Raw genomic sequence first — 111,196 nt, 5'->3', positions numbered from 1 at the left:
AGTTCGAGCGGACGAAGCCCCACGTCAACATCGGCACCATCGGTCACATCGACCACGGCAAGACCACGCTGACCGCGGCCATCACCAAGGTGCTGCACGACGCGTACCCGGACCTGAACCCCTTCACGCCGTTCGACCAGATCGACAAGGCCCCGGAGGAGCGTCAGCGCGGTATCACCATCTCGATCGCGCACGTCGAGTACCAGACCGAGGACCGTCACTACGCGCACGTTGACTGCCCGGGTCACGCCGACTACATCAAGAACATGATCACCGGTGCCGCCCAGATGGACGGCGCCATCCTGGTGGTCGCCGCCACCGACGGCCCGATGCCGCAGACCAAGGAGCACGTCCTCCTGGCCCGCCAGGTCGGCGTTCCGTACATCGTTGTCGCCCTGAACAAGGCCGACATGGTGGACGACGAGGAGATCCTGGAGCTCGTCGAGCTCGAGGTCCGTGAGCTGCTCTCCGAGTACGAGTTCCCGGGCGACGACCTGCCGGTCGTCCGCGTCTCCGCGCTGAAGGCCCTCGAGGGCGACGCCGAGTGGGGCCAGAAGCTCCTCGGCCTGATGAAGGCTGTCGACGAGAGCATCCCGACCCCGGCCCGCGCCGTGGACCAGCCGTTCCTGATGCCGATCGAGGACGTCTTCACGATCACCGGTCGTGGCACCGTCGTCACCGGTCGCATCGAGCGCGGCATCCTCAAGGTCAACGAGACTGTCGACATCATCGGCATCAAGGAGACCAAGACCACCACCACGGTCACCGGCATCGAGATGTTCCGCAAGCTGCTCGACGAGGGCCAGGCCGGTGAGAACGTCGGTCTGCTGCTCCGTGGCATCAAGCGCGAGGACGTCGAGCGCGGCCAGGTCATCATCAAGCCGGGTTCGGTCACGCCGCACACCGACTTCGAGGCCCAGTCGTACATCCTGTCGAAGGACGAGGGTGGCCGTCACACCCCCTTCTTCAACAACTACCGCCCGCAGTTCTACTTCCGTACCACGGACGTGACCGGCGTCGTGACCCTCCCCGAGGGCACCGAGATGGTCATGCCGGGCGACAACACCGCCATGACGGTCGCGCTGATCCAGCCGATCGCCATGGAGGAGGGCCTGAAGTTCGCCATCCGTGAGGGTGGCCGCACCGTCGGCGCCGGCCAGGTCACCAAGATCATCAAGTAATTGACGATCTGACCTGCCTGCCTCGTACAGGCTCGTCCGAAGGGCCCCGCGCACCCCGGGTGCGCGGGGCCCTTCGGCGTGTCGGGATATCGAATCGACGGCGATCAGGTAACAGGTCCGTTGAGAGTGCCCTTGGAATGGACTGCTATCCTGCCGCTCATTGGCTCTCCCCCGCCGGCGTCCGCGATGCTCCGGGTGCGGAGGGGGAAGGATTCCGGCCGGTGGGTCGACCCGGCGGTCCATGCCGCCCAACCGCTTTCGGATCACATGGGGACAGGCGAAGAAGGATGCTCAACGCAGTGGAGCAGGGAGTCGGGCGGACCGGGGAACCGGCGCCGCTGTTGTCGGTCGTCATGCCGATCTACAACGAGCAGGAGGCGCTGCCGCTGACCGTGCGGCGCCTGCGCCCGATCCTCGACGGCCTGGGAATCACGTATGAAGTGGTCGGCATCGACGACGGGAGCACGGACGCCACTCCGGCGCTGATGCAGAAGATCCACCAGGACTGGCCGGAGTTCCGGATCGTCCGCTTCGCCCGCAACTCCGGGCACCAGGCCGCGCTCACCGCCGGCATCCACCGTGCCTTCGGCGACTACGTCGTCTCCATCGACGCCGATCTCCAGGACCCGCCGGAGAAGATCCCCGAGATGCTCTCGCTCGCGCGGGAGCGGGACCTCGACATCGTCTACGGCGTGCGCGGCGACCGCGGCACCGACACGATCTTCAAGCGCCGCACCGCCGGCGCCTACTACTGGCTGATGCGCAAGCTCGTCGGCAAGAAGATGCCCAACCAGGCCGGTGACTTCCGGCTGCTCAGCCGCGCGGCGGTGGACGCTCTCAAGGCGATGCCCGAGCACCAGCCGGTCTACCGGCTGCTGGTGCCGTGGCTCGGCTTCCCGAGTGGCGAGGTCGTCTACGTGCGCGAGGAGCGGGTCGCCGGCTCGACCCACTACCCGCTGTCCAAGATGGTCCGCCTCGCCGTCGACAGCGTCACCAACTTCTCCGCGAGCCCGCTGCGGCTCGCCACCTGGCTCGGCCTGCTGAGCTTCGTGCTCTGCTTCGCCCTCGGCGTCTACACCGTGGTCGCGTACGCGCTCGACAAGACCGTCCCCGGCTGGTCCTCGCTGTTCATCGGCATGCTGTTCCTCGGCGCCGTGCAGCTCTTCTGCATGGGCCTCCTGGGCGAGTACGTCGGCCGCATCTACTCGGCGGCACAGGCCAGGCCGGCCTACTTCGTCGGCTATGACTCGGCGGAGGGGACCGACCCCGCGACAGCTCGTCGCAGCGCCTCCTACACGGGCTGACCGGAGTCGTTCCGACGCCGGTCGACGGACCGCCGCCGGCCTCCACCGGGCTGCCGTGCTGCGAGCTGTGAGCTCGGACGAGAGAACGGACACCATGCATACGAACAGCACCGCGACCGGAGCAGTGCCGGCCACCGGAGGACGCCCGGGTATTCCGGCGCCGTCCGGCGGGCGGCCCGGCGGCACGGCGGACGGGAGAACCGGGGCCCACGCCCTCTGGCGGTTCCTCCCTGCGGTCTGCGCGTACCTGCTCCTGGTGGGGCTGCTGTTGGCCGCGGACACCAGGGTCGGTGACATCGCCCGGTACACCTTCTACGCGGGCTGGGGCGTGGTGCTTCCGGGCACCCTGGTCTTCCGGGCCCTGCGCAGGCGTCCGCACACCCTGCTGGAGGACCTCGTCTTCGGCGCGGTGACCGGGCTGGTGCTGGAGCTGGCGGCGTGGGCGGTCCTCGTCCGCGCGGGCCTCCAGTCGGTGGCCGTCGGGTGGCCGCTCGCCGTGGTCGTCCCGTTCCTGCTCGTCCCGCGCCTGCGCCGGCACTGGCGCCCCAGCGGGTACCGGCGGCTGTCCCTCGGCTGTTCCTGGTCGATGGCCGGGCTGGTGGGCCTGACCAGCCTGTACTACTACCTGGTCTTCCTGTCGAAGTTCCCGGTCCTGGCGACGGACGAGAAGTCACGGCTGTTCGGCGACATGCCGTACATGCTGTCGCTGGCGGCCAACGCCAAGCAGCACGTGCCGCTGACCTTGCCGCAGGTGGCGGGGGAGCCGCTCCACTACCACTGGTTCACGTTCGCGCACATGGCGATGACCGACATGGTCGGCCACATCGACCTGCCGGTGGTCGAGACCAGGCTGCTCGTCCCCGCGTTCGCCGCGCTCGGTGCGCTGATCACGGCGGTGGTGGCCCAGCGGATCACCGGTCGGGCGTGGGCCGGCCCGCTCGCCGCGCTGCTGCTCTTCGCGGTCGGCGAGTTCACCGCGGTCTACCCGAACACCGTGATGAGCTGGACCTTCGGTGCGCCGGCCGTCCGGTTGATGTCCTGGTCGAGCATGTCGCTGACGTACAGTCAGCCGCTGCTGATCGCGCTGATCGGCGTGGTCGCCGACGGGCTCCGCAGGGTCGGCGGCCCGGGCGACGCCGACGGGCCGCCCCGGGCACCGGAGTTCGGGTGGGGAGTCTTCGTCCTGGCGGCGATGTTCGCGACCGCCTCCAGTGCGGCCAAGGCGAGCACCCTCCCGGTGGCACTCGCGGGTCTGGCTGTCGCCGGCCTGGCGGTCCTGATCAGGACCCGGCGCATCCCCTGGAGGGTTGTCGGGCTGGGCGCGGCCATCGCGGGCGCCCAGCTCTTCGCGACGGCGGTGATCTTCGACTTCGAGAGCTACGGCCTGGAGGTCATCCCCTTCGGCAACATCCAGAAGTACTGGGCCGAACCCGTGGAGGGCCGGCCGGTGCTGCTGCAGAGCGGTCTGGTCGCGGCCGTCCTGATCGCCTTCTTCCTGAACCACCAGATCAAGCTCCTCGGCGCGGTGCCGCTGCTGTGGCGGCGCCGCCTCCGGCTCGACGCGGTGCAGTGGTTCCTGCTCGGCGCGGTGGTCGCCGGACCGGCGGCCTACCTGGTGGTCAACGGTTACAACGCCAGCTACTTCACCATCTCCGCGATGCCCTTCGGGGCGGTGCTGTCCGCCTGGGGGTACTGCGAGGCCTTCGAACGGGCCACGCTGCCCAAGGCAGCGAAGGCCGCCCTGGCCGTCGGCGCGGTGGCCCTGACCGGACTGTTCACCTGGCTCTCGTACCGGTTCTCGGCGGACTGGGAGACCTTCCTGCGCGAGCACACCGGGGACGGCACCGGCACCGAGCCGTACACGCCGCTGCTGCCGGCGCTGAGCGTGGCGGCCGCGTTCGCGGTGCTGGCGGTCCTCCTGGGGCTGCTCTGGCGCCTGCTCTCCAGGGCGGCGGGCGGTCTGCGGCGCCGGGGCGGGGTCGTCCTGCTCACCGCCGGACTGACGCTCGGCACCCCGGGCCTCGCCCTCGATGCCATTCAGGCCCACGAGACCCTGTGGGACGGCAGCTGGGTGATGCCGGCGAGCCAGGTGAACGCCGCGCGCTGGATCCGCTCGCACAGCGCGCCCTCGGACATCCTGGCGACGAACAGCCACTGCTGGCAGTACGAGGACTACGCGGACGGCCTGCCGTGCGCCAACTACCGTTCGCACTGGCTCAGCGGCTACTCGGAGCGCTCGGTCCTCATCGAGGGCTGGGCGTACGCGCCGAGGCTGATGGCCAGCGCGAACGGGGCGTCGGCCTCCGGCTCGCCGTTCTGGGACACCGAGCTGTTCCAGCTCAACGAGGCCGCGTTCTACGCGCCGACGCCGGACGTCCTGAACCGGCTGCACCGCGATCACAAGGTCCGCTACCTCGTGGTCCAGCGGAAGGCCGGCGCCGAGTCACCGCAGCTCAAGGACCTCGCCAAGCCGGTGTTCGACAACGGCCGGGTGGCCGTCTACGAGCTCTCCTGACCCGACGAACGAAGCAGTGGGCAATCCATGGTCTCCACCGACAACGCGCCGGCACCGGCCCCCGACGGCCGGGCGGCCGCGACGGCCGGCACCGCCAAGCGGCAGCTGCCGTCGTTCCTGGTCATCGGCGTGCTCAGCACGCTCTTCTACCTGGGCCTGTACGTGGTGGCCCGCCAGGTCGTCGACCAGCAGGCGGCGAACCTGATCGCCCTGGCGGTGAGCGCGGTCGCCAACACCGCGGCCAACCGGCGCTTCACCTTCGGCATCACCGGCTCGGAGGGCGCGGTGCGCCACCAGCTCCAGGGCGCCGTCGCCTTCCTGATCGGCCTGGGCCTGAGCAGCGGCGCACTCGCGCTGCTGGCCCTGCTCGCGCCGCACGCCTCGCGGGTGGTCGAGGTCGCGGGCCTGGTCGTGGCCAACGGCCTCGCGACGGTGGCCCGGTTCGTCCTCCTCAAGGTGTGGGTCTTCAGGACCCGCTGAGGGCGAACCGGGCCACCGGGGCCTGGCGTCGTGCGGTCAGGGCGCGGGGACCGCAGACCTGGCGGGTTCCCCGGCCTGCTCGGCCGACACCGGGACGACGACCGTGCGGGCCCGGCGTTCGGCCAGCGCGCGCACCGGCCGCGGCGTCCAGTCCTTCGCCTTCAACGCGGGCTTCTCGACCAGGTACCAGGAGAGCGCGGCGAGGACGACCGTCCCGCCGAGGGACAGCGGGAGGTAGACCTTCATGCCGTGGGTGTTGCCCCCGAGCGCGGCGACGGCCTGCTCGACGGTGAAGCCGTACACGTAGATGCCGTACGAGAAGTCCCGCTTGACGCCGATCCGTTGGAACGGCCGGGGCAGCCGGACCGCCAGCCAGAAGAGCAGGTACGCGAAGGCCGGGTAGCCGAACGCGAACAGCCCGCCGTAGCGCAGGCTGGCGACGAGCACGACGACCGACAGCAGCGCGAGCCCGGCGTTGATCGGGATCCGCTCCTTGTACAGCTGCACCGTGGCGCCGAGCAGGAAGACGAACGCCAGGTAGACGAAGTACTGGGTGTAGACCTGGCCGAAGACCGGCACGTGGATGTAGAAGCCCATGCTGTGCGGGTTGTTGACGAAGCCGGGAGTCGTCCGCCAGTCCTCGAAGATCAGGATCCAGCCGACCAGGGTCAGCAGCGGCACCGTCTTCTTCGCGCGCAGCAGCACGCCGCCGGCGGCCAGCAGGCCCATCATGACGTAGCAGAGCATCTCGTAGTCGAGCGACCAGAGGGAGCCGTTGATCCCGGGGTCGTGGTTGGTGCCGGCCTTCATGCCGTCGTCGATCACGTTCGAGATGTCGAACCCGGTGGAGAGCGAGGCGTTCCAGGCACCCGCCAGGTAGTTCAGCGGCCCGTGCGGGTGTGACCAGTAGCCGGTGAGCGAGTGGTGGGTCCGGTAGTACAGGGCGGGCGCCACCAGCAGGACGCAGACCAGGAGCGAGGCCCAGAGCCCGGGCAGGATGCGCAGGGCGCGGTGCCAGGAGTACCGGCCGATCGTGCTGCGCAGGGCGCTGCCGGTGATCATGAACCCGGAGAGCGCGAAGAAGCCGACCACCGCGAGCCGGCCGAGGTCTATCTGGCCACCGCTGAAGTGGGAGAGCGGAGCGGGCCGGCCGAATCCGAGCGGGTAGGCGTGGGAGTAGACGACGAGCACCGCCAGGGCCGTGCGGATCGCGCCGAAGCTGTTCTGGCGGCCGGACAGGCTGCCTCCTCCACCCCCTCCCATCAGCCACGCGAAGCGTCGGGTGCCGACGCCCCCGCGTATGCCGTGTGAGGGTCCCGCTTGGTGGGTCATGGTCGTCCGATCCGGCCGGCTGGGGAGCGGCCTGGGAAGGGGCCTGGGAGGGGGCAGGAGGGGCAGGAGGGATGACTGAGGGGACGTGAGCGCTCGCGCGCGCGTCCCCTCAGCCGGACCGGCAGTCGCTACTGCTGCTTCAGCGAGTCCGTGTAGGCCTTGCAGGCCTGGTAGTCCGGCAGCAGGCCGGTGGCGAGCGCCTCCGCGAGGGTGGGCGCGACCGCGTCACGGGCGGAGAGCTGCGGGGCGTCGGTCGGCCACTCGATGCCGAGGTCCGGGTCCAGCGGGTGCACGCCGTGCTCGCCGGTCGGGTTGTACGTCGCCGAGCAGAGGTAGGTCAGCGTGGCGTCGTCGCTCAGGGCGCAGAAGCCGTGGCCGAGGCCCTCCGGGATGTAGACGGCCGTGCGCTCGGTGTCGTCCAGCCGGACGAACTCCCACTTGCCGAAGGACGGCGAGCCGACCCGCAGGTCGACGATGACGTCCAGCACCGCGCCGCGGGTGCAGGCCACGTACTTGGCCTGGCCGGGCGGGACGTCGGCGAAGTGGATGCCGCGGACGACGTCCTTGGCGGACAGCGACAGGTTGGCCTGGGCCAGGTCCAGCGGGTGGCCGACGACCTCGGCGAGGAGGTCGAAGCGGTACCACTCGGTGAAGTGGCCACGGGCGTCGCCGTGCACCTGCGGGGTGATCTCGAAGGCGCCCTCGATGGAGAGCTCGCGGAACTTCACTTGGCGGCCGCCTCGTCGAGCAGGTCCACCAGGTACTGGCCGTAGCCGCTCTTCAGCAGCGGCTCGGCGAGCTCGCGCAGCTGGGCGTCGTCGATCAGCCCGGCCCGCCAGACGGCCTCCTCGATGCAGCCGATCTTGAAGCCCTGGCGCTCCTCGATGACCCGGACGAACTCCGAGGCCTGGACCATCGACACGAACGTGCCGGTGTCCAGCCAGGCGGTGCCACGGTCGAGGGTCGTCACGTGCAGGTCGCCGGTGCGCAGGTAGGCGTCGTTGACGGCGGTGATCTCCAGCTCGCCGCGGGCGCTCGGCTCCAGGGTGCGGGCGATCTCGACGACCCGGTTGTCGTAGAAGTACAGGCCGGGGACGGCGTAGCGGGACTTGGGCTCGGTCGGCTTCTCCTCGATGGAGATGACCTGGCCGCTCTCGTCGAACTCGACCACGCCGTACGCGGTCGGGTCGGCCACGGGGTAGGCGAAGACCCGGCCGCCCTTGATGTCGGAGTGCTCGGTGAGCGAGGTGCCCAGGCCGGTGCCGTGGAAGATGTTGTCGCCGAGGATCAGGGCCACCGGCTCGTCGCCGATGAAGTCCGCGCCGAGCACGAAGGCCTGGGCGATGCCCTCGGGCTTCTCCTGGACGGCGTACTGGAGCTTCAGGCCGAACTGGGAACCGTCGCCCAGCAGCCGTTCGAACTGGTCCCGGTCGTTCGGGGTGGTGATGATCAGGATCTCGCTTATCCCGGCCATCACGAGGGTCGAGAGGGGGTAGTAGATCATCGGCTTGTCGAAGACCGGGAGGAGCTGCTTCGACACCGCACGGGTCAGGGGCCACAGCCGCGAGCCGGTGCCGCCGGCCAGGAGGATTCCACGCATGGGAGCACCCTATTCGAGATCGCCCGACGCGGGAGGGGCCGGGTCGGGAGGGTGTTCGGGCGGCGGTAGACTACGCGCATTATGCGCATCCTCGTGACCGGCGGCGCCGGGTTCATCGGTTCGGAGTTCGTCCGTCAGCTCCTCGGGGCTGACGAGAACGCCCGGATCACGGTCTTTGACAAGCTCACCTACTCGGGCGTCCTGGAGAACCTCGCCCCGGTGGCCGACCACAAGGGCTACACCTTCGTCCAGGGCGACATCTGCGACACGGACGCCGTCGACCAGGTCATGCCGGGCCACGACGTGGTGGTGCACTTCGCCGCCGAGTCCCACGTGGACCGCTCGATCGCCGGTGCGGGCCCGTTCGTGCTGACCAACGTCGTCGGCACCCAGGTCCTGCTCGACGCCGCGCGCAAGCACGGCGTCGGCCGCTTCGTGCACATCTCCACCGACGAGGTGTACGGCTCGATCAGCGAGGGCTCCTGGACCGAGACCTGGCCGCTGGAGCCGAACTCCCCGTACTCGGCCTCCAAGGCCTCCTCCGACCTGCTGGCGCTGGCGTACCACCGCACCCACGGCATGGACGTCGTGGTGACCCGCTGCTCCAACAACTACGGGCACTACCAGTTCCCGGAGAAGGTCATCCCGCTGTTCACCACCAACCTGATCGACGGCAAGAAGGTGCCGCTGTACGGCGACGGTGGCAACGTCCGCGACTGGCTGCACGTCTCCGACCACTGCCGGGGCATCGAGCTGGTCATGCGCGGCGGCCGCGCGGGTGAGGTCTACAACATCGGCGGCGGCACCGAGGCCACCAACAAGGAGCTGACCGGCCTGCTGCTGGAGGCCGCCGGCGCGGGTTGGGACATGGTCGAGCACGTCGAGGACCGCAAGGGCCACGACCTCCGCTACTCGATCGACATCAGCAAGATCCGTGAGGAGCTCGGCTACGAGCCGCAGGTCCGCTTCGAGGACGGCCTCGCCGCGACCATCGCGTGGTACCGCGAGAACCGCGCCTGGTGGGAGCCGCTGAAGCAGAAGGCGGCCCTGGCCAAGTGACCGCGAACGCCGCCGCGCCCGTGCGCTGGCTGGTCACCGGCGCGGCCGGGATGCTCGGGCAGGACCTGCTCTCGGTGCTGGGCGCCGACGGGACCGCCGAGATCACCGCGCTGCGCCGGGCGGACCTCGACATCACCGACCCGGCGGCCGTCCAGGCCGCCGTCGAGGGCCACGACATCGTGGTCAACTGCGCCGCGTGGACGAACGTCGACGCCGCGGAGGCCGAGGAGGACGCCGCCACCGCCGTCAACGGCACCGGTGTGCGCCACCTGGCCGAGGCCTGCGCCAAGAGCGGCGCGCGGCTGCTGCACGTCTCCACCGACTACGTCCTGCCGGGCGACGCCACCGAGCCCTGCCCGGAGGACGCCCCGACCGCGCCGGTGAACGCGTACGGCCGCGGCAAGCTGGTGGGGGAGCGGGCGGTCGCCGAACTGCTCCCCGAGCACGGCTACGTCGTGCGCACCGCCTGGCTGTACGGCGAGCACGGCCCGAACTTCGTGGCCACCATGCTCAAGCTCGCCGCCCAGCGCGACACCCTGGACGTGGTGGACGACCAGCACGGCCAGCCGACCTGGTCGTACGCGCTGGCCGGCCGCCTGGTCGAGCTCGGCCGGGCCGCGCTCGCCGGGCAGGCCCCGGCCGGGGTCTACCACGGCACCGCGAGCGGCCGGACCACCTGGTGCGGACTGGCCCGCGAGACCTACGCGCTGAGCGGGCTGGACCCGGAGCGGATCCGCCCGACCACGTCGGAGGCCTTCGTCCGCCCGGCCGCCCGCCCCGCCTTCAGCGTGCTGGCCCACGACCGCTGGGCCGCCGCCGGGCTGGCGCCGCTGCCCGAGTGGCGGACCATGCTGGCCGAGGCCCTGGCCACGCCCGTCTTCGCCGAACTGGCCGCCACGGCCCGGACCACGGAGAGCGACAGACCTCAGTGAAGAACGCACTGACGAAGGTGGCTGCCGCGCTACCGCCGGGAACCCTGGCGGTGGCCGGCGGCACCGTCGTACTGGGTGCCGCCTCCTACATCCACCTCGGAGTGGCGGGCCACAGCCTGTCGGTCGACGACATGGCGAACGTCTCGCTGCTGTGGACGATCGTGATGTCGGTCGGCATCGGCGTCTTCTTCCCGATCGAGCAGGAGCTCACCCGGATCGTCTCGGCGCGCGCGGCGCTCGGCCACGGCGCCGCGCCGGTGCTGCGCCGGGCGACCCTGCTCACCGGCGGGATCCTCGCGGCGACCCTGGTCGCCCTCGGCGCCGCCTCCGGCCCGATCGCCCGGTCGATGTTCCACGGCGACCGCTCGCTGGTGCTGGCGCTCGGCGGGGCCTTCACCGGCATGGCCGTCTGCTACCTCACCCGCGGCGTGCTGGCCGGCCTCGGCCGCTTCGGCGCGTACGGCACCCAGCTCGGCCTGGACGGCGGCCTGCGGATCGGCCTGGCCTTCGCCTTCGCCGTGGCCGGTGTGCACTCGGCGCTCGCGTTCAGCCTGATCCTGGCCGTCGCGCCGATCATCGCCACGATCGTCACGCTGCCGCCGCTGCTGCGCGCGGTGAAGCCCGGCGAGCAGGTCGGCTGGTCCGAACTCTGCTCCGGGCTCGGCCTGCTGATCTGCTCGACGCTGCTCTCCCAGGTCGTGGTGAACGCGGCCGTGGTGAGCACCAAGCTGCTCGCGCCCTCCGACTCCGCGCTGATCGCCGCCCTGCTCAACGCGCTGGTGCTGGCCCGGGTGCCGCTGTTCGTCTTCGGCTCGCTCCAGGCCTCGCTGCTGAACGGCCTCTCCGCCGCGATCGCGGTCGGGGACCGGGCCGCCTTCACCGGGATGCTCAAGAAGATCGGCGCCGTGGTCGGCGGACTCGGCGTGCTCGGCGGCATCCCGGCGGTCGCCCTCGGCCCCTGGCTGATCCAGGTGCTGTTCGGCGCAAAGCCGGTGCTCGGCTGCCTCGACTTCTTCTGGATGTCCGCCGGAACCGTGGCGTACATGTTCGCGATGGTGCTCGGCCAGGCGCTGATGGTATTCAAGCGGCACAACCTTCAGCTGCTCTGCTGGGCGGTCGGCACGGCGGTCCTCGCCGCGATCACCTTCATGCCGGGCGACGTGTCCACCCGCGTGGTCGTTGCGTACACGGCGGGTTCCGTGGCCACCGTCCTCGGTATGCTGGCGGTCCTGAGGCAGAGTTTCGCCCGTTCGGCGACGAACTCCGCCGGCCTCGTCCAGCAGTCGGGGGACCCGAACGCCGCGGTGTTGAGCAGCCGGACGGCCGGTGACTGACCGTGTCCGCCCCTCATCTTCAGATCGCCGCGCAGCAGCGCGGGCCAGACCCCATTCATGGAGCCTCCGTGTCCCAGTACGACGATGTTTGGCTGGTGATCCCGGCCTACAACGAGGGCCAGGTGATCGCCGACGTTGTGGAGGGGGCGCGAAAGACGTTCCCGAACATCGTGGTCGTCGATGACGGCAGCGGCGACGACTCGGCCAAGCACATCATGGAGACGGGCGCGCACCTGGTGCGCCACCCGGTCAACCTCGGCCAGGGTGCCGCCCTCCAGACCGGCCTCGCCTACGCCCTGGCCCAGCCGGGCGCCAAGTACTTCGCCACCTTCGACGCGGACGGCCAGCACCAGACCGCCGACGTCGAGAAGATGGTCGCCCTGCTGCGGGAGGGCGACACGGACGTCGTCCTCGGCTCGCGCTTCATCGAGCAGAACGGGCAGGTGCCGTGGATCAAGCGGGTCGTCCTGCGCACCGCGGCGACCGTCAGCCCGACCGCTCGCAAGCTCAAGCTGACCGACGCCCACAACGGTCTGCGCGTGCTGAACCGCGAGGCCGCCGGCCGGCTGCGGATCACCATGAACGGCATGGCGCACGCGTCGGAGATCGTCAGCTTCCTCGCCGGCTCGGACCTCCGGGTCGCCGAACTCCCGGTGGACATCCTGTACACCGACTACTCACGCGCCAAGGGTCAGTCCCTGATCAACGGCGTCAACATCATCTTCGACATCTCGCTGCGGGAGCGTAGCCGCCGATGAAATTCTTCTGGATCCAGCTGGTTCTCATTCTCGGCTCGGTCACTCTCGCCTTCATGTTCATCCGGCGTTGGGACCGTGCCAACACCCGCGCCTGGAAGCGCATCGCGTTCTCGGTCTTCGTGCTCGTGAACATCTACGCGGTGCTGCGTCCCACCGACGTGACCTGGCTGGCCCACCAGCTCGGTGTCGGCCGCGGCACCGACCTGGTGCTGTACGGGATGGTGCTGGGGATGGGCTTCCTGACCCTGAACACCTTCCTGCGCTTCCGCTCGCTGGAGAAGAAGCTCACCGACCTGGCGCGGACCGTGGCGATCAACGAGGGCGCCCGTCTGAACGAGGAGCGCTTCGACCTGGACCTGCCGGTCTCGGCGCCGGTCGACCGCAGCAAGGCCTGATCCCGTGGCGACCTTCGAGTTCATGCTGCCGTACTACGGCGACGTGGCGCTGATGCAGGCCGCGGTGCGGAGCATCCTCGCGCAGACCGACCGGGACTTCCGGCTGACCGTCATAGACGACGGCAAGGAGCCGGACGTCCCGGGCTGGTTCGCCTCGCTCGGCGACGACCGGGTGAGCTACCTGCGAAACGAGCGGAACCTCGGCATCACCAAGAACTTCCAGAAGTGCGTGGAGCTGTCCACGGCCGACCACGTGGTCATCATGGGCTGCGACGACCTGCTGCACCCGCACTACCTGGAGACCGTCCGGGCGATCGTCAAGGACAACCCGGACCTGGGCATGGTGCAGCCGGGCGTCGAGGTCATCGACGGCAACGGCGAGGTCAGCCGCTCCGGCCTGGCGGACAACGTCAAGGAGAAGATCTACGCGCCGACCGTCAAGGGCCGGCGGCTGATGGGCGGCGAGGAGCTGGCCGCGAGCGTGCTGCGCGGCAACTGGCTCTACTTCCCGTCGATCTGCTGGCGGGGCGAGGCGCTGCGCGCGGTCAACTTCCGCGACGAGTACTCGGTGATCCAGGACCTGGCCCTGGTCGTCGACCTGCTGGAGCGCGGCGAGCAGATGCTGGTGGACAACACCACCGTCGTCTTCCAGTACCGGCGGCACGCCGTCAGCGAGTCCTCGGTGCAGGCCTTCTCCGGCACCCGGTTCACCGAGGCGGAGCGGTACTTCAACGCGGTGGCGGAGCGGATGGACGCCCGCGGCTGGCCGAAGGCCGCCCGTGCGGCCCGGTTCCGCAGCGCCTCGCGCCTGCACGCGCTGACCATGCTGCCGGGCGCCCTGAAGCGCGGCGAGCGGGCCGGCGCCAAGGTGCTGGTCCGCCACGCGCTGACCGGCGGCGACCGGCACTGACCGCTCGCACCCACTGGTACGGCACTGGGCCGGTAGTCCGAGTTCGGACTACCGGCCCAGTGCCGTTCGCGGTTCGGGGAGGGTCACTCGGGCAGGTCCGCGGAGAACCCGGGGAGCAGTTCGTCCTTGCGCGGGTACGGGTTGACCTTCGGGCAGATCAGCTTCCCGAGGTCGACCTTCGGGTCCGCCGGGTTGATGAGTCCCGGGGCGTCGACGCACTTGGGCGCGTAGCGTGAGCAGTGCCCCTTGGTGTCGGCGGTGGTCTGCGAGATCCAGGCCAGCATGCCGGCGCCCTCGTGCGGGTCGGGCATGTACTTGCTGGCGGTGGCGGAGCCGGCCATGCCGAAGAGCAGGCCCAGCGCGCAGAGGGCGCCGATGGCCACGCCGCGCTGGTTGAGGCGCAGCGGGAGACGGCGGCCGGTCTCCTCGGCCGTCTCGGGGGCCGAAGCGGCGCTCCGACGGCGGCGGGCGATCAGGTAGCAGGCCAGGCCGACGAGGACCAGCAGGCAGTAGAGCAGCTGCGCGCTGGTGCGCGGGTAGAGCATGACGGCCTGGTCGCGCTCCATGTGGGAGGCGTACCAGTAGCGCATCAGCAGGGCGCTCGCCGTGCAGGCGGCGGCGGTCAGGACGACGGCCCGGCCGATCCCGAGGGCCAGCGCCACGCCCAGGCCGACCAGCAGCAGGATCGTGAAGAGGCCGACCCCGCCGAGCTCGCCGGGGATCGGCCAGGTGCTCTGGCCGTCGGTGCCGGGGAGGTCGTCGCGCCACATCGCGAAGTAGGTCGGCTCGGTGTAGGTGTCGAAGTAGCAGTAGCGGTCGACCGTGCTCCCGGCGGACCCGAGCAGCCGGACCAGGTAGAGGGAGGAGACGGCCAGGAAGACCCCGGCGGCGGCGCCGATCGCGGTCAGGGCGTTGAGCAGGCCGGGGGTCCCGCCGGTGCGGCGGGCACGCAGCAGCAGCACCACGGTGAGGACCACCGCTCCGGCGGCGGACCACACGAACCAGCCGGAGTAGAGGTTGAACAGCAGTGCGATCCCGAGGCCGAGCACGGCGCCGCGGACGGCGACGGTGCGGCGCGGGAGCTCCGGGGCGCGCTGGAGGAGCTGCATCAGCTTCGCCAGCACGGGGAGGAAGGCGACGAGCACGAAGGTGGTGTACGGCTTGTACGGCTGCGCCATCGGCAGGGCGGCGGTGACGCCGATCCCGAGTGCCCAGAGCGGGGGCAGCAGCAGCCGCCAGGACAGGTAGGCGAGCGGGCCGAGCATCGCGACGAACAGCAGGTCGACGAGCTTGAGCGCGTAGCCGATCTGTCCGTGGGTGAGGTGTTCGGCGACGAAGGCGACGATGTGCGGGAACAACGGCGGGTAGGCGCCGTCGAGGGGCTTGCCGTCCATCAGGGCGCTGACCCAGGCCTGGAGGTTGCCGGAGTCCCCCGACTGGGCGTACAGAGGCCAGTTGGTGTCGCGCAGCGCGAGCGAGACGCCGGCCGCCAGGACGCCGGAGGACAGGCCCGCGACCGCGGCCGCGGCGAACCGGACCGGGACCTCCGCCCAGCGGCGCATCGCCGGCACCAGGACCAGGACGACGACGGCGAGCAGCAGCAGGAGCCGGAGCTGCAACGCGGCGAGGCCGCTGACCTGGCCGATCCGCGACATGGGGTTCAGCTCGATGGACGTTGCCAGGCCCGTCATGAGCAGGGCCGCCGCGACCGCGGTCAGGGCCTCCGCGGTCCAGAGGACGGCGGGGCCGCGCAGGGCGGCGGCCCGTCTTGTTCGCCTGGACGGTATGCCCTGTTGCATGCCCGGGGTGGAGGCGGGCTGCACGCTCGTCGTCACTGTTCGGTCCTTCTGCTCTTCCGCAGAGATTCGGTGCGGAGGCGGTGTGTGGTTTCGGTGCCGGACACCGAGATTCTGCCAGCCCCCCGGGCAGCGGATCAGCAGGGGCCGAACCACCCTGTCCTGGCGGGCCGTTGTCGTCCGTGGGGGGAGGCGCGCGTTGGCTCCGGCCGATCACCGCGTGGCACACTGCCGATGCGCTTCGACGAGTGGTGGGAACCGTGGCGCGCCGTCCGGAGCCGGCCATGACGAGATCGTCAACTCATACAAGTAGGGAAGTGTCTCGGTGCAGCCGCTGATCGACTCTGCCCACACGTCCGACGGGCCGGGCCGGGGTGAGGAAGGCGGCGGGAGCGCGCCCGCCACCCGGGCCCTGGCCGTGCCGCCCCGGCTGCGGGCGCTGGCCGCCCACCGCTGGTTCTGGCCGGTGGTCCTGCTGCTCGGGTACGGCGGCCAGGTGGCGTTCCGCCTGGTGCTGTCGATCCACAACTACTTCCCGTCGGTGCACGCCGACGAGGACTCCTACCTGGTGATCGCGCGGGTGCTGGCCGGACGGCCGACCACCGAGATGCCGGTCGGCGTGGTGATCCCCGGCGGGTACCCGCTGCTGATCTCGCCGGCGCTGCGGATCGCCGACACCCCGGCCACCGCGTACCACCTGATCATGGGCATCAACGCGCTGCTCAACGCGCTGGTGTTCCCGCTCGCCGTGGCGGCGGCGCGCCGGGTGGGCCTGTCCCGGCCGCACGCGTACCTGGTGGGCGCCGCCGTGGCGCTGGTGCCGCCGGTGGTCTTCTACTCCCAGTTCGTGATGTCGGACACCGTGCTGCCGGTGATCCTGCTGGCCTGGCTGCTCGCGATGCACGGCTGGCTCTCGCCCGGCACGACGCGCCGCCGCGCGCTGTACGCGGCCGGGATGGGCCTGGCGGCCGGCTACTCGCTGGCCACCCACGACCGCGGCGGCGTGGTCGTGGCGCTGACCGCGCTGGTCCTGGCGGTGGTGCTGGCCGTCGGCTGGGCGCCGCGGCTCGCCTCGCTGGCCGGCGTCGGCGGGCTCGGGCTGTCGTACCTGGGCGCGAAGCTGCTGGCGCGCTTCGTCGAGAACCAGTTCAAGGACGTGCCGCCGAGCACCGTCGGCAACAAGGTCTTCGAGAACCTCGGGGACAGCAAGTACATCGGCACGATCATCGCTCGCACCTTCGGGCAGCTCTGGTACTTCATGACCTCCACGTACGGCTTCGGGGCGGTCGCCCTGGTGCTGTGCGTGGCGGTCGTCTTCCGGCGCCGGTACACGGTGGCCGAGCGGGTGGTGGCCTTCACCATGGTGGCCCTGCTGTTCGGCACCGCGCTGGCCTCGGCAGCGGGGCTGGCGGACAACGACCGGACCGACAACTGGGTGTACGCCCGGTACTGCGCGGTGCTGGTGCCGATGTTCATGGTGGTGGGCCTGGCCGCGCTGTGGCGGGCCGGGGTCCGCGCGCTGCTGTGGACGGCGCTGGCCGGCGTGGCGGCGATCGGGATCATCCAGCTGTCGGTCGGCGCGTACGCGGGCGCCGCGCTCAAGCTCTGGGTCAGTCCGTGGACGGTGCCGGACGCGATGTTCCTGGCCTCGACCTGGGACGACCTGCACATGGTCCGGACGAGCTTCGGCGCGCTGGCGGTGCTGGGCGCCTGCCTGCTGCTGCGGGTGGCCGGCGGGCGCCGGGTGGTGGCCGCGGTGGTGGGGTGCGTGACGCTGTTCGCCGCCTACGCGACGGTCGCCGTCACCGACAACGTCTCCGAGCCGCACGCCAAGGCCCGCAAGTACCAGGCGGTGGGCGTGGCCAAGGAGGCGGGCCTGCGCAAGGGCGACAACGTCGTCCTGGACATGGACCTCGACTGGGACACCCGGATGTCGATGGCCTACGAGGTCTACTGGGGCCGGGTCTGGTCGGACGACCTGAAGGACGGCTCCGCCCCGCCGGAGGCGGCCACCGCGTACCTGGCCGGCTGGAGCAAGGGCGACCTGCCGCAGACCAGCTGGCCGGACGCGCGGCCCGGCTGGCACGTCGCGAAGTTCAACAAGGACCGGGGCTGGGTGCTCTGGCGCAAGGACTGAGCGGGGACGTCACCCCATCGGGGCCGGTGAGGAGCGCCTCACCGGCCCCGATTGGCATCCGGGCTGCTCCATGTGGCAGTATGTCCAAGTTGCTCGGTTGAGTGCCGATGCTGCGCGCCTCCCGCCGGGAGGACCGGAAGCGAGTCCCATGTACTCGTCGTTCCCGTGATGGCCGTCAAGCGTGAGTTCTACGCCACGGCAGCTGCGGGGCGAAAGTACGGGAATCTTCCGGGAAGCGTGTGCGGGGCCTCGACCCGGCACCCCTCACCCCGAAAGTTTTAAACCGACGAATTACTTCGCCGGTTTTTTGCAAGCGCGAGTGCGACACGCCCGAGCGCGGGGGTCGGAGGGGGAGTCGCGAAGTGACTAAGGACAAAGGACTACTGAGTAGCCATGGCGGGACAGAAGATCCGCATCCGGCTCAAGGCCTACGACCACGAGGTCATCGACTCCTCGGCGAAGAAGATCGTCGAGACGGTGATTCGTACTGGTGCGCAGGTCGCGGGCCCGGTGCCGCTGCCCACTGAGAAGAACGTGTACTGCGTCATCCGCTCGCCGCACAAGTACAAGGACTCGCGCGAGCACTTCGAGATGCGTACTCACAAGCGTCTGATCGACATCCTCGACCCCACGCCGAAGACGGTTGACTCGCTCATGCGTCTCGACCTGCCGGCTGGCGTCGACATCGAGATCAAGCTCTGAGAGGCGCACCGAAGATGGCTAAGCAGATTAAGGGCATCCTGGGCGAGAAGCTCGGCATGACCCAGGTCTGGGACGAGAACAACCGGGTCGTCCCGGTGACCGTCGTCAAGGCTGGGCCCAATGTCGTGACCCAGGTCCACACCGCCGACAGCCCGGCCGGCTACGACGCCGTCCAGATCGGCTTCGGCGAGATCGACCCCCGCAAGGTGAACAAGCCCCTCGCGGGCCACTTCGCCAAGGCCGGTGTCACCCCGCGCCGCCACCTGGTCGAGCTCCGTACCTCGGACGCCTCCGAGTACACCCTGGGCCAGGAGATCACCGCCGAGCTGTTCGAGGCGGGTGTCAAGGTCGACGTGACCGGCACCTCCAAGGGCAAGGGCTTCGCCGGTGTCATGAAGCGCCACAACTTCCGGGGCCTCGGCGCCGGTCACGGTGTGCAGCGCAAGCACCGCTCGCCCGGCTCGATCGGTGGCTGCGCCACCCCGGGTCGCGTGTTCAAGGGCGTACGGATGGCCGGCCGGATGGGCCACGAGCGTGTGACCACCCAGAACCTGACCATCCATGCCGTTGACGCGGAGAAGGGGCTGCTCCTGATCAAGGGCGCAATCCCGGGTCCGAACGGCGGCCTCGTCCTCGTCCGCACCGCGGCGAAGGGGCTGTGAGGATATGAGCACCATTGACATCCTGTCGCCCTCGGGCGACAAGACCGGCAGCCTCGAGCTTCCGGCCGAGATCTTCGACGCGAAGGTCAGCGTTCCGCTGATGCACCAGGTCGTCGTGGCGCAGCTCGCTGCGGCCCGTCAGGGCACCCACAAGACCAAGACTCGTGGCGAGGTCCGCGGTGGCGGCAAGAAGCCGTACCGCCAGAAGGGCACCGGCCGCGCCCGTCAGGGCTCGACCCGTGCGCCGCAGTTCGCCGGCGGTGGCGTCGTGCACGGTCCCGTGCCGCGCGACTACTCGCAGCGGACCCCGAAGAAGATGATCGCCGCCGCTCTGCGCGGTGCGCTCACCGACCGGGCCCGCCACAACCGCATCCACGTCGTCACCGACGTGGTCGCGGCCGAGGTGCCGTCGACCAAGGCCGCCAAGAGCCTGTTCGGCAAGATCACCGAGCGCAAGAACGTCCTCCTGGTCGTCGAGCGCGAGGACGAGCTGGGCCTGAAGTCCGCTCGCAACCTGCCGCACGTGCACATCCTGGACGCCGGTCAGCTGAACACCTACGACGTGCTCGTCTCCGACGATGTGGTCTTCACCCAGGCCGCCTTCGAGCGTTTCGTGGCCGGTCCGGCCGCGTCCGCCAAGGCCGTTGCCGCTGAGGGCGAGCTCGAAGGGAGCGCCGCCTGATGAGCGACGTTACGAGCAAGACGTTCACGGACCCCCGTGACGTCCTGGTGAAGCCGGTCATCTCCGAGAAGAGCTACAGCCTTCTCGACGAGAACAAGTACACGTTCATCGTGTCGCCGGGCGCCAACAAGACCCAGATCAAGCAGGCCGTCGAGGCGGTCTTCTCGGTCAAGGTCGAGGCTGTCAACACGATCAACCGTCAGGGCAAGCGCAAGCGCTCCAAGACGGGCTTTGGCAAGCGCAAGGACACCAAGCGCGCCATCGTGACGCTGGCCGAGGGCAACCGCATCGACATCTTCGGTGGTCCGGTCTCCTAACGGAGATCGTGATCGTCGATAAGGACGAGGACGAGAGAGCCAAATGGGCATCCGCAAGTACAAGCCGACTACGCCGGGCCGTCGTGGCTCCAGCGTGGCCGACTTCGTAGAGATCACGCGGTCCACCCCGGAGAAGTCGCTGGTTCGCCCCCTGCACAGCAAGGGCGGCCGTAACAACGCCGGTCGGATCACCGTTCGCCACCAGGGTGGCGGTCACAAGCGCGCCTACCGCGTGATCGACTTCCGTCGTCACGACAAGGACGGCGTGCCGGCGAAGGTCGCGCACATCGAGTACGACCCGAACCGCACCGCGCGCATCGCGCTGCTGCACTACGCGGACGGCGAGAAGCGCTACATCATCGCGCCGCGCGGCATCACGCAGGGCGACCGGATCGAGAACGGCGCTGGCGCCGACATCAAGCCGGGCAACAACCTGCCGCTGCGCAACATCCCGGTCGGTACCACCATCCACGCGGTGGAGCTGCGTCCCGGCGGCGGTGCCAAGCTGGCCCGCTCGGCCGGCTCCGGCATCCAGCTGCTGGCGCGTGAGGGCAAGATGGCGCACCTGCGCATGCCCTCCGGCGAGATCCGCCTGGTCGACGCGCGCTGCCGCGCCACCGTCGGCGAGGTCGGCAACGCCGAGCAGTCGAACATCAACTGGGGCAAGGCCGGCCGTATGCGCTGGAAGGGCGTTCGCCCGACCGTGCGTGGTGTCGCCATGAACCCGATCGACCACCCGCACGGTGGTGGTGAGGGTAAGACCTCTGGTGGTCGCCACCCGGTCTCGCCGTGGGGCCAGAAGGAGGGTCGTACCCGTCGCCCGAAGAAGGCGTCGGACGCTCTCATCGTGCGCCGCCGCAAGACCAACAAGAAGCGCTAGGAGCAGGTCAGATGCCGCGCAGTCTCAAGAAGGGCCCCTTCATCGACGGCCACCTTCTCAAGAAGGTGGACGCGCAGAACGAGGCGGGTACCCAGAACGTCATCAAGACCTGGTCCCGCCGCTCCGTGATCTTCCCGGCCATGCTCGGCCACACGATCGCGGTTCACGATGGTCGCAAGCACGTCCCGGTGTTCGTCACCGAGTCGATGGTCGGCCACAAGCTGGGCGAGTTCGCTCCGACCCGCACCTTCCGCGGCCACGTCAAGGACGACCGCAAGTCGAAGCGTCGCTAGTCGCCTGAGCTTCACCGCCAGAACGACTCAATGACTTACTCCATTAAGGGGACAACCATGGAAGCCAGGGCCCAGGCGCGGTACATCCGCGTCACGCCCATGAAGGCCCGCCGCGTGGTGGACCTCATCCGTGGCCTGCCGGCCACGGAGGCCCAGGCCGTCCTGCGTTTCGCTCCGCAGGCCGCCACCGTGCCGGTCGGCAAGGTGCTCGACAGCGCCATTGCCAACGCCGCGCACAACTACAACCACTCCAACGTGGACGACCTCGTCATCAGCGAGGCGTACGTTGACGAGGGTCCGACCCTGAAGCGGTTCCGCCCGCGTGCCCAGGGCCGCGCCTACCGGATCCGCAAGCGGACCAGCCACATCACCGTGGTCGTCAGCAGCAAGGAAGGGACCCGGTAATGGGCCAGAAGGTTAACCCGCACGGGTTCCGCCTCGGCATCAGCACGGACTTCAAGTCCCGCTGGTACGCCGACAAGCTGTACAAGGACTACGTCAAGGAAGACGTTGCCATTCGTCGCATGATGACGAAGGGCATGGAGCGCGCCGGCATCTCGAAGGTTGAGATCGAGCGCACCCGCGACCGCGTCCGCGTCGACATCCACACCGCCCGCCCCGGCATCGTCATCGGTCGCCGTGGCACCGAGGCCGACCGCATCCGCGGCGACCTCGAGAAGCTGACCGGCAAGCAGGTCCAGCTGAACATCCTCGAGGTCAAGAACCCCGAGCTGGACGCCCAGCTCGTGGCTCAGGGCGTCGCGGAGCAGCTGTCCTCCCGCGTCTCCTTCCGCCGTGCCATGCGCAAGTCGATGCAGGGCACCATGAAGTCCGGCGCCAAGGGCATCAAGGTCCAGTGCTCCGGTCGTCTCGGCGGCGCCGAGATGAGCCGGTCGGAGTTCTACCGCGAGGGTCGTGTGCCGCTGCACACCCTGCGTGCGAACGTCGACTACGGCTTCTTCGAGGCCAAGACCACCTTCGGCCGCATCGGCGTGAAGGTCTGGATCTACAAGGGCGACGTCAAGAACATCGCCGAGGTCCGCGCTGAGAACGCCGCTGCCCGCTCGGGCAACCGCCCGGCCCGTCCCGAGGGTGGTCGTCCCGCCCGCGGTGGCGACCGCCGTGGTGGCGAGCGCGGTGGCCGCGGCCGTCGTCCCGCCGCTGCCGAGGCCCCCGCGGCCCCGGCCGCTGAGGCGCCGGCTGCCGAGAACACCGGAACGGAGGCCTGACTCCCATGCTGATCCCCCGTCGGGTCAAGCACCGCAAGCAGCACCACCCGAAGCGTCGTGGCGCTGCCAAGGGTGGCACCGAGCTCGCCTTCGGCGAGTACGGCATCCAGGCCGTCACCCCGGCCTACGTGACGAACCGGCAGATCGAGTCCGCTCGTATCGCCGTCACCCGTCACATCAAGCGTGGCGGCAAGGTCTGGATCAACATCTACCCGGACCGTCCGCTCACCAAGAAGCCGGCCGAGACCCGCATGGGTTCCGGTAAGGGTTCGCCCGAGTGGTGGATCGCGAACGTGCACCCGGGTCGGGTCATGTTCGAGCTGTCGTACCCCAACGAGAAGGTGGCTCGTGAGGCGCTGACCCGCGCAGCTCACAAGCTCCCGATGAAGTGCCGGATCATCCGGCGCGAGGCAGGTGAGAGCTGATGTCGGCCGGCACCAAGGCTGCTGACCTCCGCGAGCTGGACAACGAGGGTCTCGTTGCCAAGCTCCGTGAGGCCAAGGAGGAGCTGTTCAACCTCCGCTTCCAGGCGGCGACCGGGCAGCTCGACAACCACGGACGGCTCAAGCTCGTCCGTAAGGACATCGCGCGGATCTACACCCTGATGCGCGAGCGCGAGCTGGGCATCGAGACGGTGGAGAGCGCCTGATGACTGAGAACACCAACGAGACGCGCGGTTTCCGCAAGACCCGTGAGGGTCTCGTCGTCAGCGACAAGATGGACAAGACCGTCGTCGTCGCCGTCGAGGACCGCGTCAAGCACGCTCTGTACGGCAAGGTCATCCGCCGTACGAACAAGCTGAAGGCGCACGACGAGGCGAACGCCTGCGGCATCGGCGACCGGGTCCTCCTCGCGGAGACCCGCCCGCTGTCCGCGACGAAGCGCTGGCGCGTCGTCGAGATCCTCGAGAAGGCCAAGTAACGAAGTTGATGCGGTACGGCCGTATGTGCACCAGGTCCCTCGCGGGCGCTGGTGTGAGCAGCGGCCGGCCCGTCAGCTCTCGTTGACGATCAGGAGAAAGCTGTGATCCAGCAGGAGTCGCGACTGCGTGTCGCCGACAACACGGGCGCGAAGGAAATCCTTTGCATCCGCGTTCTCGGTGGTTCCGGTCGCCGCTACGCCGGTATCGGGGACGTCATCGTCGCGACCGTCAAGGACGCGATCCCCGGCGGTTCGGTGAAGAAGGGTGACGTCGTCAAGTGCGTCGTCGTCCGTACCGTGAAGTCGCGCCGTCGTCCGGATGGCTCGTACATCCGCTTCGACGAGAACGCCGCGGTCGTTCTGAAGAACACCGATGGTGACCCCCGTGGTACCCGCATCTTCGGCCCGGTGGGCCGCGAGCTGCGTGACAAGAAGTTCATGAAGATCATCTCGCTTGCGCCGGAGGTGCTCTAACTCATGGCGAACAGCATGAAGATCAAGAAGGGTGACCTGGTTCAGGTCATCACCGGCAAGGACCGCGGCAAGCAGGGCAAGGTCATCCAGGCCATGCCCGCCGAGAACAAGGTCCTGGTCGAGGGTGTGAACCGGGTCAAGAAGCACACCAAGCCGGGCCCGGGCACTCAGGGTGGCATCGTCACCGTCGAGGCGCCGGTGCACGTCTCCAACGTCCAGCTGGTCGTGGAGAAGGACGGCAAGAAGGTCGTCACCCGCGTTGGCTACCGCTTCGATGACGAGGGCAACAAGATCCGCGTTGCCAAGCGAACCGGTGAGGACATCTGATGTCTGAGACGACTGTTGAGAAGGTGACCCCCCGTCTCAAGGAGCGTTACAACTCCGAGATCAAGGGTCAGCTGCAGGAGCAGTTCTCGTACGAGAACGTCATGCTGACGCCCGGCCTGGTCAAGGTCGTCGTCAACATGGGTGTCGGCGAGGCCGCCCGTGACAGCAAGCTGATCGAGGGCGCGATCCGCGACCTGACCGCGATCACCGGTCAGAAGCCGGCCGTGACCAAGGCTCGCAAGTCCATCGCGCAGTTCAAGCTGCGCGAGGGCCAGCCGATCGGCACCCACGTCACCCTCCGTGGTGACCGCATGTGGGAGTTCCTGGACCGTCTGGTGTCGCTGGCCCTGCCGCGTATCCGTGACTTCCGTGGCCTCTCCCCGAAGCAGTTCGACGGCCGTGGCAACTACACCTTCGGTCTGACCGAGCAGGTCATGTTCCACGAGATCGACCAGGACAAGGTCGACCGTCAGCGCGGTATGGACATCACCGTCGTGACCACCGCCCAGACCGACGACGAGGGCCGGGCGCTCCTGCGCGCTCTGGGCTTCCCGTTCAAGGAGGCGTAACACATGGCGAAGAAGTCCCTCATCGCGAAGTCCGAGCGCAAGCCGAAGTTCGGCGTCCGGGCCTACACCCGGTGCCAGCGCTGCGGCCGTCCGCACTCGGTGTACCGCAAGTTCGGCCTGTGCCGTGTCTGCCTTCGTGAGATGGCGCACCGCGGCGAGCTGCCGGGCGTGACCAAGAGCTCCTGGTAGTCCTCTCCCAACAGAGGGACCAGGCACTTTAGGCACACAGCGAAGCAGAGGTGCCCGATCCCACACCGGCCCGTTTTGGGCCTACCGTACGGATTCCCGTAAGGTAGTGGGGTCGGGCCCCCTGCCACGGCTTCCCCATGGACGCCCGTGGCCCTTCTGGAGGGCTCGCACCCAGTCTTACGACGTCGCAGGTCCCCTGCGCTTGTGCCCCTGACGAACTCGGAAGAGTGCGGCAGGGGGACCTGGCGCGGAGAAACCGCGGCGAGAGAGGCCTGAGGCCATCATGACCATGACCGACCCCATCGCAGACATGCTCACGCGTCTGCGTAACGCGAACTCGGCGTACCACGACTCCGTGGCGATGCCGGCCAGCAAGATCAAGGCGCACGTCGCCGAGATCCTGCAGCAGGAGGGGTACATCTCCTCCTACAAGGTTGAGGAGCCCGTCGAGGGCGAGGTCGGCAAGAAGCTGACCATCGAGCTCAAGTTCGGCCCCAACCGTGAGCGCTCCATCGCCGGCATCAAGCGCATCAGCAAGCCGGGTCTGCGCGTTTACGCAAAGTCCACCAACCTGCCGAAGGTGCTCGGCGGCCTGGGCGTGGCGATCATCTCCACGTCTTCGGGTCTCCTCACCGACAAGCAGGCCGCCAAGAAGGGCGTAGGCGGAGAAGTTCTCGCCTACGTCTGGTAATTCGGGAAACGGAGGTACAGCAATGTCGCGCATTGGACGGCTGCCCATCCAGGTCCCCGCTGGCGTGGACGTCACCATCGATGGCCAGGCGGTCTCGGTGAAGGGCCCGAAGGGCACCCTCACCCACGTTGTCGCCGCGCCGATCGAGATCGGTAAGGGCGAGGACGGCACGCTGCTCGTCACCCGCCCCAACGACGAGCGTCTGTCGAAGGCCCTGCACGGCCTTTCCCGCACGCTGGTGGCGAACATGATCACCGGCGTGACCGCGGGCTACCGCAAGTCGCTGGAGATCAGCGGTGTCGGCTACCGAGTTCTGGCGAAGGGCTCCAACATGGAGTTCCAGCTGGGCTACAGCCACCCGATCCTCGTCGAGGCCCCCGAGGGCATCTCCTTCGTCGTCGAGTCGGCCACCAAGTTCCACGTGGACGGCATCGACAAGCAGAAGGTCGGCGAGGTCGCCGCGAAGATCCGCAAGCTGCGCAAGCCGGACCCGTACAAGGCCAAGGGTGTCAAGTACGCGGGCGAGGTCATCCGCCGCAAGGTCGGAAAGAGTGGTAAGTAAGCGATGAGTGTCTCTGTCAAGATCGGCAAGGGCAACGCCTACAAGAGCGCCGCTCGCAAGCGCCGCGCGATCCGCGTTCGCAAGCGCGTCGTCGGCACCGAGGTGCGTCCGCGCCTCGTCGTGACGCGTTCGAACCGTCACATGGTCGCCCAGGTCATCGACGACGCCAAGGGTCACACCCTGGCGTCGGCGTCCACCCTCGACGTGTCCATCAAGGGCGCCGAGGGCGACAAGACCGAGCTGGCCAAGAAGGTCGGGAGCCTGGTCGCCGAGCGCGCCAAGGCCGCCGGCATCGAGTCGGTCGTCTTCGACCGCGCGGGCAACCGGTACGCCGGCCGCATCGCCGCCCTGGCGGACGCGGCTCGTGAGGCCGGGCTCGACTTCTAAGCCGCTCGTCGGCTCAGTCGACGGACGTAATCGAGAGAGGTAATTCCAATGGCTGGACCCCAGCGCCGCGGTAGCGGCGCCGGCGGCGGCACCGGCGGTGGCGAGCGGCGCGACCGTAAGCGTGACGACCGGGGCAACGCCCCCGCCGTCGAGAAGACCGCTTACGTCGAGCGCGTTGTCGCGATCAACCGTGTCGCCAAGGTTGTCAAGGGTGGTCGTCGTTTCAGCTTCACCGCGCTGGTCGTGGTGGGCGACGGTGACGGCACCGTGGGTGTCGGTTACGGGAAGGCGAAGGAGGTTCCGGCCGCCATCGCCAAGGGTGTTGAGGAGGCCAAGAAGAACTTCTTCAAGGTCCCCCGTATCCAGGGCACCATCCCGCACCCGATCCAGGGTGAGAAGGCCGCCGGCGTCGTGCTCCTGAAGCCCGCCGCCCCCGGTACCGGTGTTATCGCCGGTGGTCCGGTGCGCGCCGTCCTGGAGTGCGCCGGCATTCACGACATCCTGTCGAAGTCGCTCGGCTCGGACAACGCGATCAACATCGTGCACGCCACCGTGGCTGCTCTGAAGGGCCTCGTGCGCCCCGAGGAGATCGCCGCCCGTCGTGGCCTGCCGCTGGAGGACGTGGCCCCCGCCGCTCTGCTGCGGGCGCGTGCTGCTGGGGTGAGCGCCTGATGGCTCGCCTGAAGATCACGCAGACCAAGTCGTACATCGGCAGCAAGCAGAACCACCGTGACACCCTGCGTACGCTTGGTCTCAAGCGCATGCACGACGTCGTGGTGAAGGAGGACCGTCCCGAGATCCGCGGGATGGCCCACACGGTCCGTCACCTGGTGACGGTTGAGGAGGTGGACTGATCATGGGCGACAACCCGATCAAGATCCACAACCTGCGTCCCGCCCCGGGTGCCAAGACCGACAAGATCCGCGTGGGTCGTGGTGAGGGCTCCAAGGGTAAGACTGCCGGTCGTGGTACCAAGGGCACGAAGGCCCGCTACCAGGTTCCGCAGCGCTTCGAGGGTGGCCAGATGCCGCTCCACATGCGCCTGCCGAAGCTGAAGGGCTTCAAGAACCCGTTCAAGATCACGTTCCAGGTTGTCAACCTCGACAAGCTGGCCGAGCTCTACCCGCAGGGTGGCGAGGTCACTGTCGAGGACCTGGTCGCCAAGGGCGCGGTTCGCAAGAACTCCCTCGTCAAGGTGCTCGGCACCGGCGAGGTCTCGGTTGCGCTGCAGGTGACGGTCGACGCCGTCTCCGGCTCCGCCGCCGAGAAGATCAAGGCCGCCGGCGGTACGGTCACCGAGCTCGTCTGAGCCCGCTGAGATCCGCCTTCGAGCCCCGCACCTCCTCCGGGAGGTGCGGGGCTCGTGCCGTTCCCGGGGACATCGGGCCGGAAGGCGCTCGTTCTTTTGTGTGGCAAACCCGGGCATCCCGTACCCCGTGAGTGGGGGAGGGGCGGTACGCGCTTCTTCCGAGTGGCTGCGCACTGTTAGAGTCCGTGGAGTTCCCTTGTAGGCTGCGCGTAGGCTCGCCTGTGCCGTCTGTACGGGGGCCCGAACCGCAAACTCCCCATTCAGGACCGACCCTCCCGCCGACGACGCGCGGGAGGCGCAGGAGGCACCGTGCTCAGTGCGTTCGCGCGGGCGTTCCAGACGCCCGACCTGCGCAAGAAGCTGCTGTTCACGCTGGGCATCATGGTGCTGTTCCGCCTGGGCTCGCACATTCCGATGCCGGGCGTGAGCTTCACGGCCGTGAACGAGTGCGTGAAGGAGACCAAGAACAGCGGTCTCTTCGGGCTCGTCAACCTGTTCAGCGGCGGCGCGCTCCTCCAGCTGACGATCTTCGCCCTCGGCATCATGCCGTACATCACGGCGAGCATCATCCTCCAGCTCCTCACCGTCGTGATCCCGCGACTGGAGATGCTGAAGAAGGAGGGCCAGGCCGGCCAGGCCAAGATCACCCAGTACACCCGTTACCTGACCATCGCGCTCGCCGTGCTCCAGGGCACCGGCATCGTGGCGACGGCCTCCAGCGGCGCGCTGTTCTCCGGCTGCCCGCTGGCCAACCAGATCGTCCCGGACACCAGCGTGTTCCGGATCGCCGTCATGGTGCTCACGATGACGGCCGGCACCACGGTCATCATGTGGCTCGGTGAGCTGATCACCGACCGCGGCATCGGCAACGGCATGTCGCTGCTGATCTTCACCTCGATCGCGGCGCAGTTCCCGTCCTCGATGTGGGCGATCAAGACCTCCGGCACCATCGGCGGCGGCTGGGTCGAGTTCCTCTCCGTGGTCGCGGTCGGCGTCATCGTCGTGATGCTGGTCATCTTCGTCGAGCAGGCCCAGCGCCGGATCCCGGTCCAGTACGCGAAGCGGATGATCGGCCGCCGCGCGTTCGGCGGGACCTCGACCTACATCCCGCTCAAGGTGAACCAGGCCGGTGTCATCCCGGTCATCTTCGCCTCGTCGCTGCTGTACATCCCCGCCCTGGTGGTCCAGCTGACCAACAGCCAGGCCGGCTGGGCCACGTGGATCCGGACGAACTTCGTCAAGGGTGACCACCCGATCTACATGGCCACGTACTTCCTGCTGATCGTCTTCTTCGCCTTCTTCTACGTCGCCATCTCCTTCAACCCCGAAGAAGTTGCCGACAACATGAAGAAGTATGGTGGGTTCATCCCGGGCATCCGGGCCGGCCGACCGACGGCCGAGTACCTGAACTACGTGCTGACCCGAATCACGTGGCCGGGTTCGCTCTACCTGGGCCTGATCGCGTTGATCCCGATGATCGCCCTGGTCGCCTTCGGACAGCAGACCAACTTCCCGTTCGGCGGCACCAGCGTGCTCATCGTCGTCGGCGTCGGACTCGAAACTGTGAAGCAGATCGAGAGCCAGCTCCAGCAGCGCAATTACGAAGGGTTCCTCCGCTGATGCGTATCGTCCTCGTTGGTCCTCCCGGGGCCGGGAAGGGTACTCAGGCGCACCTGCTCGCCAAGACCCTGTCCATCCCCCACATCTCCACCGGCGACCTGTTCCGTGCGAACATCAGCCAGGGCACCCCGCTGGGCCTCGAGGCCAAGTCCTACATGGACGCGGGGCGCCTGGTGCCGGACGAGGTCACCATCGGGATGGCCAAGGACCGCATGCTCCAGGCGGACGCCGTCAACGGCTTCCTGCTCGACGGCTTCCCCCGCAACCTGGGGCAGGCCAAGGCGCTGGACGAGTTCCTCGCCGAGCAGGGCATCAAGCTGGACGGCGTGCTGGACCTGGAGGTCCCCGAGGACGAGGTCGTCCGCCGGATCGCCGGCCGCCGCCTGTGCCGCAACGACGGTGGCCACGTCTTCCACGTGGACTACAACCCGCCGAAGGTCGACGGCGTCTGCGACGAGTGCGGCGGCGAGCTGTACCAGCGCTCGGACGACACCGAGGACAAGGTGCGCACGCGCCTGGAGGTCTACCACACGGAGACCGAGCCGATCATCGACTACTACGTCCAGCAGGGCCTGGTGGCGACCATCTCGGCCCTCGGCAAGGTGGACGAGGTCACCGCCCGCTCGATCGAGGCGCTGAAGCAGGACAGCTGAGTCTCTCGGCGAACGTACGACGGTACGGCCGGGTCGCCCGCCCCACGCGGGTGGCCCGGCCGTTTCGGCGTCGTACGGTGGTAGCAGTGGTAATCCGGACTTGGAAGGCGTGACCAGATGGTGGAGATCAAGACCCCCGAGCAGATCGCGAAGATGCGAGCGGCCGGGCTGGTCGTCGCCGAGGCCCTGAAGGCCTGCCGCGAGGCGGTCGCCCCCGGGGTGACCACCCAGGAGCTCAACGACGTCGCGGACAAGGTCATCACCGACCACGGCGCCACCTCGAACTTCCGGGCCAACCACGGCGGGCTCTGGTTCCCGGGCGTGATCTGCGCCTCGGTGAACAACGAGGTCGTGCACGGCATCCCCGGCGACCGGGCCCTCCAGGAGGGCGACATCATCTCGATCGACTGCGGCGCCATCCTGGACGGCTGGCACGGCGACTCGGCCATCACCGTGGCGGTCGGCGAGGTCCGCCCGGAGGTCGAGATGCTGAGCCGGGTGACCGAGGGCTCGATGTGGGCCGGCATCGCCCAGATGAAGAAGAACAACCGCCTGGTGGACGTCTCCAAGGCGATCGAGGGCTTCATCCGCCGCCAGCCGCTCCCGCCGAAGGGCAAGTGGGGCATCACCGAGGGCTACGGCGGCCACGGCATCGGCACCGCGATGCACATGGAGCCGCACGTGCTGAACTACGTCGAGCGCGGCCGCGGCAAGGGCCCGAAGCTCGTCCCCGGCACCGTGCTGGCGATCGAGCCGATGGTCTCGCTCGGCACCCCGCACACCACCGTGCTGGAGGACGACTGGACGGTCGTCACCAACGACGGCACCTGGGCCTCGCACTGGGAGCACTCGGTGGCCGTCACCGAGCAGGGCCCGCTGGTGCTGACCGCCTTCGACGGCGGCAGGGCGGAGCTGGCCAAGCTGGGCATCACCGCAGCTCCGGACCCCCTCGCGTAGTCCTGACGGCGCTCAACTGCCGCTGCTGACAAGGGATCAGGGCCCTGGAGGTTTGGACCTCCAGGGCTTTTGTCCTATTTTTATGCGCTGGCAGTGGTCGGCTCCGGCCGGTCCGGTTACGAGCGATGCAGGAGAGAGCACGTGCTCAAGGGATTCCGCGACTTCATGATGCGCGGCAACGTCGTCGACATGGCGGTCGGTGTGGTCATCGGTGCCGCGTTCACCGCGGTGGTGACCGGCTTCGTGTCCGCCTTCCTCACCCCGCTGGTGGGTGTGGTGGTCGGCGCCGCCGGCGACTTCAGCTCGTACAAGGCGCACATCGCGGGGGTGACCTTCCCGTACGGGCAGTTCCTCAACGTGCTGATCGCGTTCTTCATGACCGCCGCGGTGCTGTACTTCTGCGTGGTGCTGCCGATCACCAAGGCGACCGCGCGCTACATGCCGAAGAAGCCGAAGACGCCGAAGCGCCCGTGCCCCGAGTGCCTGACCGACATCCCCGAGGCCGCCCGCCGCTGCTCGGCCTGCACCGCCCACGTCGAGCCGCTGACGGTCCTCAGCAAGGCCTGACGTAGCAGATGTGACGGCGACCGCTTTCCGGGACCCCCGTTTTGGTGCACCGGACGCGCTGGCGTAGGATGGACCGTCGGCTCACTCGTAGCGTGCTTCAGCGCGCCCTCTTCCCCCCGGGGAAGGGGTGAACCCAGGTTCGCACGAGCGTTCCGCATACGGTAGCCGGTCCCGGAAGGTGGATCTCGCAGTTCATGGCTAAGAAGCAAGGCGCCATTGAGATCGAGGGCACCGTGATCGAGTCTCTGCCGAACGCGATGTTCAAGGTCGAGCTGCAGAACGGTCACAAGGTCCTCGCGCACATCAGTGGCAAGATGCGCATGCACTACATCCGCATCCTGCCGGACGACCGGGTCGTCGTGGAGCTCAGCCCCTACGACCTCACGCGCGGGCGGATCGTCTACCGCTACAAGTAAGAACGTCAGATCTAGACCCGGAGAACCTGAAACATGAAGGTCAAGCCGAGCGTCAAGAAGATCTGCGACAAGTGCAAGGTGATCCGCCGCCACGGCCGGGTCATGGTGATCTGCGACAACCTGCGCCACAAGCAGCGCCAGGGCTGATCACTCTTCAGCATTTCTCGTAGTACTTCGCGCGACGCGAAAACGTCATAAGCGGGCTACCCGATCCGTCCGTTCCCGGACGGACTGCCACCCCCGGTCAGAGGCCGGGGCTCCCTCACCGTGAGGTGTCGGAGTAGGTAGCACGCAAGACCTCTGAAGAACCACAGGAGCCTTGAATGGCACGCCTCGCCGGCGTTGATCTCCCCCGTGAGAAGCGGATCGAGATCGCCCTTACGTACGTGTACGGCATCGGCCGTACCCGCGCCCAGCAGACCCTGGCCGAGACCGGTGTCAACCCGGATGTCCGCGTTCGCGACATCTCCGAGGACGACCTCGTCAAGCTGGGCCAGTACATCGACGCCAACTACACGGTCGAGGGTGACCTCCGCCGTGAGGTGGCCGCCGACATCCGCCGCAAGGTCGAGATCGGCTGCTACGAGGGTCTGCGTCACCGCCGCGGCCTGCCGGTCCGCGGCCAGCGCACCCACACCAACGCGCGTACCCGCAAGGGCCCGCGTCGCGCGATCGCCGGTAAGAAGAAGCCGGGCAAGAAGTAGTCCGTCCCGTAACCGGACATCCCTCCGGCCCGCGGGTCAGCGGACCGACCACCTCAGTAGGAGAACAGACTTATGCCCCCCAAGGGTCGTCAGGCTGCCGGCGCGAAGAAGATCCGCCGCAAGGAAAAGAAGAACGTCGCTCACGGCCACGCGCACATCAAGAGCACGTTCAACAACACCATCGTTTCGATCACCGACCCCGCGGGCAACGTGATCTCCTGGGCCTCCGCCGGTCACGTCGGCTTCAAGGGCTCGCGCAAGTCGACCCCGTTCGCCGCGCAGATGGCCGCCGAGGCCGCTGCCCGTCGCGCGCAGGAGCACGGCATGCGCAAGGTCGACGTCTTCGTGAAGGGTCCGGGCTCCGGCCGCGAGACCGCGATCCGTTCGCTCCAGGCCACCGGCCTGGAGGTCGGCTCGATCCAGGACGTCACCCCCACCCCGCACAACGGCTGCCGTCCGCCGAAGCGCCGCCGCGTCTGACGCAGCGCCTTCGGGCACGCGGGTGATGTTTTAACCTCGTACGGGCTCCCACGCAGTGATTGGTCGCTGCCTACGGGAGCCCGTACGCTTGGTCCTGTCGGCATCAAATAGTGGGTGCCGAAGACAACTGGAGGATTCCCCCCATGCTTATCGCTCAGCGCCCCTCGCTGACCGAAGAGGTCGTCGACGAGTTCCGCTCGCGGTTCGTGATCGAGCCGCTGGAGCCGGGCTTCGGCTACACCCTCGGCAACTCCCTGCGCCGCACGCTCCTGTCGTCGATCCCGGGTGCCGCTGTCACCAGCATCCGCATCGACGGCGTCCTGCACGAGTTCACCACCGTGCCGGGCGTCAAGGAGGACGTGACCGACCTCATCCTCAACATCAAGCAGCTGGTCGTCTCCTCGGAGCACGACGAGCCGGTCGTGATGTACCTGCGCAAGCAGGGCCCGGGTGTCGTCACCGCCGCCGACATCGCCCCGCCGGCGGGTGTCGAGGTGCACAACCCGGAGCTGGTCCTCGCCACGCTGAACGGCAAGGGCAAGCTGGAGATGGAGCTGACCGTCGAGCGCGGTCGCGGCTACGTCTCCGCCGTCCAGAACAAGGCCTCCGGCCAGGAGATCGGCCGCATCCCGGTCGACTCGATCTACAGCCCCGTGCTGAAGGTCACCTACAAGGTCGAGGCCACCCGTGTCGAGCAGCGGACCGACTTCGACAAGCTGATCGTCGACGTCGAGACCAAGCCCGCCATGCGTCCGCGCGACGCCATGGCCTCGGCCGGCAAGACCCTGGTGGAGCTGTTCGGCCTCGCCCGCGAGCTGAACATCGACGCCGAGGGCATCGACATGGGCCCGTCCCCGACGGACGCCGCCCTGGCCGCCGACCTGGCGCTGCCGATCGAGGAGCTGGAGCTCACGGTCCGCTCCTACAACTGCCTCAAGCGCGAGGGCATCCACACCGTGGGTGAGCTCGTCGCCCGCTCCGAGGCCGACCTGCTCGACATCCGCAACTTTGGTGCGAAGTCGATCGACGAGGTCAAGGCGAAGCTGGCCGGCATGGGCCTGGCCCTCAAGGACAGCCCGCCCGGGTTCGACCCGACCGCTGCCGCCGACGCCTTCGGCGCCGACGACCTCGACGACTCGCACTTCGCCGAGACCGAGCAGTACTGAGAGAATTGGCCGCGGGGGCGGTTCCACGAACCGCCCCCGTCGTCGTGAAAGTCGTACGGGCAACAGTGCCCGTACGCCCGCTGCGGTACCTGATACGGCCGTAGTCGGAGATCCAAGGAGTAATCCATGCCGCGTCCCACCAAGGGTGCCCGCCTCGGCGGCGGCCCGCACCACGAGCCGCTGCTGCTCGCCGGTCTGTGCCGGGAGCTGTTCCAGTACGGCCGCATCACCACGACCGAGGCCAAGGCCCGTCGGATGCGCCCGCTGGCGGAGAAGCTGATCACCAAGGCGAAGAAGGGCGACATCCACAACCGTCGCCTGGTGCGCAAGACCATCACCGACGTGTCGGTGCTGCACACCCTCTTCACCGAGATCGCGCCGCGCTACGAGAACCGCCCGGGTGGTTACACCCGTATCACCAAGATCGGTCCCCGTCGTGGCGACAACGCCCCGATGGCCGTGATCGAGCTGGTCGAGGCGCTGACCGTCGCGCAGACCGCCGTCGGCGAGGCCGAGGCCGCCACCAAGCGTGCCGTCAAGGAGGCCGACGCCAAGGTCGAGGAGACCAAGGCCGACGCCGCCGAGGCCGAGCAGGCCTGACACCTCTAGGTGTGTTGCGGGCCCGCTTCCCCAGTGATGGGGGAGCGGGCCCGTTCCTTGTTCTTCGAGGTCCCGGGAGAAGAGAAGCAGTGGTCAACGAGTGCGTCGAGCAGCCGCCGGTGAAGGACGGCCCGGCCGACGGGTACGTCCGGGTCCGGCTCGACCTCGCCTACCAGGGTGCCGAGTTCTCCGGCTGGGCCCGCCAGAAGGGCGGCCGCCGGACGGTCCAGGAGGAGATCGAGAGCGCGCTGCAGGTCGTCACCCGCAGCCCGGAGCTGTTCCCGCTGACCGTGGCCGGCCGCACCGACGCCGGGGTGCACGCCCGCGGCCAGGTCGCCCACGTCGACCTGCCGGCCGAGCTGTGGGCGGAGCACCGGGAGAAGCTGCTGCGCCGGCTGGCGGGCCGGCTGCCCGGGGACGTCCGGATCTACCGGGTCGGCGAGGCGCCGGCCGGGTTCGACGCCCGCTTCTCGGCCGTCTGGCGCCGGTACGCGTACCGGGTCTCCGACCACCCCGGTGGGGTGGACCCGCTGCTGCGCGGCCACGTGCTCTGGCACGACCGGCCGCTGGACGTGGAGAAGATGAACGCCGCCGCGAAGCTGCTGCTCGGCGAGCACGACTTCGCCGCGTACTGCAAGAAGCGCGAGGGCGCCACCACCATCCGCACCCTGCTGGAGCTGCACTGGGACCGCGTCCCGGTGGACCCGTACGCCGCCCAGGAGGGCTCGCTCGCGGTCGCCACCGTGCGGGCCGACGCCTTCTGCCACAACATGGTCCGGGCGCTGGTCGGCGCGATGCTGCTGGTCGGCGACGGGCACCGGCCGGTGGAGTTCCCCGGCGAGGTGCTGGCCGGCGGGGTGCGCAACTCCGCCGTCAACGTGATCCGGCCGTACGGGCTCACGCTGGAGGAGGTCGGCTACCCGCCGGACGACCAGCTGGCCGAGCGCAACCGGGCGGCCCGGCGGATGCGGACCCTGCCCGGTCAGCCGGCCATCGGTTAATCCGTTTTGGCCCGGCGCGTCCGCTTGGGAGAATCGTTCCCATGGGACACGTCGAGATTTCGCACCTGGAGTACTACCTGCCGGACGGGCGCGTGTTGTTCGACGACGCGTCCTTCCGGGTCGGAGAGGGCGCCGCGGTCGCCCTGGTCGGTGCCAACGGCGCCGGCAAGACCACCCTGCTCCGGATGATCGCGGGGGACATCCAGCCGCACGGCGGCACGGTGACGATCAGCGGCGGGCTCGGCGTGATGCGCCAGTTCGTCGGCACCACCGGCCGCGAGGACCAGCAGTCCACGCCGGGCGCGCTGCCGGCCGACGCCTCGGTGCGCGACCTGCTGGTCTCCGTCGCCCCCGAGCGGATCGCCAAGGCCGCCCGCGCGGTGGACGCCGCCGAGCTGGCGATGATCGCCCAGGACGACGAGAAGACGCAGATGGCCTACGCCCAGGCGCTCTCGGACTGGGCCGACGTCGGCGGCTACGACTACGAGACCGACTGGGACGTCTGCACGATGGCGGCCCTCGGGGTGTCCTTCGACAAGGCCCAGTGGCGCGGCCTGAACACCCTCTCCGGCGGCGAGCAGAAGCGGCTGGTGCTGGAGGCGCTGCTGCGCGGCCCCGAAGAGGTGCTGCTGCTCGACGAGCCCGACAACTACCTGGACGTCCCGGCGAAGCGCTGGCTGGAGGAGGCCCTCAAGGCCACCTCGAAGACCGTCCTGTTCATCTCGCACGACCGCGAGCTGCTCTCCAAGACCGCCGACAAGATCATCTCCGTGGAGTCCGGCGCGGCGGGCAGCAGCGTCTGGGTGCACGGCGGCGGCTTCGACTCCTTCCACGAGGCCCGCAAGGACCGCTTCGCGCGGTTCGAGGAGCTCGGCCGGCGCTGGGACGAGGAGCACGCCAAGCTCAAGAAGCTGGTCGTCACCCTGCGCCAGGCCGCCGCCGTCAGCCACGCCCTGGCCACCCGCTACGCCGCCGCCCAGACCCGGCTGAAGAAGTTCGAGGAGGCCGGGCGGCCGGAGGAGCCCCCGCGCGAGCAGAGCATCACCATGCGGCTCAAGGGCGGGCGCACCGGTGTGCGCTCCTTCACCCTGGAGCAGCTGGAGCTCACCGGCCTGATGCGGCCCTTCGACCTGGAGGTCTTCTACGGCGAGCGGGTCGCGGTGCTGGGCGCCAACGGCGCCGGCAAGTCGCACCTGCTGCGGCTGCTCGCGGGGGACGAGACCGTCGAGCACACCGGCGCCTGGAAGCTCGGCGCCCGGGTCGTGCCCGGCCACTTCCGGCAGACCCACGCCCACCCGGAGCTGTTCGGCCGCACCGTGCGGTCGATCGTCGAGGAGGAGCACGCGCTCAGCCGCAGCGCCGCGATGGGGGCGCTGCGCCGGTACGAGCTGGACCGCCAGGAGGAGCAGAAGTTCGAGTCGCTGTCCGGCGGGCAGCAGGCCCGGCTGATGATCCTCAAGCTCGAACTCTCCGGTGTCACGGCCCTGTTGCTGGACGAGCCGACCGACAACCTGGACCTGGAGAGCGCCGAGGCCCTGCAGGCCGGCCTGGAGGCCTTCGAGGGCACCGTGCTGTGCGTCACCCACGACCGCTGGTTCGCCAAGACCTTCGACCGTTTCCTGGTGTTCGGCGCGGACGGCCGGGTGTTCGAGTCGCCGGAACCGGTCTGGGACGTGACCCGCGTGGAGCGCGAACGCTGAGTGACGGCCGGGCCTCCGGCCGGAAGGAGCCGACCCATTTTTGACCCCTTCGGATCCGGCCGGTAACCTGGACGCTTGATGTGCGTATTGGCTCGCTCTATCTCACGTGAGAGGTCGGTACGCCGGAGACATCAGGTCGTCGACCAGCGGTCACCCTTGAATTGCGTCCAAGGTTGGCCAGGCTGCTCTGCCGTCCGGGTGCTCCTGTCAGGACTCACTCACTGAAAAGCGAAGGCTACGACCGTGCGTACGTACAGCCCCAAGCCCGGCGACGTCCAGCGTCAGTGGCACGTCATCGACGCGACCGACGTCGTGCTCGGCCGCCTGGCCTCCCAGGCCGCCAACCTCCTCCGGGGCAAGCACAAGGCGATCTACGCGCCGCACGTTGACACTGGTGACTTCGTCATCATCATCAACGCCGACAAGGTGCACCTGTCCGGTAACAAGAAGACCCAGAAGCTGGCCTACCGCCACTCGGGCTTCCCGGGCGGTCTGCGCTCGGTGCGCTACGACGACCTGCTGGCGAACAACCCGGAGAAGGCCGTCGAGAAGGCCATCAAGGGCATGATCCCCAAGAACAGCCTGGGCCGCCAGATGCTCTCGAAGCTGAAGGTCTACTCGGGCGACCAGCACCCCCACGCTGCCCAGCAGCCGGTGCCGTTCGAGATCACCCAGGTCGCGCAGTAATTCGGCCACCAAGCCCCCCAACACTGAAAAGAGCTGAGGAACACCGTGGCCGAGACCACTGAAACCCTTGAGGTCGACTTCGACGAGGCCGTTGAGGCCGTCGAGGGCGAGTACACCTCCGAGGAGAGCTACACCTCCGAGTCGCTGGCCGGCCGCTTCGGCGAGGCCGTCCCCGGCGCCGGCCTGGGCCGTCGCAAGGAGGCGATCGCCCGCGTGCGCATCGTCCCCGGCACCGGCCAGTGGAAGATCAACGGTCGCACCCTCGAGGGTTACTTCCCCAACAAGGTGCACCAGCAGACCGTGAACGAGCCCTTCAAGCTCCTCGAGCTGGACGGCCGTTACGACGTCGTCGCCCGCATCAGCGGTGGCGGCGTCTCCGGCCAGGCCTACGCGCTGCGCCTCGGCGTCGCCCGTGCCCTGAACGAGGCCGACGTGGACAACAACCGCGGCGCGCTGAAGAAGGCCGGCTTCCTGACCCGTGACGCCCGCGCCGTCGAGCGCAAGAAGGCCGGTCTGAAGAAGGCCCGCAAGGCGCCGCAGTACAGCAAGCGCTAATCGCCTCCCCCGGGGGTGCGGTCCGCCCTGGCGGCGCACCCCCTGGTTGCGCGAAAAACCGTCGCCCCGGAGTACCTCGCGTACTCCGGGGCGACGTGTTCCCCGGCTACTGCGCGGCGGCCGGGATCATCGGTTTGGGTTCCGAGCAGTGGTGATGGAGGACGGGACAGTGGGACGACTCTTCGGTACGGACGGCGTGCGCGGGGTGGCCAACGAGGGCCTGACGGCGGAGCTGGCGCTCGGCCTGTCGGTCGCCGCGGCCCATGTGCTCGGCGAGGCCGGCGCCTTCGACGGCCACCGGCCGGTCGCGGTGGTCGGCCGTGACCCGCGCGCCTCGGGCGAGTTCCTGGAGGCCGCCGTCATCGCCGGTCTGGCGAGCGCCGGCGTCGACGTCCTGCGGGTCGGCGTCCTGCCCACCCCGGCCGTGGCGTACCTCACCGGCGCGCTCGGCGCCGACTTCGGCGTGATGCTGTCCGCCAGCCACAACGCCATGCCGGACAACGGCATCAAGTTCCTCGCCCGCGGCGGCCACAAGCTGGACGACCGCATCGAGGACGCGATCGAGACCCACTACCGCAAGCACACCCTCGGCGACGAGGACTGGAACCGTCCGACCGGCGCGGCCGTCGGCCGGGTGCGCGAGTACACCGAGGGCTTCGACAAGTACGTCGCCCACCTGATCGGCGTGCTGCCCAACCGCCTGGACGGCATCAAGGTCGTCATCGACGGCGCCCACGGCGCGGCCGCCTACGTCGCCCCCGAGGCCTTCGCCCGGGCCGGCGCCGAGGTGGTCCACACCCTGGGGGCCGAGCCCACCGGCCTCAACATCAACGACGGCGTCGGCTCCACCCACCTGGACCGGCTGCGCGTCGCCATGAAGGAGCATCGGGCCGACCTCGGCATCGCCCTGGACGGGGACGCCGACCGCTGCCTGGCCGCCGACGCCGAGGGCAACGAGGTGGACGGCGACCAGATCATCGCCATCCTCGCGATCGCCATGAAGGAGGCCGGCACCCTGCGCGGCAACACCGCCGTGGCCACCGTGATGTCCAACCTCGGCTTCAAGCTGGCGATGGAGCGCGAGGGCGTCGAGCTGGTGGAGACCGCCGTCGGCGACCGCTACGTGCTGGAGGCGATGAAGGAGCACGGCTTCGCGCTGGGCGGCGAGCAGTCCGGCCACGTGATCCTGCTGGACCACGCCACCACCGGTGACGGCACCCTGACCGGCCTGATGCTGGGCGCCCGGCTGGCCGCCACCAAGCAGCCGCTGGCCGACCTGGCCGCCGTGATGACCCGGCTGCCGCAGGTGCTGATCAACGTCAAGGGCGTCGACAAGTCCCGGGTGAGGACCAGCACCGAGCTGGCCGTCGCGGTCGCCGAGGCCGAGGCCGAGCTGGGCTCCACCGGCCGGGTGCTGCTGCGCCCGTCGGGCACCGAGCCGCTGGTCCGGGTGATGGTCGAGGCCGCCGACCCGGCGCAGGCCGAGACGGTCGGGCAGCGCCTGGCCGAGGCCGTGCGCACCCACCTGGGCTGAGCCCCGGAGACACGGTGAAGGGCCCCCGCGCGCCGCGGGGGCCCTTCGTGTCGTGCGCTCCTCCGGAGGTGCCTCCCCGGGCGCGCCCCTCGGGGGGCGCTCTTCGGGGTGGGCTCAGAGCTTGCGCAGCAGGGCCCGGCGGACCTTGTGGTCCTGGCCCTTCTGGAGGATCAGGGTGGCCCGGCCGCGGGTCGGCAGCACGTTCTCCAGCAGGTTGGGCTTGTTGATGGTGCGCCAGACCTGCCGGCCGTACTCCATCGCCTCCTCCTCCGGCACCTCGGTGAAGCGGCGGAAGTAGGAGTTCGGGTCCTGGAAGGCGGTCTGCCGCAGCTTGCGGAAGCGGTCCAGGTACCAGTGCTCGATGTCGTCGGTCCGGGCGTCGACGTAGATCGAGAAGTCGAAGTAGTCGGCCACCGCGAGGCGGGTGCGGCCGTCGCTGCCGGGCAGGGCCGGCTGGAGCACGTTCAGGCCCTCGACGATCAGGATGTCCGGGCGCTCCACGGTCAGCCGCTCGCCCTGCACGATGTCGTACACCAGGTGCGAGTAGACCGGCGCGCTGACCCGCTCCTTGCCCGCCTTCACGTCCGCGACGAAGCGCATCAGCGCCCGGCGGTCGTACGACTCCGGGAAGCCCTTGCGGGCCATCAGGCCGCGGCGGCGCAGCTCGGCGTTGGGGAGCAGGAAGCCGTCGGTGGTGACCAGTTCGACCCGGGGGTGCTCGGGCCAGCGGGCCAGCAGCGCCTGCAGCAGACGGGCGGTGGTGGACTTGCCGACCGCGACGGAGCCGGCCACGCCGATGATGAACGGGGTGCGGGTGCGCTCGGTGTCCGGGGTGTCCAGGAACGTGCCCAGCGTCCCGCGCAGCTCGTGCGTGGCGTGGATGTACAGGTTCAGCAGGCGCGACAGCGGCAGGTAGACGTCGCGGACCTCGTCCAGGTCGAGGGCGGTCCCGAGGCCGCGCAGCCGTTCCACCTCCTCGGCGGTCAGCGGCAGCGGCGTACGCTCGCGCAGCGCGCTCCACTCGGCCCGGCTGAGGTCCACGTAGGGGGACGGGGACGGGCCGGGCGTGGCGGCGCCCGGCGTACAGAGTTCGGTCAGCACATGCTCCATTGTGAGCCGTCGCGGCGTTCACGGTGGCTGTGGTGTCGGTCACGCAGTGTTCCCGCGCGGCGGGAAAACGGCCACAGAACCGCCCTTATGCTGGCACGCATGTGCGGAATTGTTGGATACGTGGGCGCTCAGACCGCCCTCGACGTAGTAATCGCAGGCTTGCAGCGACTGGAGTACCGGGGCTACGACTCGGCCGGTGTCGCGGTGCAGGTCCAGGACTCCGAAGGGCAGTGGAGCCTGGCCACCGACAAGCGGGCGGGCAAGCTCGCCAACCTGGAGAAGTCGCTCGCCGAGACCCCTCTGCCCGGCGGCACCACCGGCATCGGCCACACCCGCTGGGCCACCCACGGCGGCCCGACGGACGCCAACGCCCACCCCCACCTGGACGACCGCGAGCGGGTCGCGGTGGTGCACAACGGCATCATCGAGAACTTCGCCCAGCTGCGCGCCGAGATCGCCGAGCGCGGCCACACCCTCCGGTCCGAGACCGACACCGAGGTCGTCGCCCACCTGCTGGGCGAGGCCTACGCGGGCGACCTCGCCGAGGCCATGCGGGCGGTCTGCCGTCAGCTGGAGGGCGCCTTCACCCTGGTCGCCGTGCACGCGGACGCGCCGGACGTGGTCGTCGGTGCCCGCCGCAACTCGCCGCTGGTGGTCGGCCGCGGCGAGGGCGAGAACTTCCTCGCCTCGGACGTCGCCGCCTTCATCGCCCACACCCGTGAGGCGATCGAGCTGGGCCAGGACCAGGTGGTCGAGCTGCGCCGGGAGGGCGTGACCGTCACCAACTTCGACGGCACCCCGGCCGACGTGCGCGAGTACCACGTCGACTGGGACGCCTCCGCCGCCGAGAAGGGCGGCTACGACTACTTCATGCTCAAGGAGATCGCCGAGCAGCCGAAGGCGGTCGCCGACACCCTGCTCGGCCGGATCGGCACCGACGGCCGGCTGACCCTCGACGAGCTGCGGATCTCCGACGCCGACCTGCGCTCGGTCGACAAGGTCGTCATCGTGGCCTGCGGCACGGCCTTCCACGCCGGCATGATCGCCAAGTACGCGATCGAGCACTGGACCCGCATCCCCTGCGAGGTCGAGGTCGCCTCCGAGTTCCGCTACCGCGACCCGATCATGGGCCCGGGCACGCTGGTCATCGCCATCTCGCAGTCCGGCGAGACCATGGACACCCTGATGGCCCTGCGGCACGCCCGCGAGCAGGGCGCCAAGGTGCTGGCGATCTGCAACACCAACGGCTCCACCATCCCGCGCGAGTCGGACGCGGTGCTGTACACCCACGCCGGTCCGGAGGTCGCGGTCGCCTCGACCAAGGCGTTCCTGACCCAGCTGGTCGCCTGCTACCTGGTCGCCCTGTACCTGGGCCAGGTGCGCGGCACCAAGTGGGGCGACGAGATCTTCGCCGTCATCAAGGAGCTCGGCGACGCGCCGAAGCAGGTCGAGCAGGTCCTGGAGACCATGGAGCCGGTGCGCGAGCTGGCCCGCTCGCTGGCCGACGCCCGCTCGGTGCTGTTCCTCGGCCGCCACGTCGGCTTCCCGGTGGCCCTGGAGGGCGCGCTCAAGCTCAAGGAGCTGGCGTACATGCACGCCGAGGGCTTCGCGGCGGGCGAGCTCAAGCACGGCCCGATCGCGCTGATCGAGGAGGGGCTGCCGGTCGTGGTGGTCGTGCCCTCGCCGCGCGGGCGGTCGATCCTGCACGACAAGATCGTCTCCAACATCCAGGAGATCCGGGCCCGCGGCGCCCGCACGATCGTGATCGCCGAGGAGGGCGACGAGGCCGTCGTCCCGTACGCGGACCACCTGATCCGCATCCCGGCGACCCCGACCCTGCTCCAGCCGCTGGTCTCCACCGTCCCGCTCCAGGTCTTCGCCTGCGAGCTGGCCACGGCCAAGGGCCACGAGGTCGACCAGCCGCGCAACCTGGCGAAGTCGGTCACCGTCGAGTAGCCGCTCGGCCGTACGGCGCCCCTGCGGTGGCTGCGTCCTACCGCAGGGGCGCCGTGTCGAGTGCGAACGAGAACGGGGCGGGCAGGTCGATCGCCTTGCCGAACTCGACCTTGGTCTGGGTGATGTAGTCCTCGCCATCGGGTTCAGTAAACAGGGTGATCATGCCTTCGCCGCGGTCGATCAGCAGGTAGCAGGGGATCCCCGCAGCGGCGTAGCCCCTGCGCTTGGGCTCGCGGTCCTTGTGCGGGTTGATCGACGTGATCTCGAAGACCAGCAAGACCCCTTCCGCAGAAGCCCACGAGTCGGCGTGCTCGAAATGGCCGACCGGGCTCAGGGTGCCGTCGGGGATGAACCGTCCTTTGGGCGTGATCAGTCCCTTGTTCCCGGACAGGTCGAACTCGGCCTCGGCCTTGCGCATGAACTGCCTGTTCAGCAGGGAGAACGCGGTCTCGTGTTCGCCGTCCGGCGGTGGTGTCACGACGATCTCCCCTTCGATGAACTCGGCCTTGCTTCCCAGCGGGGTGTCCAGCCCCAGAAACGCCTGGAGGAGGCTCTCCTCGCCCAGCGGGTGCTCGACTGCCGGCATGGCGACCATGGCCCTTCTCCCTCCTGCTGGTCTGTACCGAGCGACAAAGTAGGCGTACGGACCGGAGCCGGTGGGGGATCGAAGTGGGTGTCACTCGAAAGTGTGCCGCAGGCCCGGCTCCCGTGGGGCGGTGACGCGGGCTAGCGTCGGCGGTAGCCGACCGCTGAAGGAGTTCTCCCCATGCGTCATGCACACCCTGTGGAAACCGTCCGGGCCGCCGAGGCCGAGCTGATGGCGCGGCTGCCGGAGGGCACGCTGATGCAGCGGGCGGCCGTGGGGCTGGCCGCGACCTGTGCGCGGCTGCTGACCGGGCGTCGGGGGCGGGTGTACGGCAGTCGGGTGACGGTGCTCGCGGGCAGCGGGGACAACGGGGGTGACGCCCTGTACGCGGGGGCCGCGCTGGCCCGGCGCGGGGCGCGGGTGACGGCGGTGCTGCTGGTGCCGGAGAAGGCGCACCCGGGCGGGCTGGCCGCGCTGCGGGCCGCCCGTGGGCGGGTGACGGTGGAGCAGGAAGTCGGCCTGGCCGACTTCTCGCGCGCGGACCTGGTGCTGGACGGCATCGTCGGCATCGGCGGCCGGGGCGGGCTGCGCCCCGCGGCGGAGCCGTACGCGCGGGCGGCGCGACGCGGGGCGGTGGTCGCGGTGGACCTGCCGAGCGGGGTGGACGCCGACACCGGTGAGGTGCCGGGGGTGGCGCTGCGCGCGGACGTCACGGTCTGCTTCGGCACGTACAAGCCCGGTCTGCTGATCGACCCGGGGGCCTCGTACGCGGGCGCCGTGCAGCTGGTCGGCATCGGGCTGGAGCCGCCCGCCGCGGAGGTGACGGCGCTCCAGCACGCGGACGTGGCGGCGCTGCTGCCGGTGCCGGGCGCGGAGAGCGACAAGTACCGGCGCGGCGTGGTCGGGGTGGCGGCCGGCTCGGCGACGTACCCGGGGGCGGCGCTGCTCGCGGTGGCCGGGGCGCTGCACGGGGGCGCGGGCGCCGTCCGGTACGTGGGTACGGCGGCCGAGGAGGTGGTGCGGCGCTTCCCGGAGGTGCTGGTCACCGAGGGCGGTCCGGCCGGGGCCGGGCGGGTGCAGGCCTGGGTGGTCGGGCCGGGCGGCGGCGAGGGGGCGCGGCAGGCGCTGGCCGAGGCGCTGGCGAGCGACGTCCCGGTGCTGGTGGACGCGGACGGGCTGACCGAGCTGGGCCGGCTCGGCCCGGACGCGCTGGCCGGCCGCACCGCGCCCACCCTGCTCACCCCGCACACCGGCGAGGCCGCCCGGCTGCTCGCGGGTGCCGGGGGCGGCACGCCGCCGGCCGCCGACGACCTGGCCGCGGCCCGGCTGGCCACCGCCCGCCGGCTGGCGGCCGACTACCGCGCGACGGTGCTGCTGAAGGGCTCCACCACGGTGGTCGCCGACCCGGGCGGGGCCGTCCGGGTGAACCCGACCGGCACCTCCTGGCTGGCCACGGCCGGCAGCGGCGACGTGCTGGCCGGGCTGGCCGGCTCCCTGCTGGCGGCCGGCCTCGCGCCGCTGGACGCCGCGTCGGCGGCCGCCTACCTGCACGGCCTGGCCGGCCGTGAGGCGGCGGGCGAGCCGGGCGCCCCGACGACGGCGCTCGCGGTGGCCGGCGCGCTGCCGGCGGTGTGGCGGGCGGTCCGGACGCCCTGACCGGGGAGGCTGGGAAGGCGCCCGGAGGGCCGGGAACCGGAACCGGACGGTCCGTCGAACGCGTCCGTGCAAGGGACGGACGAGCGGTTCGCCGCAGGTCGGCGCGGTGCGCGCGGCCCGGTCGTCGGCCGCCGCGCCGACGGGCCGTTCGGCGAGGACTCCGGGACGTCTGGGAGACTGACCCTGATGACAACTGCGAACACGATCGGCACAGCCACCCTCACCGACGGCGTACGGGCCGAGGCGACCATCGATCTCGCCGCCCTGCGCGGCAACCTCGCCGCGTTGCGCGAGCGCGTCGGCAGCACGGCGGTGATGCTCGCGGTCAAGGCGAACGCCTACGGCCACGGCGCGGTCGAGTGCGCCCGGGAGGCGGTCGCGAACGGGGTCGGCTGGCTCGGCTGCGCGACGCCGGACGAGGCGCTGGCCCTGCGGGCCGCGGGCATCCGCCCCGAGCAGGCCCGCATCCTGTGCTGGCTGTGGACGCCGGGCGGGCCGTGGCGCGAGGCGCTGCGCGCGGGCCTGGACATCTCGGTCAGCGGCCAGTGGGCGCTGGACGAGCTGCTGCCCGCCGTGCGCGAGACCGGCATCCCGGCCCGGGTGCACCTGAAGGCCGACACCGGCCTCGGCCGCAACGGCTGCCAGCCGCACGACTGGCCGCAGCTGGTGGCGGCCGCCCGCCGGGCCGAGGCGGAGGGGCTGCTGACGGTCGTCGGCGTCTGGTCGCACTTCGCCGCGGCGGACGAGCCCGGCCACCCGTCGATCCAGGCCCAGCTGGACTCCTACCGCGTCGCGCTGGCCACGGCCGAGGCCGCCGGGCTGCGCCCCGAGGTCCGGCACCTGGCGAACTCCCCGGCCACCCTGCTGCTGCCGGAGTCGCACTTCGACCTGGTCCGCACCGGCCTGGCCGCGTACGGGCTGTCGCCGGTGCCCGAGGTGGGCTCGCCGGCGGACTTCGGGCTGCGCCCGGTGATGGCGCTGACCGCGCGGCTGGCGCTGGTCAAGCACGTCCCCGGCGGGCACGGGGTCAGCTACGGCCACCACTACACGACGCCGGGCGAGACGACGCTGGGCCTGGTCCCGGTCGGCTACGGCGACGGCATCCCCCGGCACGCCAGCGGCACCGGCCCGGTGCAGATCGACGGCAAGTGGCGCACGGTGGCCGGACGGGTCGCGATGGACCAGTTCGTGGTGGACCTCGGCGGCGACGCCCCGGCGATCGGCGACGAGGTGCTGCTGTTCGGCAACGGCGAGCGCGGCGAGCCCACCGCCGAGGACTGGGCCCGCGCCTGCGGCACCGTCTCGTACGAGATCATCACCCGGATCGGTGCCCGGGTGCCCCGCCGTTACCTGGGCGGCAGCCACGCCGAGGTCCGGTCGGCATGACCGGGGGGCCGGCCGAGGGCAGTCCGGTCGCGGCGGTCGCCAGGGCGGCCGGTGCCGCCTCCGGGGTGAGCCGGGCGGGTGTGATCGGGATCTCGGTCGGCGTGCTGGCGGCCGGGGCGGCCGCGGGCGTCGCGATCGAGCGGCTGACCGTCGGCCGGGCGATGCGCCGCCGGGCCCGGGCCGAGCTGGACGCGAACGCCCCGTACGGTTCGCTGCGCGGGCGCCCGAGGACGGTGGCCGCGCCGGACGGCACCGAGCTGTACGTCGAGCTGGACGGCACCGGCTGGAGCGGGCCGGACGGCGGGACCGGTGCCGAGCCGCTGACCGTGGTGTTCTGCCACGGCTACTGCCTCAACCAGGACAGCTGGCACTTCCAGCGGGCCGCGCTGCGCGAGGGCCTGCGGCTGGTCTTCTGGGACCAGCGCAGCCACGGCCGCTCCGAGCGCTCCCGCTCGTACCTGGCGGGCGAGCCGGCCGGCATCGACCAGCTGGGCGGCGACCTCAAGGCGGTGGTCGACGCCGTCGCGCCGACCGGGCCGCTGGTGCTGGTGGGCCACTCGATGGGCGGCATGACGGTGATGGCGCTGGCCGACCAGCACCCGGAGCTGTTCCGCGAGCGCGTCGCCGGGGTGGCGCTGATCGGCACCCTCGCCGGGGACTGGAACGAGGTCAGCCTCGGCCTGCCGAAGGCCGGCGCGAAGCTGTTCAAGAAGGTCGCGCCCGGGGTGGTGAAGCTGCTGGGCCGCCAGGTCGACCTGGTCGAGGCGACCAGGCGGCTGGGCTCGGACGTGGCCGCCGTGTTCTACCGGAGGTTCTCCTTCGGCGGCCGGGACGTCGACCCCGGTGTGGTGCGCTTCGCCGAGCAGCTGCTGGACGCCACCCCGATCGACGTGGTCGCCGAGTTCTACCCGGTGTTCGGCGCGCACGAGAAGTACGGGGCGCTGGACGCCCTGCGCGGCCTGCCCGCGCTGGTGCTGGCCGGGACGAAGGACCTGCTGACGCCCTCGACGCACAGCGAGGCGATGGCCGAGCGGCTGCCCGGCGCGGAGCTGGTGCTGGCCGAGGGCGCCGGGCACCTGGTGATGCTGGAGTGCCCGGAGCTGGTCGACCACGAGCTGGCCCGGCTGCTGCGCCGGGCCGTCGGCTTCGCCGGGGCCGCGCCGCTGCCCGCGGCCGTCCTCGACCTGGCCGGGGAGCGGACCGCGGAGACCGTCGTCGACCCCGCCTGAGGCCCCGGGTGCCCGCCCGGAGGGCCCACCCGCCGCGCGGGTGCCCGCCGATGTGGCACGGTAGCGGTGGCGGCCGGTGGTCGGCGCGCCGTACGGACCGAAGGGCAAGACACGCGCATGGGCTCGCACGCCACTCTCACCGTCCCCACCCCGGAGCGGATGGGCCGGCTCGGCCGGGAGCTGGCCGCGCTGCTGCGGCCGGGTGACCTGGTGCTGCTCTCCGGCGAGCTGGGGGCGGGGAAGACCACGCTGACCCGGGGCCTGGGGGAGGGGCTGCAGGTCCGCGGGGCGGTGACCTCGCCGACCTTCGTGATCGCCCGGGTGCACCCCTCGCTGGTCGGCGGCCCGGCGCTGGTGCACGTGGACGCGTACCGGCTGGGCGGGGACCTGGACGAGATGGAGGACCTCGACCTGGACGTCTCGCTGCCCGAGTCGGTGGTCGTGGTCGAGTGGGGCGAGGGCAAGGTCGAGCGGCTGTCCGAGGACCGGCTGGAGGTCCGGATCGAGCGCGCCATCGGCGGCACCGAGGGCGGGGACGACCAGGACCCGCGCCGGGTGGTGCTGACCGGCATCGGCCCGCGCTGGGCGGACGCGGCGCTGGCGGAACTCGGATAGCCGGGAGGGCGCCGACGGGGCTCCGACGACTCGCCGACATCTTGCCGACAGACTGTCGGCAAGATGTTGCGGCCGGGGTGCCGGGCGTGGTGGGATGGGTGCTGCGGTTAGGTCTGCCTAACTAGGGAGGCGCCATGTCGAGCACCACCCCCGCCCCGCAGCGCGCGGTCACCGCCGCCGGGGCCGGAGAGTCCGCCCGTCGGGTTCCGGGAGAGCCGATGCGGGCGCTGCTGGCCGCCTGCGCGGCCGCCGAGGCGGTGTCCACACCGCCCGGACCGCGCCCCCGGCAGGACGGACCGCGGCCCGGACACGACGAACGGCCCGAGGCGCGGACGCCCCGGGCCGCCTGAGGCCGCTCCTCCCGAACCCGAACCCGAATTCGAACCCGAATCCGGGCCGCCCGGTCCCGTCCGGGCTCAGGCGATCACGACCACCTTGGTGTCCTTCGGCGCGAAGTCCCAGAGCAACTGCCCCTCGGCGCGGCCGCTGCGGATGCCGCCGGTCTTGGCGCTCGGGTCGGTGGTCGGCGTCGCGCCGTCCACCGCCGCGCTGAAGCCGAACACCACGCCGTTCTGCTGCGCGAAGCGCACCACGTGCTCGATCTGCTTGCCGTCCGTCCCGGTGGTGGTCGGGGTGCGGCTGTACACCGCGTAGCTGCCCGGGGCCGGCTCGACCGAGCCCGGGGTGACCGGGAAGGCGGCCGCGACCTGCGGGCTCTTCTTCGGGTCGACCAGCCAGACGTAGTGGCTGCCGACCGAGTACACCACCCGGGTGCCGGTGCCCGAGGTGGCCGGCAGCGGGGGGACGGTCGGGGTGGCCGCGGCGGTGGGCGCCGCGGCGGTGGCCGTGCCGGTCGCCGTGGTGGTGGCGGTGGGCTTGGGGCCGCCGGCCCGGTCCTGGGCGCCGTTGGCCTGGAAGGCCAGCAGGCTCACCACCGCCAGGGCCCCCAGGGTCAACCCCGTGACCACCACTCCAGGACCCATCTTCGCCACGTTGCCGCTCCCGCCGCCGTCCCTTTACGTACGGCCCCATCGTGCCAGGTTCATCCGCGCGGGTCGCAGTGCCTCGGATCTGTGTTCCCGCCTGGTACACCCTGCCGATCGGCCGGTCGGCCCAACGTCGGTCTAACCTTGACCCGTGCTGCTGCTCGCGTTCGACACCGCTACCCCCGCCGTCACCGCCGCCGTCCACGACGGCACGGCCGTCCTCGCCGAGACCCACCAGGTCGACGCCAGGCGCCACGGCGAACTGCTGCTGCCCGCGATCGACCAGGTGCTGCGGGCCGCCGGGGTGGACAAGCACCGGCTGACCGGCATCGCGGTCGGCGTCGGCCCCGGCCCGTACACCGGCCTGCGGGTCGGCCTGGTGACCGCCGCCGCGCTCGGCCACGCCCTCGGGCTGCCGGTGCACGGCGTCTGCACGCTGGACGCGATCGCCTTCCAGGCCCGCGCCGAGGGCCTGGCCGGGCAGCCGTTCACGGCCGCCACCGACGCGCGCCGCAAGGAGGTCTACTGGGCCTCGTACGACGCCGAGGGCCGCCGCACCGAGGGCCCCGCCGTGGACCGCCCGGCCGAGCTGACCCCGCAGCCGCGCTCCGTCGGCGCCGGCGCGCTGCTCTACCCCGACGCCTTCCCGGGCGGGCACGGCCCCGAGCACGTCTCGGCCGGCGCCCTGGCCGGCTTCGCCGCCGCCGAGCTGGCCGCCGGGCGCGAGCTGCTGCCCAACCACCCGCTGTACCTGCGCCGCCCGGACGCCCAGGTCCCCGCGGCCTACAAGAACGTTCTGGGAGGCAAGGCGGTGCTCCCGGCGTGAACCACGGCACCACCCTGCGCCCGATGCGCTGGTGGGACATCGCGCCGGTGCTGGAGCTGGAGCTGCGGCTCTTCCCCGAGGACGCCTGGTCCGCCGGGATGTTCTGGTCCGAACTGGCCGAGTCCCACCCCGGCGGCACCCGCCACTACACCGTCGCGGCCGCCCCGGACGGCAGGATCGTCGGCTACGCCGGACTGATGGCGATCGCCGGCGAGGGCGACGTCCAGACCATCGCCGTCGACGAGCGCCACCAGGGCGCCGGCCTCGGCACGGCGCTGCTCACCGACCTGATCCGGGAGGCCGCCCGGCGCGAGTGCGCCGAGCTGCTGCTGGAGGTGCGGGTGGACAACCCGCGCGCCCAGCGGCTGTACGAGCGCCACGGCTTCGAACCGGTGGGCATCCGGCGCGGCTACTACCAGCCCGCCAACGTCGACGCGCTGGTGATGCGCCTCGACCACCCGAGCACTGACAGCACTGACCCGAAGGACATTGAGGACACCCGCCATGGCTGACGAACCGCTCGTCCTCGGCATCGAGACCTCCTGCGACGAGACCGGCGTCGGCATCGTGCGCGGCACCACGCTGCTGGCCGACGCGGTCGCCTCCAGCGTCAACGACCACGCCCGCTTCGGCGGCGTCGTCCCGGAGATCGCCAGCCGCGCGCACCTGGAGGCGATGGTCCCGACCATCCAGCGCGCCCTGGACACCGCCGGGATCAAGGCGAGCGACCTGGACGGCATCGCCGTCACCGCCGGCCCCGGCCTGGCCGGCGCGCTGCTGGTCGGCGTCAGCGCCGCGAAGGCGTACGCCTGGGCGCTGGACAAGCCGCTGTACGGGGTCAACCACCTCGCCTCGCACATCTGCGTCGACCAGCTGGAGCACGGCCGGCTGCCCTCGCCGACGATGGCCCTGCTGGTCTCCGGCGGACACTCCTCGCTGCTGCTCAGCGAGGACATCACCAGCGACGTCCGCCCGCTCGGCGCGACCATCGACGACGCGGCCGGCGAGGCCTTCGACAAGGTCGCCCGGGTGCTCGGCCTCGGCTTCCCCGGCGGCCCGATCGTCGACCGCACGGCCCGCGAGGGCGACCCGAAGGCGATCGCCTTCCCGCGCGGGCTGAGCGGCCGCAACGACCCGGCGTACGACTTCTCCTTCTCCGGCCTGAAGACCGCCGTCGCCCGCTGGGTGGAGGCCAAGCGCCGGGCCGGCGAGGAGGTGCCGGTCGCCGACGTGGCGGCGTCCTTCCAGGAGGCGGTCACCGACGTGCTCACCCGCAAGGCCGTCAAGGCGTGCAAGGACAACGGCGTCGACCACCTGATGATCGGCGGCGGCGTGGCGGCCAACTCGCGGCTGCGCGAGATGGCCCAGCAGCGCTGCGACCGGGCCGGCATCCGGCTGCGGGTGCCCCGGCCGGGCCTGTGCACCGACAACGGCGCGATGGTCGCGGCGCTGGGCGCCGAGATGGTGTGGCGCGACCGCACGCCGTCCGCCCTCGACCTGTCGGCGGACTCCTCGCTGCCGGTGACCGAGACCCACGTGCCCCACACGGACTTCCACGGCCAGGCCTACGACGCCCTCGGCGGCGGCGCGGCATGACCGTCGCCGCGATGTGGGAGGCCCGGGCGGCGACCGGCCGGGGCGACGAACTCGCCGCCTGGGTACGGGAGTCGGTGCTGCCCGCGGTCCGCGGCTCGGCCGGTCTGGAGCGCCTCGAACTGCTCTCCGCCCCGGGCGAGCGGGTGCTGCTGATCACCTGGTGGAACGGCGAGCCGGTGCCCGTCGCCGACCCGCCGGCCGGGCTGCTCGGCCGTCCGGTGCACCGCTGGTCCTTCACCAGCGAGCACGTCGAGTAGCCCCTGGCCGGGAACCGCCGCGGCGGTCGGTACCGTGCATAGCTGAGAGAAGGCTGGACGGGAACCGGGAGCGCGCAGCGGTGATCAGGCGGAGCAGGACCAGGACGTACGGGGTGGGGGCGCTGGCCCTGCTGGCCTTCGCCACCGCGTGCGGGGACAACGGGGGCGGTGGCGGTGCCGCCCCCGCCGCCACGACGGCGGCGGCCACGCCCCGGCCCACCGGCGCGGCGCCGACCAGCGCCTCCGCGCCCCCTTCGGCGGGCGCCCCGGCGGGCGCCGACGCGGCGGCCTGGGCCAAGTGGAACCTCACCCCGCTCGCCCCCGCCCCGGCGCCGCCCGCCGACAAGCCGATCAAGCTCGAACGGACCGGCCCCGTACCGGTGTTCAGCGATGTGAAGACCAGCGACAAGGTCGTCTTCATCACCATCGACGACGGCGCCGAGAAGGACCCGAAGTTCGTCGAGATGCTCACCGACCTCAAGGTGCCGATCTCGATGTTCCTGACGAAGGACATCGTCAAGAACGACTACGGCTACTTCAAGCCGCTCCAGGCCCTGGGCAACCACATCCAGAACCACACCGTGGACCACCCGGTGATGAGCAAGCTGTCGGCCGACAAGCAGAAGGCCGAGATCTGCGACGACCAGGCCGCGCTCACCCAGCAGTACGGCACCGCCCCGCTGCTGTTCCGCCCGCCGTTCGGCGACGGCGCCAACACCCCGGTGCTCAACACCTCGGTGCAGCAGTGCGGCCCGCGCGCGATCGTGCTCTGGCGCGAGTCGATGCAGATCCACGACATGCAGTACCAGGCCGCGGACAAGAAGCTGAAGCCCGGCGACATCGTCCTGGCGCACTTCCGCGGCCCCAAGGAGCTCAAGGGCGCCACGATGACCCAGATGTTCGGCGACCTGCTGGCCCGGATCCAGGAGCAGGGCTTCTCGGTGGCCCGGCTGGAGGACTACATCCAGGCGCCCGCCTCGTAGCCCGGTCCCGGTCCCGGCGCCGTGGGCCGGGCCGCCGCGCCGGGGTCAGACCGGCTGTCCCAGCATCATCAGCGGCCCGTTGTCGGTGCGGCTGAGGATCACCGTGACGGTGTTCGGCCCGGAGGGCTTGAGCTGGCGGCGCAGCTCCTCCGGGGTGATCGCCATCCCGCGCTTCTTGATCACCACCGTGCCGACCGCCCGCTCGCGCAGCAGCGCCTTCAGCTTCTTGATGTTGAACGGCAGCACGTCGGTGAGCTCGAAGGCGTGCGCGAACGGCGTCGCGACCAGCTCGTCCGAGGTCAGGTAGGCGATCTTCGGGTCGATCAGCCGGCCGCCCACCTGCCCGGCCACCTCGGCCACCAGGTGGGCCCGGATCACCGCGCCGTCCGGCTCGTACAGGTAGCGCCCGACCGGGCCGGCCGGCGGGTCGGGCAGGTCGCCGCCGGTCAGGGTGGCGCCGTGCGGCAGCAGGGTGGCGCGGTGCGGGCTGGTGGCCCTGGTGCCGAACCAGAGCACCGCCTCCTTGACGTCGCCGTGGTCCGAGACCCACTCGGCCTCGGCGTCCTCCGGCACGGCCTCGTGCGGGATGCCCGGCGCGACCTTCAGCGCGCCGATCGGGGTCCGCCGGCCGGCCTCGATCGCCCAGGAGAGCGGCGGGGCGTACGCCTCCGGGTCGAACACCCGGCCGCGCGCGGTGCGCCGGGCCGGGTCGGTGAACACCGCGTCGTAGCCGGTGACGTCCACCTCGGCGACGTCCGCGCAGCGCACCTCGACCAGGTCGGCCAGGCCCAGCGCGGCCGCGTTGGCCGCGGTGGCGGCGCAGGCCGCCGGGTCCTTGTCGACGGCCAGCACCTCGATGCCGGCCCGGGCCAGCGCCAGCACGTCCCCGCCGATGCCGCAGCACAGGTCCGCCAGCCGCCGTACGCCCAGGTCGGCGAACCGCCGGGCCCGCCACTCGGCCACGCTGCGCCGGGTGGACTGCTCGACCCCGTTGGGCGTGAAGTACATCAGGTCGGCGTCCGCCCCGAACTTCGCCCGCGCCCGCTGCCGCAGCCGCGCCTGCCCGAACGCGGCCGACACCAGCTCCGCCGGGTGCTCCCGCCGCAGGCGGGTCGCCAGCGCGAGCTCCTCCTCGGGGGTGAACTCGCGCAGCTCGGCGAGCAGGGCCTGGCCCTCGGGGGTCAGCAGCGGCTGGAGGTTCTCGGTGTCCACGGGGCCATTCTCGCGGGTCGGCCGGGTGGCCGGTCGGCCGGAGCGGCCGCGCGGCGTTCACCGGCCGATGACGGGGACGTCGGAGGTCAGCCAGAACACCAGCGGCATCAGCGGCGCGGCCGCCAGCGCGGCGTACGGGGTGATCCGGTACCCGAGCCGCCGGGTGCCCCGGCCGGTCAGTGCCAGCAGGACGAGCATCACCACGACGCCGAAGACGTCCAGGGCCTCCACCCCGGGGCCGTACAGGACGAGCAGCTTCAGCCAGTTGAGCACGAACGACCCGGCGGACGCCGCCGCGACGGCCCCGGCGACCACCACCGCGGCGAGCACCAGGTCCGGCGCCCAGTGGACCGGCGGCCGCCCGGGCGCGCCGTGGGGCCGGCTCACCGGAGCCACCCCGCGCCGGCGAGGGCGGTCAGCAGGGCGGGGCTGACCGCGGCGGCGACCGGGGTGATCCGGTAGCCCCGCCGGTGGGTGTACCGGGCCACCGCCACGACCGGGACGAGCAGCAGCGCGGCCGCGGCGCCCCGGGCCGCCCAGCCGCCGATCGCGGGGTGGGCCTCCAGCGCGAGCGCGGCCAGGAAGGCCGCGATCCAGCCGAACCCCAGCAGCGAGGCGGCCCCCAGGACCGTCAGCAGCGCGAGCAGCAGGTCCGTCGGACGGCCGACCGGGCGCAGCGGGTCGGCGAGCGGCAGCCGGTTCACCGCCACAGCACGCCCGAGGAGAGGACCGCCGGCAGCGCGAACGGGGCGAGCCCGGCGGCGACCGGGAGGAGCCGGTAGCCGGACCGCCGGCTGCGGAAGGCCACCACGAGGCCCGCCGCTAGGGCGACCACCGGGGCGGCCAGCATCCCGATGCCCAGGAAGGCCCACCCGCGCCCGTCCCCGTCGTCCCCGTAGCCGGGGATGGTGCCGAGGCAGGCGACGAGGAGGAAGGCGACGAACGGCAGCACGCCCCCCAGCAGGGGCAGCGACAGCAGGGCGAGGGCGGCGTCCTTGGGCCGGGACGGGCCGATGCGCACCGGGATCGAGGTCATGGCAGGAGTCTGGCGGGGCCGGGCCCGGTCGTACATGAGTACGGCTACTCATTCGCGAACCGGGGACTTCCGGGACTCGCCGTTGGCACTCTGGTTGACTGAGTGCTAACACGGCCCTATGGTCATCCTTGGCACTCACCACTAGGGGAGTGCTAACGCGACGACGTGTGTCTGACCCCCGCGACGGCAGGCCCGCAGGATCGCCCCTACCCGTTAGAAAACCCCGTAATCTCCGAAGGGGAGCTCGGACGTGACCACCAGCAGCAAGGTTGCCATCAAGCCGCTCGAGGACCGCATCGTGGTCCAGCCGCTCGACGCCGAGACCACCACGGCCTCCGGCCTGGTTATCCCGGACACCGCCAAGGAGAAGCCCCAGGAGGGCGTCGTCCTGGCCGTCGGCCCGGGCCGCTTCGAGGACGGTCAGCGTCTGCCGCTCGACCTCGCCGTCGGCGACATCGTCCTGTACTCGAAGTACGGCGGCACCGAGGTGAAGTACAAGGGCGAGGAGTACCTCGTCCTCTCGGCCCGCGACGTTCTCGCGGTCATCGAGAAGTAAGACGTACCGACCCGCCCCGGATCCGTGTCCCAGTGACAGGGGCCCGGGGCGTGGTTGTTGGTTCACGTAGTTCGGCGGCCGGTGGGCCGGCCGCAGCCCCGAGGGAATAGGGAACATGGCGAAGATCCTGCAGTTCGACGAGGACGCCCGCCGCTCGCTGGAGCGCGGTGTCAACAAGCTGGCCGACACCGTCAAGGTGACCATCGGCCCCAAGGGCCGCAACGTCGTCATCGACAAGAAGTTCGGCGCCCCGACCATCACCAACGACGGTGTCACCATCGCCCGCGAGGTCGAGCTGGACGACCCGTACGAGAACCTTGGCGCGCAGCTCGTCAAGGAGGTCGCCACCAAGACCAACGACGTCGCGGGTGACGGCACCACGACCGCCACCGTGCTGGCCCAGGCCCTGGTCAACGAGGGTCTGCGCAACGTCGCCGCCGGTGCCGGCCCGGCCGCCCTGAAGAAGGGCATCGACAAGGCCGTCGCCGCGGTCTCCGAGCACCTGCTGTCCGTCGCCCGCGAGATCGAGGGCAAGGACGACGTCGCCGCCGTCGCCTCCCTCTCCGCGCAGGACACCCAGGTCGGCGAGCTGATCGCCGAGGCGATCGACAAGGTCGGCAAGGACGGTGTCATCACCGTCGAGGAGTCGAACACCTTCGGCGTGGAGCTGGACTTCACCGAGGGCATGCAGTTCGACAAGGGCTACCTGTCGCCGTACTTCGTCACCGACGCCGAGCGCCAGGAAGCGGTCCTCGAGGACCCGTACATCCTGATCAACCAGGGCAAGATCTCCTCCATCCAGGAGCTGCTGCCGCTGCTGGAGAAGATCCTCCAGGGCGGTGCCTCCAAGCCGCTGCTGATCATCGCCGAGGACGTCGACGGCGAGGCGCTGTCGACCCTGGTCGTGAACAAGATCCGTGGCACCTTCAACGCCGTCGCCGTCAAGGCCCCGGGCTTCGGCGACCGCCGCAAGGCGATCCTCGGCGACCTGGCCGTCCTGACCGGTGGCCAGGTCATCTCCGAGGAGGTCGGCCTCAAGCTCGACCAGGTCGGCCTGGACGTGCTGGGCACCGCCCGCCGCGTGACCATCACCAAGGACGAGACCACGGTCGTCGACGGTGCCGGTGACTCCGAGGCCGTCGCCGGCCGCGTCGCCCAGATCAAGGGCGAGATCGCCGCGACCGACTCCGACTGGGACCGCGAGAAGCTGCAGGAGCGCCTGGCCAAGCTGGCCGGCGGCGTCTGCGTCATCAAGGTCGGCGCCGCCACCGAGGTGGAGCTGAAGGAGCGCAAGCACCGCCTGGAGGACGCCATCTCGGCGACCCGCGCCGCGGTCGAGGAGGGCATCGTCGCCGGCGGTGGCGCCTCCCTGGTCCACGCCGCCAAGGTGCTGGACGAGGGCCTGGGCCTGTCGGGTGACGAGGCCACCGGTGTCGCCGTGGTCCGCAAGGCGCTGCACGAGCCGCTGCGCTGGATCGCCCAGAACGCCGGCCTGGAGGGCTACGTCATCACCTCCAAGGTCGCCGAGCTGGAGATCGGCCAGGGCTACAACGCCGCCACCGGCGAGTACGGCGACCTGGTGAAGGCCGGCGTCATCGACCCGGTCAAGGTCACCCGCTCCGCCCTGGAGAACGCCGCCTCGATCGCCTCCCTGCTTCTCACCACCGAGACCCTCGTGGTGGAGAAGAAGGAGGAGGAGGCCGACAACGGTCACGGCCACGGCCACGGCCACTCGCACTGAGGCTCCGACGCCTGACCGGAGGCCCGGTCCGCTCCCCCCGGGGGGAGCGGACCGGGCCTCCGGCGTTCCGTCCGAGGTTCCGCTTGAGGCTTCAACTATCAGCAGAATTTTGCAGAATGCAAAGATTGCCTTATAACTAAGGCATGATCGAGGCCCGCCATCTGCGCGTTCTGCGTGCCGTCGCCCGCACCGGCTCCTTCTCCGCCGCCGCCCGCGAGCTGGGGTGTACGCAGCCCGCCATCAGTCAGCAGATGAAGGCCCTGGAGAAGTCGGTGGACACCCCGCTGGTGGTCCGCTCGGGCCGCGGGATGCAGCTCAGCGAGGCCGGCCGGGTCCTGCTCAAGCATGCCACCGGAATCCTGGCCGGGCTCTCCGCCGCCGAGGAGGAGGTGGCCGCGATCGCCGGGCTGCGGGCCGGACGGGTGCGGCTGGTCTCCTTCCCGACCGCGAGCTCCACCCTGGTGCCGCCCGCGGTCGCCCGCCTGCGGGACAGCCATCCGGGGGTGCGCGTGTCGCTGGTCGAGGCCGAGCCGCCGGAGTCGCTGGCGATGCTGCGCGGCGGCGAGTGCGAGATCGCGCTGGCCTTCCGCTACCCGCAGTCCGACGGCGCCGTCGCGCTTCCGGCGCCCGCCCACGGCACGCCGCGCGAGGCCCGGGCCGAGGCCAACCTGGAGGCGCAGCAGCTGACCGCCGGGACCGACTGGTCCGACCTGGTGGTCACCCCGCTGCTGGACGACCCGCTGGTGGGCGTGCTGCCGGCCGGCCATCCGCTGGCCGGGCGGGGCGGGGCGGTGGGGCTGGCCGAGCTGGCGGAGGAGCAGTGGATCGCCGGCTGCCCGCAGTGCCGGGGGCACCTGGTGGAGCTGTGCACCGGGGCGGGCTTCGAGCCGCGGATCGACTTCGCGACGGACGACTACCCGGCGGTGGTCGGCCTGGTGGCGGCCGGTCTCGGGGTGGCGGTGCTGCCCCGGCTGGCGCTGCGGTCGGTGCGTCCTGACGGCGTGTCGACGGTGCCGGTGCGGACGGCCTCCGGGGCGCCCGCGGTGCGCCAGGTGGTCGCGCTGACCCTCCCGGACCTGGCCGAGGTGCCGGCCGTGGCGCTGATGCTGGAGCGGCTGGCGGGGGCGGCCGCCGACCGCTGACGCTGGGTGACGGGGCTGCCCGGGCCCGGTACGTACGGTGAGCCAGAAGACTGAAGCGCCGCGAAGAAACGTTTCTTCACGGCGCTCAAGGAGACGGGTCTACCGCTGGGCGACCGCCGGCGGGGCCAGCGGAACCTCGACCAGTCGGTGCCGCGAGCGCCCCAGCATCTCCTCGCGTTCGTCCTCGGTCATCCCGCCCCACACGCCGTACGGCTCGCGGACCGCCAGCGCGTGCGCCGCGCACTCGGCGATCACCGGGCAGCGCATGCAGACCTCCTTGGCGCTGGCCTCGCGCGAACTGCGCGCCGCCCCGCGCTCGCCCTCGGGGTGGAAGAAGAGCGAGCTGTCCACGCCACGGCAGGCTGCGGAGAGCTGCCAGTCCCAGAGGTCCGCGTTGGGACCGGGGAGGCGGGAGAAATCTGCCATGGCTCATTCCCTTCAGAGGCTGTCGGCCGTCGGCCGGGCGTTCGGCGGGGCTGCTGCCGAGCGGTGCGGCGGGGCTTCGATGCACTGGTGTGGACACCTGGAAATATGACTTAAGGCAACTCCATGGACAAGTCACCCACACACTGGCACAACAGTCAATGACCATACGAAAGCTATAAAAACGGGCATAGTGGGCAAGGGGCTCCAGCGGGCGCGGACGTGGCAATCGGGTGGTCGACGGGCGCGCGGGGTGCCGAATCGATGTGCGGGTCGTACGCCGACCGCGCGCGAGCTGCGCAAAAGAGCGGCGTGTGCACCGCGATGCGGCTGATCGGTAATGGGTTGGCCACGTACAGTGGTGGAGATGGCCCCGAAGGCCGTAACTCATTCGAGTGACGGTCGTTGGAAGTGCGGAGGCGGTTAGCGGGCGCCGGACGTCGGGAACGATCGCGGGCAGGTTGGGGCGATCACCGCGGAGTCCGTCGCCGATCGGCCGTGTCGTAGAGGTTCGTACCAGCCAGGAGGCTCAACGTGACGCGGATCAGCTGCGGAGGACGACGGTCATGACTTCCGTTCTCGTTTGCGACGATTCCCCGCTCGCCCGCGAGGCGCTTCGCCGCGCGGTCGCGACCGTACCCGGTGTGGACCGGGTCACCACCGCGACGAACGGGGAGGAGGTCCTCCGCCGCTGGGTGGCCGACCGCTCCGATCTCGTTCTGATGGACGTCCGGATGCCCGGCCTCGGCGGGGTCGAGACGGTCCGGCGGCTGCTGTCCGCCGACCCGGGCGCGCGGATCATCATGCTCACCGTCGCCGAGGACCTCGACGGGGTCGCGCTCGCGGTGGCCGCGGGCGCCCGCGGGTACCTGCACAAGGACGCCTCGCGCGCCGAGCTGCGGGCCACCGTCACCCAGGCCCTCGCCGACCCGACCTGGCGGCTCGCCCCCCGCCGGCTGCGCAGCCCCGACATGGGCGCGGCGCCCACCCTGACGGCGCGTGAGATCCAGGTGCTGGAGGGCATGAGCCACGGCCGCAGCAACGCCGAGATCGGCCGCGAGCTGTTCCTCTCCGAGGACACCGTGAAGACCCACGCCCGACGGCTGTTCAAGAAGCTCGGGGCCTCCGACCGGGCGCACGCGGTGGCGCTGGGCTTCCGCTGGGGCCTGGTCCGCTGACCACCGGCGGCGCCGCCGGTTGCGGCGTGCCGCCGGAGGTTCCCGGAGCGGGCGCCGCACGGGCGTGTGACGTTACGGTCCCGAGGTTGCACCATGGAGGAGTGGAGCACCTCGGGGACCAGCGGACAGGCACTGCGGCGAACCACGCAGCCGCAGGACACTCGGCGGACGGCGCGACGGACGGGACCGCCGACGGCGGCGGGGCGGGAGGCGGCACGGTGCAGGAGGGGCCGGTGGTGCGCGGGACGCCGGACGGTGCCGCAGCGCATAACGTTCCGGTGCACAACTCCGGACGCGGTGCCGCGTTTTCCCGCTCGACCAGGCACCATGGACCGATGCGCGACGACGTCGCCGGTGCGACCGGCCAGGCGGACCCGGTGGAGGCCGAGCCCTCCGGTCCGGGCCACGGTCCGTCGTACGCCGAACCCGGCGGTTCCGCCGGTGGGACCGGGCCGGGCCGCCGGCCGGTGCTCGGCACGGGCGGCTCGCCGCTGGTGGGCGAACTGGTCGCGGCCGCGGTGCGCGGCGAGAACCCGGCGATCGACGCGCTGCTCGCCTACGTCCACCCGCTGGCGCTGCGGTACTGCCGCGCCAAGCTGGTCCGGCTGCCCGGCGGGGCCCGCCACCACGTGGACGACGTCGCGCAGGAGGTCTGCGTGGCGGTGCTCTGCGCACTGCCCCGGTACAAGGACCAGGGGCGCCCGTTCGAGGCCTTCGTGTACGGGATCGCCGCGCACAAGATCGCCGATCTCCAGCGGGCCGCGATGCGCGGGCCCGGCTCGACCGTCGTGCCGCAGGACGACCTGCCGGAGGTGCCGGACGAGGCGCTCGGCCCGGAGGAGCAGGCGCTGCTGAGCAGCGACGCGGCCTGGGCGAAGGAGCTGCTCTCCAACCTGCCGGCCCGTCAGCGCGAGCTGGTGCTGCTGCGGGTGGCCGCCGGGCTGTCGGCGGAGGAGACCGGCGAGGTGCTCGGGATGTCACCGGGTGCCGTCCGGGTGGCCCAGCACCGGGCGCTCAGCCGGCTGCGGGCGCTCGCGGAGGAGTCCTCCTGACCACTCCTCCCGTTGCGTGCCGTTTCCGCCGGTTGCGGGCGGAATGATCCACGGGGCGGGGTTGTTGTCAAGGGCACACGAGGACACATTCGCGGTGCCAGTACCATGGGGTATCGGCGCCTGGGCGGGTTGCCAAAGTTTGACGGGTGCGCGCGGGGTCCCCTTGGAGGATCCTCCTATTCGTACCCGGCTTCGGCGGTCTGCGCGAGTGAGCGATGAATGCGCCCCCACCCTCAGGGCGTGAGCGGATTAGGCCGGCCACGGAAGGTACCCCCCAAATGTCTTACAACGCCGCAGGCGTACCCGAGAAGTTCGCCATGCTCGGGCTCACGTACGACGACGTCCTGCTGCTGCCCGGGGCCTCCGAGGTGCTGCCGAACCAGGTGGACACCTCCTCCCGGGTCTCCCGGAACGTGCGCGTCAACATCCCGCTGCTGTCCGCGGCGATGGACAAGGTCACCGAGTCGCGCATGGCCATCGCGATGGCCCGCCAGGGCGGCGTCGGCGTGCTGCACCGCAACCTCTCGGTCGAGGACCAGGCCAACCAGGTCGACCTGGTGAAGCGGTCCGAGTCCGGCATGGTCACCGACCCGATCACGGTCGGCCCGGAGACCACCCTGGGCGAGGCCGACGCGCTGTGCGCCAAGTTCCGCATCTCCGGCGTGCCGATCGCCGACGAGGCGGGCAAGCTGCTCGGCATCGTCACCAACCGCGACATGGCCTTCGAGTCGGACCGCACCCGCCAGGTCCGCGAGATCATGACCCCGATGCCGCTGATCACCGGCAAGGTCGGCATCTCCGGCGTGGACGCGATGGCCCTGCTGCGCCGCCACAAGATCGAGAAGCTGCCGCTGGTCGACGACGAGGGCCGGATCAAGGGCCTGATCACCGTCAAGGACTTCGTCAAGGCCGAGCAGTACCCGAACGCCGCCAAGGACGCCGAGGGCCGGCTGCTGGTCGGCGCCGCCGTCGGTGCCAGCGCCGAGGCGTTCGACCGGGCCCAGGCCCTGGTCGAGGCCGGTGCGGACTTCCTGGTGGTGGACACCTCGCACGGCCACAGCCACAACGCGCTGGCCTGGATCGCGAAGATCAAGTCGGCCGTCGGGATCGACGTGGTCGGCGGCAACGTGGCCACCCGGGACGGCGCCCAGGCGCTGATCGACGCCGGCGTGGACGGCGTCAAGGTCGGCGTCGGCCCCGGCTCCATCTGCACCACCCGCGTGGTCGCCGGCATCGGCGTCCCGCAGGTCACCGCCATCTACGAGGCCGCCCAGGCCTGCCTGGCGGCCGGCGTGCCGGTCATCGGCGACGGCGGCCTGCAGTACTCGGGCGACATCGGCAAGGCGCTGGCCGCCGGTGCCGACACCGTGATGCTCGGCTCGCTGCTGGCCGGCTGCGAGGAGTCCCCGGGCGAGCTGATGTTCATCAACGGCAAGCAGTTCAAGTCCTACCGCGGCATGGGCTCGCTGGGCGCCATGCAGTCCCGCGGCCAGGGCCGCTCGTACTCCAAGGACCGCTACTTCCAGGCCGAGGTGGCCTCGGACGACAAGCTCGTCCCCGAGGGCATCGAGGGCCAGGTGCCCTACCGCGGCCCGCTGTCGGCCGTGCTGCACCAGCTGGTCGGCGGTCTGCGCCAGACCATGGGCTACGTCGGCGCCGCCACCGTCGCCGAGATGGAGAGCAAGGGCCGCTTCGTCCGGATCACCTCGGCGGGCCTCAAGGAGAGCCACCCGCACGACATCCAGATGACCGTCGAGGCGCCGAACTACTCGGCCCGCTGAGCCACCGGCCACCGAGGGGCCCGCTGCCGCACCGCGGCGGCGGGCCCCTGCCGGTGCGCCCGGGCGCGGGCCGTCGGGGCGGGACCAGCGGCAGTACGGGATACTGGGGGGCGGCCGGGGTGACCCGGCGGGCATGAGCAACAAAGCAGAAGGGCTCGAAGTGACTGAGATCGAGATCGGGCGAGGCAAGCGCGGCCGACGGGCGTACGCCTTCGACGACATCGCCGTCGTCCCCAGCCGCCGGACCCGGGACCCGAAGGAGGTCTCGATCGCCTGGCAGATCGACGCCTACCGCTTCGAGCTGCCGTTCCTGGCCGCCCCGATGGACAGCGTGGTCTCGCCGCAGCAGGCCATCCAGATCGGCCGCCTCGGCGGTCTGGGCGTGCTGAACCTCGAAGGCCTGTGGACCCGCTACGAGGACCCGCAGCCGCTGCTGGACGAGATCGCCGCGATCACCGACGAGTCCACCGCGACCCGCCGGCTCCAGGAGATCTACGCCGCGCCGATCCGCGCCGAGCTGATCAAGCAGCGGATCCAGGAGGTCCGCGACTCCGGCGTGGTCACCGCCGCCGCGCTCTCGCCGCAGCGCACCGCCGAGTTCTCCAAGGCCGTGGTGGACGCCGGCGTCGACGTCTTCGTCATCCGCGGCACCACCGTCTCGGCCGAGCACGTCTCCAGCGCCGCCGAGCCGCTCAACCTCAAGCAGTTCATCTACGAGCTGGACGTCCCGGTGATCGTCGGCGGCTGCGCCACGTACACCGCGGCCCTGCACCTGATGCGGACCGGTGCCGCCGGTGTGCTGGTCGGCTTCGGCGGCGGCGCCGCCCACACCACGCGGAACGTCCTGGGCATCCAGGTGCCGATGGCCACCGCCGTGGCCGACGTGGCGGCCGCCCGTCGCGACTACATGGACGAGTCCGGTGGCCGCTACGTGCACGTCATCGCGGACGGCGGCGTCGGCTACAGCGGGGACATCCCGAAGGCCGTGGCCTGCGGCGCGGACGCGGTCATGATCGGTGCCGCGCTGGCGCGGGCGACGGACGCCCCGGGCAAGGGGATCCACTGGGGGATGGAGGCCGTCCACGAGGAGCTGCCGCGCGGCAAGCGCGTGGACCTCGGGACCGTCGGCACCACCGAGGAGATCCTGACCGGGCCCTCGCACACGCCGGACGGGACCATGAACCTGTTCGGCGCGCTGCGTCGGGCGATGGCCACCACGGGCTACACGGAGCTCAAGGAGTTCCAGCGGGTCGAGGTCACCGTCAACCCGGCGCTCGACCACCGCTGAGTCCTGACCTGACCTGATCGAGGGGCCCCTGCCGGGTGACGGCGGGGGCCTTCTCCTTTTCCCGGTGCGGGAGGCGGGTGCGGTGCGGGGAGGGGGCGGGCGGTCAACTCCGCGTGGCGCTGCGGCGGGTGAGGAGGAACCCGCCGATGAGGGCGATGGCGTAGAAGGCGGCGTCGAGGGGGCGGAGGTCGGCGCGCCAGGCGGTGACGGTGTCGTGCAGCAGGCCGCCGGGGGTCGGGCCGTCGGCGTGGACGCGGCGGAGGTGCTCGATCAGCTGGCCGAGGAGCAGGGCGCCGGCGGCGAGGAGCGCGCCGAGCGGGGGGAGTAAGCGGCCCTGGCCGCCGAGCCGGCCGAGCGGGAGGGCGACCAGGCCGGCCGGGGCGATGGCCAGCCAGCCGAGGCTGTCGGCGGCGCGCAGCGGGGCGCTGCCGTAGGCGAGGCCGCCGAGGAGCATGGCGAGGAGGGCGAGGGAGACGGCCAGGGCGGTGCGGTGCCGGGGGGTGGTCCTGGGCGTGGGTTCGACGGGGTCGAAGCCGGCCACGGGGGCGCCGGGCATGCCCGGGGCGACGTAGCCCTCGGGGGAGACGGGGGGTGGTGCGACCGAGTAGTGCTGGGCGGTGTGCGGCCGGATCGATGGGCCGTCAGTGCCCGGTGCGGGTGCGGTCATGGGCGTCGAATCCCCCCGGAATACGATGAGCTGCCGAACGGTAGCAGTGGTCTGGACAGATCTTGGCGAGTTTTCGATCACAGATCGGGCACGGAGCGCCGCCTCCGTTCCGGTTCGTACCGGCTCGATGCGGGGGCCGGGTGGTCGCGGGCCCTCCGGACAGGAGATGATGGAGGCTTGGGCGTCCGGGCCCCAGGTCGGGCCGACGCGCCGTCACCACGACCGCCAGCAGCACATGGGGGAACGTTCCGAATGACCCAGGCGCAGGGTTCCACCGGCCGCCTCCTGGCCGGCCGCTACCGCCTGAACGGCGTGCTCGGGCGCGGCGGCATGGGCACCGTCTGGCGCGCCGAGGACGAGATGCTGGGCCGGACCGTCGCGGTCAAGGAACTGCGGATGAACGCCAGCGTCGACGAGGAGGAGAAGCACCGGCTGATCACCCGGACGCTGCGCGAGGCCAAGGCGACCGCGCGGATCCGGCACAGTTCGGCGGTGACCGTCTTCGACGTGGTCGACGAGGACGACCGGCCGTGGATCGTCATGGAGCTGGTCGAGTCCCGCTCGCTGGCCGACGTGGTCCGGGAGGACGGGCCGCTGGCCCCCGCCCGGGCGGCGGAGATCGCGCTCGACGTGCTGGGCGTGCTCAGCGCGGCGCACGCGCTCGGCATCCTGCACCGGGACGTCAAGCCGTCCAACGTGCTGATCGGCGAGGACGGCCGGGTCGTGCTCACCGACTTCGGCATCGCCAGCGTGGAGGGCGACGCCTCCGTCACCTCGACCGGGATGCTCGTCGGCGCGCCCTCGTACATCTCCCCGGAGCGGGCCCGCGGGCAGAAGCCCGGGCCGCCGGCCGACCTGTGGTCGCTGGGCGGCACGCTGTACGCGATGGTCGAGGGCCGGCCGCCCTACGACCGGGGCTCGGCGCTGGCCACGCTGACCGCGGTGATGACCGAGGACCTGATCGCGCCGGTGAACGCCGGGCCGCTGCAGCCGGTGATCGAGGGGCTGCTGGCGAAGGACCCGGCCGAGCGGCTGGACGCCTCGCAGACCCGGTCGATGCTCAAGCGGGTGGTCGCGGAGGCGACCGCGCGGGCCGAGTCCACCACCGAGCACGCGGTGCCGCTGGAGAAGCCGGCCGAGGAGCCGGAGCCGAAGGCCTCGAAGGCGTCGGGGCCGGCGGAGGCGTCGGACGCCGCGGAGCCGTCCGAGCCGTCGGCGTCGGCGTCGACCTCGGCGGAGTCCGCGGAGCCCTCGGAGTCTTCGCCGAAGGAGCCGGAGCAGGCCGGGAACGGCCGCAAGCGGTCGGTGGGCGGGCTGCTGGGGACGGTCCGGGTCGGGAGTCGGGCCCAGGACGCGGAGCCCGCCGGGACGCCGTCCGAGGAGCCGGGCGCGGAGCCGATCCGGCCGGTGACCAGCGAGTGGACGATGGGCGCGACCCAGGCGGCCGGGGCCGATCCGCGCACCGGCCGGCGACGGCTGGCCATCGCCACCGTGATCGTGGTGCTGCTGCTGATCGCGGGAGTGGTGGCGGTCGTCCGGATGGTCGGCACCGACGACAGCGGCGCGAACGGCGCGGCCTCGCAGAGCGCGGTCGCCACCTCGCCGGGGGCGACCGGTACCGAGCCGGTGCCGACGTCGGCACCGACGGGCGAACCCGCGCCCGCCCCGGCGCCCGCCCAGCCGACCGGCGACCCGGCCGCGGCGCCGGACGCGCCCGCGCAGTCCGCCGGTGCGCCGGCGGCTCCCGTCCAGCCCCCGGCGGCACCGGCGCAGCCCGCGCCGGCCGCGCCGGGTGCCGTGCCGGCCGGGTACCACGAGTACAAGGACCCGAGCGGCTTCTCCGTCGTGCTGCCGGACGGTCTGCAGCCGACCGGGTCGGACGCCAACCGGCGGATCTTCAAGAACGCGGCCGACGGCAGCCAGCTGCGGATCGAGTGGACCACGTCGCCCGGGGCGAGCGCGGTCGCGGACTGGCAGGAGTCGGAGCCGAACGTCCGCGGTCAGGTCAGCAACTACCAGCGGCTGAACCTGGCGGCGATCACCTACCGGCAGTGGACCAACGCGGCGGACTGGGAGTGGACCAACGGCACGCCCAGGATGCACTCGCTCAACCGCGGCTTCGTGACCGGGACCCCGCCCAAGTACGGGTACTCGATCTACTGGATAGTCCCGGACGCGGAGTGGGCCGCCCAGGCCCCGCTCCGGGACGTCGTCTTCAACAGCTTCCAGCCCGCGCCGTAGGGCGGCAGGTCCTAACCGATCAGGCGCTGCTTGGCGCGGGTGAACTCGTCCTCGGTGAGCGCACCGGAGGCGCGCAGGGCGGCCAGCCGTTCCAGCTGGCCGATGAGCTGCTCACCGGCGGACGCCTCGACCGGGGTGGCGGCGGGCCCGGCCTTCGGGGCGTTCCGGGCGGCCCGGGCGGAGGCCCGGAGCTGCTCGGCGAAGAACTCGGCCTTGGCCACGTCCTCGAAGCGGTGCGAGCCGCTGAGCGCCACCACCAGGAGCACTTCGCCGTTGAGCTTGGTGCGGGTCACGGTGACGTCGGTGACGGCGGCGAGCGGAACCGGGACCGGCGGCTTCCCGTCCTTCAGGAAGAGCAGCCGATGGGTGGTCAGCACGAGCACTCCCTTGCGGAAGTGGTCGGGGTGGCGCCCGGCGGTGGAGGCGACCGGCTTCTCGCCGTCGATGACGGTCGCCTCGACGGCGCGGACGGCCTCGGCCTGGTTGGCTTTGCTGCTGTTCCCGGATGCCTCGAAGGCGGTGTCGATCAGATCGGTCCAGTCCATGGGATCGAGCCTAGGGCCTGTCGTCGGACTCCCGTCGTTCGCCCGGAGGCGAGGGAGTTCGACGGCAGGCCCTGGGAGCCGCTCAGTAGGCTGCTCGGTGAGTGAGAGGAACTGGCATGCGAGGCGGCCCCGGTCAGTTGCTGGCGGGGCGGTACCGGCTGACGGACCGCCCCGAACCCTTGCGCGCCCAGGCGGTGGACGAGCGGACCGGTGAATCGGTGCTGCTGGGCGCCCTGGAGCTGCCGGGGGTGCTGACGGCGGGCCAGGATCCGGAGGCGGCCGCCGCGGCGCAGGCGGACCGGATGGTGCGCCGGGTGGCGGCGGTCGGTTCGACCGCGCCGGTCGCGCATCCGCGGCTGCTGCGCGGGGTCGGCGCGTTCGTCGAGGGCGAGCTGCTGTGGACGGTGGAGGAGCGGCCGGTCGGGCGGACGGTGGCCGAGCTGCTCGCCGAAGGGCCGCTGCCGCCGTACCGGGCGGCCGAGTTGGCGGCGGACCTGGCCGGGGCGCTGCGGGCGCTGCACGCGGCCGGGCTGACCCACGGCGCGCTGACCGCGGAGGCGGTGCTGGTCTGCGAGGACGGCGCGGCGATGCTCGGCGGGCTGCTCGCCGGGGTGGCCGAGGAGGCGCTGGCCGAGGAGCTCGGCGGGCCGGGCGGGCGGCGCCGGTACGAGGTGCGGGCGACCCTGGTCGGCCCGGTGGCGGAGCGTTGGCCGTTGGACGGCGGCCCGGCGGGCGACTGCTGGGCGCTCGGGGTGCTGGTGCACCGGCTGGTCACCGGCCGTTCGCCGTACCCGGAGCGGGACGTGCCGGAGCTGGTGACGGCCGTACGGGACGGGCGGCGGGAGCCCTCGGTGGTGTGCGGGCCGCTCGCGCCGCTGGTGGAGCGGCTGTTGCAGCCCGATCCGGTGCTGCGGCCGACGGCGGAGGCGGTGCGCGAGGAGCTGGCGGGGCTGCTGGCGGGGGCGCCGGAGCCGGTCGACGGGGAGGCGGAGGAGCGGAGCCGGGCCGCAGGGGGGCCGGTGCCGGTGCCGGAGACGCCGGCGGTGCCGCGCGGGCGCGGCGGGAGGGCCGTCGGCTCCAGGGCCGGGAGGAGTGCCCGAAAGGGCCGGAACGGTGGGGATTTGGGGGCAGGGAGCGGGGCGAAGCCGCCCCGGATACCCCCCTCCCTGTGGGGCCCGCTGCTGGTGGGCGGAGTGTTCGTGCTGCTGGTGCTGGGAATCGTCGCGGTGGTGCTGTTCGCAGGCTGACGGCCCGCCCGGATTCCGTTCCACCGGTCCGGGGGGTGGGCGTGATTACCGGGGGCGGCAAGGTGCGCCTAATGTGTGCGTGGGATTTGTTCGAACAGTGGTCTGCACCAGGCCCTCCGTCGCGGTGACGGCAGGCGGAATGTGTGGGGGAGCGGGCGCAGATGGGCGTGCAGGACCGGCCGGAGGCGGCCGAGGCGGAGCGTTTGCTGGCCGGGCGGTACGAGCTCGGCGAGCGGCTCGGCCGGGGCGGCATGGGCACCGTCTGGCGGGCCTGGGACCGGATGCTCGACCGGGAGGTCGCGGTCAAGGAGCTGACCGTCAACCACCTGCCCGAGGAGGACCTGCAGATCCTGCACACCCGGATGAAGCGCGAGGCCAGCGCGGCCGCGCGGATCAAGCACCCCGGTGTGATCACCGTGCACGACGTGCTGGAGCAGGACGGCCGGCCGTGGATCGTGATGGAGCTGGTCGACGGCCGCTCGCTGGCCGACGTGATCAGCCAGGACGGCACCCTGCAGCCGCGCGCCGCCGCCGAGGTCGGCAGCCAGGTGCTGGCCGCGCTGCACCGCGGCCACCAGCTGGGCGTGCTGCACCGGGACGTGAAGCCGGCCAACGTGCTGCTGGAGCGCGGCACCGGGCGGGTGGTGCTGCTGGACTTCGGCATCGCGAAGTACGAGGGCTCGACCGAGCTGACCCGGCCGGGCGACCTGGTCGGCTCGCCGGACTACCTGGCGCCGGAGCGCGCCCAGGGCGAGCGGCCCGGTCCCGCCTCCGACCTGTGGGGCCTCGGGGCGACGCTGTACGCGGCGGTCGAGGGCCAGTCGCCGTTCCGGCGGGACTCGCCGATCACCACGCTCGCCGCGGTGGTCGACGAGCCGCTGCCGGAGTCGCGGCGGGCCGGGCCGCTGGGGCCGGTGCTGGCCGCGCTGATGGCGAAGGACCCGGCCGAGCGGCCCACCGCGGACGAGGCGGCCGCGATGCTGGCCGAGGTGCGGGCCGGGCACACGATGGGCCTGAAGTCGGTCCCGTCGGTGCGTACGCCCACCCGGTCGGTGCCGGTGGTGGACCGCACCGAGGGCCCGGTGGCCGTGGCGGAGCCGGCCGAGGGCTCCGAGGAGCCGACCGAGCCGAAGGCCTCCGGGGCCGCCGTCCCCGCTGCCGCTGCTGTGCCCGCCGTCCCTGCGGTCGCCGCTGTTCCCGCCGCGCCCGTCCTCGCCGAACCGGACACCGCCGGGGGCGCGCAGGACGCTGCCCGGGCGCACACCGGTCCCGTCGCGCCGGTGTCGCACTCCATTGCGCCGGAGCGGGGACCGGCCAAGCGCCGCAACCTGCTGAAGATCGTCGGCATAGCGGTGGCCGTCGGCCTGCTGGCCGCCGCGGGCACCTTCCTGGTCACCCGGCACGTGGTCGGCGGCGACACCCCCGACGACCCGACGCCGACCGCCGCCGAGTCCACCGGACCGGAGCCCACCAGCGACGCCACCCCCGCGGCGGCGCCGCCCAGCGGCTACCACTGGGTCGACGACCCGGCCGGCTTCCGCTTCCCGCTGCCGAACGGCACCCCGTCCTGGCAGCGGATCAGCGCCGGGGACAACCAGATCTACTACAGCCCCGACGGCAAGGTGCACTACCTCCAGTTCGCCGTCACGGTCGGCCAGTCGGTCAAGCCGCTGGAGCACATGCGGCAGATGGAGGCCACCGTCGCCAAGTCGCTCAAGGACTACAAGCAGCACCGGATGGCCGGCACGGCGGTGAAGGGCCAGGAGGCGGCGGTCTGGGAGTTCAGCTACCTGGCCAAGGAGGGCGGCCGCCGGCGCGCGATCGAGACCGAGTTCATCAGCCAGGACGGCACCAGCTACGCGATCTACTCGTCCAGCCCGGACCGGGGCAACGAGTGGAACGAGGCCGAGCAGCGCTTCTACGCGGTGCTCAACAACTTCGCCCCGAGCCGCTGACCGGGTCGGGCGGGGGCGCCCGCTTTCGCCCGACTGCGGCAGATTCTTGTTACCGACGGGTACCGGACCGGCCGCCGAGCGCCTAGGCTGCGCCGTATGTCGGACCTCACAGCAGACGCAGTGGCCACCGAACCCTCCGGCGCCGGCAACCCGGCGGCCCCCGGCGGCGGCCGGACCGTCGCCGCGGCCGTCCCGCCGTCCCTGGTCGCCAGGCTGGCCACCGGCGTCACCGCCACCGGTGAACCCGACCTGGTGGAGACCGTCGCCCCGCTGACCGGCGAACGGCTGGCCAGCCTGCCGCAGTCCACCCCGGCCGACGTCGAGGTCGCCTTCCAGCTGGCCCGCCGCGCCCAGGGGGCCTGGGCCGCGCTGCCGGTGCGCCGCCGCGCCGCCGTCCTGCTGCGCTTCCACGACCTGCTGCTCAAGCGGCAGGACGAGGTGCTGGACCTCGTCCAGGCGGAGACCGGCAAGGCCCGGCTGCACGCCTTCGAGGAGGTGCTGGCCGTCGCCATGGCCGCCCGGCACTACGGGCGGGCCGCGCACGGGTACCTCAAGGACAAGCGGCACGGCGGCGCGCTGCCGGTGCTCACCCACGCCGTCGAGGCCCGCCGCCCCAAGGGCGTGGTCGGCCACATCTCGCCGTGGAACTACCCGCTGGAGCTGTCCGTCGGCGACGCCCTGCCGGCCTTCGTGGCCGGCAACGCGGTGGTCAACAAGCCCGACACCCAGACCGCGCTGACCGCGCTGTGGGCCCGCGAGCTGCTGATCGAGGCCGGACTGCCCGCCGACCTGTGGCAGATCGTGATCGGCGACGGCCCGGTGATCGGCCCCGCCGTGGTGGAGCACGCCGACTACGTCTCGTTCACCGGCTCCACCCGCACCGGCCGCGACGTCGCCCAGCGCGCCGCCGCCCGGCTGGTCGGCGCCTCGCTCGAACTCGGCGGCAAGAACGCCATGCTGGTGCTCGCCGACGCCGACCTCGACGCGGCCGCCGCGGGCGCCGTACGGGCCTGCTTCTCCTCCGCCGGACAGCTCTGCATCTCGATCGAGCGGCTGCTGGTGCACCGCTCGGTGGCCGACGAGTTCCTGGAGCGCTTCGCCGCCCGCACCCGGGCGCTGCGCCTCGGCGGCGGCCTCGCGTACGGCGCGGACATGGGCTCGCTGGTCTCCGCCCGCCAGCTGGAGACCACCGGCCGGCACGTGGAGGAGGCGGTCAAGGCGGGCGCCACCGTGGTGGCCGGCGGGCGCGCCCGGCCGGACCTCGGCCCGCTCTTCTACGAGCCGACCATCCTCGACGGCGTCACCCCGGAGATGGCGGTCTGCGCCGAGGAGACCTTCGGCCCGGTCGTCTCCCTCTACCGCTTCGACACCGAGGAGGAGGCGGTGGCCGCCGCCAACTCCACGCCGTACGGCCTGAACTCCAGCGTCTGGACCAGGGACCTGCGGCGCGGCCGGGCGGTCGCGGCCCGGCTGCGCACCGGCACGGTCAACGTCAACGAGGCGTACGCCGCCGCGTACGGCTCGGTCGGCTCGCCGATGGGCGGCATGGGCGACTCCGGGCTGGGCCGCCGGCACGGCGCGGAGGGCATCCTGCGCTTCACCGAGGCGCAGACCGTCGCGACCCAGCGGCTGATGCCGATCGCGCCCTCGTTCGGCCTGGACGACAAGCAGTTCGCCGCCCTGATGACCGGCGGGCTGCGGGTGCTCAAGGCGCTGCGCTTCAAGTAGGCCCCCGCAGACAGGCCCCAGGGCCCCGCACCTGCGGCGGGGCCCGGTTCGCGGTACCCACAGGCAGGTTCACCCGGTGAAGGAGCGGTGGCAGATGGTGCAGTCCGGCGGTGCGGCGGAGTTCGACTACGACGTGGTGGTGGTCGGGTCCGGCTTCGGCGGTTCGGTCGCGGCCCTGCGGCTGACCGAGAAGGGCTACCGGGTCGCCGTCCTGGAGGCCGGCCGGCGCTTCGACCGGGACGAACTGCCCAGGAACTCCTGGGACCTGCCGAACTACCTGTGGGCGCCGGCGCTCGGGCTGTACGGCATCCAGCGGATCCACCTGCTGGCCAACGTGCTGATCCTGGCCGGCGCCGGGGTCGGCGGCGGCTCGCTGAACTACGCCAACACCCTGTACGTGCCGCCGAAGGCCTTCTTCGAGGACCGCCAGTGGCGCCACATCACCGACTGGCAGCAGGAGTTGGCGCCGTTCTACGACCAGGCGCAGCGGATGCTCGGGGTCCGGCTCAACCCGACCCTCACCCCCTCCGACGTCCACCTCAAGGCGGCCGCCGAGCGGATGGGCGTCGGCGACACCTTCCACATGGCGCCGGTCGGGGTCTTCTTCGGCGACGGCGAGGACACCGACGGCACCGCCAAGGCGGCCCCCGGGAGCGAGGTCGCCGACCCGTACTTCGGCGGCGCCGGCCCGGCCCGCAAGGCCTGCGTGGAGTGCGGCGAGTGCATGACCGGCTGCCGGCACGGCGCCAAGAACATGCTCACCGAGAACTACCTGTACCTGGCCGAGCGGGGCGGGGCGGAGATCCACCCGCTCACCACGGTGGCCCGGATCCGGGAGATCGAAGGGGCCGACGGGAGCGGCGGCTACGCGGTGGACGTGCGCCGCACCGACGCGCGGTCGAGGACCGACCGGGTGAAGGCGGGCGCGCGGACCGTCACCGCGGCCCGGGTGGTCGTCGCGGCCGGCACCTACGGCACCCAGTCGCTGCTGCACCGGATGCGGGACGGCGGCCACCTGCCCCGGATCTCGGCGCGGCTGGGCGAGCTGACCCGCACCAACTCCGAGGCCCTGGTGGGCGCGCAGACCACCGACCGGCGCTACGGCGGCAAGGCGGACTTCACCAAGGGCGTGGCGATCACCTCCTCGATCCACCCGGACGCCAACACCCACATCGAGCCGGTCCGCTACGGCAAGGGCTCCAACGCGATGGGCGCGCTGTCCATCGCCCAGGTCAGGGGCGGTGGGGCGGTCCCGCGCTGGCTGCGCTACCTGGGCAACACGGCGCTCCACCCGGTGACCTTCGCCCGCTCGATGAACCAGCGCCGCTGGTCCGAGAAGACGATCATCGGCCTGGTGATGCAGTCGCTGGACAACTCGATCACCGTCTCGCTGAAGAAGGGCCCGCTCGGCAAGGCCCGGCTCACCTCCGGCCAGGGCCACGGCGAACCCAACCCGACCTGGATCCCGGCGGCGGAACAGGGCGCCCAGGCGCTGGCCGACGAGATCAACGGCTTCCCGGGCAGCACCGTCGGCGAGATCTTCGACATCCCGATGACGGCGCACTTCCTCGGCGGCTGCCCGATCGGCGACGCCCCCGAGACCGGCGTGGTGGACCCGTACCACCGGCTGTACGGCTACCCCGGGATCAGCGTGGTGGACGGTTCGGCCGTCTCCGCCAACCTGGGCGTCAACCCCTCGCTCACCATCACCGCCCAGGCCGAGCGCGCCATGTCGATGTGGCCGAACAAGGGCGAGGCGGACCAGCGCCCGGCCCAGGGCGCGGAGTACCTGCGGGTGGCGGCGGTGGCGCCGGCCCGGCCGGCCGTGCCCGAGGGCGCGTTCGGCGCGCTGCGGCTGCCGCTGCTGCCCGTCCCGGAGGTCCCGAAGAAGCGCGGCTGAAACCGGCCCGACGGGCCAATCCGCCTGCCCCGGTTCCCGGTTGACATCCGTTCGGGTCCGATGGGATAAACGGGCTCCCTGGAGCGGCCAGGGACTCGTCGAGCGGGGGGAACGCGGGCCATGGCCAACTGCACATCGTGCGGGGCGACTTCGGAGGAGGGGGCGCCCGCCTGCGGGTCGTGCGGTCGGCCGTTCGCGCCCCCTGCCCCGGCGGCCGCCGCCCCGCCCGCCGCCCCGCCCGTCCCGCCGCCTCCGCCGGGTGCGGCTCCGCCCGTCCCGCCGCCGTACGGACCGCAGCCCGGGTACGGACCCCAGCCGGGGTACGGGCCGGTGGCCGCGGTCCCGCCCGCCCTGGGCAGCTGGGGTGCCGGGCAGGAGTACGACAAGCAGCCCGCCTTCCAGCGCCTGCTGACCGCCGCGGACTGGCGCCCGGCCGTCAAGGTCGCCGTCGCGCCGACCCTCGTCCTGCTGGCCGCCGCGCTCATCGCGGCGATCCCGAGCGACTACCAGTACGAGTACCGGTTCCAGTCGGCCGGCTTCGGCGAGCGCTTCGGCTCGGCGGTGTCGATGGCCCTGAACGCCCTCGGCGCACCGTTCCGGCTCGGCTACCAGAGCCCGCTCGGCCACGACCGGACCGACCGGCTGGAGATCGCCCTCCGGGTGCTGCCGATGACCGTCACCGTCCTGTGGTGCCTGGCGCTCTGGCTCGGCCTGCGGGCCGGGCTGCGCCGGCGCAAGGCCGTGGTGGGCCAGCTCACCCGGGGCCAGGCCGCCGCCGAGGCGCTGCGCACCGCCCTGGTCCTCGCGGCGGTGAGCGGACTGCTCGGGCTGCTCGGCGGCACCGAATGGAACCCCTCGGGCCGCGCCGCGAAACCCGACTACTTCGGCGACTTCGGCTCCGGCGCCCAGAAGTCCGGTCAACCGCTGATCACCGCGGGCTCCGGCTGGCTGGAGGCGGTCGCCTGGACCGCGGTGCTGGCCGGCCTGCTGGCCTTCCTCGTCCACGGCACCGACGCGCTGCGCTGGGCCGCCTGGCGCAGCCGCGCGGTGCGCGGCTGGGCGGTGTCCGCGCTGGCCGCCGGCCAGGCGCTGGCGGTCACGGTGGGGCTGTCCTCGGTGACGGCCTTCGTCCTGGTCGCGGCCACCAGCGAGAGCGGGGCGCAGACCGGGATCTCGCTGGCCTTCCTGCCCAACCTCGGCCTCAACCTGCTCGGCTTCGGCTCGGGGGCGACCTTCCGGGCGCACTCCGGCCTGTCCGGCAGCGACGGCTCCCGCGGCGACTCCTCCTGGGGCGACCGCAGCAGCGAGACCGACTTCTCCTTCTTCGACCTGCACGACCTGACCGGCGACTGGCGCTGGGCCGGGCTGCTCGCGCTCGTCTCGGCGGCCCTGCTCGGCCGGGTGGCGTTCCGGCGGGGGCTGGACGCGGCCGACCGGCTGCGCCTGGCCGCCGTGCACGCCGGGGCGCTCACCCTGCTGATGACGGTCTCCGGCGTGCTGATGACGCGGACCACGTCCAGCTCGGGCTGGATCGGCTCGGCGCGGATGGAGATCTCCCAGGAGGAGTCGGGCGGGCTGGCCTTCGTGAGCGTGCTGGTGGCCAACGCGGTCTGGGCGCTGGCCGGCGCGCTGCTGGTGCCGCCGCTGCTGGCGGCCTTCCGCGGCCGGGGCGCGGGTGCGCCGCAGGGCGCCGTGCCGTACGCCGAGTCCCCGTTCGCCCCGGGGCGGGGCACGGTGCCCCATCCGGCGGTGCCGCCGCAGGTGCCGTACGCGACGCCGCCGTACGGCGTTCCGGCCCAGGGGGTGCCGGCCCAGGGCGTTCCGGGGCACGGGGTGCCGCCGCAGGCCGACGCGCCGCAGGACGCGCCGTTCGCCCCCGGCGGCGGGGTGAGCGAGGTGCTCGGCTCGCACGAGGAGCCGCCCGCCCCGACCGGCGGGAGGCCGGTGCCCGGCGCGGTGCCGCCGCCTCCGGCCGAGGAGCCGGTCGACCCGAGCGTGTGGCGCGAGCACCCCTGAGCGGGTGCCCCTGAGCGCGCATCCCTGAGGAAGAGGAAAGGGCAAAGGGCCCCGCGGGGGAACGGGGCCCTTTGTCGTTCAGCACTCGGCGTCAGGGCCGCGCCGGTGCTGGGGTGACGGCGCCGGGGGAGGAGCGCCGTCGGGTCGGTCGGCTTCGGGGCGCGCCGCGCGGCTCCGGCGTGGGTGGCCGGCCGCGCGGGGCGCGCACGCCCGTGCGCGGTGGCTCGGCGCACAGGTCTGCGCCGGTCCTACGCTCACGGAGCGTGAACTGAGGAACCGCGGCCGCCTTCCGTGGCGCGGCTGCGGAGAACGCCGTCGCGGGCCCCCTCGGTGAGCCGTGAGGCGCCGGGAGAACCGCGTACAACGAGCATCGTGCTGGACGGAGGGCTCGCTCTGCAACCGGTTCGGCACAGTTCGGCACAGAGCATTTCCTGCCGGGGCCGCCGTCGATGATCACGGTGCGTAGTGGTCCGGATGGTTGTGGCGCACGGGGACGCGCGTAGCGGCGCGGGGTGAAGGGGGGAGTGCGCCCGGGCGCGCACCGGACCGGACCGGGGGTGCGACGGCCGGCCCCGGGCGTCCCCGGACTCCGGCCGTCCCACCTCTCGGCCCAGTCGCGGCCGGGGTCGCTGTCCCCTGCTGGCCGGCCGCGGCACCCGCGCACGGTCCCACGGTGCCGCTGCCCGGCGGGCCGGGCGGCGGCACCACGTGCGCCGGTGGACTGGGATGGAACTCCACGCGTGGTCCTGCTGCCGTACGGCGGTGCCCCCGCGGGGGCGGGCGGCGCGTCTGGCGGACGCGCCGCGGCCGTACGTTCGTAGGAAGCAACGAACCGCCGCCCCGCCCGGTCACGGTCGTTCGGACGGGCAGACGAGTGAAACCGGACAGCCCGGTAGAATCGGTGTCCAGACACCCCACACCGTCCGCCGCAGCCGCAGCCCCCCTGCCGGGGAGGCGGTCACGCGCGGGCACCTCGATACCGCTGCCGGAAGGCCGTCTGTGTCCTCTGCAATTCCCGTCCAGTCCGCGCCGGACAACGACCCCGTTCTGGTGGTCGACTTCGGCGCCCAGTACGCCCAGCTCATCGCCCGTCGGGTGCGTGAGGCGCGGGTCTACAGCGAGATCGTGCCGAGCAGCATGCCGGTCGCCGAGATGCTCGCCAAGAACCCCAAGGCGATCATCCTCTCCGGCGGCCCGTCGTCGGTCTACGAAGAGGGCGCGCCGCAGATCGACCGCGCGATCTTCGAGGCCGGTGTCCCGGTCTTCGGCATGTGCTACGGCTTCCAGCTGATGGCCAAGACCCTCGGCGGCACCGTCGACAACAACGGCGCCCGCGAGTACGGCCGCACCCCGCTGACCGTCTCCCGCAGCGGCTCCACCCTGTTCGAGGGCGTTCCGGCGCAGCACTCGGTGTGGATGTCGCACGGCGACGCCTGCTCGGCCGCCCCCGAGGGCTTCGCCGTCACCGCCTCCACCGACCTGGTCCCGGTCGCGGCCTTCGAGAACGACGAGGCCCGGCTGTACGGCGTCCAGTACCACCCCGAGGTGCTGCACTCCGACCACGGCCAGCAGATCCTGGAGCACTTCCTCTACCGCGGCGCCGGCATCGCCCCCACCTGGACCACCGGCAGCGTGGTCGAGGAGCAGGTCGCCCTGATCCGCGAGCAGGTCGGCGACAAGCGCGCCATCTGCGGTCTGTCCGGCGGCGTGGACTCCGCGGTCGCGGCCGCGCTGGTCAACCGCGCCATCGGCGACCAGCTGACCTGCGTCTACGTCGACCACGGCCTGATGCGCAAGGGCGAGACCGAGCAGGTCGAGAAGGACTTCGTGGCCGCCACCGGCGTCCAGCTGAAGGTCGTCGACGCCTCCGAGCGCTTCCTGAACGCGCTGAAGGGGGTCACCGACCCCGAGGAGAAGCGCAAGATCATCGGCCGCGAGTTCATCCGCGTGTTCGAGCAGGCCCAGGCCGAGATCATCGCCGAGGCCGGCGAGCACGGCGAGTCGGTCGACTTCCTGGTCCAGGGCACCCTGTACCCGGACGTGGTGGAGTCCGGCGGCGGCGAGGGCACCGCCAACATCAAGTCCCACCACAACGTCGGCGGCCTGCCCGAGGACCTCCAGTTCCAGCTGGTCGAGCCGCTGCGCAAGCTGTTCAAGGACGAGGTCCGGATGGTCGGCCAGGAGCTGGGCCTGCCGGAGGAGATCGTCCAGCGCCAGCCGTTCCCGGGCCCGGGCCTGGGCATCCGGATCGTCGGCGAGGTCACCAAGGAGCGTCTGGACCTGCTCCGCGACGCCGACGCGATCGCCCGCGAGGAGCTGACCGCGGCCGGTCTGGACCGCGAGATCTGGCAGTGCCCGGTCGTGCTGCTCGCCGACGTCCGCAGCGTGGGCGTGCAGGGCGACGGCCGCACCTACGGTCACCCGATCGTGCTGCGCCCGGTCTCGTCCGAGGACGCCATGACCGCCGACTGGTCGCGCCTGCCGTACGACGTGCTGGCGAAGATCTCCACCCGGATCACCAACGAGGTCCGCGACGTGAACCGCGTCGTCGTCGACGTCACCAGCAAGCCGCCGGGCACCATCGAGTGGGAGTGACCCCTCCCACCGGTCGCCGGGGCGCTTCCTCGTCCTGAGGCCGATGCCTGAACGGCCGCGCCGTCGTTCCCGTACTGAAGGGAGCGACGGCGCGGCCGTTTCGCGGTGCGGGCGCCGCTCTCCGGGAGGGACCTCCCACCGAAAGCGGTCGGGAGCGGGCAGAATGCGGACCGGACCTGTCAGGGAGTGGCGGGCGGCGAGGGAAGGTGTGAGGGATGTCGGAGGCCAGCAACCCGGTGCCGGCCGGTGGGGGAGCGGCCGGCCGGGCCGCCCGGGCGGCGCAGCGGAGGGCGCTCGCGTCCAGGTACGCGCTGCTGCCCCTGCGGCTCTTCCTCGGCGTCACGTTCGTCTATGCCGCCCTCGACAAGCTCTCCGACGCCCACTTCCTGGCCGGAGCGGGCGACCCGGCCTCCTTCGTCTCGCAGACCCAGGCCGCCAAGGCGGGCGGCAGCCCGATCTCCTTCCTGCTCGGCCCCGCCCTCGACCACCCGACCCTGTTCGCGCTCGCCATCGCCTTCGGCGAGCTGGCGGTGGGCCTCGGCACCCTGGTCGGCCTCTGGGGCCGGGCCGCCGCGCTCGGCGGCGCCCTGCTCAACCTCAGCCTGTGGCTGACCGTCAGCTGGAGCGTCTCGCCGTACTACCTCGGCAACGACCTGGCCTACCTGATGGCCTGGACGCCGCTGCTGCTGGCCGGCACGCCGTACCTGTCGGTGGACGGCTACCTGGCCCGCCGGGCCGGGCGGGACCGCGAGCGCGGGCTGGGCGAGGACCACGTCAAGCGCCGGGCCCTGGTGGACGGCGGGATCGCGGCCGTCGCGATCGGCGGGGCCGGGCTGCTCACCGGCTCGCTGACCCGCACCTTCGGCCGGGACCGGACGGCCGCGCCCAAGCAGTCGGCGGCACCGGCCTCCGGCGCCCCGGCCCCCGGCGCCCCGGCCGCCACCGCCCCGGCCCCCGCGGTGCCCGCCGCGAGCGTGCCGGTCGGCGGCTCGGCCCAGGTCAAGGACCCGGCCACCGGGGACGCCGTCTACATCGTCCAGCCCAAGGCCGGCCAGTACTGCGCCTTCTCCGCCGTGTGCACCCACGCGGGCTGCGCCGTGGACGCGCCGAAGAACGGCCAGCTGTACTGCCCCTGCCACGGCTCCCGGTTCGACGCCGCGACCGGTGCGGTGGTCAACGGGCCGGCGGTCAAGCCGCTGCCCAGGTACGCCGTCAGCAAGGACGGGGACCGGCTGACCCTGGGCCCGCAGCAGAGCTGACGCCCTAGGGTCGGGCGGGGCGGGTCACTCCTCGCGGTCGGGCCGGCCGCGCCGGGCCACCGCCGCGACCGCGCCGGCCAGGCCGCCGACGCCGAGCACGATGAAGGTGACCGGGATGACGATCCGCCCGTTCACCGACTGGTCGTTGAGCGCCGCGACCAGGTAGAGCACGGCGATCACCGTGAACAGCGCGCCCGCGATCAGCGAGAACAGGTCGAGCCGGTGCTTCCTCACTGCTGGACCACCTTGATGTTGCCGAGCCCGATCCCGAGTTCGAGATTGAGGGTCCCCTTGGCCGGCTGCCCGTTGGCAGGGCCGATCAGGTAGGTGTGCCGCCCGGTGCCGTCGCTCCGGTCACCGGGGAGGGCGACGTTGCCGAGGCCGATCCGGGTCACCAGGTTCACCGTCACGTCGTCCGGCACGGTGACGGTCATGTCGCCGACGCCGAGGTCGACCTTGGTGGCGAGGGCGGCCCCGGCCGGGTCGAGTCCGGACAGGTCCAGCCTGATCTCCCCGGCGCCCAGGTTGTACCGGTCGTGCAGGTCGGACGCCGAGGCGACGGTCCAGGCGCGGTCGCCCACCGCGTCGCGCACGGAGTCCGGCGAGTGGCCGACGAAGGCCAGCGCCAGGGTGAGCAGCAGACCGGTCACCGCCAGCCGCCGGGCCCGGCCGAACTTCGCGCCGACCAGCAGCGTCAGGCCCACCACCAACAGCGCGGTGGCCAGCACCGTCGCGCTCAGCACGGTGGGGTTGTGGCCGCGGTCGACGGAGGCGGACCAGACCGCGGCGGCGGCGCCGATCGCCAGCAGGAAGCCGAAGAAGCCGAGTGCCGAGCGCTCCCGGGGGCGCCGTGCGGCGGCGGCCTCGGGGCGGCGCTTCGCGCCCTCCTTGCGCAGCGGGTCGCCCTCCGGCAGGTCGGCGCGCTGCCACCAGGGCTGGGCCGGGGTGCCGGCCGGCGGCACCGGGGTGCCGTACGGCGGGGTCGGCGTGCCGTGGGGCGGGGTCGGGGCGGCCGGGGCGGTGGCCCCGTACGGGTTGCGCTCCGGGTGGCGCGGGTCCCACAGGTAGCCGCCGGCGCCGTCGGCGGGGGCCTTCCCGGCGGCCCGGGCGGACCCGTCCTGCTCCGGCCGCGGCCAGCGGTAGGCCCCGGCACCGTCCGCGGCGGTGCCGCCGGTGCCCTCGGACCCGGGGAAGTGGCGGTCGTACGGGCCGCCGTTCCGGTGCTCGCGCCCCCGGCCCCGGCGGCGGTCCGGGTCGTAGCGCACCGCCAGGAAGACCAGGGCGGCGAGCAGCAGCAGCGGGAACAGCTGGCCGCCGTCACCCATCGAGGAGAAGAAGACCCCGGTGCCGATCACGGTCAGCAGCACCGCGCCGACCGACTGGCCGTCCACCCGCCCGGTGAGCACCCGCTGGAGCTCGGTGCGCCCGCCGCGGCCCTTGGCCCCGTCGTCGGTCGGGACGATCAGCCAGGCCAGGCCGTACAGGAACAGCCCGAGGCCGCCGGAGAGGCAGAGCACCACCGTGACGACCCGGAAGACCACCGGGTCGATGTCCAGGTGCCGGCCGAGGCCGCCGCAGACGCCGGCCACCACGCGGTGGTGCTCGGTCCTGGTCAGTGGCGGGCGGTCCGGTTCCGGCGGGGCGGCGGGCCCGGTTTCCTCGATGCGGGGGTCCTCGGTCATGGACACCATCCTTCCGGCAGAGGACCGCCCGGCCCAACCGGGTCGAGCCCTGTCCGTACCCTGACTTGTCCCTGATACGGGATGGGGACACACCCTGATGCGCCCGCGGGTGCCCGCGTGGAACCATCGGTGGCGTGGCAGCCCCCGGTACCGATCCCCGATCCATCGCCCCCGACACCGCGTCGTCGGCCGGCGCCGACCCGAGCGCGCCCGACGACGGGCGGCCGCCCTACCGCCGGCTCTACCGCAGCCCGCAGGGACGGATGCTGGGCGGCGTCGCGCACGGCCTGGCGGTGCACCTCGGGCTGCCGGTGCGGTGGGTGCGGATCGCCTTCGTCGTGCTGTTCTTCGCGCAGGGGATCGGCGCGCTGCTGTACGCCGCGTTCTGGTTCGTGGTGCCGATCGGCATCGGCGAGCCCTCGCAGCGCGCCGGCGCCCAGTGGGTGTACTTCAACGGGGCGTTCGTCCCGGCCTCGCCGGGGGTGCAGGGCGGTCTGCTGAGCAAGGCCGGCCAGGCCGGCGGCTGGGTGGGCCGGATGCGCCGGCTGCTCCAGCTCACCCTGCAGGGCGAGCCGGTGGGCGCCCCGGCGGAGGGGGAGGAGGCCGAGTCGGCCGGCAAGGCCGGGCAGGGCGGTCTCGGCCAGCTCGCCGCCCTGGTGATGACGGTGGTCGGCGTGATCGCCCTGCTCAACGTGCTCGGCTGGCAGACCGCCAAGCCGTACACCTGGCCGCTGCTGGCGATCGGCGTCGGCGTGGCGCTGGTCTGGCGGCAGGCCGACGACTCGCGCTGGCAGCGCTGGTTCGGCATCGAGGAGGGCGAGAAGCGGCGCGGTGCCTACACCCGGGTCGGCGCCGGCGTGCTGCTCGCCGTCGCGGGCACCATCGCGCTGCTCGCCATGCAGGGCAGCGGCTCCACGCTCGCCTCGGTGATCGAGGCCTCGCTCGCCGTGCTGGCCGGTGTGCTGGTGCTGCTCGGCCCGTACGGCCTGCGGCTCTGGCAGGACCTCGGGGCCGAGCGCACCGCCCGCATCCGGGCCCAGGAACGCGCCGAGATCGCCGCGCACATCCACGACTCCGTGCTGCACACCCTGACCCTGATCCAGCGCCGGGCCGAGGACCCCAAGGAGGTGCTGCGGCTGGCCCGCTCGCAGGAGCGCGAGCTGCGGCTGTGGCTGTACCGCCCGGAGGCCGCCGCTGAGGCGGCGCCGGACACCATGGCGGAGAGCCTGCGGGCCGCCGTCGCCGAGGTCGAGGACCGGCACGGCGTCCCGGTCGAGCTGGTGATCGTCGGCGACTGCCCGATGGACGAGCGGATCGCGGCCCAGATGCAGGCCGCGAGGGAGGCGACCGTCAACGCGGCCAAGTACGGTGGCGGGGGACCGGTCCAGGTCTACGCCGAGGTCGAGGGGAGGACGGTGTCGGTGTTCGTCCGCGACCACGGCCCCGGCTTCGACCCCGACACGGTGCCCGAGGACCGGATGGGCGTACGGGAGTCGATCATCGGCCGGATGAAGCGCAACGGCGGCACCGCACGGGTGCGGCCGGCGGCGGGCGGCGGCACCGAGGTCGAGCTGGAGATGGAGAGAACGAATGACTGAGGCAGCTCCGGAGCGCACGGCCCGGGTCGTGCTGGTGGACGACCACCGGATGTTCCGGACGGGGGTCAGGGCCGAGATCGGCCGCACCGAGGTGACCGGCATCGACGTGGTCGGCGAGGCCGACGACGTGGACTCGGCGGTCCGCGTGGTCGCCGAGACCAGGCCGGACGTGGTGCTGCTCGACGTCCACCTGCCGGGCGGCGGCGGCGTCGAGGTGCTGCGCCGCTCGGTCGGGGTGATGGGCGAGCAGGGCGGGGTGAAGTTCCTGGCGCTGTCGGTGTCGGACGCCGCCGACGACGTCATCGGCGTCATCCGCGGCGGCGCGCGCGGCTACGTCACCAAGACCATCACCGGCACCGACCTGGTGAACGCGATCTTCCGGATCGCCGACGGCGACGCGGTGTTCTCGCCCCGGCTGGCCGGCTTCGTGCTGGACGCCTTCGCCGCCACCGACACCCCGCCGGTGGACGAGGACCTGGACCGGCTCACCCAGCGCGAGCGCGAGGTCCTGCGGCTGATCGCCCGCGGCTACGCCTACAAGGAGATCGCCAAGCAGCTCTTCATCTCGGTGAAGACGGTCGAGAGCCACGTCTCCGCCGTCCTGCGCAAGCTCCAGCTCAGCAACCGCCACGAGCTGACCCGCTGGGCCACCGCCCGCCGCCTGGTCTGAGGCACCCCGGCGTCCTGGGGCGCCGCCACGGAGCCCGCCCGCCCCGGATCGTCCGGGGCGGGCGGGCTTGTCGGTGGGTGGCCATAGACTCGATGTGCCATGAGTAGCCTCTTTGACGACCTTCCGCTCCCCGGTTTCGAGGCACCCGCCGCCGGGTCGAAGCAGCCCGACGCGCCCGTCGACGCCATCGGTGAGGAGCCCCCGCCGTACGAGGAGGAGGCCCCGTACGACGCGTACGAGGAGGCCATCCCGGACGGCCTGTTCCAGACCGACCACGCCGCCGAGGCGGAGCGGGACGCCTGGTACCGCAACGGTGCCGCGCGGACGGTGGTGGACCCGGCGCAGCTGCTGGAGGGGATGAACGACCCGCAGCGCGAGGCGGTGCTGCACGCGGGCTCGCCGCTGCTGATCGTGGCCGGCGCCGGCTCGGGCAAGACCCGGGTGCTGACCCACCGGATCGCCCACCTGCTGGGCGCCCGCGGGGTGCAGCCGGGGGAGATCCTGGCGATCACCTTCACCAACAAGGCGGCCGGCGAGATGCGCGAGCGCGTCGAGGCGCTGGTCGGCCCGCGCGCCCGGGCGATGTGGGTCTCCACCTTCCACAGCGCCTGCGTGCGCATCCTGCGCCGCGAGTCCAAGCAGCTGGGCTTCACCTCCAGCTTCTCGATCTACGACTCGGCCGACTCGCAGCGGCTGATGTCGCTGGTCTGCCGCGACCTCGACCTCGACCCGAAGCAGTACCCGCCGAAGTCGTTCACGGCGAAGGTCAGCAACCTCAAGAACGAGCTGATCGACGAGGAGACCTTCGCCGACCAGGCCGCCAACCCGATGGAGAAGAAGCTCGCCGAGGCGTACGCGCTCTACCAGCGGCGGCTGCGCGAGGCCAACGCGCTGGACTTCGACGACATCATCATGACGACGGTGAACCTGCTGCAGGCCTTCCCCGACGTCGCCGAGCACTACCGGCGCCGGTTCCGGCACATCCTGGTCGACGAGTACCAGGACACCAACCACGCCCAGTACATGCTGGTCCGGGAGCTCAGCGGAGGATCCGTCGCCGCCGCGCCCAGGCGCACCGTGGACGGGGAGCTGGTGAACCCGGCGGCCGGGCGGCTGGCCGAGGTGCCGCCGGCCGAGCTGTGCGTGGTCGGTGACGCGGACCAGTCGATCTACGCCTTCCGCGGCGCGACCATCCGCAACATCCTCCAGTTCGAGGAGGACTACCCGAACGCGACCACGATCCTGCTGGAGCAGAACTACCGCTCCACCCAGACCATCCTGAGCGCCGCCAACGCCGTCATCGAGCGCAACGCCAACCGCCGCGAGAAGAAGCTGTGGACGGCCGGGGACCACGGCGAGAAGGTCGTCGGCTACGTCGCGGACGACGAGCACGGCGAGGCCCAGTTCATCGCCGACGAGATCGACCGGCTCACCGACAAGGGCGAGGCCAAGCCCGGCGACGTCGCGATCTTCTACCGGACCAACGCCCAGTCCCGCGTGTTCGAGGAGGTGTTCATCCGGGTCGGCCTGCCGTACAAGGTCGTCGGCGGGGTGCGCTTCTACGAGCGCAAGGAGGTCCGGGACGTCCTGGCGTACCTGCGGGTGCTCTCCAACCCGGAGGACACCGTGCCGCTGCGCCGGATCCTCAACGTGCCCAAGCGCGGCATCGGCGAGCGGGCCGAGGCGATGATCGACGCGCTGGCCTCGCGGGAGCGGATCTCCTTCGCCCAGGCGTTGGTGCGGGTCGACGAGGCGTACGGGATGGCCGCGCGCTCGGCCAACGCCGTCAAGAAGTTCAACACCCTGATGGCCGGACTGCGCCAGGTGGTCGAGTCGGGCGCGGGCCCGGCGGCGGTGCTGGAGGCCGTCCTGGAGGAGACCGGCTACCTGGCCGAGCTCCAGGCCTCCACCGACCCGCAGGACGAGACCCGGGTGGAGAACCTCCAGGAGCTCGCCTCCGTCGCCCTGGAGTACGAGCAGGACCCGGGCGAGCGGCCGGACGCCGACGAGGAGGGCACGCCGCCGGTCGGCTCGCTGGCCGACTTCCTGGAGCGGGTCGCGCTGGTCGCCGACTCGGACCAGATCCCGGACGACGACGAGGACGGGCAGGGCGTCATCACGATGATGACCCTGCACACCGCCAAGGGCCTGGAGTTCCCCGTCGTCTTCCTGACCGGCATGGAGGACGGGATCTTCCCGCACATGCGGGCGCTCAACCAGGTCAAGGAGCTGGAGGAGGAGCGCCGGCTCGCGTACGTCGGGCTCACCCGGGCCCGCGAGCGGCTGTACCTGACCCGCTCGGTGCTGCGCAGCGCCTGGGGGCAGCCGGCCTACAACCCGGCCTCGCGGTTCCTGGAGGAGATCCCGGAGACGCTGGTGGAGTGGAAGCGCACCGGGGCGGCCCAGGCGCCGGTCCAGCGCGGCTACTCCTCGGGCTCGTCCTGGGGCAAGTCCTCCTCCGGGGGCGGGAGTTCGCGTTCCTCCTCGTCGGCCGCGGCGGCCAAGCCGAAGGCCGGCTGGGGGCAGTCGGCGCGGCGCGGCGGCCAGCTGGTGGAGCGCGAGGCGGTCTCGCTCGCGGTCGGCGACCGGGTCACCCACGACAGCTTCGGGCTGGGCACGGTGGTGGCCGTCACGGGCGTCGGCGACCGGGCGCAGGCCACCGTCGACTTCGGCACCGACGGGCGCAAGCAGCTGCTGCTGCGCTACGCGCCGGTGGAGAAGCTCTGAGCGGCGGAGCGGCTCTGCTCCGCGGAGCTGCTCCGACCCGCTAGCGCGGGTCCAGCCCGTTCGAGAGGAGCCAGGGCAGCGGGTCGATCGGCCCGTTGCCCTGCGGCCGGATCTCGAAGTGCAGGTGCGGGCCGGTGCTGTTGCCGCTGCTGCCGACGAAGGCGATCACGTCGCCCTGCTTCACCGGGCCCTTGCGCACCTTGTACGCCCGCAGGTGGCAGTACCAGGCCTCGGTGCCGTCGGGCATCTTGAGGATCGTCATGTAGCCGTAGAACGGGTTCCACTGGGTGCGGATCGTGCCGTCGGTCACGGCGTAGACCTCGGAGCCGCCGTCCACCGGGAAGTCGATGCCGGTGTGCCGGTTGGCCCAGTGGGTGCCGGCCTCGCCGAACAGTTCACCGAGGCCGTGCCGGGCGACCGGCATGACCACCGTGGGCTTGACCGGTTCGGGGGCCGGCTCGGCGGTGGGCTGCGCGGTGGGGGCCTCGGTGGGCTGGGCGCCGGCCAGCGGCTGGCGGGCGTCGCCGCGCGAGGCCTGGGCCGGTGCGCCGGCCGCGAGCGCCTGGGTCGCCGCGTGCGCGGCCGCGGTGTCCGGCGCCGTGGCCTGCGGCGTCCGTCCGGCGGCCTGGGTGCGCTGCTGGTCGGCCTCCCCCTGCACGGTGACCGCCGCGGCGGCGGCCACCCCGAGCGCGGCCACCGAGGGCAGCGCGACCCGGAACAGGGCCGTCCGGGTGGCCGCCTTGGCGGCGCCGCGGCGCTGGGCACGGGACTGCTCGCGGGCGGCGAGGCGCAGCTCCGCGCGGGTCGGACGGGCGGCTGCATCGGGAGCCATCGGGGGCTGCCTCCTCGGTGGGCCTCGGGCGTCGTCGGACGAGGGGAGAACAGCCGTGACTGTAGTCCCAAGGGCAGCCGTGACTGTAGTCCCAAGGACGACGCCCCGGAAAAACCTCCGGATGTCAAGGGGTCGGCCGGGGGGTCTGTGCGGAGGTTGCGGGAAGGACGGGTATACCCGCTGGTAGCAAGGCCCGGAGCTGTGACTTTGCCCTCCTCTTCGGGGGCGGCGCGGTCAACCGTGCCGGGTGGCGCTAACCTCCCCTCAGGTTGGTTATCGACCGTTAACCGCGCCGGCGGCCCACGAGGCCCGGTCGGATGGTGGACGACGAGGTCCAGGAGGCAGTCATGAGTGTGTCGGGGCCGATCCGTGTGGTGGTCGCCAAGCCCGGGCTCGACGGTCACGACCGTGGTGCCAAGGTCATCGCGCGAGCCCTGCGCGACGCCGGTATGGAGGTCATCTACACCGGACTGCACCAGACGCCCGAGCAGGTCGTCGACACCGCGATCCAGGAGGACGCGGACGGCATCGGGCTGTCGATCCTCTCCGGTGCCCACATGACGCTGTGCGCCCGGGTGTTGGAGCTGCTGAAGGAGCGCGACGCGGAGGACATCAAGGTCTTCTGCGGGGGGATCATCCCGGACGAGGACATCGCCGAGCTCAAGGCGCTGGGCGTCGCGGACATCTTCACCCCGGGCACGCCGACCCGGGACGTGGTCGCCTGGGTCGAGTCGAACCTGCGGGCCGGCTGAGCCACGGCGCGTCGAGCGGGCCGGCCCTCCCGGGGGCCGGCCCGCTCCGTCGTCTCCGTCGTCTCCGTCGTCTCCGTCGTCTCCGTCGTCTTCGGAGGCGTACCGCGGGCCCGGCCCGCCCTCAGCCCGCCAGCTCCGCGAGCATCGCCGCCCGGAAGCGCAGGGTGCCGGCCAGCCGGGAGAAGGTCTCGGACCACGCGGAGTCCGGGGCGGCCCCGGCGGCCAGCTCCTCCACCGCGGCGGCCGTCTCCGGGGCGAGCGCGCGCTCCGTCATCCCGAGCACCCCGCTGTGGCTCCACGGGTACGCCCCGGAGGCCGCCGCCCGGGCCAGGGCGGTCACCACGGCGGTGGACAGCGGCGGCGTCCACGGGGTGGCGCAGGCGCCGAGCAGCTGGAAGGCCTCGCCCAGCCCGTGCACCGTGATGAACGCGGCCGTCCAGACCGCCCGCTCCTCCGGCGGGAGGACGGCCAGCAGCTTGGCCGGGGCGCCGGTGGTGCGCAGCGCGCGGGTCCGGGCGCCGCGCCCGGACGGGACCGGGGCCGGGCCGAGCAGCGCCCGGGCCCAGTCGGCGTCCTGCTGGCGGACGGCGGCCCGCGCCCAGGCCTCCCGCAGGTCGTCGGCCCAGCTGCTGCTGGTCTCGTCGATGCTGTCGCCGACCCGCAGGGCGAGCAGCTGCCCGGGCGTCAGCCCGGTGCTCTCCGGCCACAGCGACAGCGGTGCGGCGGCCACCAACTCGCCGAACCACCAGGCCCGTTCACCGCGCCCGGTGGGCGACTTGGGGGCGATCCCGTCGCGCTGCATCTGCGCGTCGCACGCGGTGGGCGGGGTGACCAGCAGGTGCGTGCCGGTGTCGGCGAGCCGGACGGCGGCCCGCGCCCGCTCGGCCATCCGGCGGGCCAGCGCGGAGCCGGGCAGCGTGGAGAGCAGCTCGGCGGCGGTGGCCCGGACGTTCTTGCTGCGGTCCCCGAGGGCGGCCTCCAGGAACGGTTCGTCGGCGGGGGAGAGGCCGTCCTGGAGGGCGTCCAGGAAGAGCAGGCGGTCCTCGGCGCGCTCGGTGGACCAGGTGCCGCGCAGCAGCTCCAGGCCGGCCGCGGGATCGCGGCGGCGCAGCTGCGTGAGGTGGGTGACCCGTTCGGCGAACAGGCCCTCGTGCCAGAGCCGGTCGTCGGTGGGCCGCTGCGGCAGCTCGGGGGCGGTGGTGCGCAGCACGAACCGCCAGTCGGGGTTCTGCTCGGCCAGCCAGCGGCCCGGCGGACCGGCCAACGCCACGGCGTCGGAGCGCAGTTCGCTGCGGGCGCGGGCGGCGTCGAGCAGGCCGGGTATCAGCGCGGCGGGCGGGCGCAGGCCGCTCGCCCGGGCGGTGGCGAGCCACTGCGGCAGCAGCTCGGACAGGTTGGCCAGGGTGCCGCCGGCGCCGGTGTCGCCGCCGGTGCGCCCCGAGAGCAGGACGGCCAGCCGGCGGGCGGCCGGCTCGGGCAGCTCCGGGCGGGTGTCCTCGGCCGCGGGCGGGCCGGGCGGCCCGTCGGCCGGTACGGGCAGCGCGCCGGCCCGGCGGCGGACGGCGGCCAGCGCGGCCAGCTCCAGCAGGGCGGTGGCCGGATCGCCCTGGTCCACGGCGTCGGCGAGCGGCAGGGCGGTGGCCGGGAGCGGACGGCGGTCGGTGCCGAGCAGGGCGCTGGTGTGCAGGGTCTCCCACGGGTCCTGGGTGATCGTCATTCCTGGTGCTCCTGGGCGTGTCTTGTGGGTTTTGTCGGATCAGGGCGCGGCGTTGGGGTGCGTGCATCGCAAGGCGGAGGAGGGAGCCACTGCGGTGGGGGCACCTCCCGGCCGAAGGCTGGGGGCCATTGGCGACCGACGACAACGCGGCGAGGTGCGTTTGTGCCCTGGGGGTACCTCCCGGCCGAAGGCTGGGGGAGCGTCGCGCGCCCGGCAGGGATCCACAAGACACGCCCTAAACGTTGGTGAGGCCGACCGGGCGCTGGTCGGCGGCCCAGGCCGTGACCGGGGCGAAGCCCTGGTGGCCGTACTCGCCGAAGACCGTCAGCGGGCGGCCGGTGGAGACCGCGGCCAGCCGCCACAGCGCGGCCTCCGGGACGGCCGAGGCGCGGACCGGCACGGTGTGGTGGCCGTCCGTCAGGAACCAGCCGTCCGGGGTGCGGACCGGGACGACGTCGCCGAGCACGGTGGGCCGGCTCTCCAGCCACGGGTCGTCGGCGACGGCGGTGCCGTAGCCGGCCACCGCCTCGGCGACGGTGAGCCCGGCGGGCGGGCCGGCGGGGCCCGGCTCGGGGGCGCCGTAGCGCTCGCGGAGGTCGGCGCGCAGCGGGTGGGCGGCGGGGAAGTAGGCGAGGTCGGCCTCGACCAGGCGGCCGGTGGGCAGGGCGAGGGCGGGGGCCTGGCCCTGGTGGCCGAAGGAGAGCAGCAGGGCCGGGCGGCCGGTCTTGGCGCCGCGCAGCCAGACCCGGCGGGTGGTGAGCCGCTCGTCCGCGGTGTCCCGGGTGCCGAGGACCAGCCAGCGGTCGCGGACGGTGGGGCCGGCCGTGCCGGGGTCCGCGGGGAAGCCGACCCGGGTGCGGACGGTGGCGGCCAGTTCGGCCGGCAGTTCGTCCATCCGGGTGGCGGCGGTGGCGAGCAGGTGCAGCATGGCGTACTCCTCCAGCAGCCGCTCCTGCGGCAGCGCGTCCAGTTCGCGGACCCGGGCGGCCAGGCCGGGGGCCTGCGCGTCGACCATCCGGGCGGCGACCTCCTCCCAGGGGCCGGCGGTGGACTGGTCGGCCAGGCCGTGCCGGACCCGGTCGGCCAGCCGCAGCCGCAGCTCGGCGGCGCCGACCGCGACCTTGGCGCCGCGCTTCTCGAGCCGGCGCCGGGTGGCCTCCGGGTCCTCCTCCTTCTTCTCCGCGCGCTTCTCGGCGCGCTCCTGGCGGGAGGCGAGCCACTCGGAGACCCAGTCGGCGGGCTCGCCGGCCGGGACGGCCGCCGGGGTGCCGCTCCACAGCAGGAGGAGCCCGAGCGCGTGCTTGCACGGGAACTTCCGGCTGGGGCAGGTGCACTGGTAGGCGGGCGTGGCGAGTTCGATCGCGGTGCGGTACGGCGTGCGGCCGCTGCCCTTGCACTCGCCCCAGAGCGCGGTGCCGTCGGTGCCGGTGCCGGACCACGGCGCGGGCGCGGAGAGCTTGCCCGCGGCCTTCTGCGAGGCGGCGTCAGGTGCCAGGGACAGGACGTGTTCGGTGCTCCAGCGTTCCTCCATGCGACCGACCGTAGGCGGCGGCACTGACAGTGGCTGACGGCCCGTCCGCGGCCCCCGGCGGGTTGTCAGTGGCTCGGTGCAGGGTTGGTTCCACAGGCCGGGACGCCGACCTGGCTCCCCCCGATCACCACTCCGCCCGGGGCACCCGTGTGCCCGGCGGCCGACCCGAAGGAGCCCCCATGACCGACGTTCTGCGGCAGCACGCCGAGGACGCGTTCGCCGGTGAACTGGCCGCGCTGGCCGCGCAGGACGACCGTCCGCGCCCCGAGCGCTGGAAGCTCTCGCCGTGGGCCGTGGCGACGTACCTGCTCGGCGGCGAACTGCCCGACGGCACCCGGATCACCCCCAAGTACATCGGCCCGCGCCGGATCGTCGAGGTCGCCGTGACGACCCTGGCGACGGACCGGGCGCTGCTGCTGCTCGGCGTGCCGGGCACCGCGAAGACCTGGGTGTCCGAGCACCTGGCCGCGGCGATCAGCGGCGACTCCACGATGCTGGTGCAGGGCACGGCCGGCACCCCCGAGGAGGCCGTCCGCTACGGCTGGAACTACGCGCAGCTGCTCACCAACGGGCCCAGCCGGGACGCCCTGGTGCCCTCGCCGCTGATGCGGGCGATGGCCGACGGGAAGATCGCCCGGGTCGAGGAGCTCACCCGCATCCCGGCCGACGTGCAGGACAGTCTGATCACCATCCTGTCCGAGAAGACGCTCCCGATACCGGAGTTGGGCGCCGAGACGCAGGCCGTGCGCGGATTCAACGTGATCGCCACCGCCAACGACCGCGACCGCGGCGTCAACGAGCTGTCCAGCGCGCTGCGCCGCCGCTTCAACACCGTGGTGCTGCCGCTGCCGGGCTCGCTGGACGAGGAGGTCGACATCGTCACCCGGCGGGTCGGCCAGCTCGGCCGCTCCCTGGACCTGCCCGAACTGCCCGGCGGCGCCGAGGAGATCAGGCGCGTGGTCACCGTCTTCCGCGAGCTGCGGGCCGGGATCACGGTGGACGGCCGGACGAAGGTCAAGACCCCGAGCGGCACCCTCTCCACCGCCGAGGCGATCTCGGTGGTGACCAACGGGCTCGCGCTGGCCGCCCACTTCGGCGACGGCGTGCTGCGGGCCGGGGACGTGACGGCCGGCATCCTCGGCGCCGTCGTCCGCGACCCGGTGGCGGACCGGGCCGTCTGGCGCGAGTACGTCGAAGGAGTGGTGCGCGAGCGCGACGGCTGGAAGGACTTCTACCGCGCCGCCCGCGAGGTGACCGTATGACGAGCCCTGAGGTCGCCCTGCTGGGCATCCGCCACCACGGTCCCGGTTCGGCCCGGGCGGTGGCCGCCGCGCTGGCGCAGTGGCGGCCGGACGCGGTGCTGATCGAGGGCCCGCCGGAGGCCGACGCGATCGTCCACCTGGCGGCCGAGAAGGACCTGGTCCCGCCGGTGGCGCTGCTCGCCCACGCGGTGGACGACCCGGCGAAGGCCGCCTTCTGGCCGTACGCCGAGTTCTCCCCGGAGTGGGTGGCGATCCGGCACGCCGTGGACCACGACCTGCCGGTCCGCTTCATCGACCTGCCCGCCGCGTACGGCTTCGCGCCCGCCGAGCCCGTCGATCCCGCCGTTCCCGCCGAGCCCGTCGATCCCGCCGTTCCTGCCGAGGACGGTGAGGCCGGCGACGCCGAGGAGGACGACGCCGAGGAGGCCGGTGCCGACCCGGTCGCCGACCCGCTGGCGCTGCTCGCCGAGGCGGCCGGGCACGACGACGCCGAGCGCTGGTGGGAGGACGTGGTCGAGCACCGCGCGCCCGGCACCGACGCGCTGGCGCCGTTCGCCGCCGTCGCCGAGGCGATGGGCGCGCTGCGCGCCGAGGGCCTCGGCGAGTCCCGCCGGGACCAGCTGCGCGAGGCGTACATGCGCCAGCAGATCCGCGCCGCCCGGCGCGCCGGGCACCTGCGGATCGCCGTGGTCTGCGGGGCCTTCCACGTCCCCGCGCTGGAGCGGATGCCCACCGTCGCCCACGACCGGGCGCTGCTCGCCGGCCTGCCGAAGAAGGTGCGCACGGACATCACCTGGGTGCCGTGGACGCACCGCCGGCTCTCCCAGGCCACCGGCTACGGCGCGGGCGTGCAGTCGCCCGGCTGGTACCACCACCTGTTCACCACCGACGGGGACCCGGTGCCGCGCTGGCTCACCCGGGCCGCCGACCTGCTGCGCGCCGAGGACCACCCGGTCTCCTCCGCGCACGTGATCGAGGCGGTCCGGCTCGCCGAGACCCTGGCCGTGCTGCGCGGCCGCCCGCTCGCCGGGCTGACCGAGACCCTGGACGCCGTGCGCGCGGTGCTCTGCGAGGGCTCGGACGTCGCCCTGGAGCTGGTCCGGGACCGCCTGGTGGTCGGCGACGCGCTCGGCGAGGTCCCGGACGCCGCACCGGCGGTGCCGCTCCAGCGCGACCTGACCCGTTTGCAGCGCTCGCTGCGGCTCAAGCCCGAGGCCGCGCCGAAGGACGTCGACCTCGACCTGCGCAAGGAGAACGACGCGGCCCGCTCCCGGCTGCTGCACCGGCTGCGGCTGCTGGGCGTGGACTGGGGCGTGCCCGCGCGCTCCTCGGTGAACTCGACCGGGACGTTCCGGGAGAGCTGGCGGCTGTGCTGGCAGCCCGAGTTCGCGGTCCGGATCGCCGAGGCCGCCCAGTGGGGCACCACGGTCGAGGAGGCGGCGGCCAACAAGGCCGTCGGCACCGCCCGGGCCGCCGAGGAACTCGCCGAACTGACCGGCCTGGTGGAGACCTGCCTGCTGGCCGGGCTGTCCGGCGCCCTGCCCGCGGTGATGCGGGTGCTCGCCGACTGCGCGGCCCTGGACACCGACGTCGCGCACCTCGCGGGCGCGCTGCCCGCCCTGGTCCGGGCGCTGCGCTACGGCGACGTGCGCGGCACCGACCACGGCGCGCTGGCCGGGGCGGCCTCGGGCCTGGCCGAGCGGATCTGCGTCGGGCTGCCGCCCGCCTGCGTCGGCCTGGACGCCGAGGGCGCGGCGACGATGCGCGGCCGCCTCGACGAGGTGCACGGCGCGATCGGCCTGCTGGCCGCCGATCCGGGCACCGCCGCCGCCGACACCACTACCGCCACCGCCAGCACCGCCTCCGACGCCGTGCCGGAGCCCGACGGCCTGGCCGGCCTGGCCGACCGCTGGGCCGCCGCCCTGGGCTCGCTGGCCCGCCGCGAGCCGGCCGGCGGCCCGGCCACCGGAGCCCCCGGGCTGCTGCGCGGCCGGGCCGTGCGACTGCTGCTGGACGACGGCCGGCTCGACTCCGAGGAGGCCGGCCGCCGGCTCCGGCTGGTGCTCTCCGTCGCCAACGCCCCGGCGGACGCGGCCGGTTGGGTCGAGGGCTTCCTGACCGGCGGCGGCGCCCTGCTGCTGCACGACCCGCGGCTGCTCGCCCTGCTGGACGAGTGGCTGACCGGGGTGGGCGACGAGGTCTTCACCGACGTCCTGCCGCTGCTGCGCCGCACCTTCGCCGCCCTGGAGGCGGGCGTGCGCACCACCATCGGCGGCCGGGTCGCGGCCGGTCCGCTCGACGAGCTCCCGGCCGTCCGGGCCGAGGCCGGCGAGCTGGACCGGGCCCGCGCCGACGCCGCCGTCCCCGTGGTGGCCCTGCTGCTCGGGATCCGTCCGACGATCCCCCGGCAGGCCGCCGGCCGGGACACCTGACCTCCGGCCCACGACCCCCGGCCCGCACACCCCACCCGTGACACCCGACACCCACGACACCCGACCCATGACGCCCGACCCGGCGAAGGAGGACGAGATGGCAGCGCCCACGACCGACGAACGGCTGCGCCGCTGGCGGCTGGTGCTCGGCGGTGAGGCCGACGGCACCGGCTGCACCCTGCGCGGCCGCGACGCCGCGATGGACGGCGCCCTCGGCGCGCTCTACCGCGGCGCCCCCGAGGAGGGCGCCCGGGCCGCCCGCGGCGGCCGCCGCAGTGCCGGGCTGGGCGGCTCGGCCCCGCAGGTGGCCCGCTGGCTGGGCGACATCCGCACGTACTTCCCGTCCACCGTCGTGCAGCTGATGCAGCAGGACGCGATCTCCCGGCTCGGCCTGGACCGGCTGCTGCTGGAGCCGGAGATGCTGGAGGCCGTCGAGCCGGACGTGCACCTGGTCGGCACCCTGCTGTCGCTCAAGCACGCGCTGCCCGAGACCACCCGGGAGACCGCCCGGGCGGTGGTCGGCAAGGTGGTCGCCGACCTGGAGCGCCGGCTCGCCGACCGCACCCGGGCCACCCTCGGCGGCGCCCTCGACCGCAGCGCCAAGGTCAACCGGCCCCGCCACCGCGACATCGACTGGGACCGCACGATCCGGGCCAACCTGAAGAACTACCTGCCCGAGCACGGCACCGTCGTCCCCGAGCGGCTGGTCGGCTACGCCCGCGCCCAGCGCGCCGTGAAGAAGGACGTCATCCTCTGCGTCGACCAGTCCGGCTCGATGGCGCCCTCGGTCGTCCACTCGGCGGTCTTCGGCGCGGTGCTCTCCTCGATGCGCACCCTGGACACCCGCCTGGTCGTCTTCGACACCTCGGTGGTCGACCTCACCGAGCAGCTCACCGACCCGGTCGACGTCCTGTTCGCCACCCAGCTCGGCGGCGGCACCGACATCAACCGCGCGCTCGCCTACTGCCAGTCGAGGATCACCCGGCCCTCCGAGACCGTCGTGGTGCTGATCAGCGACCTGTACGAGGGCGGCATCCGGGACGGCATGCTCAAGCGGGTCGCCGCGATGAAGGCGGCCGGCGTCCAGTTCATCGCCCTGCTGGCGCTCTCCGACGAGGGGGCCCCGGCGTACGACCACGCGCACGCCGCCGCCCTGGCCTCGCTCGGCGCCCCGGCCTTCGCCTGCACCCCGGACGCGTTCCCGGAGATCATGGCGGCGGCCATCGAGAAGCGCCCGATCCCGCGGGGCCTGATCAGGGGGGCCGACCAGGGGGCGTGAGGAATTCACCCGGACGCGCTAATCCGCGCGATCGGCGGACCGGCCGTCCACCCCGTCCCGCCGGGCTGTTTGTGACGGTTCTCACCCGGGGCGGACAGGCCCCGGGCGGAACTGCCCGGCCCTGCGGGGATAACCTGCCAGACGGACGTGACGCGCGTGTTGATTGACGTGAGCGCCCGTGGCTGTGTGGGCCGCAAGGCCGTACCTCTGCGTACCCGCACCGCCCCGACGACCCGCAGCGAAGATCCTGCCGTGGCACGCTCGTAGAGACACAATCCGCGACCACGAACAAGGACAAACACGTGGACCTGTTCGAGTACCAGGCGAGGGACCTCTTCGCCAAGCACGGTGTGCCCGTGCTTGACGGCGATGTCATCGAGACCGCCGCAGACGCTGCCGCCATCGCGGAGCGCTTCGGCGGCCGCGCCGTCGTCAAGGCTCAGGTGAAGGTGGGCGGCCGAGGCAAGGCCGGCGGCGTCAAGCTCGCCGCCGACCCGGCGGACGCCGTCGCCAAGGCCGAGCAGATCCTCGGCATGGACATCAAGGGCCACACCGTTCACAAGGTGATGCTGGCCCAGACCGCGGACATCAAGGACGAGTACTACGTCTCGTTCCTGCTGGACCGCACCAACCGCACCTTCCTGGCCATGGCCAGCGTCGAGGGCGGCGTGGAGATCGAGGTCGTCGCCGAGCAGAACCCCGAGGCGCTCGCCAAGATCCCGGTCGACGCCAACGAGGGCTGCACCCCGGAGAAGGCCGCCGAGATCGTCGCCGCGGCGAAGTTCCCGGCCGAGGTCGCCGACCAGGTCGCCGAGGTCCTGCAGAAGCTGTGGACCGTCTTCATCAAGGAGGACGCCCTCCTCGTCGAGGTCAACCCGCTGATCAAGTCCGGTGACGGCAAGATCATCGCGCTCGACGGCAAGGTCTCCCTGGACGAGAACGCCGAGTTCCGCCAGCCCGAGCACGAGGCCCTGGAGGACAAGGCCGCGGCCAACCCGCTGGAGGCCGCCGCCAAGGCCAAGGGCCTGAACTACGTCAAGCTCGACGGCCAGGTCGGCATCATCGGCAACGGCGCGGGCCTCGTCATGAGCACCCTCGACGTGGTCGCCTACGCCGGTGAGAACCACGGCGGCGTCAAGCCCGCCAACTTCCTCGACATCGGTGGCGGCGCGTCCGCCGAGGTGATGGCGAACGGCCTGGAGATCATCCTGGGCGACCCCGACGTCAAGTCGGTCTTCGTCAACGTCTTCGGCGGCATCACCGCGTGCGACGCGGTCGCCAACGGCATCGTGCAGGCCCTGGCGCTCCTGGAGAGCAAGGGCGAGAACGTCTCCAAGCCGCTGGTCGTCCGCCTGGACGGCAACAACGCGGAGCTGGGTCGCAAGATCCTCGACGACGCCAACCACCCGCTGGTGCAGCGCGTGGACACCATGGACGGCGCCGCTGACCGCGCCGCCGAGCTGGCCAACAAGTAAGGAAGGGGACTTAACACCATGGCTATCTTCCTTACCAAGGACAGCAAGGTCATCGTCCAGGGCATGACCGGCGCCGAGGGCATGAAGCACACCCGCCGCATGCTCGCCTCCGGCACCCAGATCGTCGGCGGCGTCAACCCGCGCAAGGCCGGTACCACGGTCGACGTCGACGGCACCGAGATCCCGGTCTTCGGCACCGTCGCCGAGGCCATGGAGAAGACCGGCGCCGACGTCACGGTCCTCTTCGTCCCGCCGGCCTTCACCAAGGCCGCCGCGATCGAGGCCATCGACGCCGAGATCGGCCTGGCCATCGTCATCACCGAGGGCGTCCCGGTGCACGACACCGCCGCCTTCTGGGCGCACGCCGGTGCCAAGGGCAACAAGACCCGCATCATCGGCCCGAACTGCCCGGGTCTGATCAGCCCCGGACAGTCGAACGCCGGCATCATCCCGGCCGACATCACCAGCTCCGGCAAGATCGGCCTGGTCTCGAAGTCCGGCACCCTGACCTACCAGCTCATGTACGAGCTGCGGGACATCGGCTTCACCTCGGCCGTGGGCATCGGTGGCGACCCGGTCATCGGCACCACCCACATCGACGCGCTCAAGGCCTTCCAGGAGGACCCGGAGACCGAGCTCATCGTCATGATCGGTGAGATCGGTGGCGACGCCGAGGAGCGTGCCGCGGCCTTCATCGCCGAGCACGTCACCAAGCCGGTCGTCGGCTACGTCGCCGGCTTCACCGCCCCCGAGGGCAAGACCATGGGCCACGCCGGCGCCATCGTCTCCGGCTCCTCGGGCACCGCCCAGGCGAAGAAGGAGGCCCTCGAGGCCGCCGGTGTCAAGGTCGGCAAGACGCCGTCCGAGACCGCCCGCCTGGCCCGCGAGATCATCGCCGCCCAGGGCTGATCCCGCCCCGCGCGTGACGAGCGCCCCCGCCCTCCCCGGGCGGGGGCGCTCGCCGTTTCCGGCGCGCCCCCGGTCGCTCAGCGCTCCCTCGGCCCCGTGGTGCAGGGCAGCGGCGACCACAGCGGACAGGCCACCGGGCCCTGCGGCGGGGGAGCGGCGCCCCGGGCCGCCGCCGGCAGCTCCCAGCGTGCGGCCGCCTGCGGCCGCGGATCCACCAGGACGGCCTCCAGACCGGGCGCCGGGCTGCACCAGATGCTGGTGATGCCGTTCGGCGCCCCGCCCGGCAGCAGCGGCACATCCGGCCCCGCCGCGTTCGCCGCGTCCGCCGAGTCCGCCGCCTCCGACCCGGGGGCGGGCGGAGCGGCGGGCAGACAGGCTGCGGGCGTCGGCGGGGCGGACGGCCGGAACAGCCCCGCCGGGCGCACCCCCGCCAGGGTCGCCAGCACCGCCCCGCCCACCGCGAGCGTCAGCAGCGCCGCCGCGCCCGTCCGGCTCGCCGTCCAGAGCCGGTGCCGGGCCCGCAGCACCGCCACCGGCGCACGGTGCGGCTCCGGGCAGCCGCGCACCGCCGCCCGGTGCAGCAGCCCGCTCAGCCCGTCCGCGAAGCCCGGCTCCGCCGGATCCGGCCCGACCAGCTCCGGCACCCACTGCGCCAGCGCCGCCCGCGCCGCCCACACCCGCCCCTCGGCCGCCGCCTGGGTGGACTCCACCTCCACCGCGACCGCCGCCGCCGGGAACCCCAGGCCGTCGTGCAGCACCAGCGCCCGGCGCTGGGGGCGGGACAGCCGCTTCAGCGCCTTCAGCAGCGCCCGGTCCCGGTCGGTCAGCCGGTCGTGGTCCGGCAGCACCGCCTGCGACTCGTCGGCCGGCCGCACCCTGATCCGCCGGTGCGGCAGCCCCCACGCGTGCGACCGCCGGGGCCCGCCCCGGTGCCACGGGGACAGCGCCAGCTCGCAGGCGCGCACCCGCACCCACCCCTCCGGGTTCCCCGAAGCGGTGACCGCGCCCCAGCTCCGGCGCGCCTCCCCGAACGCCCGCCGTACGCAGTGCACCGCCCGGTGCCGGCAGGCGGTCAGCAGGAACACCTGCTGCACCAGCCGGGTGTGGACAGTCTCGTAGAGCTCCTCGAAGGTGACCGCCGGGGCCTCCGCGTCGAGGTCGTCCTCCGCGCTCGAGGGCGCGGCGGCGGCCAGCGCCGCCCGGCCGGGGCTGACGGGGCCGCGCCCGGTGGGGGTGGCGTGCTCCTTCGATGCCTGACCGGGGTCGGCGGACGCGCGCTCCACGGGGGCGGGTGCCGGCTGCGCTCCGTCGGCATCCTGCGCGGCCGGGGCCCGGTACGGAGCGCCGCCGCGGCCGTCCGCGTCCGTGGCGGCCGTCGGCGCGTGGCCGGGGCCTGCGGACGGGGAGTTCTCCGTCCGGCCCTGTCCGGTGCCGGGGGCGTCAGCGTGCCGACCGGGGTCGGCAGGGGGCGCCGACTCGCTTCCGCCGCCGGGTGGGCCGGGGTCGGCAGCGGCCGTCGGCCCGTGGTCCGTGGCGGCGCCTCCGGCCGGGAGCGCGGGCGTGCACGCCCCCTGCGCGCGCCCGGGGGTGGCGCCCCTTGTGGAGGCCTGGCGCGGATCCTCGGCCGGAGCCCCGGGGCTCGCGCCGCCGTCCACGCCCCGCGTCGGCCGGGCCGTCCGCGCGCGCTCGTCGGCGGCGGCCCGCGGGGTGCCGCCGGAGGGTGCCGGGGCGGGCTTCCCGCTCCGGGTGCGGCGCCGCTTCCCGGTCGCGTCCCCGCCTGCCCCCGTCCCCGTCCCCACCCCCGCTCCGGGGCCGGCAGCGGCCGGGTCGAGGCCGGCGGGGTTCGCCGGGCGCCCGGTCGGGCCGGGGTCCGGGGGGTGCGGCAGCGCGCCCGCCAGCAGGGCGAAGGCCTCCGCCTCGGTGCGGGTGCCGAGCTTGCGCAGGGCGCGCTGGAGGTAGCTGCGGGCGGTGTTCGGGGTGACCCCGAGGGCGGCGGCGGTGCGGGGGAGGTCGTGGCCGGCCGCGAGGTGGGCCAGGGTCTGGGCCTCACGGGGGGTCAGTTTCCGCAGCAGGCGGCCCGCGTCGGTCCCGGCTTGGTCGGGCTTGCGGTGGCGCTCCGGGGTGGGGGAGTCGGCGGTGGGTGGCGTGGTCATCAGACGCTCCGGGCCGGGGCGCCGGCGGCTTGGGGGCAGGGTCTGAAAATGCGCATAAGCCAATAATCTGGGACACGGCGGCGGTTTGGCGCTTCACGGAGCATGGCGAGTCGCCTTGGCACCATGTGGCCCATGACGCAGCTGATGGGTCGTCCGATCCTGGAACCGCCCGGCGTGTTGGGCGGACGCCCCGCGCTGGCCGACCTGTTGGCGGGAGTGCGGACGGCGCTGGTCGGCCTGGCGGCGGTCGGGCTGCCGGTGCTCGGGCTCTGGGTCGCGACGCCGTACGCGGACGACGGCGCGGCCGCTGTCACCCGGTTGGCGGGGGTGCTCTGGCTGCTCGGGCACGGGGCGCCGCTGCTGCGCGGGCCGACGGACGCCCCGCTGACCGTCACTCCGCTGCTGCTCGGCGTCCTGGCCGTGGTCCGGCTCCACCGGGCGGCCGCCGGGGTGGCGGCGCGGCGCGGGCCGCGCCCGCGCTGGGGCGGCCCGGCGGCGGTGTGGGCGGGGTACTGCGCGGTGGCCGTGGGGGTGGCGCTGCACTGCGCGGGCGACGGGCTGTTCCGCAGCCGGGTGCTGCTGGACGTCCTGGTGGTGGCGTCGGTCGCGGGCCTGGCGACGGCCGCCGGGGCCCGTTCGGTGACCGTCCTCGACGTGCCGGCCGACTCCCCGCTGGACCTCCTCCCGCCCCCGTACCGCCCGGTCGACGGCGCGCCGGTGGTCCGGGCCGCGGCGCTGGCGGCCGGGGCCGGGCTGGTCGCGGCGGGCGGCCTGCTGGTGGTGTGCTCGGCGGTGCTGGACGCGGTGGCCGGCGGCGGGCGCGGGATGGCGCTGCTGGGGAGCGGGCCCGTCGCGGTGGTGGGGCTGCTGCTGCTCGCGCTGGTGCTGCTGCCGAACGCGGTGCTGTGGGGCGCGGCGTACGCGCTGGGTCCGGGCTTCGCGGTGGGCGCGGGGACGGTGGTGTCGCCGGTCGGTACGGCGCTGGGCCCGGTGCCGGAGTTCCCGCTGTTCGCCCTGCTGCCGGCGGACGGGCCGGGTGGCTGGCGGCTCGCGGTGTCGGTGCTGCCGCTGCTGGCCGGGGTGGTGCCGGCGGTGCTGCTGGGGCGGGCGGCGGCGGGCCGGCGGCTGCCGGGCGCCGGGTCGGGGGAGCAGCCCGAGCCGTGGCCGCCGGCCGCGACGGCGGTGGCCGCGCTGGCGGCGGCGCTGTCGGTCGGGGCCGGGGCGGCGGTGCTGGGCTGGCTCTCCGGCGGGGCGCTGGCGGGGGAGCGGCTGGCCTGGGTGGGGCCGGTGCCGTGGACGGGCCCGGCGGCGGCGGGCTGGATCGCGCTGGTCGCCGTCCCGGGGGCGCTGCTGGTCCGGTACCGCACGCTGGGCCCGGCGGACGGCAGGGGCGTGTACGCCCGGCTCGTGCGGCAGGCCCGCCGGGGCGCACTGGAACTGCGCGCCGGTACGTACGCCCTGGTGCTGCGGCTCTCCGGACCGGGCGTCGGGACCGCCGACGAACCGGGCCCCGAGGACCGGGACCCGGCCGGCCCTGAGGATCAGGCCGTCCGTACGGATCAGGCCGTCCGTACGGATCAGGCCGTCCGTACGGATCAGGCCGCCCGCGCGGACCGGACCGACTGAGCCGCCCCGGAGACCCGACCGCTCCCGGAGGCCCGGCTACTCGGCGTTCCCGGTGAAGTCGACGTACCACTGCGGCGCGTACCGGTCGCAGTTCTGGGCGCCGACGGAGGTCAGCGAGTCCTGGACGCAGGTGACGTACTCGCGGTAGTGGTACCCGAGGCCGATCACCGAGGTGGCGACCACGATGGTCATCGCGCCGGTCAGGATCCCGGCGAGCGCGGCCGGGGTGAGCGGGTTCGACGCGGGGGCGACGGGGTACGGGCCGCCCGGCCCGGCGAGCGCGCCGGCGGCCGGGGCGGGCCGCCGGGCCCGCAGCGCGCCGACGCCCCAGACGATGCCGAGCGCCCCGGCCAGCAGGGCGATCCAGTGGAACCCCGTGAACAGGCAGACCAGCGCGAACGGTCCGGCCAGCGCGGCGTTGCGGGCCTTGCGGTGGGCCGGGTCCGCGGGGTCGAGCCGGGGCGGCTGCGGGGCCGGCGGCCGCTGGCCGGGGCGGCCGTCGCCACCGGGGCCCCACGGCGGCGGAAGCTGCGGGCGCCCGCCGTCCTCGCCGCCGGGGCCTGCCGGCCCGCCGGAGCCGTCCTGGCCCCCGCCGGCCCAGGGGCTGCGCGGCTGCCATGGCTGGTCCGGGGTATCCGCCGGCGGCGGCGCGAAGGGGTTGCGCTCGCCGGTGTCGTCGCCGCTGCTCATGGGTTCAGCCATTCCTTCTCGGTCGGGGCTCGTTCGGAGGTTCTCGGGTCGGAGCGGTCTTCCGCGCCCCAATGATCCCGCAGGCCGATCCGGCGGCCGTCCGGCGGGATGGTCCCGCGGCCGTCCGTCGGGCCGCCCGCGGCCCGTCGGCGGGCCGGTGCGGGCCGGGGCAACTCCGGTGCGGCGGGCCGGAGGAGATCCCCGTCTCAACTACGCGCGTAGCGCCGCCGGGAGAGTGCGGGGGCCGTCCGACCAGCCGTTATCGTGGTGACGGTCAGCAGCCCACAGAGGTTCCCCCGGGCCCGCGTCGCGGCGGGTTTCCCCGGAGTTCCCCCTCGCTCGACCTGCCGTTCGTAGTGGCCCCACCGCCGGTGGACGTACCAGCGGACGGCGCCCGACCTACGGAGAAACGCGCAGTGGCCGCCGCCCCCGCCCAGCACTTCCCGCCCCGTACGCCCGGACCGGCCCGCCTGGTCGTGCTGGTCTCCGGCTCCGGCACCAACCTGCAGGCGCTGATCGAGGCCGCCGCCGATCCGGCGTACGGCGCCGAGATCCTCGCCGTCGGTGCGGACCGGGACGGGATCGCCGGTCTGGAGCGGGCGGAGAAGGCGGGCCTGCCGACCTTCGTCCACCGGGTGAAGGACCACCCGGACCGGGCCGCCTGGGACCGCGCGCTGACCGCCTCCGTCGCCGAGTACCGGCCGGACCTGGTGGTCACGGCCGGTTTCATGAAGATCCTCGGCCCCGAGTTCATCGCCGCCTTCACCGGGCGGATCGTCAACACCCACCCCGCACTGCTGCCCGCCTTCCCCGGCGCCCACGGCGTCACCGACGCGCTCGCGTACGGGGTGAAGGTCACCGGCTGCACCGTCCACCTGGTCGACTCCGGCGTGGACACCGGGCCGATCATCGCGCAGGGCGTCGTCGAGGTCGTCGACGCCGACCACGCCGATGGCGGCGAAGCGCTGCACGAGCGCATCAAGACTGTCGAGCGCAAGCTGCTCGTCGACATCGTGGGCCGGCTGGCCCGCGAGGGTCACCGCATCGAGGACCGAAAGGTATGGATTCCGGCATGAGTGCCAGCTCCACCACCACGCCCGTTTCGGAGAACGTTCGTCCGATCCGTCGCGCGCTGATCAGCGTGTACGACAAGACCGGTCTGGAGGAGCTGGCCCAGGGCCTGCACGCCGCCGGGGTCGCCATCGTCTCCACCGGCTCCACCGCCGGCCGGATCGCCGCCGCCGGCGTCCCGGTGACCGAGGTCTCCGAGCTGACCGGCTTCCCGGAGTGCCTGGACGGGCGCGTGAAGACGCTGCACCCCCGCGTGCACGCCGGCGTGCTGGCCGACCTGCGGCTGGAGTCGCACCGCGCCCAGCTGGCCGAGCTCGGCGTCGAGCCCTTCGACCTGGTCGTGGTGAACCTCTACCCGTTCAAGGCGACCGTCGCCTCCGGCGCCACCCCGGACGAGTGCGTCGAGCAGATCGACATCGGCGGCCCGAGCATGGTGCGCGCCGCCGCCAAGAACCACCCCTCGGTGGCCGTGGTGGTCGACCCGGCCCGCTACGGCGACGTGCTGAAGGCCGCCCAGGAGGGCGGCTTCGACCTGGCCACCCGCAAGCGCCTGGCCGGTGCCGCGTTCGCCCACACCGCCGCCTACGACGTGGCCGTCGCCTCCTGGTTCGAGGCCGGCTACGCGCCCAGCGACGAGCGCTTCCCCGAGTTCCTCGGCGCCACCTGGGAGCGCCAGAACGTGCTGCGCTACGGCGAGAACCCGCACCAGGGCGCCGCGCTGTACAGCGACGGCACCGGCGGCCTGGCCGGCGCGCAGCAGCTGCACGGCAAGGAGATGTCGTACAACAACTACGTCGACACCGACGCCGCCCGCCGCGCCGCCTACGACCACGCCGAGCCGGCCGTCGCGATCATCAAGCACGCCAACCCGTGCGGCATCGCGACCGGCGCCGACGTCGCCGAGGCGCACCGCAAGGCCCACGAGTGCGACCCGGTCTCCGCGTACGGCGGCGTCATCGCCGTCAACCGCCCGGTCACCGTGGCGCTGGCCGAGCAGATCGCCCCGATCTTCACCGAGGTCGTCGTGGCCCCCGGCTACGAGGAGGGCGCCCTGGAGGTGCTCACCCGCAAGAAGAACCTGCGGGTGCTGCTCGCCCCCGAGGCCCCGGCCAACCGCCAGGAGGTGCGCCCGGTCTCCGGCGGCGTGCTGCTCCAGGACGCCGACCGGGTGCACGCCGAGGGCGACGACCCGGCGAACTGGACCCTCGCCACCGGCGAGGCGCTGACCGCGGCCGAGCTGGCCGAGCTGGCCTTCGCCTGGCGGGCCTGCCGGGCCGTCAAGTCCAACGCGATCCTGCTGGCCAAGGACGGCGCCTCGGTCGGCGTCGGCATGGGCCAGGTCAACCGGGTGGACTCCTGCAAGCTCGCGGTCGAGCGGGCCGGCGAGCGCGCCAAGGGCGCCTACGCGGCCTCGGACGCCTTCTTCCCGTTCGCGGACGGTCCGGCGATCCTGATCGCGGCCGGCGTCAAGGCGATCGTCCAGCCCGGTGGCTCGATCCGTGACGAGGAGGTCGTCGCGGCGGCCGCCGAGGCCGGCGTGACCATGTACTTCACCGGCGCGCGGCACTTCTTCCACTGATCCCGCCGCCGGCGTGACGGCGTGACGGAACGACAGAGCGGCCCGGCCCCCTCCGAGGAGGGAGCCGGGCCGCTCCGGCGTGTCCTGCGGGCCGGTCAGTACCGCGGCCGGTTGAACCAGTTGACGCCGTCCTGGACGCACATGGCGGTGATCCAGATGATGCTGATCGCCAGCCAGAGCAGGGCCATGACCAGGCCGACCGCGGTGCCGCCGGTGATGGCGCCCAGCAGGATCAGCAGGCCGATCAGGGCGCCGAGCGAGCCGTACACGATGGTGGTGACCCGGACGGCGTTGCCGCCCTTGCCGAACTTCGCGCCGAGCGTGATGGAGAGCGCGGCGAACAGGCCGAACAGCACGGCGACGACGATCAGGACGCCGGCGGCGGCGTCGCCCAGCGCGGTGAACGGGTTGTCCTCGCTCGCGGCCCGGGTGGCGTTGGTGGCGTCCTTGGCGACCGCCCCGATGACCATGTAGAGGATCGCGAGCAGCGTCTGCACGCCGCCGACTATGAACAGCAGCACGCGGGCGGTGGTCACCAGGCCCGGCATGGACGGCGGGGCCATCGGCGCGTAGCCGTAGGCCGGGGCGGCCTGCGGGTAGCCGTAGCCCGGGGCGGCCTGCGGCGGCGGGGCCTGCTGCGGGTAGCCGTAGCCCGGGGCGGCCTGCGGCTGGCCGTACGGGTTGTTCGGGTCGGGCGGGTAACTCATGGATGCCTCCGGGCAGTTACGGGGACGCGGGGACGGGACGCTGACGGCCCGGTGCCGACCGGTGACAAGGGTCACCGGTCGAAGGGGACGTTAGCCGAGCGGGGTGACAGCCCGGCGGCGGTGACGGGCGCCGCGGCTCGGCAGCGTGGTGAGCGTCAGGGGCGCGAGGCAGCCGACGGGTGCGGTGCGGGCGGGACGGTGCCCCCGCGGTCGGACTGCTGGCTCTGCTCTGGTCGGCTCACTGGCTCTTTCCCCCGGGTACGCCCCACCGCGGGTCCGTCGGCCCGTCACCGGGCCGGTTCGCGGCGGGAATGCGCTTATCGTCATCCGGACGACGGCGCCCTGTCCAGCCGGTTCCGCGTGCCGCGCCGAGACTGTGGCGCAACCGCAATGTGCGGTGGACCTTCGTACCCGTCCGTTCACCCGCCGGTTCCCCCGGCTGTTCCCCCGCCCGGCCGGGCGCCCGTTCCCCGGCCCGGCCACCCCCGGAACCGCGGCCCGAGCGGTCGGACGCCCTCGGTACGGAGACCCCCGGCGATCCGGGAGAATGGGGTCATGACTGCCCAGATTCTCGATGGCAAGGCCACCGCCGCCGCGATCAAGTCCGAACTCGCCGCCCGCGTGGCGGCCCTCAAGGCGAAGGGCGTCACGCCCGGCCTCGGCACCGTCCTGGTCGGCGACGACCCGGGCAGCCGCTGGTACGTGAACGGGAAGCACAAGGACTGCGCCGAGGTCGGCATCGCCTCGATCCAGCGCGAGCTGCCCGCCACCGCCACCCAGGAGGACGTGGAGAACGTCGTCCGCGAGCTCAACGCCGACCCGACCTGCACCGGCTACATCGTCCAGCTGCCGCTGCCCAAGGGCCTGGACCAGAACCCGGTCCTGGAGCTGATGGACCCGGACAAGGACGCCGACGGCCTGCACCCGACCTCGCTCGGCCGGCTCGCCCTGGGCATCGACGGCCCGCTGCCGTGCACCCCGCTCGGCATCGTCGAGCTGCTGCGCCGCCACGACGTCGAGATCAACGGCGCCGAGGTGGTCGTGGTCGGCCGCGGCATCACCGTCGGCCGTTCGATCGGCCTGCTGCTGACCCGCCGCAGCGAGAACGCCACCGTCACCCTGTGCCACACCGGCACCCGGGACCTCGGCGCCCACCTGCGCAAGGCCGACATCATCGTGGCCGCCGCCGGCGTGCCGCACCTGGTCAAGCCGGAGGACGTCAAGCCGGGCGCGGCGGTGCTGGACGTGGGCGTCAGCCGCAGCGAGGGCAAGATCGTCGGCGACGTGCACCCGGGGGTGGCCGAGGTGGCCGGCTGGATCTCCCCGAACCCCGGCGGCGTGGGCCCGATGACCCGCGCGATGCTGCTCAACAACATCGTCGAGGCGGCCGAGCGCCGCGCCGGCATCTGACACCCCAGGGACGGCGAGCATGACTGAACCGCGATCGGCCCGGTCCCGCCGCAGGCCGGTCAAGACCACCGGCACCCTGCCGCCCGAGGGCTCGGCCGCGGCCCTCGGACGCGATCACGCCCTGCCGGTCCGGCAGTGGCCGATCACGCTCGTCCTGCTGGTCGTCGGCGCCGGCCTCGCGGTCACCTGGTTCGCCGACTTCAAGGACGGCTTCAAGTACGGGCTGCTGATCCTCGGCGGCGGCGTGCTGCTCGGCGCGGTGCTGCGGCTGGTGCTGCCCGAGGTCGGGATGCTGGCGGTGCGCAGCCGCTTCACCGACGTGATCGTGCTGAGCTTCCTGGGCCTCTCGATCGTGCTGCTGACCCTGGTGGCGCAGCCGAACCCGTGGGTGCAGATCCCGTTGCTCGACAACATCGGCCAGCTGATGGGCCGGCCCCGGCACTGACCCGCGGCCTGTGACGGCCCCCGCCCGACGCCATGGAAATCCAGGGCCCGGGCGGGGGCCGCCTTTCTTCTGTGACGCATCAGCCACGCCGGGACACCAGGCGTACGCTTCCCTTTGCGATAACCTGACGCCGGTCTCTCGACGTCGAGAGAGATCATCCTGGCTCCAGTGCCGGTGTGCCTGGGGCGCCTGGCGATTTGCTGGAGAAGGTAGAAATGACCCGCACCCCCGTCAACGTCACCATCACCGGCGCGGCCGGCCAGATCGGCTACGCGCTGCTCTTCCGCATCGCCTCGGGCCACCTGCTCGGCGCCGACGTGCCGGTGAACCTGCGCCTCCTGGAGATCCCGCAGGGCCTCAAGGCCGCCGAGGGCACCGCCATGGAGCTCGTCGACTGCGCCTTCCCGCTGCTGCGCGACATCACCATCACGGACAACCCGAACGAGGCCTTCGACGGCGCCAACGTCGCGCTGCTGGTCGGCGCCCGTCCGCGCACCGCGGGCATGGAGCGCGGCGACCTGCTGCAGGCCAACGGCGGCATCTTCGGCCCGCAGGGCAAGGCCATCAACGACCACGCCGCGGACGACATCAAGGTCCTGGTCGTCGGCAACCCGGCCAACACCAACGCCCTGATCGCCCAGCGCAACGCCCCGGACGTCCCGGCCGAGCGCTTCACCGCGATGACCCGCCTGGACCACAACCGCGCCGTCGGCCAGCTGTCCGCCAAGACCGGCGCCCTGGTCTCGGACATCAAGCGCGTCACCATCTGGGGCAACCACTCCGCGACCCAGTACCCGGACGTCTTCCAGGCCGAGATCGCCGGCAAGCCGGCCTTCGAGGCCGTCGGCAGCGACCTGGCCTGGCTGGAGAACGACTTCATCCCGACCGTCGCCAAGCGCGGCGCCGCCATCATCGAGGCCCGTGGCGCCTCCTCGGCCGCCTCGGCCGCCAACGCCGCCATCGACCACGTGCACACCTGGGTCAACGGCACCGCCGAGGGCGACTGGACCTCCATGGGTGTCGTCTCCGACGGCTCCTACGGCGTTCCGGAGGGCCTGATCTCCTCCTTCCCGGTCACCACCAAGGACGGCAGGTTCGAGATCGTCCAGGGCCTGGAGATCTCCGACTTCTCGCGCGCCCGCATCGACGCCTCGGTCAAGGAGCTGACCGAGGAGCGCGACGCGGTCCAGGAGCTGGGCCTCATCTGAGCCCGCCCCGCACGGCTCCACCGGCGGCCCCCCCCCCCCCCCCCCGGGGGGGGGGGCCCCCCCCCCGGGCCGGCCCGGGTGCGCCCCCCCGCGGGGCCCCGGGGCGCGGCGGGGGGCGCGCCCCGG

At 72.5% G+C, this 111,196-nt stretch carries 110 protein-coding genes (1 of these 110 cut by a window edge); 88 read left to right on the top strand and 22 right to left on the bottom strand.

What is annotated here, in order from left to right:
• From tuf to ACFVU7_RS10275, 4 genes are all read left to right on the top strand, one after another.
• Positions 1-1,181: the 3' portion of an elongation factor Tu gene (tuf, locus tag ACFVU7_RS10290; RefSeq protein WP_049649031.1), read on the top strand. The gene continues 13 nt to the left of window position 1, outside the view; only the last 1,181 of its 1,194 coding nucleotides appear in the window; the start codon falls outside the window, past its left edge; its stop codon occupies positions 1,179-1,181.
• Positions 1,182-1,468: 287 nt separating this feature from the next.
• On the top strand, positions 1,469-2,485 hold the full coding sequence (locus ACFVU7_RS10285) for a glycosyltransferase family 2 protein (protein ID WP_074003966.1): 1,017 nt from the start codon (positions 1,469-1,471) through the stop codon (positions 2,483-2,485).
• A 94-nt stretch (positions 2,486-2,579) separates the two neighbouring features.
• Positions 2,580-5,000, top strand: coding sequence for a hypothetical protein (locus ACFVU7_RS10280; RefSeq protein WP_143204612.1), 2,421 nt, complete (start codon positions 2,580-2,582; stop codon positions 4,998-5,000).
• A gap of 27 nt (positions 5,001-5,027) precedes the next feature.
• Complete coding sequence (locus ACFVU7_RS10275; protein WP_074003964.1) at positions 5,028-5,480, top strand: GtrA family protein; 453 nt, start codon at positions 5,028-5,030, stop codon at positions 5,478-5,480.
• A 36-nt stretch (positions 5,481-5,516) separates the two neighbouring features.
• On the opposite strand, the gene ACFVU7_RS10270 is transcribed toward ACFVU7_RS10275, so the two are convergent.
• The 3 genes from ACFVU7_RS10270 to rfbA all read right to left on the bottom strand — a co-directional run bounded on the left by ACFVU7_RS10270 (position 5,517) and on the right by rfbA (position 8,412).
• Positions 5,517-6,743, bottom strand: coding sequence for an acyltransferase (locus ACFVU7_RS10270; protein WP_074003963.1), 1,227 nt, complete (start codon positions 6,741-6,743; stop codon positions 5,517-5,519).
• Positions 6,744-6,940: 197 nt separating this feature from the next.
• Entirely contained in the window at positions 6,941-7,540 is a 600-nt protein-coding gene (gene rfbC, locus ACFVU7_RS10265; protein ID WP_049649033.1) for a dTDP-4-dehydrorhamnose 3,5-epimerase, read from the bottom strand.
• Positions 7,537-8,412 carry a glucose-1-phosphate thymidylyltransferase RfbA gene (gene rfbA, locus ACFVU7_RS10260; protein ID WP_049649034.1) on the bottom strand — a complete coding sequence of 292 codons (876 nt, stop codon included), beginning with the start codon at positions 8,410-8,412 and terminating at the stop codon, positions 7,537-7,539. Before rfbA ends, rfbC begins: the two co-directional genes overlap by 4 nt.
• 81 nt (positions 8,413-8,493) lie before the next feature.
• Here rfbA and rfbB point away from each other — a divergent pair, with 81 nt between their 5' ends.
• The 6 genes from rfbB (at position 8,494) to ACFVU7_RS10230 (ending at position 13,800) form a co-directional block, all read left to right on the top strand.
• The gene (rfbB, locus tag ACFVU7_RS10255) at positions 8,494-9,471 is read left to right on the top strand and encodes a dTDP-glucose 4,6-dehydratase (protein ID WP_074003962.1); all 978 of its coding nucleotides are present in this window, start codon (positions 8,494-8,496) and stop codon (positions 9,469-9,471) included.
• Positions 9,468-10,403, top strand: coding sequence for a dTDP-4-dehydrorhamnose reductase (gene rfbD, locus ACFVU7_RS10250; RefSeq protein WP_074003961.1), 936 nt, complete (start codon positions 9,468-9,470; stop codon positions 10,401-10,403). Before rfbB ends, rfbD begins: the two co-directional genes overlap by 4 nt.
• Positions 10,400-11,737 carry a lipopolysaccharide biosynthesis protein gene (locus ACFVU7_RS10245; RefSeq protein WP_181970608.1) on the top strand — a complete coding sequence of 446 codons (1,338 nt, stop codon included), beginning with the start codon at positions 10,400-10,402 and terminating at the stop codon, positions 11,735-11,737. Before rfbD ends, ACFVU7_RS10245 begins: the two co-directional genes overlap by 4 nt.
• Before the next feature lie 68 nt (positions 11,738-11,805).
• Positions 11,806-12,495: a glycosyltransferase family 2 protein gene (locus ACFVU7_RS10240; protein WP_049649036.1), complete on the top strand. Its 690-nt coding sequence runs from the start codon at positions 11,806-11,808 to the stop codon at positions 12,493-12,495.
• A complete protein-coding gene (locus ACFVU7_RS10235; protein WP_074003960.1) occupies positions 12,492-12,890 on the top strand; it encodes a DUF2304 domain-containing protein in 399 nt (132 codons plus the stop codon). Before ACFVU7_RS10240 ends, ACFVU7_RS10235 begins: the two co-directional genes overlap by 4 nt.
• A 4-nt stretch (positions 12,891-12,894) precedes the next feature.
• Positions 12,895-13,800, top strand: a complete 906-nt coding sequence (locus tag ACFVU7_RS10230; RefSeq protein WP_198959420.1) for a glycosyltransferase family 2 protein — start codon at positions 12,895-12,897, stop codon at positions 13,798-13,800.
• Between the two features lie 83 nt (positions 13,801-13,883).
• Here ACFVU7_RS10230 and ACFVU7_RS10225 read toward each other — a convergent pair whose 3' ends face one another.
• Positions 13,884-15,635, bottom strand: a complete 1,752-nt coding sequence (locus ACFVU7_RS10225; RefSeq protein WP_074003959.1) for a hypothetical protein — start codon at positions 15,633-15,635, stop codon at positions 13,884-13,886.
• A gap of 286 nt (positions 15,636-15,921) precedes the next feature.
• Between ACFVU7_RS10225 and ACFVU7_RS10220 the strand changes: the two genes are divergently transcribed.
• From ACFVU7_RS10220 to glmM, 37 genes are all read left to right on the top strand, one after another.
• Positions 15,922-17,733, top strand: coding sequence for a hypothetical protein (locus ACFVU7_RS10220; protein WP_388044863.1), 1,812 nt, complete (start codon positions 15,922-15,924; stop codon positions 17,731-17,733).
• Between the two features lie 393 nt (positions 17,734-18,126).
• Positions 18,127-18,435, top strand: a complete 309-nt coding sequence (rpsJ, locus tag ACFVU7_RS10215) for a 30S ribosomal protein S10 (protein ID WP_012785157.1) — start codon at positions 18,127-18,129, stop codon at positions 18,433-18,435.
• A 14-nt stretch (positions 18,436-18,449) separates the two neighbouring features.
• The gene (gene rplC / locus ACFVU7_RS10210) at positions 18,450-19,097 is read left to right on the top strand and encodes a 50S ribosomal protein L3 (protein ID WP_030055817.1); all 648 of its coding nucleotides are present in this window, start codon (positions 18,450-18,452) and stop codon (positions 19,095-19,097) included.
• 4 nt (positions 19,098-19,101) lie between these two features.
• Positions 19,102-19,779 (top strand): 50S ribosomal protein L4, encoded by a 678-nt coding sequence (gene rplD, locus ACFVU7_RS10205; protein WP_049649040.1) that lies wholly within the window; start codon positions 19,102-19,104, stop codon positions 19,777-19,779.
• Positions 19,779-20,096 (top strand): 50S ribosomal protein L23, encoded by a 318-nt coding sequence (rplW, locus tag ACFVU7_RS10200; RefSeq protein WP_030280768.1) that lies wholly within the window; start codon positions 19,779-19,781, stop codon positions 20,094-20,096. Before rplD ends, rplW begins: the two co-directional genes overlap by 1 nt.
• A gap of 43 nt (positions 20,097-20,139) precedes the next feature.
• A complete protein-coding gene (gene rplB, locus ACFVU7_RS10195) occupies positions 20,140-20,976 on the top strand; it encodes a 50S ribosomal protein L2 (protein ID WP_030393297.1) in 837 nt (278 codons plus the stop codon).
• Positions 20,977-20,987: 11 nt separating this feature from the next.
• Positions 20,988-21,269, top strand: a complete 282-nt coding sequence (gene rpsS, locus ACFVU7_RS10190) for a 30S ribosomal protein S19 (protein ID WP_030055821.1) — start codon at positions 20,988-20,990, stop codon at positions 21,267-21,269.
• Positions 21,270-21,326: 57 nt separating this feature from the next.
• Positions 21,327-21,674 carry a 50S ribosomal protein L22 gene (rplV, locus tag ACFVU7_RS10185; RefSeq protein ID WP_030055822.1) on the top strand — a complete coding sequence of 116 codons (348 nt, stop codon included), beginning with the start codon at positions 21,327-21,329 and terminating at the stop codon, positions 21,672-21,674.
• Positions 21,674-22,498: a 30S ribosomal protein S3 gene (gene rpsC, locus ACFVU7_RS10180; protein WP_049649041.1), complete on the top strand. Its 825-nt coding sequence runs from the start codon at positions 21,674-21,676 to the stop codon at positions 22,496-22,498. Before rplV ends, rpsC begins: the two co-directional genes overlap by 1 nt.
• Before the next feature lie 5 nt (positions 22,499-22,503).
• Entirely contained in the window at positions 22,504-22,923 is a 420-nt protein-coding gene (gene rplP, locus ACFVU7_RS10175; protein ID WP_030055824.1) for a 50S ribosomal protein L16, read from the top strand.
• Positions 22,923-23,147 (top strand): 50S ribosomal protein L29, encoded by a 225-nt coding sequence (gene rpmC / locus ACFVU7_RS10170; RefSeq protein ID WP_049649042.1) that lies wholly within the window; start codon positions 22,923-22,925, stop codon positions 23,145-23,147. Before rplP ends, rpmC begins: the two co-directional genes overlap by 1 nt.
• Positions 23,147-23,419 carry a 30S ribosomal protein S17 gene (rpsQ, locus tag ACFVU7_RS10165; RefSeq protein ID WP_030055826.1) on the top strand — a complete coding sequence of 91 codons (273 nt, stop codon included), beginning with the start codon at positions 23,147-23,149 and terminating at the stop codon, positions 23,417-23,419. The genes rpmC and rpsQ overlap by 1 nt, the downstream gene beginning before the upstream one ends.
• A gap of 102 nt (positions 23,420-23,521) precedes the next feature.
• Positions 23,522-23,893: a 50S ribosomal protein L14 gene (gene rplN / locus ACFVU7_RS10160; RefSeq protein WP_030393301.1), complete on the top strand. Its 372-nt coding sequence runs from the start codon at positions 23,522-23,524 to the stop codon at positions 23,891-23,893.
• A gap of 15 nt (positions 23,894-23,908) precedes the next feature.
• Positions 23,909-24,220: a 50S ribosomal protein L24 gene (rplX, locus tag ACFVU7_RS10155; RefSeq protein WP_030055828.1), complete on the top strand. Its 312-nt coding sequence runs from the start codon at positions 23,909-23,911 to the stop codon at positions 24,218-24,220.
• Positions 24,220-24,789: a 50S ribosomal protein L5 gene (rplE, locus tag ACFVU7_RS10150; RefSeq protein ID WP_030393302.1), complete on the top strand. Its 570-nt coding sequence runs from the start codon at positions 24,220-24,222 to the stop codon at positions 24,787-24,789. Before rplX ends, rplE begins: the two co-directional genes overlap by 1 nt.
• Positions 24,790-24,792: 3 nt before the next feature.
• Positions 24,793-24,978, top strand: a complete 186-nt coding sequence (locus ACFVU7_RS10145) for a type Z 30S ribosomal protein S14 (protein WP_030055830.1) — start codon at positions 24,793-24,795, stop codon at positions 24,976-24,978.
• A gap of 283 nt (positions 24,979-25,261) precedes the next feature.
• Positions 25,262-25,669, top strand: coding sequence for a 30S ribosomal protein S8 (gene rpsH / locus ACFVU7_RS10140; protein WP_030055831.1), 408 nt, complete (start codon positions 25,262-25,264; stop codon positions 25,667-25,669).
• 22 nt (positions 25,670-25,691) lie between these two features.
• A complete protein-coding gene (gene rplF / locus ACFVU7_RS10135; RefSeq protein ID WP_049649043.1) occupies positions 25,692-26,231 on the top strand; it encodes a 50S ribosomal protein L6 in 540 nt (179 codons plus the stop codon).
• A gap of 3 nt (positions 26,232-26,234) precedes the next feature.
• Positions 26,235-26,618, top strand: a complete 384-nt coding sequence (gene rplR, locus ACFVU7_RS10130; protein ID WP_030280785.1) for a 50S ribosomal protein L18 — start codon at positions 26,235-26,237, stop codon at positions 26,616-26,618.
• A 48-nt stretch (positions 26,619-26,666) separates the two neighbouring features.
• A complete protein-coding gene (rpsE, locus tag ACFVU7_RS10125; protein ID WP_030055834.1) occupies positions 26,667-27,290 on the top strand; it encodes a 30S ribosomal protein S5 in 624 nt (207 codons plus the stop codon).
• Positions 27,290-27,472: a 50S ribosomal protein L30 gene (rpmD, locus tag ACFVU7_RS10120; RefSeq protein WP_049649044.1), complete on the top strand. Its 183-nt coding sequence runs from the start codon at positions 27,290-27,292 to the stop codon at positions 27,470-27,472. The genes rpsE and rpmD overlap by 1 nt, the downstream gene beginning before the upstream one ends.
• Positions 27,473-27,474: 2 nt before the next feature.
• Positions 27,475-27,927: a 50S ribosomal protein L15 gene (rplO, locus tag ACFVU7_RS10115; RefSeq protein WP_030280790.1), complete on the top strand. Its 453-nt coding sequence runs from the start codon at positions 27,475-27,477 to the stop codon at positions 27,925-27,927.
• A gap of 309 nt (positions 27,928-28,236) precedes the next feature.
• Positions 28,237-29,547, top strand: a complete 1,311-nt coding sequence (gene secY, locus ACFVU7_RS10110; protein ID WP_030055837.1) for a preprotein translocase subunit SecY — start codon at positions 28,237-28,239, stop codon at positions 29,545-29,547.
• The gene (locus ACFVU7_RS10105; protein WP_049649045.1) at positions 29,547-30,200 is read left to right on the top strand and encodes an adenylate kinase; all 654 of its coding nucleotides are present in this window, start codon (positions 29,547-29,549) and stop codon (positions 30,198-30,200) included. Before secY ends, ACFVU7_RS10105 begins: the two co-directional genes overlap by 1 nt.
• Before the next feature lie 117 nt (positions 30,201-30,317).
• Positions 30,318-31,157, top strand: coding sequence for a type I methionyl aminopeptidase (gene map / locus ACFVU7_RS10100; protein ID WP_049649046.1), 840 nt, complete (start codon positions 30,318-30,320; stop codon positions 31,155-31,157).
• A gap of 141 nt (positions 31,158-31,298) precedes the next feature.
• A complete protein-coding gene (gene mscL, locus ACFVU7_RS10095; protein ID WP_049649047.1) occupies positions 31,299-31,724 on the top strand; it encodes a large conductance mechanosensitive channel protein MscL in 426 nt (141 codons plus the stop codon).
• Between the two features lie 194 nt (positions 31,725-31,918).
• Positions 31,919-32,140 (top strand): translation initiation factor IF-1, encoded by a 222-nt coding sequence (gene infA / locus ACFVU7_RS10090; RefSeq protein WP_003956442.1) that lies wholly within the window; start codon positions 31,919-31,921, stop codon positions 32,138-32,140.
• A gap of 33 nt (positions 32,141-32,173) precedes the next feature.
• Positions 32,174-32,287 carry a 50S ribosomal protein L36 gene (gene rpmJ, locus ACFVU7_RS10085; RefSeq protein WP_003956441.1) on the top strand — a complete coding sequence of 38 codons (114 nt, stop codon included), beginning with the start codon at positions 32,174-32,176 and terminating at the stop codon, positions 32,285-32,287.
• Between the two features lie 176 nt (positions 32,288-32,463).
• Positions 32,464-32,844, top strand: a complete 381-nt coding sequence (gene rpsM / locus ACFVU7_RS10080) for a 30S ribosomal protein S13 (RefSeq protein ID WP_049649048.1) — start codon at positions 32,464-32,466, stop codon at positions 32,842-32,844.
• A 72-nt stretch (positions 32,845-32,916) separates the two neighbouring features.
• Positions 32,917-33,324 carry a 30S ribosomal protein S11 gene (gene rpsK / locus ACFVU7_RS10075; protein WP_030232513.1) on the top strand — a complete coding sequence of 136 codons (408 nt, stop codon included), beginning with the start codon at positions 32,917-32,919 and terminating at the stop codon, positions 33,322-33,324.
• 143 nt (positions 33,325-33,467) lie between these two features.
• Positions 33,468-34,490 (top strand): DNA-directed RNA polymerase subunit alpha, encoded by a 1,023-nt coding sequence (locus ACFVU7_RS10070; RefSeq protein WP_049649049.1) that lies wholly within the window; start codon positions 33,468-33,470, stop codon positions 34,488-34,490.
• Between the two features lie 126 nt (positions 34,491-34,616).
• The gene (gene rplQ, locus ACFVU7_RS10065) at positions 34,617-35,090 is read left to right on the top strand and encodes a 50S ribosomal protein L17 (protein WP_049649050.1); all 474 of its coding nucleotides are present in this window, start codon (positions 34,617-34,619) and stop codon (positions 35,088-35,090) included.
• 89 nt (positions 35,091-35,179) lie between these two features.
• A complete protein-coding gene (gene truA, locus ACFVU7_RS10060) occupies positions 35,180-36,091 on the top strand; it encodes a tRNA pseudouridine(38-40) synthase TruA (RefSeq protein ID WP_074003957.1) in 912 nt (303 codons plus the stop codon).
• A gap of 41 nt (positions 36,092-36,132) precedes the next feature.
• Positions 36,133-37,791, top strand: a complete 1,659-nt coding sequence (locus ACFVU7_RS10055) for an ABC-F family ATP-binding cassette domain-containing protein (protein WP_388044862.1) — start codon at positions 36,133-36,135, stop codon at positions 37,789-37,791.
• Between the two features lie 243 nt (positions 37,792-38,034).
• On the top strand, positions 38,035-38,478 hold the full coding sequence (rplM, locus tag ACFVU7_RS10050; protein ID WP_030055846.1) for a 50S ribosomal protein L13: 444 nt from the start codon (positions 38,035-38,037) through the stop codon (positions 38,476-38,478).
• Between the two features lie 45 nt (positions 38,479-38,523).
• A complete protein-coding gene (rpsI, locus tag ACFVU7_RS10045) occupies positions 38,524-39,033 on the top strand; it encodes a 30S ribosomal protein S9 (RefSeq protein ID WP_049649053.1) in 510 nt (169 codons plus the stop codon).
• A 169-nt stretch (positions 39,034-39,202) separates the two neighbouring features.
• Positions 39,203-40,567, top strand: a complete 1,365-nt coding sequence (gene glmM, locus ACFVU7_RS10040; RefSeq protein ID WP_388044861.1) for a phosphoglucosamine mutase — start codon at positions 39,203-39,205, stop codon at positions 40,565-40,567.
• Between the two features lie 114 nt (positions 40,568-40,681).
• Here the strand turns inward: glmM and coaA are convergent, their stop codons facing one another.
• The gene (gene coaA, locus ACFVU7_RS10035) at positions 40,682-41,677 is read right to left on the bottom strand and encodes a type I pantothenate kinase (RefSeq protein ID WP_049649055.1); all 996 of its coding nucleotides are present in this window, start codon (positions 41,675-41,677) and stop codon (positions 40,682-40,684) included.
• 99 nt (positions 41,678-41,776) lie between these two features.
• On the opposite strand from coaA, the gene glmS reads away from it, so the two are divergent.
• Complete coding sequence (gene glmS, locus ACFVU7_RS10030; RefSeq protein WP_117488219.1) at positions 41,777-43,633, top strand: glutamine--fructose-6-phosphate transaminase (isomerizing); 1,857 nt, start codon at positions 41,777-41,779, stop codon at positions 43,631-43,633.
• A gap of 37 nt (positions 43,634-43,670) precedes the next feature.
• Here the strand turns inward: glmS and ACFVU7_RS10025 are convergent, their stop codons facing one another.
• On the bottom strand, positions 43,671-44,219 hold the full coding sequence (locus tag ACFVU7_RS10025; RefSeq protein WP_049649063.1) for a Uma2 family endonuclease: 549 nt from the start codon (positions 44,217-44,219) through the stop codon (positions 43,671-43,673).
• Between the two features lie 180 nt (positions 44,220-44,399).
• On the opposite strand from ACFVU7_RS10025, the gene ACFVU7_RS10020 reads away from it, so the two are divergent.
• The 5 genes from ACFVU7_RS10020 to ACFVU7_RS10000 all read left to right on the top strand — a co-directional run bounded on the left by ACFVU7_RS10020 (position 44,400) and on the right by ACFVU7_RS10000 (position 49,455).
• Positions 44,400-45,875 carry an NAD(P)H-hydrate dehydratase gene (locus tag ACFVU7_RS10020; RefSeq protein WP_387967112.1) on the top strand — a complete coding sequence of 492 codons (1,476 nt, stop codon included), beginning with the start codon at positions 44,400-44,402 and terminating at the stop codon, positions 45,873-45,875.
• Between the two features lie 186 nt (positions 45,876-46,061).
• Positions 46,062-47,261 (top strand): alanine racemase, encoded by a 1,200-nt coding sequence (gene alr, locus ACFVU7_RS10015; protein WP_388044860.1) that lies wholly within the window; start codon positions 46,062-46,064, stop codon positions 47,259-47,261.
• The gene (locus ACFVU7_RS10010) at positions 47,258-48,490 is read left to right on the top strand and encodes an alpha/beta fold hydrolase (protein WP_117488211.1); all 1,233 of its coding nucleotides are present in this window, start codon (positions 47,258-47,260) and stop codon (positions 48,488-48,490) included. The genes alr and ACFVU7_RS10010 overlap by 4 nt, the downstream gene beginning before the upstream one ends.
• A gap of 117 nt (positions 48,491-48,607) precedes the next feature.
• A complete protein-coding gene (gene tsaE, locus ACFVU7_RS10005; RefSeq protein ID WP_049655956.1) occupies positions 48,608-49,105 on the top strand; it encodes a tRNA (adenosine(37)-N6)-threonylcarbamoyltransferase complex ATPase subunit type 1 TsaE in 498 nt (165 codons plus the stop codon).
• Between the two features lie 134 nt (positions 49,106-49,239).
• The gene (locus ACFVU7_RS10000) at positions 49,240-49,455 is read left to right on the top strand and encodes a hypothetical protein (RefSeq protein ID WP_049655953.1); all 216 of its coding nucleotides are present in this window, start codon (positions 49,240-49,242) and stop codon (positions 49,453-49,455) included.
• 66 nt (positions 49,456-49,521) lie between these two features.
• Here the strand turns inward: ACFVU7_RS10000 and ACFVU7_RS09995 are convergent, their stop codons facing one another.
• Positions 49,522-50,088, bottom strand: a complete 567-nt coding sequence (locus tag ACFVU7_RS09995) for a hypothetical protein (protein ID WP_049655963.1) — start codon at positions 50,086-50,088, stop codon at positions 49,522-49,524.
• A gap of 154 nt (positions 50,089-50,242) precedes the next feature.
• On the opposite strand from ACFVU7_RS09995, the gene tsaB reads away from it, so the two are divergent.
• From tsaB to ACFVU7_RS09970, 5 genes are all read left to right on the top strand, one after another.
• Positions 50,243-50,917 (top strand): tRNA (adenosine(37)-N6)-threonylcarbamoyltransferase complex dimerization subunit type 1 TsaB, encoded by a 675-nt coding sequence (gene tsaB / locus ACFVU7_RS09990; RefSeq protein WP_380775144.1) that lies wholly within the window; start codon positions 50,243-50,245, stop codon positions 50,915-50,917.
• 23 nt (positions 50,918-50,940) lie between these two features.
• A complete protein-coding gene (gene rimI / locus ACFVU7_RS09985) occupies positions 50,941-51,429 on the top strand; it encodes a ribosomal protein S18-alanine N-acetyltransferase (protein WP_049655961.1) in 489 nt (162 codons plus the stop codon).
• Positions 51,422-52,513, top strand: coding sequence for a tRNA (adenosine(37)-N6)-threonylcarbamoyltransferase complex transferase subunit TsaD (tsaD, locus tag ACFVU7_RS09980; RefSeq protein ID WP_049655951.1), 1,092 nt, complete (start codon positions 51,422-51,424; stop codon positions 52,511-52,513). Before rimI ends, tsaD begins: the two co-directional genes overlap by 8 nt.
• On the top strand, positions 52,510-52,770 hold the full coding sequence (locus tag ACFVU7_RS09975) for a hypothetical protein (RefSeq protein WP_074003950.1): 261 nt from the start codon (positions 52,510-52,512) through the stop codon (positions 52,768-52,770). The genes tsaD and ACFVU7_RS09975 overlap by 4 nt, the downstream gene beginning before the upstream one ends.
• An 80-nt stretch (positions 52,771-52,850) precedes the next feature.
• Positions 52,851-53,753, top strand: coding sequence for a polysaccharide deacetylase family protein (locus ACFVU7_RS09970; RefSeq protein WP_388044859.1), 903 nt, complete (start codon positions 52,851-52,853; stop codon positions 53,751-53,753).
• 45 nt (positions 53,754-53,798) lie between these two features.
• Here ACFVU7_RS09970 and ACFVU7_RS09965 read toward each other — a convergent pair whose 3' ends face one another.
• From ACFVU7_RS09965 to ACFVU7_RS09950, 4 genes are read right to left on the bottom strand one after another with little or no spacing between them, the layout of a single operon-like run.
• Complete coding sequence (locus ACFVU7_RS09965; RefSeq protein WP_388044858.1) at positions 53,799-54,965, bottom strand: SAM-dependent methyltransferase; 1,167 nt, start codon at positions 54,963-54,965, stop codon at positions 53,799-53,801.
• Between the two features lie 57 nt (positions 54,966-55,022).
• Positions 55,023-55,352, bottom strand: coding sequence for a hypothetical protein (locus ACFVU7_RS09960; RefSeq protein ID WP_074003948.1), 330 nt, complete (start codon positions 55,350-55,352; stop codon positions 55,023-55,025).
• Positions 55,349-55,675 carry a hypothetical protein gene (locus ACFVU7_RS09955; protein ID WP_388044857.1) on the bottom strand — a complete coding sequence of 109 codons (327 nt, stop codon included), beginning with the start codon at positions 55,673-55,675 and terminating at the stop codon, positions 55,349-55,351. Before ACFVU7_RS09955 ends, ACFVU7_RS09960 begins: the two co-directional genes overlap by 4 nt.
• Positions 55,666-56,001 (bottom strand): hypothetical protein, encoded by a 336-nt coding sequence (locus ACFVU7_RS09950; protein ID WP_143204610.1) that lies wholly within the window; start codon positions 55,999-56,001, stop codon positions 55,666-55,668. The genes ACFVU7_RS09955 and ACFVU7_RS09950 overlap by 10 nt, the downstream gene beginning before the upstream one ends.
• Before the next feature lie 250 nt (positions 56,002-56,251).
• Here ACFVU7_RS09950 and groES point away from each other — a divergent pair, with 250 nt between their 5' ends.
• From groES to ACFVU7_RS09935, 3 genes are all read left to right on the top strand, one after another.
• Entirely contained in the window at positions 56,252-56,557 is a 306-nt protein-coding gene (groES, locus tag ACFVU7_RS09945; protein WP_049654366.1) for a co-chaperone GroES, read from the top strand.
• Between the two features lie 115 nt (positions 56,558-56,672).
• On the top strand, positions 56,673-58,298 hold the full coding sequence (gene groL, locus ACFVU7_RS09940; RefSeq protein WP_049654364.1) for a chaperonin GroEL: 1,626 nt from the start codon (positions 56,673-56,675) through the stop codon (positions 58,296-58,298).
• 143 nt (positions 58,299-58,441) lie between these two features.
• Positions 58,442-59,440: a LysR family transcriptional regulator gene (locus ACFVU7_RS09935; protein WP_074003946.1), complete on the top strand. Its 999-nt coding sequence runs from the start codon at positions 58,442-58,444 to the stop codon at positions 59,438-59,440.
• A 99-nt stretch (positions 59,441-59,539) separates the two neighbouring features.
• Here ACFVU7_RS09935 and ACFVU7_RS09930 read toward each other — a convergent pair whose 3' ends face one another.
• Positions 59,540-59,866 (bottom strand): WhiB family transcriptional regulator, encoded by a 327-nt coding sequence (locus ACFVU7_RS09930; RefSeq protein WP_049654358.1) that lies wholly within the window; start codon positions 59,864-59,866, stop codon positions 59,540-59,542.
• Between the two features lie 563 nt (positions 59,867-60,429).
• On the opposite strand from ACFVU7_RS09930, the gene ACFVU7_RS09925 reads away from it, so the two are divergent.
• The 4 genes from ACFVU7_RS09925 (at position 60,430) to ACFVU7_RS09910 (ending at position 65,162) form a co-directional block, all read left to right on the top strand.
• The gene (locus tag ACFVU7_RS09925; RefSeq protein WP_014136228.1) at positions 60,430-61,041 is read left to right on the top strand and encodes a response regulator transcription factor; all 612 of its coding nucleotides are present in this window, start codon (positions 60,430-60,432) and stop codon (positions 61,039-61,041) included.
• Between the two features lie 335 nt (positions 61,042-61,376).
• Entirely contained in the window at positions 61,377-62,093 is a 717-nt protein-coding gene (shbA, locus tag ACFVU7_RS09920) for an RNA polymerase sigma factor ShbA (protein ID WP_074003945.1), read from the top strand.
• A 278-nt stretch (positions 62,094-62,371) separates the two neighbouring features.
• Positions 62,372-63,874 (top strand): IMP dehydrogenase, encoded by a 1,503-nt coding sequence (gene guaB / locus ACFVU7_RS09915; protein ID WP_049654355.1) that lies wholly within the window; start codon positions 62,372-62,374, stop codon positions 63,872-63,874.
• Positions 63,875-64,034: 160 nt separating this feature from the next.
• Entirely contained in the window at positions 64,035-65,162 is a 1,128-nt protein-coding gene (locus tag ACFVU7_RS09910) for a GuaB3 family IMP dehydrogenase-related protein (RefSeq protein ID WP_049654353.1), read from the top strand.
• Positions 65,163-65,265: 103 nt separating this feature from the next.
• On the opposite strand, the gene ACFVU7_RS09905 is transcribed toward ACFVU7_RS09910, so the two are convergent.
• Positions 65,266-65,829, bottom strand: a complete 564-nt coding sequence (locus ACFVU7_RS09905) for a hypothetical protein (protein ID WP_387829514.1) — start codon at positions 65,827-65,829, stop codon at positions 65,266-65,268.
• Between the two features lie 252 nt (positions 65,830-66,081).
• On the opposite strand from ACFVU7_RS09905, the gene ACFVU7_RS09900 reads away from it, so the two are divergent.
• Positions 66,082-68,070 carry a protein kinase gene (locus tag ACFVU7_RS09900; protein ID WP_388044856.1) on the top strand — a complete coding sequence of 663 codons (1,989 nt, stop codon included), beginning with the start codon at positions 66,082-66,084 and terminating at the stop codon, positions 68,068-68,070.
• Between the two features lie 11 nt (positions 68,071-68,081).
• Here the strand turns inward: ACFVU7_RS09900 and ACFVU7_RS09895 are convergent, their stop codons facing one another.
• Positions 68,082-68,615, bottom strand: coding sequence for an SHOCT domain-containing protein (locus ACFVU7_RS09895; RefSeq protein WP_074003941.1), 534 nt, complete (start codon positions 68,613-68,615; stop codon positions 68,082-68,084).
• Between the two features lie 116 nt (positions 68,616-68,731).
• Between ACFVU7_RS09895 and ACFVU7_RS09890 the strand changes: the two genes are divergently transcribed.
• The 7 genes from ACFVU7_RS09890 to ACFVU7_RS09860 all read left to right on the top strand — a co-directional run bounded on the left by ACFVU7_RS09890 (position 68,732) and on the right by ACFVU7_RS09860 (position 81,315).
• Positions 68,732-69,862: a protein kinase gene (locus tag ACFVU7_RS09890; RefSeq protein ID WP_079272376.1), complete on the top strand. Its 1,131-nt coding sequence runs from the start codon at positions 68,732-68,734 to the stop codon at positions 69,860-69,862.
• A 161-nt stretch (positions 69,863-70,023) separates the two neighbouring features.
• Positions 70,024-71,817: a serine/threonine-protein kinase gene (locus ACFVU7_RS09885; RefSeq protein WP_387829519.1), complete on the top strand. Its 1,794-nt coding sequence runs from the start codon at positions 70,024-70,026 to the stop codon at positions 71,815-71,817.
• 96 nt (positions 71,818-71,913) lie between these two features.
• Complete coding sequence (locus tag ACFVU7_RS09880; protein WP_049657028.1) at positions 71,914-73,545, top strand: succinic semialdehyde dehydrogenase; 1,632 nt, start codon at positions 71,914-71,916, stop codon at positions 73,543-73,545.
• Positions 73,546-73,639: 94 nt separating this feature from the next.
• On the top strand, positions 73,640-75,445 hold the full coding sequence (locus tag ACFVU7_RS09875; RefSeq protein ID WP_049657027.1) for a GMC family oxidoreductase: 1,806 nt from the start codon (positions 73,640-73,642) through the stop codon (positions 75,443-75,445).
• A gap of 330 nt (positions 75,446-75,775) precedes the next feature.
• Positions 75,776-77,461 (top strand): hypothetical protein, encoded by a 1,686-nt coding sequence (locus ACFVU7_RS09870; RefSeq protein WP_388044855.1) that lies wholly within the window; start codon positions 75,776-75,778, stop codon positions 77,459-77,461.
• Between the two features lie 999 nt (positions 77,462-78,460).
• Complete coding sequence (gene guaA, locus ACFVU7_RS09865) at positions 78,461-80,056, top strand: glutamine-hydrolyzing GMP synthase (protein WP_049659666.1); 1,596 nt, start codon at positions 78,461-78,463, stop codon at positions 80,054-80,056.
• Positions 80,057-80,271: 215 nt separating this feature from the next.
• Positions 80,272-81,315 (top strand): Rieske 2Fe-2S domain-containing protein, encoded by a 1,044-nt coding sequence (locus tag ACFVU7_RS09860; RefSeq protein WP_074003935.1) that lies wholly within the window; start codon positions 80,272-80,274, stop codon positions 81,313-81,315.
• Between the two features lie 24 nt (positions 81,316-81,339).
• On the opposite strand, the gene ACFVU7_RS09855 is transcribed toward ACFVU7_RS09860, so the two are convergent.
• Both ACFVU7_RS09855 and ACFVU7_RS09850 read right to left on the bottom strand, forming a co-directional pair.
• The gene (locus ACFVU7_RS09855) at positions 81,340-81,549 is read right to left on the bottom strand and encodes a hypothetical protein (protein ID WP_049661234.1); all 210 of its coding nucleotides are present in this window, start codon (positions 81,547-81,549) and stop codon (positions 81,340-81,342) included.
• The gene (locus ACFVU7_RS09850) at positions 81,546-82,997 is read right to left on the bottom strand and encodes a PspC domain-containing protein (protein WP_388044854.1); all 1,452 of its coding nucleotides are present in this window, start codon (positions 82,995-82,997) and stop codon (positions 81,546-81,548) included. The genes ACFVU7_RS09855 and ACFVU7_RS09850 overlap by 4 nt, the downstream gene beginning before the upstream one ends.
• Before the next feature lie 134 nt (positions 82,998-83,131).
• Here ACFVU7_RS09850 and ACFVU7_RS09845 point away from each other — a divergent pair, with 134 nt between their 5' ends.
• From ACFVU7_RS09845 to pcrA, 3 genes are all read left to right on the top strand, one after another.
• Complete coding sequence (locus tag ACFVU7_RS09845; protein ID WP_380717728.1) at positions 83,132-84,595, top strand: PspC domain-containing protein; 1,464 nt, start codon at positions 83,132-83,134, stop codon at positions 84,593-84,595.
• Positions 84,588-85,265 carry a response regulator transcription factor gene (locus tag ACFVU7_RS09840; RefSeq protein ID WP_049658372.1) on the top strand — a complete coding sequence of 226 codons (678 nt, stop codon included), beginning with the start codon at positions 84,588-84,590 and terminating at the stop codon, positions 85,263-85,265. Before ACFVU7_RS09845 ends, ACFVU7_RS09840 begins: the two co-directional genes overlap by 8 nt.
• A 99-nt stretch (positions 85,266-85,364) precedes the next feature.
• A complete protein-coding gene (gene pcrA, locus ACFVU7_RS09835) occupies positions 85,365-87,992 on the top strand; it encodes a DNA helicase PcrA (protein ID WP_049658374.1) in 2,628 nt (875 codons plus the stop codon).
• Positions 87,993-88,032: 40 nt separating this feature from the next.
• Here pcrA and ACFVU7_RS09830 read toward each other — a convergent pair whose 3' ends face one another.
• Positions 88,033-88,824: a M23 family metallopeptidase gene (locus ACFVU7_RS09830; RefSeq protein ID WP_388044853.1), complete on the bottom strand. Its 792-nt coding sequence runs from the start codon at positions 88,822-88,824 to the stop codon at positions 88,033-88,035.
• A 347-nt stretch (positions 88,825-89,171) separates the two neighbouring features.
• Between ACFVU7_RS09830 and ACFVU7_RS09825 the strand changes: the two genes are divergently transcribed.
• Positions 89,172-89,576, top strand: a complete 405-nt coding sequence (locus ACFVU7_RS09825; protein WP_049660544.1) for a cobalamin B12-binding domain-containing protein — start codon at positions 89,172-89,174, stop codon at positions 89,574-89,576.
• Between the two features lie 121 nt (positions 89,577-89,697).
• Here the strand turns inward: ACFVU7_RS09825 and ACFVU7_RS09820 are convergent, their stop codons facing one another.
• Together ACFVU7_RS09820 and ACFVU7_RS09815 are read right to left on the bottom strand one after the other, a co-directional pair.
• Complete coding sequence (locus tag ACFVU7_RS09820; protein WP_388044852.1) at positions 89,698-91,293, bottom strand: DUF5691 domain-containing protein; 1,596 nt, start codon at positions 91,291-91,293, stop codon at positions 89,698-89,700.
• 235 nt (positions 91,294-91,528) lie between these two features.
• Positions 91,529-92,824 carry an SWIM zinc finger family protein gene (locus ACFVU7_RS09815; protein WP_388044851.1) on the bottom strand — a complete coding sequence of 432 codons (1,296 nt, stop codon included), beginning with the start codon at positions 92,822-92,824 and terminating at the stop codon, positions 91,529-91,531.
• 179 nt (positions 92,825-93,003) lie between these two features.
• Here ACFVU7_RS09815 and ACFVU7_RS09810 point away from each other — a divergent pair, with 179 nt between their 5' ends.
• From ACFVU7_RS09810 to sucD, 5 genes are all read left to right on the top strand, one after another.
• Positions 93,004-94,086 carry an AAA family ATPase gene (locus ACFVU7_RS09810; protein ID WP_049659200.1) on the top strand — a complete coding sequence of 361 codons (1,083 nt, stop codon included), beginning with the start codon at positions 93,004-93,006 and terminating at the stop codon, positions 94,084-94,086.
• Positions 94,083-96,518: a DUF5682 family protein gene (locus ACFVU7_RS09805; RefSeq protein ID WP_388044850.1), complete on the top strand. Its 2,436-nt coding sequence runs from the start codon at positions 94,083-94,085 to the stop codon at positions 96,516-96,518. The genes ACFVU7_RS09810 and ACFVU7_RS09805 overlap by 4 nt, the downstream gene beginning before the upstream one ends.
• A 97-nt stretch (positions 96,519-96,615) precedes the next feature.
• Positions 96,616-97,797, top strand: coding sequence for a VWA domain-containing protein (locus ACFVU7_RS09800; RefSeq protein ID WP_049659290.1), 1,182 nt, complete (start codon positions 96,616-96,618; stop codon positions 97,795-97,797).
• A gap of 302 nt (positions 97,798-98,099) precedes the next feature.
• Entirely contained in the window at positions 98,100-99,272 is a 1,173-nt protein-coding gene (gene sucC, locus ACFVU7_RS09795) for an ADP-forming succinate--CoA ligase subunit beta (RefSeq protein ID WP_049659288.1), read from the top strand.
• 18 nt (positions 99,273-99,290) lie between these two features.
• A complete protein-coding gene (sucD, locus tag ACFVU7_RS09790) occupies positions 99,291-100,181 on the top strand; it encodes a succinate--CoA ligase subunit alpha (RefSeq protein WP_074003930.1) in 891 nt (296 codons plus the stop codon).
• 77 nt (positions 100,182-100,258) lie between these two features.
• On the opposite strand, the gene ACFVU7_RS09785 is transcribed toward sucD, so the two are convergent.
• Positions 100,259-102,334, bottom strand: a complete 2,076-nt coding sequence (locus ACFVU7_RS09785) for a sigma factor-like helix-turn-helix DNA-binding protein (protein WP_388044849.1) — start codon at positions 102,332-102,334, stop codon at positions 100,259-100,261.
• A 132-nt stretch (positions 102,335-102,466) separates the two neighbouring features.
• Between ACFVU7_RS09785 and ACFVU7_RS09780 the strand changes: the two genes are divergently transcribed.
• A complete protein-coding gene (locus ACFVU7_RS09780; protein WP_388044848.1) occupies positions 102,467-103,960 on the top strand; it encodes a DUF6350 family protein in 1,494 nt (497 codons plus the stop codon).
• 36 nt (positions 103,961-103,996) lie between these two features.
• Here ACFVU7_RS09780 and ACFVU7_RS09775 read toward each other — a convergent pair whose 3' ends face one another.
• Positions 103,997-104,650 carry a hypothetical protein gene (locus tag ACFVU7_RS09775; RefSeq protein WP_074003927.1) on the bottom strand — a complete coding sequence of 218 codons (654 nt, stop codon included), beginning with the start codon at positions 104,648-104,650 and terminating at the stop codon, positions 103,997-103,999.
• A 416-nt stretch (positions 104,651-105,066) separates the two neighbouring features.
• On the opposite strand from ACFVU7_RS09775, the gene purN reads away from it, so the two are divergent.
• Complete coding sequence (purN, locus tag ACFVU7_RS09770; protein WP_387829541.1) at positions 105,067-105,726, top strand: phosphoribosylglycinamide formyltransferase; 660 nt, start codon at positions 105,067-105,069, stop codon at positions 105,724-105,726.
• The gene (gene purH / locus ACFVU7_RS09765; RefSeq protein WP_074003926.1) at positions 105,723-107,300 is read left to right on the top strand and encodes a bifunctional phosphoribosylaminoimidazolecarboxamide formyltransferase/IMP cyclohydrolase; all 1,578 of its coding nucleotides are present in this window, start codon (positions 105,723-105,725) and stop codon (positions 107,298-107,300) included. The genes purN and purH overlap by 4 nt, the downstream gene beginning before the upstream one ends.
• 95 nt (positions 107,301-107,395) lie before the next feature.
• Here the strand turns inward: purH and ACFVU7_RS09760 are convergent, their stop codons facing one another.
• Positions 107,396-108,007: a hypothetical protein gene (locus ACFVU7_RS09760; protein WP_049654791.1), complete on the bottom strand. Its 612-nt coding sequence runs from the start codon at positions 108,005-108,007 to the stop codon at positions 107,396-107,398.
• Between the two features lie 555 nt (positions 108,008-108,562).
• On the opposite strand from ACFVU7_RS09760, the gene ACFVU7_RS09755 reads away from it, so the two are divergent.
• From ACFVU7_RS09755 to ACFVU7_RS09745, 3 genes are all read left to right on the top strand, one after another.
• On the top strand, positions 108,563-109,417 hold the full coding sequence (locus ACFVU7_RS09755) for a bifunctional methylenetetrahydrofolate dehydrogenase/methenyltetrahydrofolate cyclohydrolase (RefSeq protein WP_049654792.1): 855 nt from the start codon (positions 108,563-108,565) through the stop codon (positions 109,415-109,417).
• A gap of 19 nt (positions 109,418-109,436) precedes the next feature.
• Entirely contained in the window at positions 109,437-109,862 is a 426-nt protein-coding gene (locus tag ACFVU7_RS09750) for a DUF3017 domain-containing protein (RefSeq protein ID WP_049654793.1), read from the top strand.
• Between the two features lie 215 nt (positions 109,863-110,077).
• Positions 110,078-111,070: a malate dehydrogenase gene (locus ACFVU7_RS09745; protein ID WP_074003925.1), complete on the top strand. Its 993-nt coding sequence runs from the start codon at positions 110,078-110,080 to the stop codon at positions 111,068-111,070.
• Positions 111,071-111,196: the final 126 nt, after the last annotated feature.

The organism is Kitasatospora sp. NPDC058046 (assembly GCF_042885595.1).
Lineage (GTDB): Bacteria > Actinomycetota > Actinomycetes > Streptomycetales > Streptomycetaceae > Kitasatospora.
This window is presented reverse-complemented; position numbering and strand designations above follow the sequence as displayed.

Coding starts and splice junctions, on each gene's coding strand:
- infA (WP_003956442.1), top strand. CDS start 31,919: ATGGCTAAGAAGCAAGGCGCCATTGAGATCGAGGGCACCGTGATCGAG.
- rpsE (WP_030055834.1), top strand. CDS start 26,667: ATGGCTGGACCCCAGCGCCGCGGTAGCGGCGCCGGCGGCGGCACCGGC.
- ACFVU7_RS09975 (WP_074003950.1), top strand. CDS start 52,510: ATGACCGTCGCCGCGATGTGGGAGGCCCGGGCGGCGACCGGCCGGGGC.
- ACFVU7_RS10000 (WP_049655953.1), top strand. CDS start 49,240: ATGTCGAGCACCACCCCCGCCCCGCAGCGCGCGGTCACCGCCGCCGGG.
- ACFVU7_RS10105 (WP_049649045.1), top strand. CDS start 29,547: ATGCGTATCGTCCTCGTTGGTCCTCCCGGGGCCGGGAAGGGTACTCAG.
- rplE (WP_030393302.1), top strand. CDS start 24,220: ATGTCTGAGACGACTGTTGAGAAGGTGACCCCCCGTCTCAAGGAGCGT.
- rplD (WP_049649040.1), top strand. CDS start 19,102: ATGAGCACCATTGACATCCTGTCGCCCTCGGGCGACAAGACCGGCAGC.
- shbA (WP_074003945.1), top strand. CDS start 61,377: ATGCGCGACGACGTCGCCGGTGCGACCGGCCAGGCGGACCCGGTGGAG.
- ACFVU7_RS09805 (WP_388044850.1), top strand. CDS start 94,083: ATGACGAGCCCTGAGGTCGCCCTGCTGGGCATCCGCCACCACGGTCCC.
- ACFVU7_RS09930 (WP_049654358.1), bottom strand. CDS start 59,866: ATGGCAGATTTCTCCCGCCTCCCCGGTCCCAACGCGGACCTCTGGGAC.
- sucD (WP_074003930.1), top strand. CDS start 99,291: ATGGCTATCTTCCTTACCAAGGACAGCAAGGTCATCGTCCAGGGCATG.
- ACFVU7_RS09820 (WP_388044852.1), bottom strand. CDS start 91,293: ATGACGATCACCCAGGACCCGTGGGAGACCCTGCACACCAGCGCCCTG.
- rpsJ (WP_012785157.1), top strand. CDS start 18,127: ATGGCGGGACAGAAGATCCGCATCCGGCTCAAGGCCTACGACCACGAG.
- ACFVU7_RS09875 (WP_049657027.1), top strand. CDS start 73,640: ATGGTGCAGTCCGGCGGTGCGGCGGAGTTCGACTACGACGTGGTGGTG.
- rpsS (WP_030055821.1), top strand. CDS start 20,988: ATGCCGCGCAGTCTCAAGAAGGGCCCCTTCATCGACGGCCACCTTCTC.
- rpmD (WP_049649044.1), top strand. CDS start 27,290: ATGGCTCGCCTGAAGATCACGCAGACCAAGTCGTACATCGGCAGCAAG.
- ACFVU7_RS09880 (WP_049657028.1), top strand. CDS start 71,914: ATGTCGGACCTCACAGCAGACGCAGTGGCCACCGAACCCTCCGGCGCC.
- ACFVU7_RS09785 (WP_388044849.1), bottom strand. CDS start 102,334: ATGACCACGCCACCCACCGCCGACTCCCCCACCCCGGAGCGCCACCGC.
- glmS (WP_117488219.1), top strand. CDS start 41,777: ATGTGCGGAATTGTTGGATACGTGGGCGCTCAGACCGCCCTCGACGTA.
- rpsH (WP_030055831.1), top strand. CDS start 25,262: ATGACCATGACCGACCCCATCGCAGACATGCTCACGCGTCTGCGTAAC.
- rfbB (WP_074003962.1), top strand. CDS start 8,494: ATGCGCATCCTCGTGACCGGCGGCGCCGGGTTCATCGGTTCGGAGTTC.
- ACFVU7_RS09925 (WP_014136228.1), top strand. CDS start 60,430: ATGACTTCCGTTCTCGTTTGCGACGATTCCCCGCTCGCCCGCGAGGCG.
- tsaD (WP_049655951.1), top strand. CDS start 51,422: ATGGCTGACGAACCGCTCGTCCTCGGCATCGAGACCTCCTGCGACGAG.
- ACFVU7_RS09850 (WP_388044854.1), bottom strand. CDS start 82,997: ATGACCGAGGACCCCCGCATCGAGGAAACCGGGCCCGCCGCCCCGCCG.
- guaB (WP_049654355.1), top strand. CDS start 62,372: ATGTCTTACAACGCCGCAGGCGTACCCGAGAAGTTCGCCATGCTCGGG.
- ACFVU7_RS09755 (WP_049654792.1), top strand. CDS start 108,563: ATGACTGCCCAGATTCTCGATGGCAAGGCCACCGCCGCCGCGATCAAG.
- ACFVU7_RS10055 (WP_388044862.1), top strand. CDS start 36,133: ATGGGACACGTCGAGATTTCGCACCTGGAGTACTACCTGCCGGACGGG.
- tsaE (WP_049655956.1), top strand. CDS start 48,608: ATGGGCTCGCACGCCACTCTCACCGTCCCCACCCCGGAGCGGATGGGC.
- rplW (WP_030280768.1), top strand. CDS start 19,779: ATGAGCGACGTTACGAGCAAGACGTTCACGGACCCCCGTGACGTCCTG.
- rplX (WP_030055828.1), top strand. CDS start 23,909: ATGAAGATCAAGAAGGGTGACCTGGTTCAGGTCATCACCGGCAAGGAC.
- ACFVU7_RS09780 (WP_388044848.1), top strand. CDS start 102,467: ATGACGCAGCTGATGGGTCGTCCGATCCTGGAACCGCCCGGCGTGTTG.
- ACFVU7_RS09900 (WP_388044856.1), top strand. CDS start 66,082: ATGACCCAGGCGCAGGGTTCCACCGGCCGCCTCCTGGCCGGCCGCTAC.
- rplB (WP_030393297.1), top strand. CDS start 20,140: ATGGGCATCCGCAAGTACAAGCCGACTACGCCGGGCCGTCGTGGCTCC.
- ACFVU7_RS09800 (WP_049659290.1), top strand. CDS start 96,616: ATGGCAGCGCCCACGACCGACGAACGGCTGCGCCGCTGGCGGCTGGTG.
- rplQ (WP_049649050.1), top strand. CDS start 34,617: ATGCCGCGTCCCACCAAGGGTGCCCGCCTCGGCGGCGGCCCGCACCAC.
- ACFVU7_RS10010 (WP_117488211.1), top strand. CDS start 47,258: ATGACCGGGGGGCCGGCCGAGGGCAGTCCGGTCGCGGCGGTCGCCAGG.
- ACFVU7_RS09825 (WP_049660544.1), top strand. CDS start 89,172: ATGAGTGTGTCGGGGCCGATCCGTGTGGTGGTCGCCAAGCCCGGGCTC.
- rplR (WP_030280785.1), top strand. CDS start 26,235: ATGAGTGTCTCTGTCAAGATCGGCAAGGGCAACGCCTACAAGAGCGCC.
- ACFVU7_RS10020 (WP_387967112.1), top strand. CDS start 44,400: ATGCGTCATGCACACCCTGTGGAAACCGTCCGGGCCGCCGAGGCCGAG.
- rplF (WP_049649043.1), top strand. CDS start 25,692: ATGTCGCGCATTGGACGGCTGCCCATCCAGGTCCCCGCTGGCGTGGAC.
- ACFVU7_RS10145 (WP_030055830.1), top strand. CDS start 24,793: ATGGCGAAGAAGTCCCTCATCGCGAAGTCCGAGCGCAAGCCGAAGTTC.
- rplP (WP_030055824.1), top strand. CDS start 22,504: ATGCTGATCCCCCGTCGGGTCAAGCACCGCAAGCAGCACCACCCGAAG.
- ACFVU7_RS09950 (WP_143204610.1), bottom strand. CDS start 56,001: ATGACCTCGATCCCGGTGCGCATCGGCCCGTCCCGGCCCAAGGACGCC.
- groL (WP_049654364.1), top strand. CDS start 56,673: ATGGCGAAGATCCTGCAGTTCGACGAGGACGCCCGCCGCTCGCTGGAG.
- ACFVU7_RS09860 (WP_074003935.1), top strand. CDS start 80,272: ATGTCGGAGGCCAGCAACCCGGTGCCGGCCGGTGGGGGAGCGGCCGGC.
- rplV (WP_030055822.1), top strand. CDS start 21,327: ATGGAAGCCAGGGCCCAGGCGCGGTACATCCGCGTCACGCCCATGAAG.
- ACFVU7_RS09935 (WP_074003946.1), top strand. CDS start 58,442: ATGATCGAGGCCCGCCATCTGCGCGTTCTGCGTGCCGTCGCCCGCACC.
- ACFVU7_RS09895 (WP_074003941.1), bottom strand. CDS start 68,615: ATGGACTGGACCGATCTGATCGACACCGCCTTCGAGGCATCCGGGAAC.
- rpsK (WP_030232513.1), top strand. CDS start 32,917: ATGCCCCCCAAGGGTCGTCAGGCTGCCGGCGCGAAGAAGATCCGCCGC.
- ACFVU7_RS10275 (WP_074003964.1), top strand. CDS start 5,028: ATGGTCTCCACCGACAACGCGCCGGCACCGGCCCCCGACGGCCGGGCG.
- rpsC (WP_049649041.1), top strand. CDS start 21,674: ATGGGCCAGAAGGTTAACCCGCACGGGTTCCGCCTCGGCATCAGCACG.
- ACFVU7_RS10280 (WP_143204612.1), top strand. CDS start 2,580: ATGCATACGAACAGCACCGCGACCGGAGCAGTGCCGGCCACCGGAGGA.
- rplC (WP_030055817.1), top strand. CDS start 18,450: ATGGCTAAGCAGATTAAGGGCATCCTGGGCGAGAAGCTCGGCATGACC.
- ACFVU7_RS10235 (WP_074003960.1), top strand. CDS start 12,492: ATGAAATTCTTCTGGATCCAGCTGGTTCTCATTCTCGGCTCGGTCACT.
- ACFVU7_RS10270 (WP_074003963.1), bottom strand. CDS start 6,743: ATGGGAGGGGGTGGAGGAGGCAGCCTGTCCGGCCGCCAGAACAGCTTC.
- rpmC (WP_049649042.1), top strand. CDS start 22,923: ATGTCGGCCGGCACCAAGGCTGCTGACCTCCGCGAGCTGGACAACGAG.
- rpmJ (WP_003956441.1), top strand. CDS start 32,174: ATGAAGGTCAAGCCGAGCGTCAAGAAGATCTGCGACAAGTGCAAGGTG.
- ACFVU7_RS09745 (WP_074003925.1), top strand. CDS start 110,078: ATGACCCGCACCCCCGTCAACGTCACCATCACCGGCGCGGCCGGCCAG.
- ACFVU7_RS09840 (WP_049658372.1), top strand. CDS start 84,588: ATGACTGAGGCAGCTCCGGAGCGCACGGCCCGGGTCGTGCTGGTGGAC.
- ACFVU7_RS09830 (WP_388044853.1), bottom strand. CDS start 88,824: ATGGCTCCCGATGCAGCCGCCCGTCCGACCCGCGCGGAGCTGCGCCTC.
- rimI (WP_049655961.1), top strand. CDS start 50,941: ATGCGCTGGTGGGACATCGCGCCGGTGCTGGAGCTGGAGCTGCGGCTC.
- coaA (WP_049649055.1), bottom strand. CDS start 41,677: ATGGAGCATGTGCTGACCGAACTCTGTACGCCGGGCGCCGCCACGCCC.
- ACFVU7_RS09995 (WP_049655963.1), bottom strand. CDS start 50,088: ATGGGTCCTGGAGTGGTGGTCACGGGGTTGACCCTGGGGGCCCTGGCG.
- pcrA (WP_049658374.1), top strand. CDS start 85,365: ATGAGTAGCCTCTTTGACGACCTTCCGCTCCCCGGTTTCGAGGCACCC.
- alr (WP_388044860.1), top strand. CDS start 46,062: ATGACAACTGCGAACACGATCGGCACAGCCACCCTCACCGACGGCGTA.
- ACFVU7_RS09810 (WP_049659200.1), top strand. CDS start 93,004: ATGACCGACGTTCTGCGGCAGCACGCCGAGGACGCGTTCGCCGGTGAA.
- rpsQ (WP_030055826.1), top strand. CDS start 23,147: ATGACTGAGAACACCAACGAGACGCGCGGTTTCCGCAAGACCCGTGAG.
- rpsM (WP_049649048.1), top strand. CDS start 32,464: ATGGCACGCCTCGCCGGCGTTGATCTCCCCCGTGAGAAGCGGATCGAG.
- ACFVU7_RS09885 (WP_387829519.1), top strand. CDS start 70,024: ATGGGCGTGCAGGACCGGCCGGAGGCGGCCGAGGCGGAGCGTTTGCTG.
- purH (WP_074003926.1), top strand. CDS start 105,723: ATGAGTGCCAGCTCCACCACCACGCCCGTTTCGGAGAACGTTCGTCCG.
- ACFVU7_RS09775 (WP_074003927.1), bottom strand. CDS start 104,650: ATGAGCAGCGGCGACGACACCGGCGAGCGCAACCCCTTCGCGCCGCCG.
- ACFVU7_RS10025 (WP_049649063.1), bottom strand. CDS start 44,219: ATGCCGGCAGTCGAGCACCCGCTGGGCGAGGAGAGCCTCCTCCAGGCG.
- ACFVU7_RS10070 (WP_049649049.1), top strand. CDS start 33,468: ATGCTTATCGCTCAGCGCCCCTCGCTGACCGAAGAGGTCGTCGACGAG.
- ACFVU7_RS09750 (WP_049654793.1), top strand. CDS start 109,437: ATGACTGAACCGCGATCGGCCCGGTCCCGCCGCAGGCCGGTCAAGACC.
- ACFVU7_RS09890 (WP_079272376.1), top strand. CDS start 68,732: ATGCGAGGCGGCCCCGGTCAGTTGCTGGCGGGGCGGTACCGGCTGACG.
- ACFVU7_RS09815 (WP_388044851.1), bottom strand. CDS start 92,824: ATGGAGGAACGCTGGAGCACCGAACACGTCCTGTCCCTGGCACCTGAC.
- ACFVU7_RS10285 (WP_074003966.1), top strand. CDS start 1,469: ATGCTCAACGCAGTGGAGCAGGGAGTCGGGCGGACCGGGGAACCGGCG.
- ACFVU7_RS09760 (WP_049654791.1), bottom strand. CDS start 108,007: ATGAGTTACCCGCCCGACCCGAACAACCCGTACGGCCAGCCGCAGGCC.
- map (WP_049649046.1), top strand. CDS start 30,318: ATGGTGGAGATCAAGACCCCCGAGCAGATCGCGAAGATGCGAGCGGCC.
- ACFVU7_RS09905 (WP_387829514.1), bottom strand. CDS start 65,829: ATGACCGCACCCGCACCGGGCACTGACGGCCCATCGATCCGGCCGCAC.
- rplO (WP_030280790.1), top strand. CDS start 27,475: ATGGGCGACAACCCGATCAAGATCCACAACCTGCGTCCCGCCCCGGGT.
- rfbA (WP_049649034.1), bottom strand. CDS start 8,412: ATGCGTGGAATCCTCCTGGCCGGCGGCACCGGCTCGCGGCTGTGGCCC.